The 115,343-nt window shown below is 46.3% G+C and carries 92 protein-coding genes (2 of these 92 cut by a window edge); 42 read left to right on the top strand and 50 right to left on the bottom strand.

Annotated features, from left to right (window positions below; translation table 11 throughout):
* On the bottom strand, window positions 1–4,402 hold the beginning of the coding sequence (locus BUB19_RS00895; protein ID WP_073090287.1) for a non-ribosomal peptide synthetase. Its footprint begins 4,523 nt before the window's first position; the window shows 4,402 of its 8,925 coding nt (coding positions 1–4,402); its start codon is at window positions 4,400–4,402; its stop codon lies beyond the left edge, outside the window.
* A gap of 281 nt (window positions 4,403–4,683) precedes the next feature.
* On the opposite strand from BUB19_RS00895, the gene BUB19_RS00890 reads away from it, so the two are divergent.
* Window positions 4,684–5,517 carry an ion transporter gene (locus BUB19_RS00890; protein ID WP_073090285.1) on the top strand — a complete coding sequence of 278 codons (834 nt, stop codon included), beginning with the start codon at window positions 4,684–4,686 and terminating at the stop codon, window positions 5,515–5,517.
* 22 nt (window positions 5,518–5,539) lie between these two features.
* Here the strand turns inward: BUB19_RS00890 and BUB19_RS00885 are convergent, their stop codons facing one another.
* The 5 genes from BUB19_RS00885 to BUB19_RS00860 form a co-directional block, all read right to left on the bottom strand.
* Complete coding sequence (locus BUB19_RS00885; protein WP_073090283.1) at window positions 5,540–6,304, bottom strand: SDR family NAD(P)-dependent oxidoreductase; 765 nt, start codon at window positions 6,302–6,304, stop codon at window positions 5,540–5,542.
* Window positions 6,305–7,599: 1,295 nt separating this feature from the next.
* Window positions 7,600–8,331: a 23S rRNA pseudouridine(2604) synthase RluF gene (gene rluF, locus BUB19_RS00880; protein WP_073090281.1), complete on the bottom strand. Its 732-nt coding sequence runs from the start codon at window positions 8,329–8,331 to the stop codon at window positions 7,600–7,602.
* On the bottom strand, window positions 8,332–9,321 hold the full coding sequence (locus BUB19_RS00875) for a D-alanine--D-alanine ligase (RefSeq protein WP_073090279.1): 990 nt from the start codon (window positions 9,319–9,321) through the stop codon (window positions 8,332–8,334). It abuts the gene before it with no gap.
* A 548-nt stretch (window positions 9,322–9,869) separates the two neighbouring features.
* Window positions 9,870–10,622 (bottom strand): CPBP family intramembrane glutamic endopeptidase, encoded by a 753-nt coding sequence (locus BUB19_RS00870; RefSeq protein WP_073090276.1) that lies wholly within the window; start codon window positions 10,620–10,622, stop codon window positions 9,870–9,872.
* A 539-nt stretch (window positions 10,623–11,161) separates the two neighbouring features.
* Window positions 11,162–12,301: a DUF4221 family protein gene (locus BUB19_RS00860; protein ID WP_073090270.1), complete on the bottom strand. Its 1,140-nt coding sequence runs from the start codon at window positions 12,299–12,301 to the stop codon at window positions 11,162–11,164.
* Between the two features lie 673 nt (window positions 12,302–12,974).
* Between BUB19_RS00860 and BUB19_RS00855 the strand changes: the two genes are divergently transcribed.
* Window positions 12,975–13,889, top strand: a complete 915-nt coding sequence (locus tag BUB19_RS00855) for an NAD-dependent epimerase/dehydratase family protein (RefSeq protein ID WP_073090268.1) — start codon at window positions 12,975–12,977, stop codon at window positions 13,887–13,889.
* 4 nt (window positions 13,890–13,893) lie between these two features.
* Here the strand turns inward: BUB19_RS00855 and BUB19_RS00850 are convergent, their stop codons facing one another.
* Both BUB19_RS00850 and BUB19_RS00845 read right to left on the bottom strand, forming a co-directional pair.
* Window positions 13,894–14,241 carry a nuclear transport factor 2 family protein gene (locus tag BUB19_RS00850; RefSeq protein ID WP_073090265.1) on the bottom strand — a complete coding sequence of 116 codons (348 nt, stop codon included), beginning with the start codon at window positions 14,239–14,241 and terminating at the stop codon, window positions 13,894–13,896.
* A 69-nt stretch (window positions 14,242–14,310) separates the two neighbouring features.
* On the bottom strand, window positions 14,311–15,231 hold the full coding sequence (locus BUB19_RS00845) for a VOC family protein (protein ID WP_073091421.1): 921 nt from the start codon (window positions 15,229–15,231) through the stop codon (window positions 14,311–14,313).
* A gap of 104 nt (window positions 15,232–15,335) precedes the next feature.
* Between BUB19_RS00845 and BUB19_RS00840 the strand changes: the two genes are divergently transcribed.
* From BUB19_RS00840 to BUB19_RS00830, 3 genes are all read left to right on the top strand, one after another.
* Window positions 15,336–15,557 carry a hypothetical protein gene (locus BUB19_RS00840; RefSeq protein ID WP_143155870.1) on the top strand — a complete coding sequence of 74 codons (222 nt, stop codon included), beginning with the start codon at window positions 15,336–15,338 and terminating at the stop codon, window positions 15,555–15,557.
* A gap of 457 nt (window positions 15,558–16,014) precedes the next feature.
* Window positions 16,015–17,016, top strand: a complete 1,002-nt coding sequence (locus tag BUB19_RS00835) for a hypothetical protein (protein ID WP_143155869.1) — start codon at window positions 16,015–16,017, stop codon at window positions 17,014–17,016.
* A gap of 4 nt (window positions 17,017–17,020) precedes the next feature.
* Complete coding sequence (locus BUB19_RS00830; protein ID WP_073090256.1) at window positions 17,021–21,823, top strand: T9SS type A sorting domain-containing protein; 4,803 nt, start codon at window positions 17,021–17,023, stop codon at window positions 21,821–21,823.
* A 135-nt stretch (window positions 21,824–21,958) separates the two neighbouring features.
* Here the strand turns inward: BUB19_RS00830 and BUB19_RS24620 are convergent, their stop codons facing one another.
* From BUB19_RS24620 to BUB19_RS00815, 4 genes are all read right to left on the bottom strand, one after another.
* Window positions 21,959–22,093 (bottom strand): hypothetical protein, encoded by a 135-nt coding sequence (locus BUB19_RS24620; RefSeq protein ID WP_262485827.1) that lies wholly within the window; start codon window positions 22,091–22,093, stop codon window positions 21,959–21,961.
* A gap of 103 nt (window positions 22,094–22,196) precedes the next feature.
* The gene (locus tag BUB19_RS00825) at window positions 22,197–24,587 is read right to left on the bottom strand and encodes a PAS domain S-box protein (protein WP_073090253.1); all 2,391 of its coding nucleotides are present in this window, start codon (window positions 24,585–24,587) and stop codon (window positions 22,197–22,199) included.
* 392 nt (window positions 24,588–24,979) lie between these two features.
* Window positions 24,980–26,224, bottom strand: coding sequence for a TonB family protein (locus BUB19_RS00820; protein WP_073090250.1), 1,245 nt, complete (start codon window positions 26,222–26,224; stop codon window positions 24,980–24,982).
* On the bottom strand, window positions 26,221–26,592 hold the full coding sequence (locus BUB19_RS00815; RefSeq protein ID WP_073090247.1) for a BlaI/MecI/CopY family transcriptional regulator: 372 nt from the start codon (window positions 26,590–26,592) through the stop codon (window positions 26,221–26,223). Before BUB19_RS00815 ends, BUB19_RS00820 begins: the two co-directional genes overlap by 4 nt.
* 180 nt (window positions 26,593–26,772) lie before the next feature.
* Here BUB19_RS00815 and BUB19_RS00810 point away from each other — a divergent pair, with 180 nt between their 5' ends.
* Entirely contained in the window at window positions 26,773–27,228 is a 456-nt protein-coding gene (locus tag BUB19_RS00810; RefSeq protein WP_073090244.1) for a (2Fe-2S)-binding protein, read from the top strand.
* Window positions 27,229–27,250: 22 nt separating this feature from the next.
* Window positions 27,251–29,542, top strand: a complete 2,292-nt coding sequence (locus BUB19_RS00805; RefSeq protein WP_073090241.1) for a xanthine dehydrogenase family protein molybdopterin-binding subunit — start codon at window positions 27,251–27,253, stop codon at window positions 29,540–29,542.
* A gap of 180 nt (window positions 29,543–29,722) precedes the next feature.
* Here the strand turns inward: BUB19_RS00805 and BUB19_RS00800 are convergent, their stop codons facing one another.
* A complete protein-coding gene (locus tag BUB19_RS00800; RefSeq protein WP_073090239.1) occupies window positions 29,723–30,346 on the bottom strand; it encodes an alpha-ketoglutarate-dependent dioxygenase AlkB family protein in 624 nt (207 codons plus the stop codon).
* 255 nt (window positions 30,347–30,601) lie between these two features.
* On the opposite strand from BUB19_RS00800, the gene BUB19_RS00790 reads away from it, so the two are divergent.
* The gene (locus BUB19_RS00790) at window positions 30,602–31,180 is read left to right on the top strand and encodes a TetR/AcrR family transcriptional regulator (protein ID WP_073090233.1); all 579 of its coding nucleotides are present in this window, start codon (window positions 30,602–30,604) and stop codon (window positions 31,178–31,180) included.
* Window positions 31,181–31,223: 43 nt separating this feature from the next.
* On the opposite strand, the gene BUB19_RS00785 is transcribed toward BUB19_RS00790, so the two are convergent.
* Both BUB19_RS00785 and BUB19_RS00780 read right to left on the bottom strand, forming a co-directional pair.
* Complete coding sequence (locus BUB19_RS00785) at window positions 31,224–31,724, bottom strand: hypothetical protein (RefSeq protein ID WP_143155868.1); 501 nt, start codon at window positions 31,722–31,724, stop codon at window positions 31,224–31,226.
* Between the two features lie 274 nt (window positions 31,725–31,998).
* Window positions 31,999–33,096, bottom strand: coding sequence for a 6-bladed beta-propeller (locus BUB19_RS00780; protein WP_073090230.1), 1,098 nt, complete (start codon window positions 33,094–33,096; stop codon window positions 31,999–32,001).
* Window positions 33,097–33,203: 107 nt separating this feature from the next.
* On the opposite strand from BUB19_RS00780, the gene BUB19_RS00775 reads away from it, so the two are divergent.
* Window positions 33,204–33,500 carry a hypothetical protein gene (locus tag BUB19_RS00775; RefSeq protein WP_073090227.1) on the top strand — a complete coding sequence of 99 codons (297 nt, stop codon included), beginning with the start codon at window positions 33,204–33,206 and terminating at the stop codon, window positions 33,498–33,500.
* A gap of 59 nt (window positions 33,501–33,559) precedes the next feature.
* Here the strand turns inward: BUB19_RS00775 and BUB19_RS00770 are convergent, their stop codons facing one another.
* A complete protein-coding gene (locus BUB19_RS00770) occupies window positions 33,560–34,312 on the bottom strand; it encodes a 4'-phosphopantetheinyl transferase family protein (protein ID WP_178371414.1) in 753 nt (250 codons plus the stop codon).
* 275 nt (window positions 34,313–34,587) lie between these two features.
* On the opposite strand from BUB19_RS00770, the gene BUB19_RS00765 reads away from it, so the two are divergent.
* Together BUB19_RS00765 and BUB19_RS00760 are read left to right on the top strand one after the other, a co-directional pair.
* Window positions 34,588–35,046, top strand: coding sequence for a response regulator (locus BUB19_RS00765; RefSeq protein WP_073090222.1), 459 nt, complete (start codon window positions 34,588–34,590; stop codon window positions 35,044–35,046).
* Window positions 35,047–35,148: 102 nt separating this feature from the next.
* Window positions 35,149–36,774, top strand: a complete 1,626-nt coding sequence (locus BUB19_RS00760) for an FG-GAP repeat domain-containing protein (RefSeq protein ID WP_245802748.1) — start codon at window positions 35,149–35,151, stop codon at window positions 36,772–36,774.
* Window positions 36,775–36,777: 3 nt separating this feature from the next.
* On the opposite strand, the gene gap is transcribed toward BUB19_RS00760, so the two are convergent.
* From gap to BUB19_RS00745, 3 genes are all read right to left on the bottom strand, one after another.
* Complete coding sequence (gap, locus tag BUB19_RS00755) at window positions 36,778–37,770, bottom strand: type I glyceraldehyde-3-phosphate dehydrogenase (protein WP_073090219.1); 993 nt, start codon at window positions 37,768–37,770, stop codon at window positions 36,778–36,780.
* A gap of 130 nt (window positions 37,771–37,900) precedes the next feature.
* A complete protein-coding gene (locus BUB19_RS00750) occupies window positions 37,901–38,485 on the bottom strand; it encodes a YqaA family protein (protein WP_073090216.1) in 585 nt (194 codons plus the stop codon).
* Window positions 38,486–38,511: 26 nt separating this feature from the next.
* Entirely contained in the window at window positions 38,512–39,255 is a 744-nt protein-coding gene (locus BUB19_RS00745) for a hypothetical protein (RefSeq protein WP_073090213.1), read from the bottom strand.
* A gap of 219 nt (window positions 39,256–39,474) precedes the next feature.
* On the opposite strand from BUB19_RS00745, the gene BUB19_RS00740 reads away from it, so the two are divergent.
* Together BUB19_RS00740 and BUB19_RS00735 are read left to right on the top strand one after the other, a co-directional pair.
* Window positions 39,475–40,083, top strand: coding sequence for a hypothetical protein (locus BUB19_RS00740; RefSeq protein WP_073091405.1), 609 nt, complete (start codon window positions 39,475–39,477; stop codon window positions 40,081–40,083).
* 90 nt (window positions 40,084–40,173) lie between these two features.
* Complete coding sequence (locus BUB19_RS00735; protein WP_073090209.1) at window positions 40,174–41,268, top strand: Gfo/Idh/MocA family protein; 1,095 nt, start codon at window positions 40,174–40,176, stop codon at window positions 41,266–41,268.
* Window positions 41,269–41,276: 8 nt separating this feature from the next.
* Here BUB19_RS00735 and BUB19_RS00730 read toward each other — a convergent pair whose 3' ends face one another.
* From BUB19_RS00730 to BUB19_RS00675, 12 genes are all read right to left on the bottom strand, one after another.
* Window positions 41,277–42,032 (bottom strand): EcsC family protein, encoded by a 756-nt coding sequence (locus tag BUB19_RS00730; protein ID WP_073090206.1) that lies wholly within the window; start codon window positions 42,030–42,032, stop codon window positions 41,277–41,279.
* A 65-nt stretch (window positions 42,033–42,097) separates the two neighbouring features.
* Window positions 42,098–42,610, bottom strand: a complete 513-nt coding sequence (locus tag BUB19_RS00725) for a DUF1572 family protein (protein ID WP_073090201.1) — start codon at window positions 42,608–42,610, stop codon at window positions 42,098–42,100.
* Window positions 42,611–42,717: 107 nt separating this feature from the next.
* Window positions 42,718–43,971, bottom strand: a complete 1,254-nt coding sequence (gene metK, locus BUB19_RS00720; RefSeq protein WP_073090199.1) for a methionine adenosyltransferase — start codon at window positions 43,969–43,971, stop codon at window positions 42,718–42,720.
* Window positions 43,972–44,050: 79 nt separating this feature from the next.
* Window positions 44,051–44,725: a hypothetical protein gene (locus BUB19_RS00715; RefSeq protein WP_073090194.1), complete on the bottom strand. Its 675-nt coding sequence runs from the start codon at window positions 44,723–44,725 to the stop codon at window positions 44,051–44,053.
* Window positions 44,726–44,867: 142 nt separating this feature from the next.
* Window positions 44,868–47,852, bottom strand: coding sequence for a protein translocase subunit SecDF (gene secDF, locus BUB19_RS00710; RefSeq protein ID WP_073090189.1), 2,985 nt, complete (start codon window positions 47,850–47,852; stop codon window positions 44,868–44,870).
* A 90-nt stretch (window positions 47,853–47,942) separates the two neighbouring features.
* Window positions 47,943–48,317 carry a hypothetical protein gene (locus BUB19_RS00705; protein ID WP_073090184.1) on the bottom strand — a complete coding sequence of 125 codons (375 nt, stop codon included), beginning with the start codon at window positions 48,315–48,317 and terminating at the stop codon, window positions 47,943–47,945.
* A gap of 148 nt (window positions 48,318–48,465) precedes the next feature.
* Complete coding sequence (udk, locus tag BUB19_RS00700) at window positions 48,466–49,098, bottom strand: uridine kinase (RefSeq protein WP_073090181.1); 633 nt, start codon at window positions 49,096–49,098, stop codon at window positions 48,466–48,468.
* A gap of 19 nt (window positions 49,099–49,117) precedes the next feature.
* Entirely contained in the window at window positions 49,118–49,720 is a 603-nt protein-coding gene (locus BUB19_RS00695) for a non-canonical purine NTP diphosphatase (RefSeq protein ID WP_073090178.1), read from the bottom strand.
* 261 nt (window positions 49,721–49,981) lie between these two features.
* Window positions 49,982–50,458, bottom strand: coding sequence for a GAF domain-containing protein (locus BUB19_RS00690; RefSeq protein ID WP_073090175.1), 477 nt, complete (start codon window positions 50,456–50,458; stop codon window positions 49,982–49,984).
* A complete protein-coding gene (gene ribD / locus BUB19_RS00685; RefSeq protein WP_245802747.1) occupies window positions 50,451–51,512 on the bottom strand; it encodes a bifunctional diaminohydroxyphosphoribosylaminopyrimidine deaminase/5-amino-6-(5-phosphoribosylamino)uracil reductase RibD in 1,062 nt (353 codons plus the stop codon). Before ribD ends, BUB19_RS00690 begins: the two co-directional genes overlap by 8 nt.
* Complete coding sequence (locus tag BUB19_RS00680) at window positions 51,512–52,309, bottom strand: DUF4382 domain-containing protein (RefSeq protein WP_073090172.1); 798 nt, start codon at window positions 52,307–52,309, stop codon at window positions 51,512–51,514. Before BUB19_RS00680 ends, ribD begins: the two co-directional genes overlap by 1 nt.
* Window positions 52,310–52,512: 203 nt before the next feature.
* A complete protein-coding gene (locus tag BUB19_RS00675) occupies window positions 52,513–53,577 on the bottom strand; it encodes a carbohydrate-binding family 9-like protein (RefSeq protein ID WP_073090155.1) in 1,065 nt (354 codons plus the stop codon).
* A 436-nt stretch (window positions 53,578–54,013) separates the two neighbouring features.
* Here BUB19_RS00675 and BUB19_RS00670 point away from each other — a divergent pair, with 436 nt between their 5' ends.
* Genes BUB19_RS00670 through dgt form a run of 4 tightly spaced genes read left to right on the top strand, consistent with a single transcriptional unit; the run spans window position 54,014 to window position 61,185 of the window.
* The gene (locus BUB19_RS00670; RefSeq protein WP_073090152.1) at window positions 54,014–55,192 is read left to right on the top strand and encodes an efflux RND transporter periplasmic adaptor subunit; all 1,179 of its coding nucleotides are present in this window, start codon (window positions 54,014–54,016) and stop codon (window positions 55,190–55,192) included.
* A gap of 12 nt (window positions 55,193–55,204) precedes the next feature.
* Entirely contained in the window at window positions 55,205–58,378 is a 3,174-nt protein-coding gene (locus BUB19_RS00665) for an efflux RND transporter permease subunit (protein ID WP_084096876.1), read from the top strand.
* 9 nt (window positions 58,379–58,387) lie between these two features.
* Window positions 58,388–59,809 carry a TolC family protein gene (locus BUB19_RS23770; RefSeq protein ID WP_084096875.1) on the top strand — a complete coding sequence of 474 codons (1,422 nt, stop codon included), beginning with the start codon at window positions 58,388–58,390 and terminating at the stop codon, window positions 59,807–59,809.
* Window positions 59,810–59,856: 47 nt separating this feature from the next.
* Window positions 59,857–61,185, top strand: a complete 1,329-nt coding sequence (dgt, locus tag BUB19_RS00660; RefSeq protein ID WP_073090150.1) for a dGTP triphosphohydrolase — start codon at window positions 59,857–59,859, stop codon at window positions 61,183–61,185.
* Window positions 61,186–61,276: 91 nt separating this feature from the next.
* Here dgt and BUB19_RS00655 read toward each other — a convergent pair whose 3' ends face one another.
* The gene (locus BUB19_RS00655; protein ID WP_073090147.1) at window positions 61,277–61,699 is read right to left on the bottom strand and encodes a secondary thiamine-phosphate synthase enzyme YjbQ; all 423 of its coding nucleotides are present in this window, start codon (window positions 61,697–61,699) and stop codon (window positions 61,277–61,279) included.
* 99 nt (window positions 61,700–61,798) lie between these two features.
* Here BUB19_RS00655 and BUB19_RS00650 point away from each other — a divergent pair, with 99 nt between their 5' ends.
* Genes BUB19_RS00650 through BUB19_RS00640 form a run of 3 tightly spaced genes read left to right on the top strand, consistent with a single transcriptional unit; the run spans window position 61,799 to window position 64,407 of the window.
* The gene (locus BUB19_RS00650) at window positions 61,799–62,269 is read left to right on the top strand and encodes a GlcG/HbpS family heme-binding protein (RefSeq protein ID WP_084096873.1); all 471 of its coding nucleotides are present in this window, start codon (window positions 61,799–61,801) and stop codon (window positions 62,267–62,269) included.
* 47 nt (window positions 62,270–62,316) lie between these two features.
* Entirely contained in the window at window positions 62,317–63,471 is a 1,155-nt protein-coding gene (locus BUB19_RS00645) for a methionine aminotransferase (protein WP_073090143.1), read from the top strand.
* A 12-nt stretch (window positions 63,472–63,483) separates the two neighbouring features.
* Entirely contained in the window at window positions 63,484–64,407 is a 924-nt protein-coding gene (locus tag BUB19_RS00640) for a sugar phosphate isomerase/epimerase family protein (protein ID WP_073090140.1), read from the top strand.
* Here the strand turns inward: BUB19_RS00640 and BUB19_RS00635 are convergent, their stop codons facing one another.
* Window positions 64,408–65,487, bottom strand: coding sequence for an endonuclease/exonuclease/phosphatase family protein (locus tag BUB19_RS00635; protein WP_073090137.1), 1,080 nt, complete (start codon window positions 65,485–65,487; stop codon window positions 64,408–64,410). It abuts the gene before it with no gap.
* Window positions 65,488–65,603: 116 nt separating this feature from the next.
* On the opposite strand from BUB19_RS00635, the gene BUB19_RS00630 reads away from it, so the two are divergent.
* From BUB19_RS00630 to BUB19_RS00595, 8 genes are all read left to right on the top strand, one after another.
* Complete coding sequence (locus BUB19_RS00630) at window positions 65,604–67,187, top strand: ATP-dependent DNA helicase (protein ID WP_073090134.1); 1,584 nt, start codon at window positions 65,604–65,606, stop codon at window positions 67,185–67,187.
* Window positions 67,188–67,330: 143 nt separating this feature from the next.
* Window positions 67,331–69,436: a PA14 domain-containing protein gene (locus tag BUB19_RS00625; RefSeq protein ID WP_073090129.1), complete on the top strand. Its 2,106-nt coding sequence runs from the start codon at window positions 67,331–67,333 to the stop codon at window positions 69,434–69,436.
* Window positions 69,437–69,522: 86 nt separating this feature from the next.
* Complete coding sequence (gene uvrA, locus BUB19_RS00620) at window positions 69,523–72,357, top strand: excinuclease ABC subunit UvrA (RefSeq protein WP_073090123.1); 2,835 nt, start codon at window positions 69,523–69,525, stop codon at window positions 72,355–72,357.
* A gap of 179 nt (window positions 72,358–72,536) precedes the next feature.
* Window positions 72,537–74,003 (top strand): MBOAT family O-acyltransferase, encoded by a 1,467-nt coding sequence (locus tag BUB19_RS00615; protein WP_073090117.1) that lies wholly within the window; start codon window positions 72,537–72,539, stop codon window positions 74,001–74,003.
* A gap of 235 nt (window positions 74,004–74,238) precedes the next feature.
* Complete coding sequence (locus BUB19_RS00610; protein WP_073090111.1) at window positions 74,239–75,180, top strand: hypothetical protein; 942 nt, start codon at window positions 74,239–74,241, stop codon at window positions 75,178–75,180.
* Window positions 75,181–75,345: 165 nt separating this feature from the next.
* Window positions 75,346–76,326 (top strand): formylglycine-generating enzyme family protein, encoded by a 981-nt coding sequence (locus BUB19_RS00605; RefSeq protein ID WP_073090108.1) that lies wholly within the window; start codon window positions 75,346–75,348, stop codon window positions 76,324–76,326.
* A 19-nt stretch (window positions 76,327–76,345) separates the two neighbouring features.
* On the top strand, window positions 76,346–77,665 hold the full coding sequence (locus BUB19_RS00600; RefSeq protein ID WP_073090105.1) for a Gfo/Idh/MocA family oxidoreductase: 1,320 nt from the start codon (window positions 76,346–76,348) through the stop codon (window positions 77,663–77,665).
* A 5-nt stretch (window positions 77,666–77,670) separates the two neighbouring features.
* Complete coding sequence (locus BUB19_RS00595) at window positions 77,671–78,591, top strand: hydroxypyruvate isomerase family protein (RefSeq protein ID WP_073090103.1); 921 nt, start codon at window positions 77,671–77,673, stop codon at window positions 78,589–78,591.
* An 89-nt stretch (window positions 78,592–78,680) separates the two neighbouring features.
* Here BUB19_RS00595 and BUB19_RS00590 read toward each other — a convergent pair whose 3' ends face one another.
* The gene (locus tag BUB19_RS00590) at window positions 78,681–79,154 is read right to left on the bottom strand and encodes a YcxB family protein (protein ID WP_073090101.1); all 474 of its coding nucleotides are present in this window, start codon (window positions 79,152–79,154) and stop codon (window positions 78,681–78,683) included.
* Between the two features lie 170 nt (window positions 79,155–79,324).
* On the opposite strand from BUB19_RS00590, the gene BUB19_RS00585 reads away from it, so the two are divergent.
* On the top strand, window positions 79,325–79,552 hold the full coding sequence (locus tag BUB19_RS00585) for a hypothetical protein (protein WP_073090099.1): 228 nt from the start codon (window positions 79,325–79,327) through the stop codon (window positions 79,550–79,552).
* A 6-nt stretch (window positions 79,553–79,558) separates the two neighbouring features.
* Here BUB19_RS00585 and BUB19_RS00580 read toward each other — a convergent pair whose 3' ends face one another.
* On the bottom strand, window positions 79,559–79,975 hold the full coding sequence (locus tag BUB19_RS00580; RefSeq protein WP_073090097.1) for a Fur family transcriptional regulator: 417 nt from the start codon (window positions 79,973–79,975) through the stop codon (window positions 79,559–79,561).
* Window positions 79,976–80,091: 116 nt separating this feature from the next.
* Entirely contained in the window at window positions 80,092–81,867 is a 1,776-nt protein-coding gene (locus tag BUB19_RS00575; RefSeq protein WP_073090095.1) for a sodium:solute symporter family protein, read from the bottom strand.
* A 283-nt stretch (window positions 81,868–82,150) separates the two neighbouring features.
* Here BUB19_RS00575 and BUB19_RS00570 point away from each other — a divergent pair, with 283 nt between their 5' ends.
* The 8 genes from BUB19_RS00570 (at window position 82,151) to BUB19_RS00535 (ending at window position 90,718) form a co-directional block, all read left to right on the top strand.
* Entirely contained in the window at window positions 82,151–83,224 is a 1,074-nt protein-coding gene (locus BUB19_RS00570; RefSeq protein WP_073090092.1) for a phosphotransferase enzyme family protein, read from the top strand.
* Window positions 83,225–83,245: 21 nt separating this feature from the next.
* Window positions 83,246–85,339 carry an ATP-dependent DNA helicase RecG gene (gene recG, locus BUB19_RS00565; RefSeq protein ID WP_073090089.1) on the top strand — a complete coding sequence of 698 codons (2,094 nt, stop codon included), beginning with the start codon at window positions 83,246–83,248 and terminating at the stop codon, window positions 85,337–85,339.
* An 85-nt stretch (window positions 85,340–85,424) separates the two neighbouring features.
* Window positions 85,425–86,264, top strand: a complete 840-nt coding sequence (locus BUB19_RS00560; protein ID WP_245802746.1) for an OmpA/MotB family protein — start codon at window positions 85,425–85,427, stop codon at window positions 86,262–86,264.
* Between the two features lie 9 nt (window positions 86,265–86,273).
* A complete protein-coding gene (locus BUB19_RS00555) occupies window positions 86,274–86,930 on the top strand; it encodes a pseudouridine synthase (protein WP_073090085.1) in 657 nt (218 codons plus the stop codon).
* A gap of 105 nt (window positions 86,931–87,035) precedes the next feature.
* The gene (locus BUB19_RS00550; RefSeq protein ID WP_073090080.1) at window positions 87,036–88,007 is read left to right on the top strand and encodes an AAA family ATPase; all 972 of its coding nucleotides are present in this window, start codon (window positions 87,036–87,038) and stop codon (window positions 88,005–88,007) included.
* A 30-nt stretch (window positions 88,008–88,037) separates the two neighbouring features.
* On the top strand, window positions 88,038–89,087 hold the full coding sequence (locus tag BUB19_RS00545) for a sensor histidine kinase (RefSeq protein ID WP_073090075.1): 1,050 nt from the start codon (window positions 88,038–88,040) through the stop codon (window positions 89,085–89,087).
* A gap of 12 nt (window positions 89,088–89,099) precedes the next feature.
* The gene (locus BUB19_RS00540) at window positions 89,100–89,834 is read left to right on the top strand and encodes a LytR/AlgR family response regulator transcription factor (RefSeq protein ID WP_073090072.1); all 735 of its coding nucleotides are present in this window, start codon (window positions 89,100–89,102) and stop codon (window positions 89,832–89,834) included.
* A gap of 128 nt (window positions 89,835–89,962) precedes the next feature.
* Window positions 89,963–90,718 carry a LytR/AlgR family response regulator transcription factor gene (locus tag BUB19_RS00535; protein ID WP_073090069.1) on the top strand — a complete coding sequence of 252 codons (756 nt, stop codon included), beginning with the start codon at window positions 89,963–89,965 and terminating at the stop codon, window positions 90,716–90,718.
* A gap of 12 nt (window positions 90,719–90,730) precedes the next feature.
* On the opposite strand, the gene BUB19_RS00530 is transcribed toward BUB19_RS00535, so the two are convergent.
* The 8 genes from BUB19_RS00530 to rfbC all read right to left on the bottom strand — a co-directional run bounded on the left by BUB19_RS00530 (window position 90,731) and on the right by rfbC (window position 98,611).
* A complete protein-coding gene (locus BUB19_RS00530) occupies window positions 90,731–92,092 on the bottom strand; it encodes a PhoH family protein (protein WP_073090066.1) in 1,362 nt (453 codons plus the stop codon).
* 195 nt (window positions 92,093–92,287) lie between these two features.
* Window positions 92,288–93,034: a shikimate dehydrogenase family protein gene (locus BUB19_RS00525; protein WP_073090064.1), complete on the bottom strand. Its 747-nt coding sequence runs from the start codon at window positions 93,032–93,034 to the stop codon at window positions 92,288–92,290.
* Complete coding sequence (locus tag BUB19_RS00520) at window positions 93,031–93,966, bottom strand: DUF368 domain-containing protein (protein ID WP_073090061.1); 936 nt, start codon at window positions 93,964–93,966, stop codon at window positions 93,031–93,033. Before BUB19_RS00520 ends, BUB19_RS00525 begins: the two co-directional genes overlap by 4 nt.
* A gap of 39 nt (window positions 93,967–94,005) precedes the next feature.
* The gene (locus BUB19_RS00515) at window positions 94,006–94,767 is read right to left on the bottom strand and encodes a phosphosulfolactate synthase (RefSeq protein WP_073090058.1); all 762 of its coding nucleotides are present in this window, start codon (window positions 94,765–94,767) and stop codon (window positions 94,006–94,008) included.
* Window positions 94,768–94,804: 37 nt separating this feature from the next.
* Window positions 94,805–96,217: a tetratricopeptide repeat protein gene (locus tag BUB19_RS00510; RefSeq protein WP_073090055.1), complete on the bottom strand. Its 1,413-nt coding sequence runs from the start codon at window positions 96,215–96,217 to the stop codon at window positions 94,805–94,807.
* Window positions 96,218–96,312: 95 nt separating this feature from the next.
* On the bottom strand, window positions 96,313–97,323 hold the full coding sequence (locus tag BUB19_RS00505; protein ID WP_245802745.1) for an NAD-dependent epimerase/dehydratase family protein: 1,011 nt from the start codon (window positions 97,321–97,323) through the stop codon (window positions 96,313–96,315).
* A complete protein-coding gene (locus tag BUB19_RS00500; protein ID WP_073090052.1) occupies window positions 97,305–98,060 on the bottom strand; it encodes a tyrosine-protein phosphatase in 756 nt (251 codons plus the stop codon). The genes BUB19_RS00505 and BUB19_RS00500 overlap by 19 nt, the downstream gene beginning before the upstream one ends.
* Window positions 98,060–98,611: a dTDP-4-dehydrorhamnose 3,5-epimerase gene (gene rfbC / locus BUB19_RS00495; protein ID WP_073090049.1), complete on the bottom strand. Its 552-nt coding sequence runs from the start codon at window positions 98,609–98,611 to the stop codon at window positions 98,060–98,062. The genes BUB19_RS00500 and rfbC overlap by 1 nt, the downstream gene beginning before the upstream one ends.
* A 242-nt stretch (window positions 98,612–98,853) precedes the next feature.
* Between rfbC and hflX the strand changes: the two genes are divergently transcribed.
* Window positions 98,854–100,119 carry a GTPase HflX gene (gene hflX / locus BUB19_RS00490; RefSeq protein WP_073090046.1) on the top strand — a complete coding sequence of 422 codons (1,266 nt, stop codon included), beginning with the start codon at window positions 98,854–98,856 and terminating at the stop codon, window positions 100,117–100,119.
* Here hflX and BUB19_RS00485 read toward each other — a convergent pair whose 3' ends face one another.
* Window positions 100,120–101,508 carry a methyltransferase RsmF C-terminal domain-like protein gene (locus BUB19_RS00485; RefSeq protein ID WP_073091394.1) on the bottom strand — a complete coding sequence of 463 codons (1,389 nt, stop codon included), beginning with the start codon at window positions 101,506–101,508 and terminating at the stop codon, window positions 100,120–100,122.
* A 261-nt stretch (window positions 101,509–101,769) separates the two neighbouring features.
* Here BUB19_RS00485 and mtgA point away from each other — a divergent pair, with 261 nt between their 5' ends.
* Entirely contained in the window at window positions 101,770–102,468 is a 699-nt protein-coding gene (gene mtgA, locus BUB19_RS00480; protein WP_073090043.1) for a monofunctional biosynthetic peptidoglycan transglycosylase, read from the top strand.
* A gap of 9 nt (window positions 102,469–102,477) precedes the next feature.
* On the opposite strand, the gene BUB19_RS00475 is transcribed toward mtgA, so the two are convergent.
* The 3 genes from BUB19_RS00475 to BUB19_RS00465 form a co-directional block, all read right to left on the bottom strand.
* Entirely contained in the window at window positions 102,478–103,080 is a 603-nt protein-coding gene (locus BUB19_RS00475; RefSeq protein WP_073090041.1) for a DUF2179 domain-containing protein, read from the bottom strand.
* Window positions 103,081–103,159: 79 nt separating this feature from the next.
* Window positions 103,160–104,326 carry a CynX/NimT family MFS transporter gene (locus BUB19_RS00470; RefSeq protein ID WP_073090038.1) on the bottom strand — a complete coding sequence of 389 codons (1,167 nt, stop codon included), beginning with the start codon at window positions 104,324–104,326 and terminating at the stop codon, window positions 103,160–103,162.
* Window positions 104,327–104,355: 29 nt separating this feature from the next.
* Entirely contained in the window at window positions 104,356–106,509 is a 2,154-nt protein-coding gene (locus tag BUB19_RS00465) for an amino acid permease (protein WP_073090035.1), read from the bottom strand.
* 258 nt (window positions 106,510–106,767) lie between these two features.
* On the opposite strand from BUB19_RS00465, the gene BUB19_RS00460 reads away from it, so the two are divergent.
* Window positions 106,768–108,144, top strand: coding sequence for a hypothetical protein (locus tag BUB19_RS00460; protein WP_073090032.1), 1,377 nt, complete (start codon window positions 106,768–106,770; stop codon window positions 108,142–108,144).
* Window positions 108,145–108,181: 37 nt separating this feature from the next.
* Here the strand turns inward: BUB19_RS00460 and BUB19_RS00455 are convergent, their stop codons facing one another.
* Together BUB19_RS00455 and BUB19_RS00450 are read right to left on the bottom strand one after the other, a co-directional pair.
* A complete protein-coding gene (locus BUB19_RS00455; RefSeq protein WP_073090029.1) occupies window positions 108,182–109,645 on the bottom strand; it encodes a DUF1501 domain-containing protein in 1,464 nt (487 codons plus the stop codon).
* Window position 109,646: 1 nt separating this feature from the next.
* Window positions 109,647–112,394: a DUF1553 domain-containing protein gene (locus BUB19_RS00450; RefSeq protein ID WP_073090026.1), complete on the bottom strand. Its 2,748-nt coding sequence runs from the start codon at window positions 112,392–112,394 to the stop codon at window positions 109,647–109,649.
* A 286-nt stretch (window positions 112,395–112,680) separates the two neighbouring features.
* On the opposite strand from BUB19_RS00450, the gene BUB19_RS00445 reads away from it, so the two are divergent.
* Together BUB19_RS00445 and BUB19_RS00440 are read left to right on the top strand one after the other, a co-directional pair.
* A complete protein-coding gene (locus BUB19_RS00445; RefSeq protein ID WP_084096871.1) occupies window positions 112,681–115,173 on the top strand; it encodes a PSD1 and planctomycete cytochrome C domain-containing protein in 2,493 nt (830 codons plus the stop codon).
* Window positions 115,174–115,189: 16 nt separating this feature from the next.
* Window positions 115,190–115,343, top strand: the start of a protein-coding gene (locus BUB19_RS00440) for a DUF1501 domain-containing protein (RefSeq protein ID WP_073090022.1). It continues 1,274 nt past the right edge of the window; 154 of the gene's 1,428 nt are visible here — the first part of the coding sequence; the start codon lies at window positions 115,190–115,192; the stop codon falls past the right edge of the window.

Raw genomic sequence — 115,343 nt, 5'->3', positions numbered from 1 at the left:
CATCGAGCTCTATCCGGTAACCGTTTAATTTCACCTGATTATCCAGCCGTCCCAGAAAAATAATTTCCCCATCGCCCTTCCAGCATCCCCGGTCACCTGTTTTATATAAGGTACCGCCATTGGGTCCGGCAAATGGATTCGGCACAAATCTCTCTGCCGTAAGATCAGGCCTGTTCAGATAACCTGACGCCAATCCATACCCTCCCAGATATATTTCACCTGGCACACCGACCGGACAAGGCACCAGATCCTGGTCCAAAACATAGGCAAAACTGCCCGCTACAGGCCTGCCTATTGTTATCGGTCCACCTGGTTTGAGTGTTTTACAGGTAGAATAGGTCGTATCTTCGGTAGGTCCGTAGAGGTTTCTGATCACCAGGTGCTCCCGGGACAGGCTTTCCAGCAGACCGGAAGTCACAGGTTCCCCGGCCATGTTCAGCAAGCTCACTGGTCCAAAATCCAAACCAGCCTCCACCATTTTCCGGACCACACTGGGCACGGTGTTTATCAATACCCTGCTGTCCTGCTTCAGCTGTGCTGCGATGTGCAAAGCATCTGGAAGGATCCTGACCGGCTTTCCATAGGCCAAAGGAAAAAACAGCTCAAATACGGACAAATCAAAACACATGGAAGTAACGGCATACACCGACTCAAACGCGTCTGATGGAAATTCGCTTCCGCACCATTCCAGAAATGCAGACAGGTTACCCTGAGTCAGACATACCCCTTTGGGTTTTCCTGTACTTCCAGAGGTATAAATCACATAAGCCGGTTGATCCTGCCCGACCTGCGGATAACCTGATGTTTCGATATGGCTTTGCCCCAGCCTTACATCCAGATTCATCCTCACGAGACCCTCTACCCTGGGAAGTTTGTTTTCAGACGCCTTGTCGGTGAGTAAATATCCCGCTCCGCAATCTTCCAGTATATACCTGATCCGGGCCTCGGGGTAGTTTGGATCTACCGGCACATAAGCTGCACCTGCTTTCCAAATCCCCAACATTGCGGCCACCATGTCCAGACTTCTCTGCACCAGTAGTGCTACCCTACTTCCGGGCTTCACTGCATTGTTTCGCAGGAATCCGGCAATCTCCATGGACCTGATGTGCAATTTGTTGAAGGAGATCTCCTCCGCGCCGATGTGCAGTGCCGTAGCAGTGGGTCTTTCCTGCACCTGCCGGTCAAATCGCTCAAAAAATGTCTGGAATGCTATTCCTTCCCGGTACCTGTCTCTCCCCGAAAAGGCATCGACCTCCGCCGAGGAAAGCAGGGATATTTTCTTTACCGGTATATCGGCTGACTGGGTAAGCCTCCTGAGCAACTGAAGATAATGCTGGCTTATCCGCTGTACCGTTTCCTCCAAAAACAGGCCTTTATCAAATTCAATATGCCCACTCAAGCCATCCTCTTCCTCAACCAGGGTTAGGGTTAGGGCGAACTTAGGCCTCATGGGATCTGCCTCTAACTGCTTGGCAGATACTCCGGGAAGTTGAAGTTTTTTAGTACCCTCAGATGCTTCGTGCATGACAAACATGAGGTCAAAAAACGGATTCTGATCTTTTGCAGTTGCAGAAGGGAAAAGAGAGGCAAGCTGCAAAAACGGTACTTCGGCATGTTCTAAAGCAAACAAAACACTGGTCCGTACATCATCCAGAAAATCCTGAAAGGAAGCTGCCGGTTTCAGTTCCGTCCTTAGTGGCAGGGTATTGATAAAATACCCAATGGCATTTTCTGTATCGGGCAGGTTTCTATCTACCACGGTGGTCCCCACGCAAATATCTGTCTGCTGTGTGTAACGGTAAAGCAGCACCTTAAATGTGGCCAATAAGGTCATGAATAGGGTAGCATCATGTGCTTTGCTAAAATCCCTTATAGAACTCATTTCTGCGCCATCCAGGTAGAACCGATGCACGCCGGCCTCCAGTCCGGCCTTCTCGCTGTGGGGAAAATCATAGGGAAACAGCAACTTCTCCTGGCCTGTCAACTTTTTCCTCCAGGATCCCAGTCCCCTCCCTCCGGATGTGCCGGCCAGGCTTTGCTGCCTGTGCCGGGCGTAGCTGGCAAAAGGCAAGGGATGCGACTCAGGCTCTGGCTCAGATCCCTGGTCCAATAGCGTATAATTTTCAGACAGCTCCCTCAGAAAAATCTTCAGGGAAATATCATCAAAAGCGATGTGGTGAAATACCAGGCCCAGCACCTGCTCCCCACTTTTAAAACAAATCAATTGAGCCCGCAGCATAAAGTCTTCTGCAAGATTAAAGGGTCGGCTGAAAAAGGGTTGCCAGTGCCTGGAAAAGTTTGCGTCTGTATAGGTTTCGCCTGTTTGGTCAACCACCGAAAGTTTCCAGTTTTGCCCTTGCTTTACGGCAGTCTGCCCGGATCCCTGAAAGGTTGTGGCTAGAACCGGATGCCTTTCTACAATCAGTTGAATCGCCTTTTCAAGATATTTTGGATTGATATCGCCTGTGAGCTTGTAGGCCACCGGAAGGTGGTAGGCCTCCGTGCCTTTTATCTGATCGATCAGCCACAATGATTGCTGTGCAGGAGAGAGCGCAAAGGTCTCTGAATGGGCTGTATGGTCTGACTCGTCCGGCACTTCCACCTTTACGGAAGCTTTCTGTTTCAGGTGCCGGTGCAAGCCGGATATTGTGGGATGGTCAAACACATCTTTCAGCGCAACCGGAAGGGCAGGTTCATTTCTTAGCCTGGCCAGAAGCCGCATGGCTGCCAGAGAGTTGCCTCCTCTTTCAAAAAAATTGTCCTCTACTCCGAGATTGGGAATCCCCAGCGAAGCGCTAAAGGCATCATGTATTTTTTCCTGTAACGCATCGGCCAGGTCTGCCCTTTGAGATACAAAAGCTTTCTCTTCAAGTCCGGACAGCAATGCCCTATGGTCCACCTTTCCATTCTCTGTAAGGGGAAAATTTTCCAGAGCGATAAAGGTAGCGGGCACCATGTGTGCGGGCAGGCCGGCAGCTAGTTCCTGCCGTAAACCAGTACTTTCCCGAACACTGCCTTTCGGAATATAGAAAGCTACGATTTGCTCCGGTTGTCCTGGGTTATTAACCAGGCTTACCCAGGCCTCCCTCACTTTACCGGTTTCCTGCAAAGCCTGCTCGATTTCTGTTGGGTCAATACGTGTTCCCTGAAATTTGAATTGTCTGTCAATTCTTCCCTCATACAGAAAGCTCCCATCCGCCAACTGCCTGACCAGGTCTCCTGTGGCATATAGTCTAGCTCCTTCTTCCGCTCCAATCGGATCTGGCACAAATTTTTGAGCGGTAAGTTTCTGGTCCTTCCAATAGCCCCAGGCAAGTTGCCTGCCACCCAGATATAGTTCTCCGGATTGCCCGGCGCTGATTGCCCCACCATCCTGATCCAGGACCTGACAACGCATGCCCCCGATGGGCTTGCCAATCGAAATCTCAGTGTCAGATGGCTGTACAGCAGCCACCGTAGCCCAAATGGTGGCTTCGGTGGGGCCATATTCATTGTAAAGCGCAGCCTGGGGCTGCAGGTGGAAATGACTGTCAACAAGATCTTTTGTCAGTTTTTCTCCGCCCAAAATCACCCTCTTGGTGGCCTGTCCCGGCAAAAGACTCTCTTCCAGCAAAAACCGGTAGTAAGCGGGAACACAAAGTAGCGTATCGGTATGGCGTAGCAGTTCGGGCAGCCTTTCCACATCCTGAATGGCCTCTCTGGATGCTGTAAAAAGTTTTCCCCCTGTACACAAAGGCCACAAAATGGCTGCCTGCGCTGCATCAAAACCGGGTGAAGGAAGAAGCAACAATTCCGGTCGACACTGGTAATAGGTAATCCTGGTCTGAATCGCCTGACGGAGCTGTGCATGTCCTATCATCACACCTTTTGGATCGCCGGTACTTCCGGAAGTATACATTACATAGGCCAGATCCGATTGCCCCGCCAATAAACTGCCGGATGGTTCGGTCGATGCTCCCGAAAATCGGGTCCAGGGCAATACCGACAAATGGGGCGCAGAGGTACCAAAATCCTCATTTCCTTCGGAAGTCAGGACCCAAGTGGCAGCAAGCTCGCTGAGTATTTTCAATTTTCTCTTTTCCGGCCATTCGGGAAGTAGGGGAGCAAATGCAAGACCGGCCTTCCACAGCCCCAGAATTGTGGCAATGAGCTGATGCCCCGGAGGCATGCAAACCGGGACGACGGGCTGATATTCGCCTATTGAATGCCGGAAGAATGTGCCTATCCTGGAGGATAATGCATCCAGTCCCTCGTAGGTTATTAACTTCTCTCCGTCAACAATTGCCGTTTTGTGAGGATTTGCTTTCACCTGTTGCTGAAACAAATCGATAACGGTACTTGCTTTCTCCCCGGAGGAGGTATTAAAGAATTCTGTTTTCAGCACATCAGACAAAGTCAACACAAGTTTATTTCCCGGCTTTTCCGTTTTTCAGGGAAAAGCACACCCCAAATATAGCCCAATAGGTCTTTATACCTAAAATGTGAATTATTTATAATTCATTTTTTTAGATATGAAATGCAAATATATGGAATATAAAGTGAATTTACCTAGATTTTTTTTCAAGCACATTGCAAATTTCTGTGAAATGAAAAAATTTAAACATCTCTCAGGTATTTAAATTAATCAAAAAGTGTGCTTACTTTAAATTTCCCTTGAAAAAAATAATGTAACCTCCTTTGCCAATGACAAGCTTCCCTTCTAAAGAACGGCTGGCCCATATCGTATATGAATCCGATGACAGGGCTTCTAAAAATTTTGATTTGGGCCTTCTGGTTTTGATTCTGTTGAGTGTGCTGGTCGTAATCCTGGATTCTGTCCGGGAAATCCACCTCAACTACGGTAGCTTACTCTATTGGCTGGAATGGTTTTTCACCATTGTGTTTACTTTGGAATACCTGCTCAGGATATGGCTCAGTAACGACCGGCCCGGGTACATCTTCGGATTCTATGGTATAGTAGACCTGCTGGCGATTTTGCCTACTTTTTTGAGCTTAATTTTGGTTCAAAGTCAATACCTGATGGTGGTGAGGGCCCTGCGCTTTTTGAGAATTCTCAGGATTCTGAAGCTACCTGAATATCTGAGAGAGGCCGCTCTTCTGGCCAGCGCATTAAAAAACAGCCGGGCCAAAATACAGATATTTGTGGGCTCGGTTTTGACGATTGTACTGGTGATGGGATCTATCATGTATATCATTGAAGGTCCGGAAAATGGCTACACCTCTATTCCGAGAGCCATGTACTGGGCGATCGTTACGCTGACAACGGTTGGTTATGGCGATATTTCGCCAAATACCGACCTGGGGCAATTTATGGCTTCCATTATCATGCTGCTGGGTTACGCCATCATCGCCGTACCTACTGGCATAGTGACTTCAGAAATGACCTTTGCCAAAAGTAAAACCGAAGCCGCCGGAGAGCACACCCTCAAGATCTGTAAAACCTGCCGCCTGCAAAGGCACAGCGCAGATGCAGTCTATTGCCGGCAGTGCGGCAGCAAATTGGAACCTCCCGAATAAGTATCACATCAATTCGAATGGTTCAACTCGTAAAGCCCCCGTCAATGACATAGGTGGCACCGGTGATAAACCTGCTTTTGTCCGAGGCCAGAAACAAAGCCAGGTCTGCTATGTCCTCATTGGAAGCATACCTGCCCATAGGGATCATTTTGGTAAAATTTTCCTTTACCGTATCTCCCATTCCGGGGGCAAAACCTTCTTCCAGAGAACGCATCATGCGGTTGTCAACGGGCGAGGGATGTATGGTATTTACCCGGATTTTGTCAGCAGCTCCTTCCAATGCACCTACACGCATTAAGCCTACAGTCGCGTGCTTGCTGGCCACGTAGGCACTTACCTGAGCAGTACCCCTTAATCCGGCAACGGAAGAAGTGATGATGACGGAACCTCCTCCATCCGTTTTCATGATGGGAAAGGCATATTTCATGCCCAGCCAGACCCCTTTTACATTTACCCCCATCACCTGATCAAACGTTTCTTCCGGATAATGCTCCATGGTTTTTACCAATCCCTCCGTGCCGGCATTCAGAAACAAGATGTCAATTTTACCCCATTCTTTTTTTACCTGATTGGTATAATTCTTTACATCCTCAGCCTGACTGACATCTGCCTGTATGTACATCAGCTTTTCTGAGCCCAGGGTTTCTTCTGCCTTTTTTAGGTTTTCCCGGCTGAAATCAACAATAGCTACCCCTTTGGCTCCCTCCTCTAAAAAGAGCTTCGCAGTGGCCAGACCAATTCCGCCTGCTCCTCCGGTGATCAATGCAATTTTATCTTTTAATATCATGGGCTTGAGTTTTAAGTGAATACATGTTCTAATTGGTTTATTGACTTAAAGTTAGGGTCTTTGTTACAAAAAAATCCGCTTGCATCTCAGCCTGGAATATGAGAAATATCATGGAACAGGTTTTGAAAGTATTTTTAGCGATTCGCCCACATGCATGAGTAGTGATGGGATCGGCGGAGTAAGGGATTGGGAAGGTAGATGAGATTGAAGGGATTGAAGGAGATTGAGGGTGTCGGGGACGGAGAGACTAAGAGACGGAGAGACGGAGAGACGGAGGGACGGAGAGACTTGGGGACGAAGGGAAGTCCGTGGCAAACTGATTGACGTTTACATATTGACGAGCCGGGCGACCAGGCAAATCCTTTCAAAAGAAGGCTTGTGCGCTATTTGACCAATTTTTTAGTTTTCTTACATGAGAAAAAAGCCATGAAACAATGTTCCATAGCTTTAGTCAATTAACAATAAACCCAAAATAACCTGCTGTAGGAGAAGGAGTCGAACCTCCACGGAGCAGTTAGGCAAAATACGAGCTCGCTATTTGCTTTATTCCGGAATCTCCACCCCCGAGACAGGAGGGCATGTCTGCCAGTTTCATCATCCTACAGTATTGTGTCAAATATCCTGGTTGCCAGAAGTAAGCTTCTTTACCAGATCAAGACCGTTTGTCTTTGTTTGATATTTCAAAGGTAAGCAAAAGGGCCTAATATTAAAATTAATTCAACAAAAAGATTTAAAAAATACACATTATTTAATTATACTGATCTTTTAATGTGAATTCATTAAATTTGATTGTAGAAATATCTTTATTTTTGTCATATTTTCAGTGCTTAAAACTGGTGAAAGAGAGGTTAAATGAATAAGGATACGAGAAAAGAAATTTTTTTGTCTTTTCTTAGTCGCACGACAGGAAACATTCGCTTTTGCATAGGCAGATAAAAATTATTCTGAGTCCCATTGGTACTAAATTTTAATCGTTAGGTAGGGTCACCTTTATATTTATTGGGCCTAAAACCATGAATTTAACGCTCAGTAATCTTTCTTTTTTGCTTGACTAAAAAAGTCAAGACAAAAAAATCCTTCCCTACTCAAACCACCCGCACCCTCCCGAAAAAAATCGGGACAGGCTCGGTTTTTTGTCGGCCCACGCACTCTTCATAACCAAAACGGATTCCTTATTTAAGTTTTAGAAATTTTCAAACAAGAACAGAATCTGCCTCCGGAATTCCCTATACGCACCCTGGTTTCCCATAGCATAAACCTTTTAGGTCAATACCAGGCTGAAGCTTTATTACGTGTTAATCAAAGGTTTTGGAAGAGTCCGCCACCAGGGCGTTTAATTCCTTTAGTTCTTTCGGGCTAAGGTCCCGCCATTGGCCTACCTGAAGGTCAAGCTGGATGTGCATGATCCGGGTCCGTTTTAATGAAACCACCTCATAACCCAAAAAATCACACATCCTTCGGATCTGCCGGTTCAGGCCCTGGGTCAGGACAATTGTAAAAGTAAATTTCCCGGTTTGCACCACTTTGCATTTCTTGGTCACCGTATCCAAAATAGGAACCCCCTCCCGCATTTGCCGGATAAAATCTGCGGTAATGGGCTGACGAACCTTTACCTGGTATTCTTTTTCATGGTTGTTTTTGGACCGCAGAATCTTATTCACGATATCCCCATCACTGGTAAGCAGGATCAGGCCCTCACTGGGTTTATCCAGCCGGCCTATGTGAAAAATCCTTTTCGGATGGTTGATATAATCGATGATATTGTTCTTTTCTCCCTCTGTATCTGTGGTACACACGATACCCACTGGTTTGTTAAACGCAATGTACACATGCGATGCTTTGGGTGTTGAAATCAAGGCACCATCTACCCTTACCTCATCCCCGGGGCTGATTTTGGTACCCATTTCGGGCACCTTTCCATTGATGGTCACCCTGCCGGCTTCGATCAGCCTGTCTGCGGCCCGGCGGGAGCAGTAGCCCACCTCGCTCAAATACTTGTTGATCCGTACCAGATTTTTATCCTCCATTTAGACCCACATTTCTTCTATCAAGGCTGTGTAAAATTCCTTCAATGTCTTTCCCGTCGCCCTCACCTGCTGGGATATCAAACTGGTTTCGGTTTGTCCTGGAACAGTATTGATCTCGATAAAATAGAACTTTCCGGTATCTTTTTCCAAAAAATAATCCATCCTTACCGATCCCTTGCAATTGAGTTTGAGGTACACTTTTTCAGCAATCTGTTTTACCCTTTCCACCTCTCGTTCATCCATGCGACCCGGAGTGATCTCTTCGGATACCCCAGGGATGTATTTGGCATCAAAGTCAAAAAACTCCCGGGAACTGATGATTTCGGTAGCCGGCAATACATGCACCTGCCCGGCAGCCTTGTATATTCCAATGGAAAACTCCCTCCCCGTCACAAATTCTTCAACCAACACCTGATTGTCCTCTTGAAACGCCTTGATCAGCGCTTCCTCCAGCTCCTCCGCCCTTTTGACCTTAGACATCCCGATACTGCTGCCGCCATTGTTGGGCTTGACGAAACAGGGGAGTTGCAACTGGCTCAGCACATTTTGTACGTTTTCGGGGCGATGGGAAAACAATTGCAGGGACCTGGCCAGGTGCAGGTCTTCTATACCGCTCAGAATAGCCTTCGTATACCCCTTGTTCATGGTAATCGAAGAGGTCAGCGCATCGCAGGTGGTATAGGGCAGACCAATCATATCAAAATACCCGGCCAGCTTTCCGTCCTCACCCGGAGAGCCATGGATGATGTTAAAGACACCATCAAAGCTTATCTTTTCTTCATTCATTGGCACTGAAAAGCCATTCATGTCTACTGGCCATTTGGTGCCTTCTTTGTCCTCCAGGTACCAATCGCCCGGATAGATATGCACTTTGTGCACCTCATAGCGGTCCGGGTCCAGGTGTTGGGCCACCACAGCGGCACTTTTTTCGGAGACCACCGCCTCACCCGTATAGCCGCCCATGATCAGGGCAATTTTTTTCTTTCTCATAGAAAATCAATTACAGGTACGAATTACCGGAATTTTAAGGTAAAAGAGAAAGGGAATTTAATGAGAAGAGGAATTAATACGAGCTGAAGGTACCGGAATAGTTTTAAAACGGATTCCAGAGTCCTTAGGCCTGCGCTGTCCGAGATTTGCAATCCCGGACAACAGATGAACATGATTTATAATGGTGCTTTGGTTCACTTTCTGGGATTACAAACCCCTTTTTATCGGTACCACAGAATTGCAAATTTCGCGGAGCGGGTGTTTTCGTAGATACCAGAGTTGAAATTGCAAATTTCACCCAGCATATTTGAAGGTTTGATTTGCTAATGTGCTGATGACCGTTAAGCAATTAATAAAGCCCCTAAAACCTCGTACTGTACTCTGGTGGAACTCCCCTTTGCCTGTTCGAATGTGGCTTCGTGGCATATTATCAATATATTTTCTCATTTTATAAATCCCTTCTCGGAAAAATGAGGTAGTAATCATTCCAATGGAGATTTCCGTCTACTATTCAGAATTCCAAAATATTCAAAATTTATCTGAATCCATCAAAATAATTTTTCTGTTAGCACCATGACGACATGAGCAAAAATATGTGCGAGGAAGGCACTTTCCAATCCTTTTTTCCAATAGAGCCATCCGAAAACAAGCCCTCCAATAGTGTTGCCCAATAGCACGTAGGTTATCATAATGATACTGGGATTTCCTACAGATTGAAAGACTACGGGGAAATGGCCTATTGCAAAAATAAGGGAGGAAATGATTATACCCATCCAATATATTTGGGACTTGGTTCCCTTTGAAAGTTTGGCTCCCAACCAAACCAACAGCGTCATCAAACCAAAACGCATGAAGATTTCTTCCGTTATGCCACCATATAAAAATCTTGCCGGAAGTGTAAGTTGCAGTTGACCGCTGAGGAGTTCAAATTCAGAAGGGGAGAGTAAGCTAAAAAGTCCGAGTAGGCTCAATATAATTCCTGTGAGAATTCCCCCTGCGATCCCAAATAAAAGTATTTCCCTAATTTGGATGGAATCTTGTTTGATGTCCAAAAACTTCTCAATTATTGGGACGCTGAGGTTTACTTTTTGGTAAAGTAAAGTCCCCGCAAGTACGGTCACTATCAAAATAATGGTAGGGTTAATCAATATCAACAGCTTAATTTGGGATGGAGTAAACTGATCCCCTAATACGGATAATACCTCCTCCGGCAATGGGATTTCCACGGTCAAAATGGACAGCATGCCCAACATGCCAAGGACAAATAGGATAAGGGCGAGGTAAAACTTCTTTTTTTTCATTGCTCTCCTTTTTTGGTACTCAATATATCACTTGCAAAAATGGTAACACTCCTGCTGCCCCTGTCATCCAGGCACCTTTTCCGGGCTATATATTCTGTTTTACCGCAATAAGCTGCTTTCAATGTAGTGGAAAAAGAGGATTTCACCAATGGTTGGTTTAGGAAGTGTCCGGGGATTGTCTGATGGTAAGATGTGCTAAAAATGGCAATGATTTAATAATATGATGGTTTGATACTACGATGCCATTAGCTGTTTTTCATTTACGCCTGGCCATTGCAAATGACCTACGGGAGAAAGGTTTTCAAAACAGTATTTTCGTAGATGCCAGGGATGAAATTACAAATTTCACCCAGCAGGAAAAATATCAACAATACATGGGAAGCCAACGAGGGAAATTTTTTCGCCTTTCTGCCCTCGTTTACTCTGCAAGAGTAATAATTGCCCTCGTTCTTTTGAAACGTTTTCCAAATCAATGCTAAAAGATACCACCGACAGACCTTCCCTAATATTGATCAAAGCTGCTGAAGAAATACCATTCTTTAAATGGTCAACTCTAGCCTAATAAACCCCAATTCATCGGCTATATTGGCGAAAATCCAAATATCGCCCTCCCGGACAAAGTACCGAACGGGATTTTTTACCAGTTGGGGAACCGGGACTTCTGCCAGTATCTCAAAGTCTTTGTCATACACAGAAAGATGTATATTCCTGTCTATAGCTTCAGGCAATACTTTACCGGCTTCCTTTTCTTCTGCAAACTCAATCCTGTAGGAAAAGCGGTAAAAGTGCTCATTTTTATCATCCCAAACCGGTGGGGAAAAACTAACTTGTTCCAATACTTTTTGATAATCCAACATCAGTTCGTCCATAGAGGCATACTCTCCCCGGTAATTCGCTGTTTTTTCATCAGCGGTCAATTGGAATTGATTCTTTTTAGAGATCAGTGAATCCCCTATCGGGTCGTAAATATGGATTTCATTGGTGATATTGGATGAAATAATCAGCTTGCCGTTTTCCGAAGACAAGTATACATATGGTCTTACGGCAGGGTCTTTGGAAAGGGCAGACACCTTAAAAGTGAACTTTGGAAGTATACCCTCCTTATCAAATTCAAATTTAGTAATCCGGTTTTGCCCAAAATCCATTTTTCTCAGGTTATAGGTCTTGTCCTTCCAGTTGAAAACCAGGACAAACACGGTTTCAGGTTGCCCGGGAACAATGATATTGCTGTGCAAATGTTCGAATTCGGTAAGAACCTCCCCTTCCAGGCCATTGTTGAGCAAGTCATAGGTAGCTGTTCTGGTCCCATTTAAATTGAATTTTCCCAGGCTCCATTTATCCGACAGGTAAACATGGTTTTTGTCCAGCATATTCAAATTATAGATAGGACTTACAGTTCCGTTTGGGCCCTCCTTTTCAAATGGCAGCTTTTCCAGTAGGCGGAGTTCTTCCAGGTCTATTTTTTCCAGTGTATGGTCATATCTATTAAAGTTATACAGGTATTTCCCATCAGGGGCAAGGGCAAAATCGTGTCCGTCCAGATACAGTATCTCCTCTCCTGCATCCACCATCAGGGTATCCAATTTAATTTTCAAATGAACTGTAGTACTGGTTTCAGGCTTGTTTCCACAGGAAAAGCCGATCATTGTCAAAATAAGCAGCAGTATTTGTTTCATCATATAAAGCTTTGGACAGTGTAAAATAAAAATACTTAATGGGAAAACGAGGTTAAAAAAAGTTAATGCCAGGGTGAACTACTGAAACCTGAATACCTGGCGGAACAGGTAAAACAAGCGCATCAGGTGGCAGTTAATAGGTATATGTTTTGATAGTAGGCTAAAGTGATAACCGAACTTCATACCCGTTTGGCCATTTCAAATGGCGTAGCTGTGATAGGTTTTCCAAACGGAATTTTCCTGGTTATTATGTAAAAATTGAAAATTTCACCCAATGGCGGGTTTCAAATTCCCGAATATCTATCTACGGAATGGCAAACTCCGGGGAGAAATTAGGATGAAAGGAGAGTTTAACGATTTGTAGATCTGGTAATGGAAGGATGTGCGGATTGGGTAGGTTGCGTGGTGGGATGACATTACCTGTTCCTAATGCCTGGGCATCGCAAATATTCAGGTGCCAAATGATCAGCGATTTCTTTTTCAATTGCAGGTGCCCGGGGATTACAAATCCCCTTTATCTTTCCCACGGAATTACAAATTCCGGGGAGCGGGGCAGCGGCAAGCTTCTGCCAGAAATAAACCTGACGTTTTGGCACCCCTGCAAAAGAAAAATCTCTTTGTATGAGCAATTGTTGCCGACAATTTTCTTTATTTTGAAGAAAAATAATCTCCTGATATGCTACATACCATCCTTGGCTCCGGCGGTAATATCGGAACACAATTGGCAAAAGACCTGAGAAAGTATACGGACCAAATCCGGCTGGTCAGCAGAAATCCCGGCCCCATCCATGGGGATGAAGCACTATTTAAGGCCGATTTGTTGAAGGAGAGGCAGGTAGATGTGGCCGTGGCAGGATCTGACACGGTGTATCTGGTGGCCGGCATTACCTATAAGACCCGACTCTGGCAGGAACAATGGCCAATCATCATGAAAAACACCATCAGCGCCTGCCGGAAGCATGGGGCCAAACTGGTGTTTTTCGACAATATGTATTGCTATGATCCGGATCATGTCGGCCATCTCACCGAAGAAAGCCCCGTGAATCCAAAGAGCCATAAAGGGAAGGTTCGTGCGGCAATCGCACAGATGGTCCTGGATGAAATAGAGGCAGGTACCCTCAAGGCCATGATTGTGCGGGCCGCAGATTTTTACGGGCCCGGTGCTACACTAAGTATGCTGAATGCCTCCGTGATCGACCGGATGAAGGCCGGCAAGGCTGCACAATGGCTATACAATGCCGGAAGAAGGCATTCTTTCACCTATATTCCCGATGCCGCCTTTGCTACGGCTTTTTTGGCGCAACAGGAAGATGCCTGGAATCAGGTTTGGCACCTGCCCACTTCAGACCGATATCCCAGCGCCCGGGAATGTGTAGAGATCCTGGCCAGGGAACTGGGTGTCCCGCCGAAGGTACAGGTATTGCCGGGGCTTATGGTCACTGTTCTGGCAGTGTTTATCCCCCTGCTCAAAGAGATCAAAGAGCTCAGGTACCAGTTGGATATGGATTATTGTTTCGATTCCGGCAAAATCGAACAAGCCTATGGGTTAACGGCTACGAATTTGGAAGAGGGGTTGAAGCGTTGTGTTTGAGTCATCAGATTTCAAAAACATAACTTTTCATGGCTTTGATTTTGGGGTCTTTAAAGCCATTGAAGCTATAGATATCACAAAAGGAATAATTCTTTCCTTCTGGCGAAATCATACTTCCCTCTACCACCGCTTCCCTCCCATGGGTGACCATGTGCCGGATTTCCAGTTTCATGGGCTGGGGAGAGGCCATCTCCCGAAGGCTTTTCGCAAAGGGCTCCTTTCCGCTGATGACTCTGTCTCCCACGATGGTCCACTGGATATCATCTGTGACCGCATCCAGGATAAATTCCAGCTCGCTGTTTGCGAATGCTTCGTTTAACCTTTTCAAAAATACCTGTTGTTTGGTTTCCATAATCAGCGTTTTCTTGCTTAGGAGATTTTGTGATCTTTAAAATATTTACGCGGGAAAAACCGACCTGAATCAGTCGGAGATGGCTCTTTCCAAAGTAGGAATGTCCAGTTTCTTCATGGGCATAAAGGCAGCCATTAGCTTACCGGCCTTTTCGGGATCTTTCATTCCCTCGGACAGCATGCGGGGAACCACCTGCCAGGAAACGCCAAACTGGTCGTAGAGCCATCCACACTGCACGGCCCCGCCATCACCCCGGGTAAGTCTATCCCAGAAATAGTCAATTTCTTCCTGCTCCTCACAAATGATCATAAAAGACACCGCAGGACTTATGTCGAATGCATGAGCCAATGAACTCTCCATGATCATAAAGGTATTCCCTCCCAGATAAAATTGGGCATGCTTGATCTTTCCGGTTTCATCCGGGTCCTGCTCCTCGTACCGGGCTATGCCTTCCAAAGCTGCGGGCTGAAACACTTCCAGATAGTAGTCTATTGCAGGCGCGGCTTTTCCAAATTTCTCGCCAACAAACATCAGGGAGGGGACAAACTTTTGTTTTACATCCGAAAGTTTTCCCAGAGAGATCTGCCAGGAAAGCCCGAAGCGGTCGTTCAGCCATCCATATTTTTCGCTCCAGGGGTATTGGTCATAGGGCATCAAGACAGAACCACCTGCTGCCAGGGCTTTCCATACCGCATCCGCCTCTGCCATGGTCTCACAAGTGACGTAAAAGGAAATGCCAGGGCTGTGTTGGTACATGGATCCACCATTCAGTGCCAGAAATTCCTGACCGTGAAGGGTAAAACTCACTGACAAGACCGTACCTTCAGGTTTCTTGCGCTGTTCAGCTCCTTCCTTACCATATCTGGTGATCGTGCCGACGGTCATATCACCGAATACATCCGAATAGAAATTTACTGCTTCCTCTGCTTCCTGATCAAACCACAGACAGGGCACGATAGGGTTTTTCAGTGGTGGGGTGTCAAAATTCATTGGTTTGGACATTTTTTGGGTCTATGGTCTTTTTATTATTGAATACTACAAACTTAATACAATTAAATCAATGGTCAGCAGTGTCAATCCGACAAACTAAAGGGTTGAATACGACAGCACTACGGGATTTCCTCAGACAGACAGGAAATACCCATATTCCGGCTGCCGAGACAGCGCGGCCGGCAGCCATTGCAGATCCACAATACATATTTATCGCCATCAATGGTTTTATGAAGGCAGCAGGGCAAGCTTCCCTTTCTGTGCAGCATTTTGCAGGGGCGGGCCCGCGAAAAGTTCAGCAAGGACTTATCGCTTATCAGGCCTGATAGTTTGATGTGGAAAGAAGATCAATCAAAGCTGATCATTTATTTGTATGAAAACTTTTGTTTTTCATATATATAAATAATATTTTTATCAAAAGGACCACTGTTGGATGTAGCGTTAATTTCTATTTCTCCACTTTTTGGAACGAATGGTAAACGGAAGTCTTTTTTAAACCAGACTATTATTTTCCTACAATAAATCAGAATTTGGCAGATCAGCCACCCGACTGGATTGTGATCTTGATTGGGCTTTTGGCAGTGAAACGCCCTGCTGCGCATGAGGACGCTGAGCTGGCACGACCGGAGTATGCATTGCTGAACGCTGATGGTTCGGTGCGCGCGAATCCGTCTGTTGGACGGTTTCAAATTGAACTTTCACAACCGCAAAACCGAAAACGGGGAGGGTGAAATATCAAAGTTCCCAAATTCCAGGCCTGAAACCATAAAACACCAACGAAAAATGAAAAAGTCCAGTCTGATAGCAGTAGTCCTGCTGGTTTTAAGTGGCTCCTACATGGGTTGTCATGCGGGTATTTGGCGGGTTAACAATCAATTGGAAACCGACAAATCCCAACGAATTTTTTCAGAGCTCTCCCCGTTAAACGACGATGCAGATGTATTTCCCGGCGATACGATACACCTGGAAGGCTCGCCAGTGAGGTACAATAACTTTAACTGCTCCAAGAGATTGGTCATTATTGGTCCCGGATATTTTCTCACAGAAAATCCGGAAACCCAGGCCCGGGCAGAAGAAGCGACTATTTCCAGCATTAGATTTAATCCTGGTTCCGAGGGTTCTCTGGTAATGGGAGTGGTGTTTGATTATACCAGCAGCAGCGGGATTTTTGTTGCTACCAACAATATAACCATTCAGCGTTGTTACATGAGGGGTGGGGTGACCATCACTGATCAGACCGGTATCCGCGTGTTTCAGAATTATATGCTCGGTGAGGTTGGTGGCTATACTTCAAGTACCGTTTACAGCGATGTGGTAGTCCGCAACAATCTGTTTATCGGTGGTGGGTTCAATACCCAAAGCGGTAGCTTCTCGATTTGTGAAAACAATGTCTTTACCGGAAATAATATCACGATCAGTGCCGCTTCTTTTCGGAACAATATCATTACCAATGCAAATGCCAATGTCAGCATTACTTCCGGTAGCGCGCAAAATAACCTGGCAGCAGGCGGTCAGCTTGGAAGTGAAAATGGCAATATGGCGGCAGATGCCAACAGCCTTTTTGTGGAGTCGGGCAGTACGGACGGGCAATATCAATTGGCACAAAATTCACCGGCCAGAGGGGCTGGATTCGATGGGGTAGATGCCGGTGCATTCGGTGGTGATTCCGGGTATCGCTTGTCCGGTCTACCACCGATTCCTCTGGTATATGATCTACGGGTAGATGACAGCGGTAATCTGGAGACGGGTGTAGGCATTCAGATCAAGGTGAAATCCAACCCATAACAGCATGTCAAAACGCTATCTGGCTTTGGTACTTAGCTTTTTATCTGTCTTGCTCGCTGATGCGCAGGAAATACAGCGGATGGAATATTTTTTCAATGATGACCCTGGATTTGGAGCTGCCATTCCGCTTGATATTACACAGGCCGACCGGATTGAGACCGCATTTACCTTGTCACCCAACGGATTGGAATCCGGTATGCACCAACTGTTTATCCGGGTAAGGGACGAAGCGGGTCACTGGTCGATGACGACATCGCGGATATTTTTTATTGATCCGATCCCTGCGGAAAGCGTTTATTTGCAAGGCCTGGAATATTTTATTGATACTGACCCAGGTTTTGGAAATGGGACACCCATAAATGTAGAAAACCAATCCAATATAGCACTTGACCTTTCAGCGGATTTAGCGGATAGTAATATGGATTTCGGCTTCCATCAACTTTACATCAGAGCTCGGGACAATCAGGGAAGGTGGTCGCATACCACCAAGCGTATTTTTTACCTTCAGCCGGGTACACCTGGCCTGGCAAAAATTACCCGATTGGAGTATTATCTGGCTTCGGGAGAATTTGTTTCAGAACTCCAACAATATTTAATCCCCGAACCTGCCACCACAGTGGATTTGGATTTTCAGGCCGACCTTTCCTTTCTTCCTTCGGAAAACAAGATGTATCAGATGTCGATCTATGCCGTCAATGAAATGGGTGTTCGCAGTCTGGTGGAGACCAGGCCCGTGAATATTTGCGATGGCGAGCCGGCGAAAGCCGGATTTGAATTTACGATCGCTGAAGGACGGATAGACCTGAGCAATACCTCCACTTCAGCTAACACCTTTCATTGGATCATCGGAGAGGAAATCGTTGAGGAAAAAGACCGCTTTTTTGAATTTGAGGGGCCTGGAAGGTACCCGGTCTCTCTGGTGGCAGCCAATATTTGCAATCAGGACACACTTAGCCAGGTGATTGAGGTACCAGGCTTGCTGGATGTTTTTCCCAATACCGGTAGTATCCAGCAAAACGAAGCCAACCTGACCATCACTGGCTTTGGACTGGATTCGCTGCCGCAGGTAATGCTGGAAGACGAGGGAGGAAACACTTATTTTCCAGTCTCGCTGTTGAGGGCAGATACGATGCGGCTGCGGGCTGTATTTGATTTTTCACAGATGCCGCTGGGCGGCTACATGGTGCAGGTCGCCAACGAATCCTCCGGGGACACGCTCAGTTTGGGCAGATCATTTACTTTGCTGGAAGGAGGGACCATGCCATATGACCAGTGGGTGGAATTTGAGCTGGCACCGGACAGCACTTTCCGGCAAACTGTCCTTATTCCGGATTCCGAAAAGATGCTGATCACCATGAAAAAGGCCGACCGCATTGGATACTCAGGTACATGGAGGGGGGAATTGTCCCTTTATCTGGGAGAGGAGCTGCTTGGTAAGGCCCAGGGCAGTCCGGATTTGGAGCTCGAAATAGAAGAACCCTTGTCCACCCTATATACCGTAGAGGTTCCGAATACCACCCGGAGACCGATTACCGGCAAGGTAAAGGTATCTTTTGCACCAGACTGGCTTCCGCTAAATGAATGGACAACCGGGGAAATCCTCCGCCCCTACGGGTATGACTGGAAGTATGTGGACATCGGGTCCAATGTGGATACCTTGTTTTTTGAAACGGAAGGTTACGGTCTATGGAGCACCATAGAGGTGTTTCAGGAAAGCATTACAGAACCGGTTGAATCCTGGACCTTTAGCAATATGGGCGCAGGATACGCTATAAAAGGGCATGTTTTGTCCCCCGAATCCGGCAGGTATTATATCCGGTACAAGGATTCGGCAGTGTTGCAAAAAACCGAAAATGGAAATCAGCTAAGGGATTACCTGATTTATGCGGGGTCATCGGCCTCTGATCCGGTTGACGATGAACTGAGAATTAGCGGTATCTCAAACACTAACATTGGCAAAGATCAATCGACGTTAAGTTTAAAGGGAAATGGATTTAGTTTGAACGATACCATTTATTTAGAAAACAATGGTGTAGAAGTTTTAATCTTTCCGGAATGGGTGGATGAAGATGGCAGAGAATTATCATTTAAATATAATTTTTCCAATATTTCTTCAGGTAATTGGAATTTGAAAATAAAAAATGGCAATAAGGAGGCGTACCTCAACGAAGAATTAACTATATACGATAATTCAGAAATTGATCTTTGGGCAGAAATTGTTGGCAGAGACAAGCTTAGAATAGGGAGGAAACAGAAATTTATTATAAAATATGGGAATAGAGGCAATGTTGATTCCTATGAAAATGTTTTGTACCTAAAAGTCCCAAAAAATGTAGTAGATACTATTGGTGTACAAAATGATTTATATTATGTAGAAGAATCAGATGATTTTTACAGGGACATAAATTATATTTTTATACCAAGTATCCCTGGTAACACTGATCATTCTTTTGAAATAACCTTGTATAGTAAACAGCTGGATTCTTTTGAAATCGAAGTAGGTTATTTAGACAGACCGAAGGAAGATAACTTGGAAAATCAAAATAGCAGGGTAAAAAAGACAACTGAATCAGATATCTTAATAGAGTGTTTAGAAAAACCTAACTATGGCGATATTGTATTTTCGTATTTTGGATTGAAAACTAGTTATTTCAAACATGTAGGGATTTTAGGTTATAAAGAGGATCCTGATGGTAAGGTACGGGATTACGTATTTGAATTATACAGGGATGGTCATGTATATGCCAGAAGATGGGTGTTTTCAGAAGCTGAAGAGCTAAATTATAGGGTTGATTTTGAACAAGTGAAAAATGGTCTAAAAACCAAGGAACAATTCCGAAAAGATTGGGCGAAAATTGGTGTTAATATTGATGACCCGGCTTATAAGGGCGGTTTATTGAAGAATTATAAAGAAAAAAATGGTGACGGCTTTTTTATTGGATATGCTCGATTAGGTTCTAATCCAAGAGAGAGTAATCTAACAAGACTAAATGATCTTTTAAATCAGAACTTTGAAAAGTTTAATGCTGTGAATGGGAAACCTTACGTTGATTATACGATTATTTCAAGTTTATTTTTAGATTATGACGAAAAGGGTCACTGTGGAAGTTTTGTGCTCGATAATACAGTTTCATCAGGTTTTGGCAGCCTAATTGAAGGAGATAATCCATCAGCATACCCATATAAGATGGTTGAAAATATGGAAAGTTATGGATTACTTTGTAGAGAAACAGAGAAGGATAAGGAAGAAGGGGAAATACTACTAGTTCCCATGGAGAATGACTCTACCCTTATACAATTGGATAATGAATCTGATTCTACCCGAATATTGAAAAGCAGGAAAGAAATAGAAGCCATCTCCTCCGTCACACCGGAAGACAAATACGGCCCAACCGGGTTTGACCAGGAGACGGATGGTGACCTGGCCAATAGAAAACGTTTCATTCCGCAAGGACAGCTATTTGAATACAAGATCGATTACTGGAACAAAGAAGATGCCACCGCACCGGCAGCGGAGGTATTTATCCGGGATACCCTGGATACCAATTTTGATATCAGCACGGTGAACTTTACCGAGATTGGCTTTCTGGGCTGGAAAGTACCGCTGGAGGGTGGACAGTATTTTAACGTAACCGTTGATATGCGGCCGGAAAAGGAATTGCTGGTAAATGTAGAGGGAACCGTAAATCCCGAATCCCGGGAGATTTACTGGGTGCACCGTTCCCTGGACCCTGAAACTATGGAGCTACCGGAAGACCCGACGGCAGGTTACCTACCACCCATTGACTCAACCGGGTACAATATTGGCTGGGTGATGTTTACCGTGGAAGGGCTGGACAGCCTGGGCCACAACAGTACCTTTCAAAACCAGGCGCATGTCAACTTTGATGGAGTAGGTCCCTGGGGCCCGGCACCTCCGTATGGTCCCTACACCAATACCATCGATCAGGTAGCTCCGGAAAGTAATGTAATGGCCTTGCCGGAACGTTCGGGTCCGGAATTTACCGTTCAGTGGCAGGCAACAGACGAAGGCGCAGGCGTGGAGGCTTACGATATCTTTGTGCGGGAAGACGATGGTGATTTTAAAGCCTGGCTGCAAGCTACCTCCCTGGAAGAAGCTGATTTTACAGGAGAGATCGGTCGACGTTATGCCTTTTACAGTGTGGCCACCGACCATGCTGGTAATCAGGAGACGAAAACGGATACCATTGAATCAAACACCTATGTTCCCAATTTGCCTGGGATCACCAGCCTGGTGTCACCACTGGAATATGTGGTGTCTGCCGAAAAATTTATCTGGATGAGCGCTGACGAGGCAGACAGGTATACCTTGCAGGTCGCTGCTGATTCCTTATTCAAGGAGATATTGGTCGAGGAAATGCTCAGCGACACCAGCATAAGGAGCGGACAGGTAGAAGCCAATAAAACCCACTTTTGGCGGGTGAGGGCCTCCAATGTTTCCGGAGACGGGGATTGGTCTGAACCGGGGGTCTTTGAAGTAGATATCGTGACTAGCCTGGAATCAACTGATAGCCACAATCCGGAAAATTATTCCTTCGGTAACCTGTATCCTAACCCATCAGAAGGAGTTATCTTCTTCGAATTTGCCATCCCTGTTAAGACAAAAGTTCGGGTCGAGCTATTTGGTGTTTCCGGCAGTTCCGCACGGGTATTGATTGATCAGGAACTCGATCCGGGTACCTACAATCTGCGATCGGATCTTGGGATGGAAGCATCTGGTCTGTACATCCTACAGATGTGGGCCGGAAACTTTACTGAAGCCCATCGCCTGATTATCAACAAATAATTTGATAAAAATATGCCGAACCTTTCCCTAAAAGATCCGGCCTGTACTATTAAACTTTAGTTGTATTTACAAACACCTTTAACGATCTCAGAAAAACATTGCATCTGATTGACGTATCCTGCTGATCTGAAATCATCAATACCTGTAAATCCCCGCAATACCCTTATCTGTAGGTATATATTCCGGGGGCATGACTACTACCCTACCACCCATTTTCAAGACCAGTTCACCCATATCATCCAGCAGGTCATCTACCCTGGGATTGTCCATATCTTTCCTTTGGGCGTTGCCGGTAATCTTATTGGTTTCCCCGGCGACCGGTCTGAAAATGAAATGTGCTTTTGAATTTTGAGTCCTAAAGGCTAAAAAATCCCTAGCTTATCGGATTTTTGGGCAGGGTAAAATGAAACTGACTGCCTTCCCCGGGCTGTGAGGTAACCCAGATATCCCCACCAAATTGATTCACAATTTTTTTGCAGGTCGCCAATCCCAAGCCGGTGCCTTCATAGGTTTTCTTGCTGTGTAATCTTTTGAAGGGGTTAAAAAGTAAATGCAGGTTTTCCGGCTTAATGCCAATACCATTGTCTTCCACCGTAAAATGGAAGTACCTGGCATCCTGCCGGAGTTTTACCTGAACCCTTGGTCTTCTCTCCTGCGGAACAAATTTAAGTGCATTGTTGATCAGGTTCAGGAAAAGCCGGTAAATGTCATTGGCATGCCCGAAGAGCTCGACATCCTGTGCCGGCAATTCCACGCTTGCATCCGATTGCTCGATCCGCTTCTGCAAGTCATCGAGCACATCCCGTAAAACTGCAGCAGACTGGAAGGATTCCATTTTTTTCTTGCCCATGCCCGCCCGTGAATACTCCAAAATATCCTGGATCATCCGCTGCATCCGCACGGATCCGTCCACAGCAAAATGGATGTACTGTCTTCCTTTTTCATCCAGTTGTGAACCGTATTTTCTTTCCAGCAATGAGGTAAAGGCCGAGACCATTCGAAGCGGCTCCTGCAAATCATGTGCTGTAATGGAAGCAAATTGCTCCAGTTCCCGATTGCTTTTCTCCAGCAGCGTATTCAATTCCTGAAGCTTGGCTTCGGCTTCTTTGGCTGCTGTGATGTCTATGATAATGGCCACAAAGGCCGACCTTCCTTCATACCTCATTTTTTGCAGGTGTACTTCCACAGGGTAACGGGTGCCGTTTTTTCTCTGGTGTACTGTCACGAAAGTCAATTTTTCCCTTTCATCCAGAAGCAGCGGCGTAAGAAAGGAACGGAAACGCCTTTCGTCAAACTCAGGTTTGATGGCGTAGGGAGTCAGCCGCTTCAACTCTTCCAGCGTATACCCCATATTGCGCAATGCCCCCCGGTTTGCATAGCTGAAATGCAGATTTTGGGTATCAAAAATATAAATCTCATTCAGGCTGTTTTCCATAATATTGGCCATCTCAGATTTGACCGACAGGGATTTCAATTCCTCTGTCCGGTCATTCAGCACGGCCAATATGCTGTCCCGGCCTTCGTAGACCAGCTCATGAACCATCAGGTCTCCCAATATCAACTCCCCATTTTGCTTCTTCTGTACAATATGGGATAATTTAGACTCCTTTTTCGACCCTTTGAGCCTCTGAATGGCATCGTAAAAAAAACCTATTTCCTCTTCCTGCATGAGCATCCCCCATTTACTGCCCAGTAGCTCTTCTTTCCTATAGCCGAACTTCTCGAGTGCAGAGCGGTTGATTTCCAGGATCTCCAGACTATCTATATCCACCAATATTTTTGGTAATGGACTATTGTCGAAGAGCATGCGGTAATTGGCCTCCGATTCACGCAGTTTCAGTTCTGCCGTTTTTCGCTCTGTAACAGTTTTGGCAAAGAATGCCGCTCCGGTGATCTTGCCTTCCACAACAATCGGGTGGGCATTCAGTTCTATCCAGATCACCATCCCGCTTACCAACTTGTCCGGTCTGCAGTATTCTTCTACAAAAGCCTCTCCTGATAAGGCCCGGTCAAAGAAATTTTTGAATTGCCGGTGCAAATCGTCGGGAATACTTCCCGGAAATAGGGCAGGCATGCCGGGCCGGATCTCCGCTCCGATAAGTGCTTTTATTTTCTTCGAAAAAGCTTCATTGAAAGTGATGAACCGGTAGTTCTGGTCTATGCTCCAGATATCGTCACTGGTGGTGTTGATAAGCGCTTCATTGTTTAGTTTCTCCCGGGCACTTTTCTGCTCCATCTCCCGCTGTAGCCGGTAGCTTTGCTGGATTACTTTCTGCTTCTTTCTCCCTTCAAGTAATGAGGTTACTTGTTTGGCCAGTAGCGATAAGGATCGGAGCTGTTCGCTGCTGAGCCGGTGTGGCTGTGCGTCAAATACAGCCAAGGCTCCCATATGAAGCCCATCCGGAGAGACAACCGGAAAACCGGTGAAAAACCGATAGGCTGTGTTTTCGGGGATCTGCACCTGGTGAGCCCCCCCATTCAGAGACCGGAGATCTGGAATGACCGTAGGTTTGTCCGGCTTTTTTGAAAGCAATAGGCGGGGCGGGCTGCTGTATTCAAAATCCTGTAAATCCGTACCAAATACCGACTTGTAAAACATCTCCCGGCTGCCAAAAAAGGAGAGGGAAGCCACCTCAGCTCCGCTTACCCGTGCCGCCAACTCGGTAATAGTGTCCAGTTCAGGCTCCGGACTTGTTCCTATCAAATCATAGGAATCCAATATTGAAACCCGCTTCTCTTCTTCTGCATCACTGATATTTTTCATGCCAAAAAAATACGGTGAAAATTCAAATTATTACTTGTAGACAGGCTTAAAACCCAAAAGATCGTCATTAAAATTACGGATAATAAAATTGAAAACCGACACATCCCAAAAGAAAAATACCGCCGGGTCTTATTTGTGAGTCAGGGCCCAATCAGCTATTGCGTTCTTTGTCCGGAATTCGCCCAAATCAATGCCTCCCTGACTAAATTCCTTAGGAGGTTTGTCGCCTTTTAATCAGTTTATGGCCTGCTGCGTCACAGTGGATGCTATTCAGGCAGAAAAGGTGTTTCTGGCTAAAAACTGCCGGTGAACCAAAAAAATCCCCAGCCTGCGGATTCCAGATTCCGTCAGCCGGGGACCGGTTTTGATCAAAACAATTTTGCAGGATTGATTTAATTGAGTTTGAATCGAATCGGTAGTCTTATCTTGACGTTCGTCTCCTCACCCTTCTGCCTACCGGGTTGCCAGTTGGGCGAACTGCGGATCACTTCAAGCGCAGCCTCGTTGAGGCGGTCATCTACACCCCTCAGCAAGGCCACATCCCTGACAGATCCGTCTTTGGCGACCACAAAAGTAGTGTAGACAGTTCCCTCCACACCCTCATTTCTGGCAGAAGCAGGGTAGCTCAGGTTTTCCATCAGGTACTGGTTCCAGCCCTCCATACCGCCGGGAGGTGAGGGCATCTCTTCCACTACATCGAAGACTTCACCCTGCATCAGACGCTCGGTGATTTTGTCGTCATTTTTGTCGTTTATATCCAACATCTCTTCCTGGTAGTCACAGGCAAAGAGGACGAATAATAGTCCAAATAACGGAAGGGACAGGCCATACCTGATTTTGGAAAGCGAACGGGATTTTGGTTGATTCATCATCTTGAGTCTTTTTTTGATTTGAAATTGATTGAAATTATGAATAAGGGCACAGGATCTCCCCGGCCGGATTAATGTTAAAAGCGCCTCGGCATAATCTTTTCTGGATTGTTCTGCAATGATCTTTTCATCCACCTGGTATTCATGTACTTCCCGCAGGGCATTTTCGACAAGCCGAACGATTGGGTTAAACCAGAATAGGGCTTTCGCCAGCTGTAACAGCAGGAGGTCCAAGCTATGCTGAAGCCTGCTGTGTACTGCCTCGTGTGCCGTGATCCAGTCCCGGTTTTTTTCTCCCCCAACATCCGGAGGCAGGAAAATGTAGCGGAAAAACGAAGAGGCCTCCACATCCGGATGCTCCAAAAGGACAACATCTCCCGATATGGTCTTTCTGGACTGATTAATCTGCTTCCACAGCAGCGCAAATCCCCAGATCGAACGGAATAAGAAAAAGAAAAATCCTACAGCATAAATCCCTACAATTAGCTCAGAAAGGGCATATCCCATATTTTGAAAATAATAGGAGTTTTGATTGGAGATTTCGATCACCGGAAGCAGCAGTTCATCAGCTACAAGCAGGTTAGCAGCAGGCATCATTGCGGGAAAACGAATGGCCGGTAAAACCATGGCAGCCAATATTGACAGTAGCAAATAGGTCCGGTTCCAGGAAAAAAAGGTACTTCCATTAAGAAAAAGCCGATAAAACAACCACAATGCAGCCAGGCAAATACTGGCTTCCCATAGATAATTCAATACCTGATCCATCATTTTTTATCATTTTTGAAGTTCTCAACCATCTTTTCCAATGCTTCAAATTCCTCGTCGGAAAGTTTTTTTTCCTTTACCATAAACGACAACAGGTTTTGAGCAGAGCCGTCGAAATAGTTTTTGACCATTTGGTTAAAGCTTCGGTGGCGGTAATCTCGCTTGCTGATCAAAGGAAAATACTGGTGGGTAGTCCCATAGGTAACATGATCCAGAAAACCCTTTTTCTCCAATTGCCTGATGACCGATGCCAGTGTGGTATAGGGCGGTTTGGGCTCAGGATAGCGCTTGAGTACCTCGCGTACCAGTGCTTTTTCCAGTTCCCAGATGATACCCATGACCTGTTCTTCATTGCTGCTTAATTGTTCCATACAGGAAAGATATATTTTATTTTTTAGTTTTCCTACGATTTTTCCGTAAAATTACGAAAATCACGTAGAGTTCGGGAATCTGGTAATCGAATCCGGTATTATTTCCAGAAAAAATTTTATTTGGAGCTAATTTCACAATATTTTAATATATTGAATCCGTCTTTATACAAACTAAATGTCATGGAAAATTTTACCCTTTTAGTCAACGGAGTACGTAGGGAGGTAACGGCCCCGGCAGACATGCCTTTGTTGTGGGTGATCAGGGATTTGCTATCACTCAAGGGCACCAAGTTTGGCTGCGGACAGGCCCTCTGCGGTGCGTGCACGGTGCATCTGGATGGGCAGGCCGTCCGCTCCTGCAGCATTCCCATTGCTGAGGTAGGGGAGCAGGAGCTGACCACCATTGAAGGCCTTTCTGTCGAGGGCGAACATCCGCTTCAAATAGCCTGGCAGGAGCATGTGGTCCCTCAGTGCGGCTATTGCCAGACCGGCCAGATCATGAATGCAGCCGCCCTGCTTCGCAATAATCCAAGTCCGACTGAGGTAGAAATAGAAAGTGCCATGGCCGGCAACCTTTGTCGTTGCGGTACTTACAACCGGATCAAAGCTGCCATTCAGACCGCGTCTCAATCCTGATTTCACCCTTTCCTTTCTGCTCATGATACCAAAATTTCCATTTCTTTCCGGTCCAAAGACCAGCAACAGAAGCAAAGTCTTCAGACCTTCACGACGGGAATTCCTGAAGATAGGATCCCTCGCTTCAGGAGCCTTTCTAATAGGCGTCAATTTTCAATGTTCCGGCCCCAAAGGCGAAATCCGTACCTTTGCGCCCAACGCCTATCTGAGCATCAATTCGGACAATGAGGTGAGGATCATTGCCCACCGATCCGAGATGGGTACCGGTATACGGACTTCTCTGCCAATGATTGTTGCCGATGAGCTCGGAGCTGATTGGAAATCGGTTAAAATTGAGCAAGCCGTTGGTGATGAAGCGACCTACGGAGACCAGAATACAGATGGCTCGTACTCCATCCGCATGTTTTTCGAACCCATGAGACGGGCGGGAGCCACAGCCAGGCACATGCTGCTGGAAGCAGCTGGCAAAAAGTGGGAGGTAGATCCCGCTGGTTGTGATACAGAGAATGGACAAGTGATCCATGCAGCAAGTGGACAGCAAATCAAATTTGCAGACCTGATTGACCTGCTGCAAGACATGGAAATTCCCGATCAGGAAACATTGAAGCTTCGAAAACTCAGCGATTACAAACTAATTGGAAAGGATGTTCCCATATATGATGTAAAAGACATAGCCCATGGTAAGGCCCTCTTCGGTGCAGACATGGACCTGCCCGGTCAGCAAATTGCGGTGATCGAACGCAGTCCTGTGGTAGGGGCAAAAGTGATCAATTACGCAGAAGATAAAGCACTTGAAATACCCGGAGTCAACCGGGTGATTAAAATTTCGGGAAATGGTGCCCATCCGGGATTGAATAAGCCACTGGAAGGCATTGCCGTGATAGCCGACAATACCTGGGCAGCCATCAAGGGAAGAGCCGCCCTGCAGGTAGAATGGGACCTTGGGGATAACAAGGATTACCAATGTGCCGCCCAAATGGAGGACATGATCCGGGAAACACTGGAAGATGGAAAACTGAGAAGGGAAAAAGGTGATGTAAAAACAGCTTTCGGAAGCTCCGGAACGGTCCTGGAAAAAACCTACCGGGCACCATATTATGCCCATGCTACCATAGAACCACCTGCTGCGCTTGCCCATTATAAAGCAGATGGTACTGTCGAAATCTGGGCACCGACCCAACACCCACAATGGGCCAGGGATTCAGTAGCAGAGGCATTGGAGCTGGATGCGGCCAATGTCAGGGTGAATGTGACCTTGCTGGGGGGAGGTTTTGGCAGAAAATCTAAGCCGGACTATGTGGTGGAGGCGGCATTGCTTTCCAGGGCCATCAAAAAACCCGTTCGTGTGCAGTGGACCAGAGAAGATGATATCCACCATGATTTTTACCATTCCCATAGTGCCCAGCGAATAAAGGCAGGGTTGGATGCTCAGGGCAAATTGATTGCCTGGAATCACCACACTGTTTTTCCAGCTATCGGGGGCACCTCCAGTGCTGATGAGTTACATCCTTCTGATGGTGAAATGGGTTTGGGCTGTACCGATTTTCCATACGATGTACCCAACATACGTATCGAATCCCATGAGGCCAAAGCACATACCCGAATCGGCTGGCTTCGTTCAGTGAGCAATATTCACCATGCTTTTGCTATCAGCGGTATGCTGGATGAAATTGCCGAGGTCCGTGGAATGGATCCTGTGGAGCATACCCTGTCCCTTCTGGGAGAGGATCGGCAGCTTAGCTTCAATGAAGAAATGAAGGGTGAATACCCCAATTACGGAGAGGACATCACAGCCTATCCCTGGGATACCGCAAGAATGAAAAGAGTGATCGAAAGGGTCTCTACAGAAGCCAATTGGTCAAAATCAATTCAGGATGGGAAAGCAGTAGGCTTTGCGGCACATAAAAGTTTTTTGACTTATGTGGCATGCATTGTCGAAGTCTCTAGAGATGAAAATGGGAAAATCATTGTTCCAGTTGTGCATTATGCGGTAGACTGTGGCATTCCGGTCAATACTGACCGCATCAGGTCTCAATTTGAGGGAGGGGCGCAATTTGCCAGCAGCCTGGCCATGTCTTCGGCCATTAATTTTGAGAACGGGCAAGTCAGACAAAATAATTTTGACAGCTACCAAATCATCCGCATGCCTCAGGCACCGAAACAGATCTATACCCATATTATAGAAAGTCAGGAGAAACCTACCGGTGTGGGAGAACCACCGGTACCTCCTTTCATTCCGGCTTTGTGCAATGCATTGTATCAGTTAAATGGAAAAAGGATTTATGAATTGCCGGTAAAGGAGGCTTTTGTTTGATAAGCGATTCCTGCGATATCCTTTCAGCTGATTTGGGTTATCGGTGGAGTTTATTTTTTGGACAGTTTTCACTAAAAATTAGGTACAGTTAAGCAAATTTGCGGTAATCGCCCAAACTGCAGGAAAGCGTTCTCATATCCCACTCGTGGTAATTTACCATCGAACCCTGCTTATGAAAATTTATTGTCCATTTGATTTTTCCACAATATACCTGAAAGTCAGGTTGATTCTGGGTGCATGTACCTTTTTGGTGGGTGGCAACCTGTGAAGCCAGTGGTCCTGGGTTTGACCTTTCATAACGAGCAAACTCCCATTTTCCAGGAACAGGGAAATGGTTTCCTTGCTCCTTTTGTGTTTAAAGGCAAACTTTCTCTCTGCACCCAGGCTTACTGATGCGATGGCACCATGCTTTTTCAGGTCTTTTTCTCCATCACTGTGCCAGGCCATGCCCTCCTCACCGGTATGGTAGAGGTTCAGCAGGCAGGAATTGAAGCTTTCCCCGGTAAAATCCTCTGTTATGGCTTTAAGAGACAACAGCTTCGGGGTCCAGAGCAGCGCTTTTTTGGTGATATTTGAATAGGTGTATTCAAACTCCCGGTCTCCATACCAGGCGACCTTTCTTTTTGTAACCACCTTTTTACCAAAAATCATCGCTTCATCATTTTTCCATGCGACTGTTTCCCACAATACTTTAAAACAGGCATTGGCTTTTTCGGCTGGCATTATCTTTCCCCAATAGTAGACCGTGCCATCCTCAGGCAGCAGATTTGCTGACGGGGAGGCGGGATAATCGAACAAATTCATGCGTGAAAAACAGGCGGAACGGTCTTTTGGTTTCTCCCCAGTCTCCAAAAAGGCATTGAAAAATGCAACAGAACGATCGGTTCAATTGCCTGATAAGTTTCAGAACTATCATTCTGAAAATCAAACCCACTTTTTCTATCTCATTATTGTGTTAACAAATGCTTTTTTTATGGTTTAAAAGTCAATATTGTTGATATATTTTTGGAATGATTGTTCCGAAAATATATATTTGGAACTTCCTCAATAAATTAATATATGGCCCGCGCAAAATCATTTGAGCAATCTGAAATCCTGGTGAAAGCCATGGAATTGTTTTGGAGGAAGGGCTATCATGCTACATCTGTACAGGATCTGGTCGGCCATCTGGGTATTAATCGGGCAAGTTTGTATCATGCTTTTAATGGCAAGGAGGACTTGTTTTTTCAGGCTTTTGACAATTACAGAAAAATCAACAAATCGGTCATCATGGAAGCGCTGTATTCCCAGCCGAATACAAAGGATGGCATCAGAAATCTATTTGAAGCTGCGCTCAAAGAAAGACAGGACCGGAAAGGATGTTTTTCAGTAAATCTCACGGCAGCACTGATGCCGGGGGACGAGCGTTTGCAGGAAGCGCTGAGAGATAATCAAAAAGCCTTCGAAAAAATATTTTTTGACTATCTGAAATCCGGCGAAGTCATGGGTGAGTTTCCCAGGGGAAAAGATCTCCGTGCAATTGCCAGCCTTCTGTACACCCTTTATAATGGCGTGCAGGTCATCTCCAAAATAGAGACGGCGCCTTCCCGACAACTGGCAGCGGTGGAACAGGTATTGGAGTTTTTAGAGGTAGAATAAATCGACCGGAATAAACTGAGTGAGTGACTGAGTTAGGACCCAATTATTTCAAAAACTCATCCAATTGCTTTCTGAATACCTGCCTCATACCAATTTCGGCATCACCCAACTCGGAAATGAAATCCCCTTCCATAAAAAATGGAGCAATCGTATTTTTCTCCTGAAGACCAAAACGCTTCCATATTTGGTTTTCTTCAATAAACAAGCCATCCGGATCATGTATAAAGGGATAGGGAAACTCATATTCGGTCAGTCTCTGAATAATTTCATCTTTATCTTCTCTGGTAATAACAAGAATCACAGGCATCCCCTCATCATATTCGGCTATGATGTCCATAAAGGGGATGGAAAATGCATAAAGTTGTTTGGAAACCACCACCAATTTTTTTTCAGCATGGAACCAGTCTGGATTAAAGGCAAGGCTGTCTGAAACCTGATAAGTCTTTAAATTCCCGGGAAAAATAATTTTATCTTCAGAAGGGCCGCACCTAAAGAAAACAAATGGGATAAATGATAGCAATAGCAGGTTTAATTTATTCATCATTACTTATGGATGAGATCAATGAAAGCGCCAAATTATTTAAAACCTGAGTTCGACTGAATTTCGTTAAAAAACCGTCATTCCGAGGCTCAGAGAGGGTTTTGAGCGGTGAAAGCTGTGGGAATCTCTGGCCAAACGAGACTGCCACACCCATTCCCAGCGCCTATACCCACGACAATGGGTTCGCAGTGACGATTCATTCGGTTTTTATTGACGATCTTTATTCTAACTCAGTTATATGATAGGTTTATAGTCAATTGGCGGGAAAATTGATGATTTAAAATTTGACAAATAGCAATACCGGGTTATCTCCTTCCTGAATTTTGGGACTATTCTCAGGTAATTGATCCGCATTGAGTTTTAAATAATCCGGTGCCTGAGCGATGAATACCAGAAAGTTGTCCATCATACCAACCGGGGAAGAAAATGCTGACAATGCCGTAGCCGTAGTAATCCTTTTGCCTACTTCCCCGCTCGCTTTTTCTAAAATGACCTGGTGTTTATTCAACTCGTCATCTACCTGAACGGCCACTTCAAAAAAAGCCTTGTCTTCATTTTCCCAATACTGCGAAATGGTCGCAAATCCCTGCTGGTTAAGCATTTCGAAACCGGCCATCCAGTCCATCTCAAAAAATCTTTCGGGAATGCTGTATTTTCCAAAATCAAATTGATATCGAAGCAGGAGACTGTCTGCCTGTACCATGTAGGTGTTGGGATTGTAAATTTCATGGAAGAAAACATGCTCACCAAGGGTATAAAAATTCTTCTCCCCAAAGGGTAAAATTTCATGGGTATTGGGTAACCATTCCTTTGTTGTTTCACCTTTTTCATTAATTACCGCCAGCCTGTTTTTTACAAAGGGAAGATTGTAACTCCCGGAAGCCACATATCGATCTCCGGGCAAGGGCGCAAAGGAGGTTCCCATATAATCAATACTGATGGTTTCAAGCTGTTGACCTTCTTTATCCAGGCGGATAATTTCAGCCTGATCACCTTTTACACTAAGGATGTCCATCCCCTCGGGAGTCGGGATAAAATCACTGATGCCCCTCAGCATACCGGGTCCTTCACCTATTTCTACGTACTTGCTCAGGTATTTTCCATTTCGGTCAAAATGGTGGATGCCATCTCTGGCACTTTCATCGTAAATAAACCAGGAATTTTGAGAAAATTTTAAAGTTAACTGGTCGCCAAGTAGGTTCTCTCCATTGGTTTCCAGTGGAATTACCTTAATGACAGAATAGGGATTATTGACCTGTTCTATCGCTTCCAGTTTCATTAGGGGCAATTCTCCTGAAGTCTGGTTTTCATTTTGGCAGGAGTTCAGGAGTGCTACTACCAGCCCGGATAAAAACAAAATAGAAAACTGTTTCATAAATTAACTTTTTCTAAACTAATATTTTAGAGGAAATAATCCAAGGATTTTTCCGCAATTTTTTTTTTGGAAAAAAAAGAAAATTAATTTTGGATGAGCCTGAACCTATGCCACTTCACTACTTCCATAAAAATCGACTCTCAAAAATCAAGTCTCTTCTGGACCCCAGCTTGCTGAACCGGGGTTATACGCTTTTCCGTGAGGGAAAGGTGGATTTTTGCTACCTCGACCCATCCACAGAAGTGTATTTTTTTGATGTAGCCGGCAATATAGAGCCCTCTTACGCAGTAAGCATTTGCCTGGAAAGCCATCCTGGGGATGAACTCAACCTGGAAAAGGGGCTTTTACAATTTTTGAATGATCCGGGAAGAAGACAGCTTTCCGGGAGCTCTGGACGGAGATAGCATGTTGTCTTTGTTTGACTGACCAGGACGCCAGGCACACCTTTTTTGCCCTCGTTACTTCAGGCCTCCGGCAGGGCAGACACATCGAAATACCGGGGAGAAAGTTCCATATCGGAGGATGCGATGCTCAGCCAATGGTCACCGCGCATCCGGAAGCTTTCTAACCTCCAGGCACTATAGATTTGGTGCTCCGCAATGGTAACGGTTTGTTTTCCATCCAGCAAACAGTATTCCTGCAGGTGATCAGAGAGGCCCAATCCGATGCCCTTCAGAAATGCTTCTTTCCGGGTCCAGAGCTTAAAAAAGGCTTCCTTTGGGCTCGGCGATGCAGCGATAAACGCTTTCTCAGATGCCTCAAAAAACCGGGACACTACCTCCTCATGAGCAAATGCCTTATTAACAGGCTCTATATCAATGCCTACCGGGGCACTGGAAAGTGCTATTACTACCCAATCGCCCGCATGGCTGAGGTTAAAGTGAAAAGGCTGGTCTGCTTTTAATATCGGTTTTCTATATGGACTTTGGCTAAAAACCAGGGTTCTGGGATCTCTGTTCAGGTAATTACCGGCCAGCTTTCTAAGAAATCCCCTCCCGGTGAGATACCTCAATTTATCTTCCTGACGGTAAAAACTGTTTGCTTTCCGAATTTCTTCTGCATCCAGCAAGGGCCTGAAGGGGTCTGTTATTTTTCCGGACAAATCCAGGGGCGCCCTCCAGATATCAAGAAAGCCGGAGGGCACTAGTGGAAAAGAACTGTTCCAGACCGGCTGAGCAGCATCCTGGCAAAAAATGTTGATTTGGGACCTGAGCATTTGATACTTTCTATATTCTTTAGGGTAAAAATCAATATACCGAATTATTGCTGAATCAGGCAGGCAATCCATTGATTTCTGTAGGACATAATGTAGCTACAATTGAGTTTTTCGCATATACCGCTTTTCTCCAAAAATTGGGCCGCTTAAAATCGGAATAAATCCTTATAAAATTGGTGTTTATAACAGCTATTTGGAACATAATTTTGATTGTTTTATTTTTATGGCATCTTTAAATCTAAAAACTTTTTGTCGGGCTTTTTTATTGGGTAAAAGTGAAAGAAGCATTAGAAAATACTTTTGATCTCAGGGGCAGGAAACTTTTGGTAGCAGAAGATGACCCCATATTTGCATTGATCCTGAAATCCATTTTTAAATCCTGGAAAAACACCATTGCGGTCTTTGCAGGGAATGGTAAAGATGCATTGGATAGGTTAATGCTGCCAGATTTTGACCTGGTCCTTATGGATTTGCAAATGCCGGTAATGGACGGTTATCAACTTAGCCGTGCCATTCGCAGTGGACAGGCAGGAACAGCGTATTGCCATATTCCGATCATAGCGCTCACTGCAGACCTTTCTGCAATGGCACAATCGCAGTGCCAGGCAGCAGGAATAGACGATATGGTGATCAAACCTACCGATAGTGCCGGTCTTTTCGCCGTCATCGCCGGTTTGGTATCCGAAACATCTTCGATACCTAAAAACTCCCTCAGGCTGCAGCAGGCAAAATAGCGGAGAACACCTGTCCTTTTGTAAGTTTGCCTTATCTTCGTGGGAAGATACCTGCTACAGGCGCTGTCTTAGGGCCTGAGGTTAAATTTTATCCAGGCAGAAATGTTTTCACCGAAATACAGCATTTACATCATATCTGCGCCCGGTCCGTATTTCCGGTTTGCCGCTATCTACCTGCTTTTATTGATGCACCTGCTTGGTGGGTGTGGCAGGGATAACCGGCAGGAAGAGAAAATTGGTGCCGGGGGTAGCCAATACTCAGCGCCGGTTCAGGAAAACGGGGAAACACTGAAACAACCCGCTGATATTCTGGCAAAAAGCTATTGTACAGGCTGTCACCTGTACCCGGATCCGGGCATGCTGGACAGATCCACCTGGGAAACCATTTTGCCCAGAATGGGCCACTATTATGGCATTTATCCCGATGATACCACCAGAAATTGGCTCATTGAGGGAGGGAGAGCCGGCCAAATCGTGAACCGGCAAAATATCTTTCCGGAAATGCCTGTTATCGACAGCCTGATCTTTAACAAAATCAGCGCATATTTTCTCCGGGAAGCACCCGCAATGCTTTCTATCCCTGAAAAAGAAAAAATTCAGATCGGTATGCCGGGTTTTTCATTGAGAAAACCCGAAAGTCCGACAAAAAACCCCATGACTTTAATGGTCCACATCAGCGGACCTGACCGCTTTTACATCAGCGATGTGGGTAGATCTGTGCTGGCCATCATGAACAATTCTTTTGAGGTACAGCAAATGAGCCCCAGTCCGGAAGGAACGGTGTGGATACACGAGGGCGACAGATACGATTACGCCCTGGTAATCGGCACCTTCAATCCTACCGATATGGACCTGGGCTTTGTGATGCGATTACCAGACGCTCCGGGACAGCCTGCGGCTATCCTGGCCCGAAACCTGCAGCGACCAGTACACATGGACCGGGGAGATCTGGATGGGGATGGCTTGGAGGATATGGTCATTTGTGAGTATGGTAAGCAAACAGGTAGTCTGGCCTGGTGGAAACAGGACCAGAATGGGGCTTACCAAAAGCAAATCCTGCTGCAACAACCCGGTGCCACCAAAGCCTATATCCGGGACATGGACAATGATGGCAGAAAGGATATCATTGCCTTATTCGGACAGGGAGATGAAGGCATATTTTTTTTCCGCAATCAGGGAAATGGTAAATTCATCAGCGAACGCTTGCTGCGGTTTCCGCCCACCTATGGTTCCAGTTATTTCGAATTGTTTGACTTTAATGGCGACGGACACCCCGATATCATCTATACCAATGGAGACAATGCAGACTATGATCCGATCGCCAAACCCTATCATGGCATCAGGATATATATCAATGACGGCAACAATAGGTTTAGTGAGGAGTTTTTCTATCCGCTAAACGGTGCCTACAAAGCCGTCCCCGCAGATTTTGATCAGGACGGCGATGTGGATATCGCAGCGATTGCTTTTTTTCCCGATTATGAAAATGCGCCCGAAAAAAGTTTTATTTATCTGGAAAATAACGGCGCATTCGATTTTGAAGTCAGCAGCTTTGAAGGTGCTTCCGACGGTCGCTGGATGGCCATGGACGTCGGAGATATGGATGGAGACGGAGACCTGGATATCCTGCTGGGATCCATGGTATTCGGGACAGATTATACCGACTATTTTGAGAAATGGGTAGAGGGATCCCTCCCATTTTTGTGGCTGGAGAATCGCCTCAGGTAGGCATCACAATTTTTCTACCAGTTCTACCAGACGCTGGGAATACCCTGACTCGTTGTCATACCAGCCTACCACTTTTGCCAAATTTCCCATAGAAGAAGTCAGTTCCGAATCCAGTATGCAGGAATGGGGGTTTCCTACGATATCAATCGAGACTATGGGATCTTCCGCATACTCAATGATCCCTTTAAATTGGTTTTGGGTAGCCTCCAGAAAAGCCTGGTTGATCTGATCCGCACTGGTATCCTTTTCCAATAGCACGATCAAATCTGTAAGCGATCCATCCGGGACAGGAACCCGCATGGCTGAAGCCTCTATTTTTCCTTTTAATTCAGGTAAAACCACTTCCATGGCCTTTGCGGCATGGGTGGTGGTCGGAATGATGGAATAGGCGGCAGCGCGCGCCCTGCGCAGATCCCTGTGAGGTGCATCATGCAGGTTTTGATCGTTGGTATAGGAATGTACTGTAGATACATAACCTTTGACTATACCAAAAGCATCGTCCAGTACTTTGACCATCGGTGCAAGACAATTTGTGGTACAGGAGGCGTTGGATACGATCGTTTCGTTGCCCTTCAGGATATGTTCATTTACACCCAGGACCACCATGGGTACATCGCTGCTCTTGGATGGAGCGGTGATGATCACCTTCCCGGCCCCTGCCCTGAGGTGCATGGATGCACTTTCCCTGTCTGTAAACTTCCCGGTAGACTCAAGTACCACATCGATGTCCAGCTCCGACCAGGGAATCAGGAGCGGATTCTTTTCTGCGAAGATCCGAATGATCTTTTCTCCAACCTGGATGTTGCCATCCTTCTCGATGATCCGGCGGCCATATTTGCCATGTATGGAGTCGTATTGCAAAAGATGGACGAGGGTTTTGGGATCCGTAAGGTCGTTTACAGCCACCAACTCCAGATCGGGTCGGTCCAGTAGCAACTTGATGGTCAAACGGCCGATCCTGCCACAGCCGTTTACAGCGATTCGTTTCTTCTTCATAAATAAAATCTGCTTCGAAAATAGGAAAGATTTTGTCCAAAGACCATTTAATTTGGAAAAAGCGTTAAGAATAAACCTCCTTTCCGGTAAACCTCAGTAAAAAAACACATCGGTGGCTACAGAAACCTGGTCAAAGCTGATCCAGGCCCATCAAAGCAATACCGTATGCAAAATACCGAACAATTCTAAAAAGGCTGAGGAACAGGTATTTTCTCAAGGGAAGCCCTCCAATTCCACTTAATAAGGATATTGCTGAAAAAGGAAGCGGACTGATCGAAGCCACGATTACCAGGTAACCGCCATATTGCCGAAACATGCGCAGGTATTTATTAAAACGAGGGTAACCCAGTCTTCTGATCCATTTTTTGTCCTTTGCCCATCTTCCCAGATTGAAATTAAAAAATCCTGCAGCATAGGAAATGACTGACAAAACACCAATGCTAAAAAAATAGGGGCCTATCAGAGAGGTCTCCAGGGACCAAAGCATAAAGACCTCTGGCGGAATGATTCCAAAAAGCAGCTCCGACACCACAAAGATAAACATGATCAGTGCGGTATCATCATATATAGCACCAAACCAGTTATACCTTTGCTCTTCACTGCTAAACTGTTTAAGCAGGAGGAACAACACCAATAGTATGGCCAGATATATAAATCCTTTCAGTAGATTAGAAAGAAGAAAATGCTTTCTTTCCCTGGCGATTCCCCGAACCATTAAGCTATCCGACTGGTGATGAAAAACTATTTGTCGGGCTGGTAGGCCTCTTCATAGGGAGACCATATTTCATAAATCGGATTTCCTGTAGAACTCAACCCACTGTGGTGCCATTCGCCGTCGATCACTTCATAGTCAAAATTCAGCGATGCTCCTACACGGCTGTCATCTCTTGAGAAAAAGGTGATGTGCTCCGTATATTTTCCGTCTTCGGCATCGTAGGTACCTCCACCAGTGCCACTAAATTCCCTGGTTTCGGAATTGAATGCTATCCACTGGAATCGGCCTCCACTCAGGATTTTCACCGTCCTGCGGGCGCCCGGGGTCATTTTGGAGATTTCTCCATCTCTTTTTCTGCCTGTGATCACCCAGTTTCTCGTAAGGTCATCTTCCCTGGAGGATATTTTTTCCCAGATTTCTATCAGATCTTCTCCTTTGATTTTACCTGATATGACCATTCGATCATTGGCAAAATCCAGGTTGTAGGCATTGGTGGTCCCCACCTGATCCGGGTCCAGCGTCAGAAAATCCAGGCTCTCCTCATAGTTGTTACCTTCCAATTGGTAATTGCCTCCCCCTGCCATGAGAAATTTATTGCCTTCAATTTCCTTTGCCCCGACAGCAAAATAACCATCCTGATAGATTTTTATATACTCCCTGTTTTTCACGGGTTCCCCGTTTTGGTGGGTCAGTTTCCAGGCTCCTTCCAAATCCTGTGCACACAGGGAGCCGCCAAGAACCATTAGAATGATAGATAGTAACGTTTTCATAAGCGAGGCTTCATTAAAATTACTTTCAATTTAATTATTTAATTGCTTTTCACAATACATCTGCTGTTGAATCCTCACAAATGCGGAAAATGAAGTGCAAAATACCTTTCATTTGTCTCCGCTGTTAGGATAGCAGCCATATACCAGGTATAAATCCCGGGATTTGTAAGTCATTTGGCTGGTTTTTTGATACAAATGACGCAAATTTACCGGCAGCACATGCAAAAATTTATCATAGGGTTCATATTGCTGTTTTTTGGATTTTCCGGGATATCACTCGGACAAAGCTACGGAAGTGCACTTGGTCTTCGGCTTGCAAACAACAACCAACACCGCATGATAGGGCTCACGGCCAAGAAGCGCATTCAAAAAGGTCTTACAGCGGAGGGCATACTACAATCAGATTTAAATGTAAATACCAGCTTCCATGCCCTGATCCAAAAGCACCGACCTCTGCTTACCAAAAGACTGAATTATTACTATGGGGCCGGGTTGTCATTTGGGATCGGGGAAAACAGGGAAAAAATACCCGAACGCATGGAAATCATCCGTACCTATGGCAATACCCATGTCGGCGTTGACCTGATTGCCGGCCTGGAATTTACCGCCTTAGGTCTGAATTTTTCTGTAGATTACAAACCCAATGCAAACCTTATCGGCCGGCAGCCCTGGTACAGCGGTCAGGTGGGAATATCTGTACGTACTGTGCTGGTCAAGGGGAAACAGCAGAATAGAAAGAGAAGGAAAAGAGAAAGAGAAAAAAGAAGGGAAGCGGGCAGCACCCTGCTTCAAAAAATAACCAAACCCTTTAAACCCGGGGGGAAATAATATGGCCGGGCCGGTAAAACCGAAAAACGGAATACAAGCCTCGGGAGAATGCGGATCGACAACAACAATGTCTTTAAAAATATATTAAAAATGAGAAAATTGTTTATTCTATTGCTTGCTGTACTACTGCCAGGCCTGCAGCATGTTTGCGCCCAGAAACCTGTCAGAATCGCCGTGATAGGTCTTACACATTCGCACGTCAACTGGATTTTGGGCCGTGAGGATAGAGGAGATATTGAGATAGTAGGAATAGTTGAGCCAAATACCGATTTGGCCAAACGATACCTGGACAGGCATGGCCTGAGCATGGAACTGCTCTACCCGGATATGGAGAGCCTCTTTGATGAAGTGAGCCCTGAAGCCGTAACGGCTTTTGGCTCTATCTATGAGCACCTGGAGGTAGTAGAGGCCTGCGCCCCACGTGGTATCCACGTAATGGTAGAAAAACCGCTGGCGGTGAGCATGGACCATGCCAGAAAGATGGAAGCCCTGGCCGTAAAACACCAGATTCATTTGCTCACCAACTATGAAACGACCTGGTATGCCAGTAACCATGAGGTAAAAAGGCGGGTGACGGGTCAATCGCCCATTGGAGAATTGCGGAGGGTGGTGATCAATGACGGCCATGAAGGCCCCATGGAAATTGGGGTTAACCAGGAGTTTTTGGATTGGCTTACCGATCCGAAAATGAACGGAGGAGGAGCAGTGATAGATTTCGGTTGCTATGGTGCCAACCTCATGACCTGGTTGATGGATGGTCAGAAGCCTGTTTCCGTGACTGCAGAGCTTAAGCAAATCAAACCAGAAATCTATCCAAATGTGGATGATGAGGCTACCATACTGCTGGATTACCCCGAAACACAGGGGGTCATTCAGGCTTCGTGGAACTGGCCTTTTAGCAGGAAAGACATGGAAGTGTATGGGAAGTCGGGATATTACATCGCCAAAAACAACACCCGATTGATCAGCCGGGAGGCAGGAGAGAGCCAGGAAACTCCCGAACAGTTGAAGCAGAGGACTTATCCCTATGATGATCCTTTTTCCTATTTGGCAGCAGTGGTCAGAGCTGAGGTAGAGGTCAGCGCAAAAGACCTCTCATCACTTGAAAACAACATGATCGTGGTTGAGATCCTGGATGCAGCAAGGGAAAGTGCTAAAAAAGGAAAGCGTATATATTTGAAATAAGCTGAATATTACCCGGATCTGCCGGGCTGAAAATACCGCAGGCGATAGGCCTGGATGGCCATCCTCCCCAATTGCTGGCTCAATTTGTAATTGGCCACCGCTCCCACGCCGGCGCCGATAAGGGGAATCAACTGGGCCAGTTTTGCCAGGTCCATATAATCCCGGTATTCCAACTGGAAATTTCGCCAGTCGAAATCGTCCAGGTCGTCTGGCAGTGACCCGGCATATGCGTTCCAGTTTTCCAGGTTCACAATGATCTCATTTCTGGTTTTCTGACTGGAAAAAGTCAACTTGAAAATGTGCAATAGGAATACTCTTTCCTTAAAATCCCGGGTATCGTGCCCATAGGCAGCGGCTATCTCGAACAGCATTTTCATTTTGATGGCCAGGAAGGCGGGCAAATCCACAAATCCCATTAGTATACCACCTGCCCCGGTCACTGCTCCTTCTACCGAAGCAGTTCTGGAATAAATACGGATACTTTTTCGCGCTTTGTATTCCCGTAAGCTCAGCCTGTCTGCCAGGTAGGGTGATGGGGCAATATATTCATTACCGGTCAAAACGCCCTTGACCATTTTTTCAATTGCAAAAGTGATGGCCTTGTGTATCTTTTCCGGAATAAGGTTATTGATAGACCGCTGGGTGCCAGTGGTCATCCGGTTGATCAGAGATGGTTTCTGTTTTGATTTTTGCAGCCAGCTTTGCATGTCCCGGTAAGCCAGATTTTCATACAGCTTCTCAGGGTTGGATTCAATCTTTTCCATGACTTTACTAACGGTTTTGCCTGTAGGTTTGATTTAGCGGGTACTCCTGAGATCCGACTTACTATCTACTTTCCAAGGTACTTTTGGGAATGACCTTTGGGTATGCTCAGGCTATTCCAGGGACCATCGACCAGCATTTTGCCCAAGTAAATCAATTGTCCTACATGGGAGGCATAGTGTGCAAGTTGGGTATTTATTGCATGGAGCACAGTATAGGCCTTGCCACGGATATATACCGTCTTCTTCAGGTCAGCGGCCGACAGCGGCTCCAGGGTTTCAAAAAGCAATGTCCACCCCTTCTCCCATATATCCATCATTTCCGCTCTGCTGCCTATGTCATTTTCAAATTCCCCGTCCCGCTGGCGCCAGGGCTTTTCCCCATCGGAGTTCAGGAAATCGGTCCAGCGAGAATGCATGTTGCCCGAAAGGTGCTTGACAATGGTAGCCATGCTATTGCTATCCGCATTATACTGCCAAAAGAGGCTTTCGTCTGAAACTTGTGCCAGCGCGCCTTCTCCCAGACTTTTGTAGGTACGAAAAAGCTCCAGGCTACTTTCCAAATAGGATGAACTGTTCATGATTTCCTGATGTAATGAATGCAATGACCCATCAATTTACTCCATAATCTGAAATAAAAAAAGGCAACCGGTACAGTTGCCTACTACATATCGGTAGATATTTGATGTCAGAGTCCAAACTCCTTTTTGATAAGGTCTACATGGTCCAGTTTTTCCCAGGTAAACAGTTCAACATCAAGTTTTATGGATGCCTTGTCCGGTGAATAAAACGTTTTGGAAACCACCTGGCTTTCCCTGCCCATGTGTCCGTACGCGGCTGTCTCTTCGTAGATCGGATTCCTGAGCTTCAGACGCTTTTCGATGGCAAAAGGCCGGAGGTCAAATAATTTTTCGATTTTTTGAGCAATCTCTCCATCTGACAGATTTACTTTGGAAGTACCGTAGGTATGCACGTACAGCCCCATGGGCCTGGCCACGCCAATGGCATAGGATACCTGTACCAAAACCTCGTCTGCAAGTCCGGCAGCAACCATATTTTTGGCAATATGCCGGGTGGCGTAGGCTGCAGAACGGTCTACTTTGGAGGGGTCTTTGCCAGAAAAAGCACCACCACCGTGTGCTCCCTTCCCCCCGTAGGTGTCCACGATGATTTTTCTTCCGGTGAGTCCGGTATCTCCGTGTGGTCCTCCGATGACAAACTTCCCGGTAGGGTTGATGTGATAGATGATCTCGTCAGTAAAAAGTTTCTGAGTCGCCGGAGGTAGTTGTGCTTTTACCCTTGGAATAAGGATCTCAATGATATCCTTTTTGATCTTTCCGAGCATCTGAGCTTCTTCTGCAAAGTCATCATGCTGGGTAGAAATTACGATGGTATTGATTTTTTCCGGCACATTGTTATCGCTGTACTGGATCGTCACCTGTGCCTTGGAATCTGGCCTGAGGTATTTGATTTCATCATTTTCCCTCCTGAGCACTGCCAACTCCTTCAACAGCTTGTGCGAAAGATCTAATCCAAGCGGAATATAACTTTCTGTTTCGTTGATGGCATAGCCAAACATCATACCCTGATCGCCGGCACCCTGTTCTTCCGGCTCATTCCGGTCTACGCCCTGGTTGATGTCGGGAGATTGCTCGTGCAAGGCGGATAAAACACCGCAGGAACTGCCGTCAAACATGTACTCACTTCTGGTATAGCCTATCCTGTTGATGACATCCCGGGCAATTTTTTGTACATCCAGATAAGTGTTCGACTTTACCTCACCAGCCAGAATGACCTGGCCTGTAGTGACCATGGTTTCACAGGCTACCTTGGAATTGGGATCAAAAGCCAAAAAATGATCGATGATTGCATCTGATACCTGATCTGAAATTTTATCGGGGTGTCCTTCGGAAACCGATTCCGAAGTGAATAAATATGACATACAAAGCGGATTTAAAATTAATCCGTAAATCTACAGCTAATGCCTAAAATTAAAAACTATTTTTTGACATAGACCATACTTAATAGCTGTAACGCCTCTTGAAAACCATAGGTGCATATAAGGAAAGTCCAAAGGAGAGATACATCAACCCACTGAAAAACTGTACCCATTGAAAAACTGGGCCCATACCGTAGTCGCCAAGGCTTGGGAAGTAATAGGTGAGAATGAAAAATATGTACCCCTCTCCAAAAGAAAACAACACCAGGGTAGCTATCCAGAAATAGGGTATAGATAGCAGGTTGGTTTCTCTGAATTGGCTTTGCTTCAGGATATCCTTGAAAAAAATAAGACTGTAGAACAATACCAGTCCATGCCCGATCAGGTAGCTGTAGGACTGAATATTTGTAAAAATCGATTGAAAAAACAAGCTGATGATCAGGCCTGACCCTAAAAATGCTGCCATAGAGGGCAGAATTTTTTTCTGCAGCTCACAACTGTAAGGTAACTGGCTATAGAGCAGTAACATCACCGAAGGCCTCAGGTAGATATATAAAATATTGTACAAAAGGCAGTTTTCCATCCCCGCAGACCGGGTATAATTCCAGATCGTCTCGGTGAGCAGACCGGTAATCAGGATCAGCAAGACCAGTAAGTTAATACTTTTGTATTGATTTTGGCCATTTCCCGACAGGAGGTAAATTACGGCAAACAATGTACCCAGCAATAGGGCAATAAAATAAAAAGAGAGCACCATTGGTAGATTTTAAATTTCATGCAATTTAAAACAGGTCAAAAGTGAAGGCAATACCCCGTTCAGGGTATTTATTTTGCATTTAAACCAAAAAAAAGCCGGTTCCCATATAGAAACCGGCTTTTTGTATCTTTTCTCGGACCGATCAGGCCACCTTTTTCTTAGGTGCCGGGCTGGGCGTATCCGGATTATTTGCCAATTCCCGCTTCATCAGATCCACGACTACAGGAGTAGCAATGTAAATGGAAGAATAAGTACCTACCAATACCCCGATGAGCAGGGCAAAGGAAAAGCCTCTCAGCACTTCGCCGCCGAATATCAGCAACACCAATACCACGATCAGCGTGGTAGCAGAGGTAATAAGGGTCCTGCCCATGGTTTGGTTGATGGCATCGTTAAACATCTTCACGATCCTACCTGTACCCCGGTTTTCGATATTTTCCCTGATCCGGTCAAATACGATCACTGTATCGTTGATCGAATAACCGATCACTGTCAACATGGCTGCGATAAAGACCTGGTCGATTTCAAAGGTAGCGCCAAACGCACTGGCGATGGCAAAAGCGGCAACCACAAACATCGAATCGTGAATCAGTGCCACAATAGACGCGAGGGAGAATTGCCATTTTCTGAAACGCAACAGGATATACAAAAATATGGCTACCAGTGAAAAGAACATCGCTTCCAGGGAGGAGTTCTTGATATCATCCGCCACTGTGGCCCCGACCTTATTGGATCCGGTGATGGCAAATGCACCTTCTGTCATTTGCGTGGCATCATCAATAAAATTGAATCCTGTGACGCTCGCAATACCCTCTTTGATTTTGCTTTCCACCTCTCTGTTGGCTTCCTCATTGTCCTCATTGACCAGGTAGGAGGTGGTTACTTTCAGGATATTATTGGCACCATAAGTCTTTACTTCGACAGAGCCTTCAAATTCGTTGTCCAGACCCACTTTCAATTCAGATGCAGGTACCGGCTCATTGAACTCGACGATATAATACCTACCACCAGTAAAATCTACACCAAATTTCAGTCCGGAGGTAAGCGCCAATATCATACCTATTACAATAATGGAAGAGGAGATCAGATAGGCAACTTTTCTCTTGCTCAGAAAATCTATATTGAGATCAGATAGCAGGTTTCTGGTGAAGGGGGTAGCAAAGGCAATACTGCTTTTATCTCCCTTTTTGCTCATCCAGTGCACAATCACCCGGGTGATGAATACTGCAGAGAAAAAGGAAGAGGCAATACCTATCATCAGTACAATGGCAAAACCCTTGACAGGACCCTGGCCCAGTGAATACAATATGGCACCGGTAAGAAAAGTGGTCACATTGGAGTCCAGAATGGCGCTAAATGCCTTGTTGTAGCCGCTGCTGATGGCCTGCAGTATGCCTGCCCCATTGCGCAACTCTTCCTTAATCCTTTCGAAAATCAACACATTGGCATCGATCGACATACCAATGGTAAGGACAATACCTGCTATTCCAGGCAAAGTGAGTGCGGCCCCCAACTGTGCGAGGATACCCAGGATAAAAAAGATATTGAAGAGCAAAGCGGCAATGGCTACAAGACCACCTTTGGAATAATAAGCCACCATAAATAAAACGACCAAAACCAGTCCGGCGATCATGGAATTGATTCCCTGATTTCTCGCTTCTACTCCCAGGGTAGGCCCTACTATCGCTTCTTCCACGATATTGGTTGGTGCTGGCAAGGTTCCGGATTTAAGTATATTTGCCAGATCCTTGGCTTCTTCCATGGTAAAATTACCCGTGATTTCTGATTGCCCGGAAGGGATTTCGCCCTGAACGGTAGGTGCGGTATAGACGTAATCATCCAGTACCACGGCTATTCTGTTGCCAATATTTTCTGCCGTCAATCTTCTCCAGTTTCTCGCTCCTTCAGCATTCATCTGCATGCTGACAGCCGGCCTGGAAGTCTGGTCCAGAGACTGCCTGGCATCTGTGATGACATCACCCTCCAGTGGTGCCTGATCAGTTCCCCTTGGCGCTTTGATGGCATGCAGTTCCAGCAGCTCCATTCCCTCCTGTTCCTGAGGTTTGACGGACCACATGAAACGAATGTCTCTTGGCAACAAGGCCTGCACATCTTCTCTTTTGAATATTCGGTTGATGGCCATGGTATCCCTGACTTCATAAACCAACCCATAATTGGCTTTCAAAAGCGAGAAAAGTGGCGATACGCTGGTTCCGAGTGAATCTGTGTCTGCGCCTTCCTCCGCCAACTGTCTGGCGAGGTCACTCTCCAGGTCGGTAGTATCAGCAAGGGCGCCAGCATCCTCCTCTGCAGCATCGGCCTGCGATTGCTGGCTACCTGCCTCCTGTACCAGAAACGAATTGATTTGTTGCAGGGCATCTCCATACTGGTCAAATTCAGCCACTTCCCAGAATTGGAGCTTGGCTACCCCCTGTAGCAAGCCACGAACACGCTCGGCATTGTCTACACCGGGCAGTTCAATCTGAATCCTCCCGGTATTCTGGATCCGCTGAATATTAGGCTGGGAAGTACCAAACCGGTCTATACGGGTTCTCAAAATATTGAAAGAACGGTCGATGGCGTTTTCTATTTCGTTGTCCAGGATATTGAGAATATCCGAATCTGAAGATTCCAGAGAAATACGGCCCCTGTTGGCCGCAGTAGCAAATATGGTATTTAGTTGCCGGTCTCCGGCTTCCTCCTGCCAGGCCTGGTAAAAGATATTTACGAAAGGCTCATTCTGGGTTTTGGCCCTTTCACGGGCTATTTCTACCGCCTGATTAAACGCCTGATCTTTGCTGCCGCCAGCGAGACCCTTCACGATCTCTATGGGAGATACCTCAAGTGTCACATGCATGCCACCCTGCAAGTCCAGCCCCAATCCCAGTTCAGTGTTTTTGACCTCCTGGTAGGTAAAGGGAATTCCCAGAAAATTGTACACAGGTTCGCGCCAGACCGAGTCCAGATAAGTCTGCCTTTTGTCAAAGTCAATATTGCCAGATTCGTCGGTGGCATAGGTGGTGGCTTTCTCCTGAACACTATTGGATACCAGCGTAAAGGACAGATAGTACAGGCATAGTCCTGTGATGACCACCGTTAAAAAAACGATAATACCTTTATTCTTCATGATTATTGATTGATTGTTTTGTTATTAACTAAGGAGATAGCTGCGAATGTTTATCATCCAGAGCATTAGGAAAGGATAAGGACAATTTAATCAGGGAGCATTCACCGAAATGATCTGCTCAAAAAGTATTTCAAATAAATGGTTATGCGAAGGCACAAGACCCGAATAAAAGTTGACTTTCGGGTTTTCAGCACCTGCAATTTCGTATATAAAATGGTAGGCCTGATCCATTACGATCAAAACAAAAGGAACTACCGCATCGATGGCCGTGTGCACATAGGTTTTTTCTTCTCCCTGTGCAGGTTCATCCCCCTGATCCCCATTTACATTCAGTTCTATGTCTACTCCGGAAGGGCTGACATCAATTTCTAGCTGAGAAGAGGAAACAAAAACACAAAACAGCATCACCACCAGCAGGGTCAGCCTTTCGCGAATCAGTCTGTTATGTCTCCAGTATCTCTGCATGAAGCGCAAATATAGAAAAGATTTTTTAAAATGACAGGCTAATGCTGTTTTTTTTGACGATATAAAGCACTTGTCAGTCAGACAATTAGCACATAAAAATCTTTGCGGGAATTATCTACCTTCTCTATCTATATCTAGAGATTTTATCCTACAAATGCTGCTGACTTTTAATTTTTTCCTTCAAAAAAACCTGGATTACTTCCAATGCGCGCTCAAATCCCTGGTTGTTGGGTACGATCAAATCTGCATCATGTTTGAAGGGAGCGATGTATTTTTCGTAAGTAGGCATCACGTGCTGCTCATATCGGTACAATACATCATCCAGATCGCTCCCGCGTTCCATCTTATCTCGTACAATTCTGCGTCTCAATTTGATATGGTCTTTGGCATCGATATATACTTTAAGGTCCAGCAGGTCGGCTAGTTCGGGGTAGTACAACACAAAAATACCCTCCACGACGACTACAGGGGCCGGATTAAAAGTAAGCATTCGGCCTTGCTTATTGGGATTGTTGAAGGTGTATTCCTGCCGGGTGATGCTTTTCCCCGCCTGGATATGCCGGATATCTGCAGCATATTGCTCAAAGTCTATAGAATTCGGGCTGTCAAAGTTGTGTATTCCCCGCTCGTCCAGTGGTTGCAGGTCTCTGGGTTTGTAATAGTTGTCCTGTGAGATCAAACAGACCTCCTCCGGCGCTAAAGCGCCCAATAGCTTGTCCAGAAAATGGGTTTTTCCGGAAGCGCTTCCTCCTGTAATTCCTATGATGAATGGTTTTCCCATGGGTACCAGTTAATATTTTTTAATCCTCTACTTTCGCTGAGGAAGCACCAAATGAGCGAAGAAATCCGGCCAGTTGCTTTACCGCCTTGCCCCGGTGGCTGATGGCATTTTTTTCCTGCATGCTCAGTTGTGCAAATGTTTTCTCGTAACCATCCGGCTGAAACACCGGATCATATCCAAATCCCTCAGTACCAAAACGTTTCTGAATGATCTTTCCTTCGGCTTTACCTTCAAACGAATACACCTTTTCACCAATAATAAGCGCGATTATCGTCCGGAAGGCAGCTTTCCGGTTTTCCTTTTCGCTCATCTTTTCCAGCAAGAGAGCAACGTTCCTTTCATCACTTCTGGGCTCACCGGCAAATCTGCCAGAGTAAACGCCCGGCGCTCCCTGAAGCGCAGCAACTTCCAGTCCCGTGTCATCGGCAAAACAGTCTACGCCATAGTGGTCTTTGACATAGCGTGCCTTCTGCAAGGCGTTGGCTTCCAGCGTATCGCCCGTCTCCGGCAATTCTTCATGGCAGCCGATATCGCTAAGGGAGAGGATGTCAAAATGATCCCCCAATGCCGCTCTGATTTCGTCCAGTTTTTTGGGATTATTTGAGGCAAAACAAATTTTCATGTATGATTTGATCTTAAATGGCCAGATGACTTGTCCCGGATTGATCGGGAGTATCTTTGTCGAATAAAATCATCATTCAACAAATAGAATGAAGATGATTTCAAACGTGTCGGTTTCACGGGGTGAAATTAATCGAGCTTTCTGTAAAATCCATTGATCGGCTGACTTTTATGCTTGGCGGGATAGGAGAAAGACCCTACGCCCCAACAGCATGCAGGAAAACCCGGCCTTTGTTTCAATAGATCTGGTATATATGTATTCTCATGTGGGGACCAGTGAAACCATCATTTCCAGGTATTTTTGGTCGGTTGCATCAAAACCCGCCAGTTTATCGGAATCTATATCCAGTACTCCGACTACGGTATCTGCTTTCCGGATCGGGACTACGATCTCCGAACGGCTATCGGCACTGCAGGCGATGTGACCCGGAAAAGCGTCTACATCCGGAATCAACTGGGTCTGCCCGGTCTCCCAGGCTTTACCGCATACGCCCATACCAAAGGCGATACGGGTACAGGCCAGTGGCCCCTGAAAAGGTCCCAGGACCAACTGCCCCTCTTTTACCAGGTAAAACCCCACCCAGAAAAAGCCAAAAACATCCTTCAATACTGCTGCAATATTTGCCAGGTTGGCAATCAAATCGGTTTCCGCATGTACCAGGGCTTCTAATTGCGGCAGCAAAGCCTCGTATTTCCCGGCCTTGTCGGCCCCTGCAGGGATCATAATGTGCTCAGTCATGTTGGTAGTAGGTTTCTAAAATATCAGTGTCTATGACCATTCGGCCTTGCGGAATGACAGGCATCCTGGGTGCAGGAATGCCCAGCCCAAAAGAACCAGTTCCGGTAAAAACCCGTGCCTCGTCCCACAATCCCTGCCGAATGAAACTTTCCAATAAGGCCGCTCCGCCTTCTACAAGCAGGCTCTGTACCCCTTTTTGCTGCAAATCCGCCAAAAGGCTTTTGAGATGAAAGGAATCATCTACTTTGATCCATTGGGTCTTACCAGTAATGCCGTCACGCTTATGGTTATAAACCAGCGTCTGCTGACTGCCATCAAAAAGATTCAGCCCTGGAGAAAGTCGCAGGTGTCTGTCTACGACCACCCGAATGGGATCTTTCCCGTACCAGTCACGGGCATTTAGCTGCGGATTGTCATGGTGTGCAGTATGGGTGCCCACCATGATGGCATCTTCTTCAGTTCGCCAGCGATGTACAAGCTGCCTGCTTAGCACAGAGCTGATCCATTTGCTATCAAAATTGGTCCTGGCGATAAAACCGTCAGTAGTTTGTGCCCATTTCAAGAGGATATAGGGTCGGTTCTTTTCGATACGGGTAAAAAACCTCCTGTTTTGCCACCTTATTTTATCTTCCAGCACGCCTGTAGTGACTTCAATACCGGATTTTCGGATCCGGGAAAGCCCCTTGCCAGCCACCAGGGGATTGGAATCCATCGCACCAATAACCACCCTTTTTAATTGATGCTTCACGATCAGGTCCGCACAGGGAGGTGTTTTTCCCTGGTGCGCACAAGGCTCTAACGTGACGTATAGCGTCGCTTCCTGAAGGAGTCGCTGATCTTTGACGGATTTGATCGCGTTGGGTTCCGCATGGGCCTCTCCATACCGCTCGTGATAACCCTCCCCTATAATGGTATTGTTGTGGACGATCACACAGCCCACCATGGGGTTGGGACTTACCCAGGCAGCTCCAAGGGAGGCAAGATCAATGGCCCGCTGCATAAAAGCCTCATCGCCGGGAAGGTCTGATGAAAAGGGAAGGACTCGGGGATTCATCAGGGCAATTGGGGTCTGAGGTTGATGGAAGGCAGCGTCAGCAGCGTATCTCCGCTCACGGCAACGTCAAAAGCAGTATCCAGATAACCGGCAGGAGCCTCGATGAAAACCTGGTAGGTATTTGGTGTGATACCCTGAAGATAAAACCCACCGTTGCCGGCCGTAAGGGTACTTAGCGTATCGGTAGTGCTGCGCACATACACGTGGGGAGCAACGTTTCCGGGTAAAATCCGGCCCCGGATAGTGGCAGCTCCGGCTGGATCAAATGCCCGAAGTTTGGGATCCAGCAGAAAGCTGCCATTGGCAGCGGGTACGATAGAACCTGCCAGGTCCATATCAAGAAAAATATCATAGGAAAAACCGGGTAGGGCATCTACCGCAATATCCATTTCCAGCTTGTCTGCCAGGTCCAAATCCGCAGCCAGATCTATCCGGATACCATCCTGAATCAGGTACATTTCTCTTCCCAGCAATAGCCGGATTTTTGATACCAACCCGGACTGGATCTCCGTTCTCCCCAACAACAATCGTTCGTCATTCACGAGGTCGCTGATCTTTACCGTATTGCTGGCCGCACGGTACGGAATTCGTATCCAATTGGCATTTTCAGTACTTCCCCTGCTTCCGGCAGGCAAAATTTCCACTCCAAGAACTTCTATCCATACTTCGTCAAAATCGCCAGGGGCATCTACCAATAAAATATTGACAAGGGAGCGATTTTCTGAGGTGACATCGTCACAACTCATAAACAGCCCCGAAAGCATCGCCATCCATAACGCCAAAAATGTTTTGCTCATCAGCTCGACTTCTATTTAGTTACTGACCTCTCTTAAATTATACCCAGCTCTTTTATCCGTAAAAGCAACATAGCTGTTGGCTTAATGATTATAATCAATCTGTATCAAATCCCGGATATATAACGGTTCACAGGTATTGACTTTTTCAATCTGTCGAATCCGGGGTTAGGTTCTTAATTTCCGACCGGCCCCATATTCCGCAATTAATCCTGCCATATTCTACTGTCTTCAGTGATATTCCAACGCCTTTCGCCGGGTATGGCAGACGGAGCGGAAATCTTGAACCTGGTCTCGCCCACCTCAAATTTCACCTCTGTTAAACTACTGACAATATCGAGTTCATCAGGATGCTTACTGTAATGTCCGGAGTTAGCAAATAGTTTCCGCTGCGCCTCATAATATTTTCTCAACTCATTTTTAATTTTTTCATCCGGATGAATTTGAAATGATGCGGTCCCTTCACCTACAATGATATCTGAAAACTGCACATAACCCCAGCGTTCCGGAATATGCATGTTGACCTGGCCCATGGCAGACCAGACCCAATTGTCTTCAGGGTAGGCCTTTCCGGTATCCGGATTAATTTTTTTTGCATAGCCGTTTTCGGTCGCTTCAATCCGCCATTGTACGCGCGAAAAATTGATCTTCCAGTGTTCGCCTGGTTCCGGGGCCCTGAAATTTGGCCCGGACTGCGAAAGGCTTTTCCAGGGAATGGCCGTTTCCAGTATCCAGTACTCATCGGTATCTGAAGGCTCGTTTAAAGTGCCCTCCAGGTGCACGGCATATTGAAATTCATTGATGTTCCATCCGTTGATGGGTTTGCCACCGTTTTTATAGGGCCGTGTCATCAGCAGGTCCCAGAGGGTTCCCAGGGCGTTGATCTCAACTTCATAGTAGTGGTGGGTATCCCCATCCGGGTCAATAAATATTTCTATGTCATTTTCCTGAAATATGACCGATTCCCTTTCGGTATAGGTCGCCCAAAGATGATTTTCCTCCAGGCGAATAGCAATATACAGGTGGTTTTGGTCCCAGAGCAATTTCATCCGGGTAAGCTGTGCAGGTGCGGGAAAATCTCCTCCCCTAATGTCTTGAAAAGGCTCGGACCAGGGTGCCTTTTTCCAGGCGGATTCTTCCAGCAGCCCGTCTATAGTTAGTTTCTCCTGCAACTGATAGGCCAGATAACTTCTGGGACCAGGAATATCCTGTGCCAGTAGCGGCAGATTGATGAGCACCACAAGCAGCCCTAAAGAAATATTTCTATGCATTGTTCCTCAATGGTGAAAAAACAAATATAGGGCAAGATAGGGAATGATCTTTTTAATTCCGGTGGTTTTCTGCTGAATCGGCCAAAATCATGGGGCAGCGATCAATCACCTGTTTACCCTTGTTTTTTTCCTCTGGCATCGGTCCGGGATTGCGTTTCGCCATGCCCTCCCTTTCAGCAGGAATAACCAGCGCATCTTATCATCAGCCGGCTGTATATCCACGTTGTCCTACCTGGTTCCAACAGGCAGGCTGGATTCTATCAAACATTCCGGCCTGTTTAAACCTGATTTTATCCGTTAATCTTGTCGATCAGGGGCCTGCCTGATTTTATCCTTGGTTTCGCTGATAAAATTTAGTAAATATGTTCGTTGTTAAAGATTGTAAATCTGGAATTTCAGAACTTTAGCAAAGGTAAAAATTGGAGGAGAATTGATAATGAACAGAGAAAATTTGAGTAAAATCAGTGCAGTATTTTTTTTGCTATTGGGAGGAATTTTTTTTTCCTGCAATCAGGAAAATCAATCAAATGAAAATTCTGCCAAAATCAAAGAATTTCCGGTCATCAAAGTCGTAGCAAAAGACACTATCCTGCACCGGGATTATGTGGCAGACATCAGGGCCATACAAAACGTAGAATTAAGGGCTCGCGTGGAGGGTTTTCTGGAAAAGGTCTACGTAGATGAAGGTAAGGAAGTCAAAAAGGGGCAGCTGCTATTCAAGACCAACGATCAGGAATACAAGGCTGATCTGGCCAAAGCCAGAGCCAATCTGGAAAGCGCCAAGGCAGAAGCCAAGGTAATGGAGTTTGAAGTGGAGCGGTTAAAGATCATGGTGGACAACAATGTGATCTCTGAATCCGAACTGAACCTCACCCGCGCAAAATATGATGCAGTGATGGCCAAAATAGAAGAAGCCAAATCTGCTGAGGCGAATGCGGCAGTGCAGCTTTCCTATACTGAAATCCGCGCGCCCTTTGATGGTACCACCGATCGGATACCGCTTCGAACGGGAAGCCTGATCGATCCGGGTAGCCTGCTCACCACCGTGTCCGATGTCAGTTCGGTCCATGTTTATTTCAATGTGTCAGAGCGTGAGTATCTCGAGTACATAAAATCCAAGGACGAGACTGCAGAAAACAATGTTGTGGATCTGGTGCTGGCGGACGGTTCTCCCTACCCCTTTAAGGGAATGATAGAAACCATGGAAGGGGAGTTTAATGCCAATACGGGCTCTATTGCTTTCCGGGCAAAATTTCCCAACCCCAATAAGATCCTGAAACACGGATCTACCGGTAAAATCATCCTGACCAACCGGATCAGAAATGCCATCATTATCCCTCAGAAGGCAGTGTTTGAAATACAGGACAGAAGCTTCGTGTATGTGGTCGGAGAGGACAATCAGGTGGAAATGCGAAGTTTTGTGCCCCGCGCCAGATTTTCTCATTACTATATCGTAGACTCTGGACTAGAAGCCGGAGAGAGCCTGGTGTTTGAAGGCATCCAAAACATCAAAAATGGCATGACGATTCAGCCCAAAGTTGTAGCCAGCGAGGATGAAGCAGATCCCGGTTTGGAGCAAGACGATGCCGTAGCAGAAGCAGTACAAATCCCCTAAGCCAGTACAGTCATGTTTAATTTGTTTATCAAACGGCCGGTATTGTCTCTGGTCATATCTTTGTTTTTTGTCCTGCTGGGATTGCTTTCCTTTTTTACCCTACCGGTGGAATTGTTTCCGGATATTGCCCCCCCTTCCGTAGCCGTGAGGACCAAATACCGGGGAGCAAATGCCGAAGTGGCCGCCAAAACGGTGGCTACACCTCTTGAAAAAGTAATTAATGGCGTACCTGGCATGACCTACATGACTTCTGTCAGTAGCAACCGGGGTACCGTGATCATTAAAGTCTATTTCGAAGCAGGCACTGATCCGGATCTGGCAGCAGTAGAAATACAAAACAGGATATCAACGGTAGTGAATGAATTGCCTGAGGAGGCGATCAAGGCCGGTGTGACGGTAGAAAAACAGGTGGAGGGTTTGCTGATGTACATCAATGTTGCCAGTGAAGATCCTTCCCTGGACGAAGCATTCATATATAATTTCACTGATCTGAATGTGCTCCAGGAGCTCAGACGGGTGGATGGTGTCGGCCTGGCGGAAATCATGAGTACCAAGGATTATTCCATGCGTATCTGGCTAAAGCCGGACAGGATGACCGCCTATGAAGTGTCTACGGATGATGTGGTAGCAGCCATTCGAAATCAAAACGTGGAAGCAGCACCGGGTCAATTGGGCATCAGCTCCGGCAAAGACATGCAGATGCTGCAGTATGTCCTGAAATACACCGGTAAATTTTTTGAACCCCGTCAGTATGAAAACCTGGTGATCCGGGCCAATGCCGATGGCTCTATTTTGAGGCTGAAAGACATCGCAGACGTTGAATTTGGCAATCTGAATTATGGACGTATAGCCAAAATGGACGGCAGGCCGGCAGCCTCCGTTATGGTGATCCAGCGTCCGGGATCAAACGCCAGTGAGGTCATTGCCAACGTGAAGAAAAAAATGGAAAGTATACGGGAGGGGACCTTTCCCTCTGGCATGGATTACAAAATTTCCTATGACGTCTCCCGGTTTCTGAACGCCTCTATACAGGAAGTGCTGGTGACACTGGTAGAGGCATTTATCCTGGTTTTTATAGTTGTATTCATCTTCTTACAGGATTTCCGCTCCACGCTGATACCCACCCTTGCGGTTCCGGTAGCATTGATCGGCACCCTGTTCTTCATGCAGTGGCTGGGCTTCTCTATCAATCTGCTTACGCTGTTTGCCCTGGTGCTGGCCATTGGGATAGTGGTAGACAATGCCATTGTGGTGGTGGAGGCCGTCCACGCCAAAATGGAAAAGGAGGGCCTGGCACCACGAGCGGCGACTTTCGCTGCCATGAAGGAAATCAGTGCGGCAATTATTGCGATCACCATGGTGATGTCTGCGGTATTTATTCCGGTGGCCTTTATGTCAGGTCCGGTAGGAATCTTCTACCGGCAGTTCTCCCTAACCCTGGCTTTTGCCATATTTATTTCCGGCATCAATGCGCTTACCCTTACTCCGGCCCTTTGCGCCATCCTGCTACAAAATCATTATGGCATGGAGAAAAAACGTACGCTGCTACAGCGCTTCTTCGATGGGTTTAACCGCTTCTACAATTTCTTTGAAAATAAATATTATCAATACATTACCTACATCGTCCCCAGGAGGGGAGTCACTACACTTATTCTCGTATTTTTCTTTATTGCCACCTGGGGCATCAGTAAGATTCTGCCAACGGGCTTTATACCTACCGAAGATCAGAGTATGGTATACGTCAATGTCACCACTCCGGTGGGTGCCACAGTGGAAAGAACAGAAAAGGTACTGGACGAACTGGTGCTCAGACTGGAGGGTAGTGAAGCGGTAGAATCCGTGTCTAGCCTGGCTGGATATTCCCTCGGAAATGGGCTGTCTGGGGCCTCTTATGGAATGGCCATGGTCAATCTAAAGTCCTGGGATGAGCGGAAAGATCTGCCCATTCAGGAAACCCTTGATGAATTCAGAAACCTTTCTCAGGATATCAATGATGCCAAAATCGACTTTTTTCTACCTCCCACGGTTTCAGGTTTTGGCAATTCCAGTGGTTTTCAGATGAAAGTTCTTGACCAGACCGGAACCGGTAACCTGGACCGTCTGGCCACGGTGACCAATGACCTGATCGCTGAGCTGGAAGCTGCGCCGGAAATTAACAATGCGTTTACAGATTTTGACCCCACATTTCCTCAGTTTCTGGTCAGTATTGATCAGGATATGGCGGCCAAAAATGGCGTTACCATCGCCAAAGCACTGAGCACCATGCAGGTATTGCTTGGAGGCATGTATGTGTCCGACTTCGTAAGGTTTGAGCAAATGTATGATGTCATGCTTCAGGCCAGCCCGGAATACCGGGCAAAACCTGAGGATGTACTGAACCTCCACGTCAAAAACAATGAGGGTGAAATGGTACCCATATCCTCATTTCTGACCATGGAAAAAGCCTACGGACCGGAACAACTGACCCGTTTCAACATGTACAACTCCTCTACCGTAAAAGGAGCTGCAGCTCCGGGATACAGTAGTGGGGACGTCATTGCCGCGATCGAAAGAATTACGGCAGAAAAGCTGCCGCAGGGATACAACCACGATTGGTACGGCATGTCCCGGGAAGAGGTGGGTTCAGGAAATCAGGCCATCATCATATTTTTGATCTGCCTGCTCTTTGTATATTTGATCCTCTCCGCCCAATACGAAAGCTTTTTGCTGCCACTGCCGGTCATTCTATCCCTTCCTGTAGGTGTGTTTGGAGCCTTTTTTGCGCTTTACGTATTGGGTTTGCAGAACAACATTTATGCCCAGGTGGCGCTGATTATGTTGATTGGATTGCTGGGTAAAAATGCCATTCTGATCGTAGAGTTTGCCATTCAGAAAAAAGCAGCAGGGCATAGTGTGATCCAGGCTGCAGTAGAGGGTGCAGTTACCAGGCTCAGGCCCATCCTGATGACCTCTTTCGCATTTATTGCCGGTCTGCTTCCGCTGGCAATGGCCTCAGGTGCAGGTGCACTGGGCAATCGGTCCATAGGAACGGCGGCTGCTGGAGGAATGCTGATCGGCACCATCTTCGGATTGATCATCATACCTGGCCTCTATGTGATTTTTGCCCATTTCACCTTTAAAAGAATCGAGACTGCACCGGAGTTGCCTGTAGAGGAAGACGCACCGGTCTCTTTTTCCAATAATTGATCAAAACCCATGTTTTTAAAAAATACGAAGTACGTTCATCTGGCGATAGCTGCATGCATCTTTTTTGCCATGTATGCCTGCAAGAGCATAGAGGTACCCAGCCTCCCTGAGATGGAGCCTGTGCCGGAAACCTTTCTGGACATTACAGATTCGTCCAGCATAGGGGATATCAGCTGGAAAGAATTTTTTAATGATCCCAATCTGGTCTATCTTATTGAGGAAGGGCTGGACAATAACCTGGATCTGCTGGCTGCATTTGAGAGAATCGAAATCGCACGTACACAATACCGGATAAGCAAAGGTGCCCTATATCCGACCATGGATGGGATTGTGCGTTACCGCTCGGGAGACATCAGGCCCAACTTGCTCGGTGGCACGATCAATGGTGACAGAAATGTAGTCAATCGCCTGGAAAACAATTTTATCGGCTTTCAAAGCACCTGGGAAATAGATGTCTGGGGTAAGCTGAGGGACCGGAAAGAAGCTAATCTTGAGGCTTTCATGGCCACCGAGAAAGGGAGGCACCTGATGGTGACCAATATCGTGGCAGAAATAGCGAAGCTGTATTATGAGTTGCTGGGTATGGACATCGAGCTGGAGACCATAGAGCGAAACATAGAATTTCAGGAAATGGCGCTCGAGCTGATAAAAATCCAGAAAATGGCAGGCCGAGCCACAGAGCTTGCTGTGCAGCAATTTTCTGCCCAACTGCTGTCAACCAAGAGTCTGGCTTTTGAAAAACGACAGGAAATCCTGGAAACCGAAAATTACCTGAATTTTATTCTGGGAAGGTTTCCTGAACCCATTGCTCGCGCATCTTCTTTATTGGAGATCAAGCTGCCTTATGGAATGGAAGTGGGGATTCCCTCCGATATGTTGCTTCGTAGACCAGACATACAGCAGGCCGAACACGAACTCCGGGCAGCCAACTTCAATGTAGAGGCCGCCAGAAAGGAATTTTTGCCCTCATTTAGTTTTACTCCCTATGTAGGACTGAATGACAGGAGTCTTCCTGCCGCCCTGAAAATGCCGGGAGGCCTGACCATAGGCTTGCTGGGTGGGCTTACAACGCCGATTTTTGCTCAGAATAGGATACAGGCAGGTTTTGACCAGGCTGTGGCTAACAACAAAATTGCTCTGTACAATTACCAGCAGCGAATTCTGGATGGCTACCAGGAAGTGAGCAACAAACTGCTTCGCCTGGACAATCTGAGGAACGTTTACAGTCTCCGGGATGAGGAAACTGCCGTATTGCTGAATGCGGTATCGACGTCCAATGAATTGTTTAGGGGTGGGTATGCTACCTATCTGGAAGTCATCACCGCCCAATCGAGGGTGCTGGAGGCAGAACTGAACAAGACCAATACCCGAATCCAAATGTTCCTGACAGTGGTAGATCTGTACCGGGCTCTGGGCGGAGGATGGAATTAAGATAAATTACTTTTTCCTCAGCGCCTCTCTTTGTATTTTTGAGCCTGATGATGAATTGGGAAAAATTATTGCTGCCTAAAGGCCTGCATGCTGCCGAAGCCGACCAGCAGCGAAGCCAGTTTGAGAAAGATTATGACCGCATCATTTTTTCTGCTCCCTTCCGGAATCTGCAGGACAAGACACAGGTCTTTCCACTTCCTGAGGACGACTTTGTCCATACCCGGCTGACCCACAGCCTGGAGGTTTCCAGCGTGGGCCGCTCTCTGGGAAAATCTGCCGGGAAGTTTTTGCTGGAAAAGTATCCAGCGCTGTCGGCAAGGAACCTGCAGCCCTTCGACATCGGCGGAATCGTAGCAGCGGCTTCCCTGGCCCATGATATCGGCAATCCCCCATTCGGCCATGCGGGAGAGGAAGCCATTTCCGATTTTTTTAAATTCAATCCCCTGGGACAAAAATGGAAAGGCCAGTGTGGTGAAAGAGACTGGAATGACCTGATCAGCTTCGAAGGAAATGCGCAGGGCTTCCGGATGCTAGTGGACAAAAAAAATGGCATTTTCATATCCCCGCCCAGCCTGGCTGCCTTTACCAAATATCCCAGAGCCTCCTGGTCCAGGCCGGGAGATGCAAAACGCCGTAGCCAGAAAAAGTTTGGCTTTTTTACCGGTAACCTGAATGAATATACAATACTGGCGGAAATGATGGGTATTCCCCGGATTGCAGATGCCTGCTGGCTACGGCACCCGCTTGCCTTTCTGGTGGAAGCCGCCGATGATATCTGTTACAGCATCATCGATCTGGAAGATGGCTGTACCCTGGGATTGGTAGCTCTGGAGCGAACCATTGACCTATTGGCGGCCATCGTCGGAGAAAGATTTGATCCTGAAAAGTTGCAAAAGTATGACAATGACAGACAAAAGCTGGCCATCATGCGTGCTATGGCCATCAACCAGCTCATACAGGAAACATCCATCGTCTTTGAAAACCTGGAGCCACAATTATTGTCCGGAGAGTTTGACCAGGCCCTGACAGATATTATCCCTTCTGCCGGAGCGCTTAAGGATATCACTGATCTTTCGGTGAGAAAGATCTATCGCTCCCAGCCGGTATTGGAAAAAGAGGCGGCCGGATACCAGGTCCTGGAAGGCCTTCTGGAGACCTTTGCCGGAGCCCTATACGCCTATCATTTTCAAAAGGAATCGTTTTCCGGACATCACAAAAGTATACTCCGGCTGCTTCCATCTTCCCATGGCCTGCGGGAAAAACAGGATGCCAGCACCATTATCCGAAACCTTCTTGATTTCATTTCCGGCATGACGGATAAGTATGCCCTCTCGCTGTACCGCAGGGTAAAAGGTATTGCCCTGCCGGGCCATTGATCAGACAGACCGCAAACTGCATTGTGGAAAAACCTGTGGACAACTCACCAAAAACTGGTTCAATAAAGTTGATTGCATTGTTTGGGCAGGATCATTCTCCCCAGGCGGTAAGTACCAGCTTTCTACTACCTCCCTGGTCGCGAAACTCCCCAAGGTATATTCCCTGCCAGGTACCCAGATTAAGTTTTCCACCACTAATGGGGATTTGTACCGATGCACCGAAAATACTTGATTTCAGGTGTGCAGGCATGTCATCGGGGCCCTCATAGGTGTGGATAAAATGTGCATAATCCTCAGGAACCAGGTCGTTTGTAAAGGTCTCAAAATCCTTGCGCACAGTAGGGTCTGCATTTTCATTGATGGTAAGTCCTGCGGAGGTATGTTTGATCCATACCTGAAGCATGCCTACTTCTATATGTTGTAATTTTGGAAAGTTATCCACAATTTGAGGCGTGATCAGGTGGAAGCCTCTGCTGAGCGGAGGCAAGACTACCTCCTTTTGGAAAATTTTCATTGTTATTTTATGTTTTTTGCGTTTTCTCAAAGGTAAAAAATTTAAGAATACCCATTAATTCTTTATATTGAAGGCTAAACCATTAAAACCGGAAAAACCATGAAAAAATTTTCCATGATCTTCCTGCTGCTGTTTGCCGCAAGTACCATGCAATTTTCCCTAATGGCTCAACAGACGAGCAGGATGCTGACCTTAGAGGATGCCCAGAAGATTTCTGATGCGGCAGAATCCAGGGCCAAGCAGGACAATTGGAATGTGGTGATCGCCGTCATGGATGCGGGAGGGCATCTCATTGCGCTACGCCGCATGGACGGTACACAGATCGGAAGTGTAGATGTAGCCATGCAAAAAGCCAGCACTGCTGTGAAATTCAAACGTCCGACCAAGGTTTTTCAGGATGGTGTGCAGGCTGGAAATATGCACATCATGAGCCTTCAGGGTGTGGCCGCCGTAGAGGGTGGGCTTCCCATCAGGGAGGGTGAGCAGGTGATTGGCTCCATAGGAGTCAGCGGTGTCACCTCTGCCCAGGATGGTATCATTGCTGCTGCAGGATTGGCGGCATTTGAATAATCAGAGACAGGTTGAGAAATTCCCTGATGGGAATGTTTTTTTAATTTATGCAACAAAAGAAAATTTTACCTTCGAAATTACCCTACGCAGGAACGACTATTTTTACGGTGATGTCTAAACTGGCCACAGACGAGGGGGCCTACAATTTGTCTCAGGGCTTCCCAAGTTTCGACTGTTCGCCGAAATTGAGTGAACTGGTCAGCCATTATGTAAAAAACGGCTATAATCAGTATGCCCCTATGAGTGGTGTGCCGGCCTTTAGGGAAAGTCTGGCGGAAAAAACCAGTCTAATATATGGTGTAAACTACGATCCCGAAACAGAGGTGACCATCACCTCCGGAGCTACCGAAGCCCTCTTCTGCGCCGTCACGGCTGTGGTATATCCCGGGGACGAGGTGATCGTCCTCGAACCAGCCTATGACAGCTACGTGCCGGCCATAGATTTAAACGGCGGTGTTCCTATTTTTGTAACCCTCGATGCGCCGGACTTCAAGATCGACTGGGAAGCCGTGAAGGAAAAGATAACGGATAAAACCAAGGCCATCATGATCAATACGCCCCACAATCCGGTGGGGACGGTTTTCAGTAAGGCAGATCTTGATGCGCTGGCCAACCTGATACAAAACAGGGACATCTACATTATCAGCGATGAGGTATACGAGCATATTGTATTTGATGGAGAAATCCATCATTCCATGATGACGCATCCGCAGTTACAGGAGCGTACTTTTGTTTGTGGCTCAGTGGGCAAAACCTACCACACCACCGGATGGAAAATCGGCTATTGCCTGGCCCCAAAAGCGCTGACAGAGGAGTTTAGGAGAATTCACCAATACATTACTTTCAGCACGGTGACGCCCATGCAATATGCACTGGCCGATTTTTTGAAACTACCGGAGCATTACCTGAATCTCGGAGAATTTTACCAGAAAAAAAGAGACCGGTTCAACGATGCACTGAAAGCATCCCGTTTTACCTTTAATCCGTCCAAAGGAAGCTTTTTTCAAATTGCTTCCTTTCGCAATATATCGGAGGAATACGATTACGACCTGGCCGTCAGGCTCACAAAGGAAATCAAAGTGGCTTCCGTACCAGTATCGGTATTTTATAAGGAGAAAAAAGACGATAAGTTATTGAGATTTTGTTTTGCAAAGGACGATGAGATCCTGGATAAAGCCGGGGAAATTCTATCCAAATTATAAAAATTCAATTTTATGCTCAAATTAGGATTTGTAAGTGCTATTTTGCCGGAAAAGACTTTCGAACAAGTAATCGATTTTGCGGCAGCAGAGCAGTTTTCTTGTGTGGAAATCATGTGCTGGCCCAAAGGAAAGGCCGAACGGCGCTATGCCGGAGTGAGCCACATCGATGTCGGAACGCTGGATGATGAAATGGTGCAGCACATCAGAACCTACCAGAAAGAGAAGAAGGTCTTTGTTTCCGGCCTGGGATATTATCCCAATCCCATGGATCCCGACGACAAAAAAGCAGCGACAGCCATGGCCCACATCCGGGCGGTGGTGGACGGTGCTGAAAAGTTGGGTATACCAGTAGTCAATACCTTCATTGGAAGAAATCCTTCTCTTAACATCAATGATAATTTGAAAATGTTTGCAGAGCGCTTTCCTGAGATTGTAGCTTACGCATCCAAAAAGGGGGTAAAAATAGGCATAGAAAATTGCCCCATGTTTTTTACCAATGATGAGTGGCCCGGAGGCAAGAATCTGGCAATATCTCCGGCAGTCTGGGAAAGAATGTTTGACCTCGTTCCTGATCCGAATTTCGGATTGAACTACGACCCCTCCCATTTGGTATGGATGCAAATGGATCCAGTGCAGCCCATTTATGATTTTAGAGATCGACTGCACCACATCCACCTCAAAGATGTGAAGGTATATCCGGAAAAACTCAACCGGGTAGGCATACTGGCCAATCCACTCGAATACCATTCGCCAAAAATCCCCGGTTTGGGCGATGTGCCCTGGGGAAGATTTTTTGCTGCGCTTACAGATGTGGGTTACCGGGGGCCCTGTTGCATTGAGGTGGAGGACAAAGCTTATGAAAAATCTGAGGAGGACATACGTATGGCCATACTCACGTCAAGAAATTACCTGAGGCAATTTATACCAGGCAGCTGATCAGATGGTCAGCATGTTTGGGTTTGCCTCATCAATGGTTTTCTTGGTCCAGTGTTTTTCGTCCTGCTCCAGCTTTTCCTTTTGGTCTTCCTGCCCATTTCCATCAGAAAGAACGAGGTGAATGAATATCGGGAAATGGTCTGATGAAATGGAAGGGAGTCTTTTGATTTTGCGGAGCATAAAGTGTTCGGAATGAAAAATGTGGTCCAGCGGCCAACGCAACAAGGCATGCCTGGCATGGAAGGTATTGAAAAAGCCTCTACCTTTCCTGGGGTCCAGCAGGCCGCTTATTTTCTGGAACAGGCGTGTGGTCCGGGACCAGGCCACATCGTTGAGATCGCCAAAAACCAAAACCGGGAGATCGGCATTTTTGACATTTTTTCCTACGATCAGCAGCTCTGCATCCCTGGGAACGGAAGTATCACTTTCGGTCGGACTGGGCGGCTCCGGATGCACACAGTGTATTTGTACCCTGTCGCCAGAGGGCAATACCACTTCCGAATGTATGGACGGAATATCGTCTTTTACCAGATAGTGCACCTTGGTGTTTTCCAAAGGCAAATTGGAATACAGGTGCATGCCATACAGGTTGTCCAGCGGGATCTTCACCTGGTAGGGATAATCTTTCTCCAACGGCTTCAACTGTTTTTCCCACCAGGCATCAGTCTCGAGGGTCAGCACCAGATTTGGCCGGTGTCGGTTCACCAAATCGATCAGTTTTTCTGTATGCCGGTTTGGGGTAAGTACATTGCTGACCAGTACGGCAATTCCATGATCATGGTCCTTTCCCCGAAAGCGTTTGACCTCCTTTTTTGCAAAAAAAGTGTACGGAAAGATTTTTCTGGCCTGGAAAAAAAAGCTGAAAACCACCAGCCCAAGCAAGACCATATTCCAGGTCTTGATCTCCAGAGTTGGAATAAAGAACAGGATCAAGGCTATACTTGCCATGCTTAGCAATTGGATCCTGGGAAAATCAAAAACCCTGATCCACCAATTGCCAAGTTTAATTTTCGAAGCTATCACAGCCAGTATGCATATCGCACTTAGGATGATGCGGCTGATGGTAATGGCCAAATCCATGATTAAAACAGGTTATAATGTGTTTCTGGTTGTTTTGACTGCTTATTGCCTGCAAGGTATGCGAAAACCGCAGATTAATTTATAATTTTATCCCGTAAATCGATAATTTTCAAGCCATGAATTTTTTAAAATCATTTTTCAGACAAGAGTTTGAAGCCCGGGGACTCGACATGTCCAATGAACCTTTTTTACAGGCATTGGAGATCGCCTTGCATACTCAAAAATCCCTCTTTCTGACCGGAAGGGCAGGCACCGGCAAAACCACCTTTTTACATACCCTGAGGAAATTCAATACCAGCAAAAACATGGCGGTGGTGGCCCCTACCGGTGTCGCTGCCATCAATGCCAGAGGCAGGACCATCCACAGCTTTTTTCAGATCAATCCCCGACAGTTGCTATTGCCGGGTGACCCCAGGTTGCAGCCCGGAGGAAAGGGCAACAAGGAAACTATCTTTGACACATTCAGGTATTCCAAAAGCAGGCTTAATGTGATCAGAAATCTGGACATGCTGGTCATCGATGAAATTTCAATGGTAAGGGTAGAAATGCTGGATATCCTGGACCAGATCCTACGCGTATTTCGCCGTAAAAAACATCTTCCTTTCGGAGGTGTGCAGTTGATACTGATTGGAGACCCCTTTCAATTGCCGCCGGTAGTCCGGGACGGGGACTGGTCCATACTTGCAGATCATTATGACACCCGATTTTTCTTTAGCTCCTACGCATTCAGGCAGCTCAGCCCCTACCACATCGCCTTGCAGAAGATATACAGACAAAAAGATGACCAATTCATCGCACTGCTGAACAGGATCAGGGAAAGTCGCCATACCTCTGAGGATATTCGTTTTCTAAACGAGAGGGCAAATAGCTATCACTTTGACTTGCTGGACAGGGGATACATCCTGCTGGGTACCCACAACCACTCCATACTACAAATCAATCAACAGAAGCTGGCCTTGCTGGAGACTCCGGCCAGGGACTATAAAGCAAGCATTGAGGATGAGTTTCCGCCGTCCATGGCACCCTTTGATCCAATGGACATCACCCTGAAAGTGGGTGCTCAGGTAATTTTCATGCGAAACAATAGCGAAAAGAATTACTACAATGGCATGATTGGCAAAGTACTGGAGCTGGAACCCAATACCATTAAGGTGGAAGGAAATAATGGGGCGATCTATGAGGTAGAGCGGGAAGTTTGGGAAAACGTTGATTTTCGCTACAACGAAAAAGAAAAACGGGTGGAATCGGAAGTAATAGGTAGGTTCACGCAATTTCCCTTAAAACTGGCCTGGGCGATTACGGTGCACAAAAGCCAGGGTCTGACATTTGATAAATGTATCGTTGATATCGGCAGATCCTTTGAGGCAGGACAGGTATATGTAGCGCTGAGCAGGTGCACCGACCTGGATGGGTTGGTGCTGAAAGCAGCTATCGGTATGCATAGCGTTAAGGTAAGTCTGGATAGCCTGACTTTCAGCCAGCAGCGCCATGAAGAGCGGGAGATTGAAGAGGAATTGATATTTGAGAGGGCCATGTCCTCCCTTTCTCATGCCCTGGCAGCCTATAAAAAAGGAGACTATCAAAAAGCAAAGGCCATTTTCGACGCCGTACAGCAAATCCATGACATCACCCCTTATGCCAAATGGAAGCAGTTTCTTCAGGTAAAGCCCTGGCTGGAGGCAAGGCATAAGAGACAATAGTATATTGTACCGATGATTTTCAGGCGTTTAGCCTGAATTTTTTTGCCCTATTTTTTTGAATTCATATTTTAAATATATATTTTTGTATTTGACAGCAATATAAACGCTTTTTAATTACAGCAATTTTTAAAAAAGGAGGGGTTTTGAGGGCATTTAAACAGCAATGGGATAATCTATCTAGACTAGGGTTAACTGTAGTATTACTAGCCGTAACCAACGGATCGGTTTATGCTCAACCTGATTGCGAGCCAGGTACGATTCCGGGTGGGGGGTATTCCAGGCATTCCACCTGGTATGCCTACGTTTACCAACTATCTCCGGACTTTAAGCCCTCAACCGATTACAATAGGTTTTTTGTGGATTTCAGTCAAGCTGATAAAAAGTTTAAAGGAGTTCTAAGAAGAGGAGGCAGTCATTTTTTACCTGCCAATTCCCTTAATTTTGACACTACTTTCGGAGATAGTTCTGTTGATGGTTATTCCAACGACGAGAATTTTTTTTCTACCGGTGCTGACCCTTATTCTGCCGGTGGCTGCGATACGCAATTACAGCATTTCGGATTGATAATGAGAAGCAGAAAAGTTATGGATGAACCCGGAATATACAGAATAAGAATAGGAAGCGACGACGGTTCCTATTTTAGAATGTACGAACCCAATAATACTTCCAATCCCATTTTGGATGTTAATGGAGATCCAGTCATCCATGATAACTGGTTTAAGGATGGTAGTGATGGTGTTTACAATTACGTCTATGAAGACAATATCCGTAACTACTACGTTCCCTTTGACGGCGGGGAATCCATTTGGATGGATCTTAATTTTTATGAGAAAACCGGAGAAAATAGATTGAGTTTTAATTTCGAATTGTATTTCGGTCCCGGAGAGATCGCCAACCCTGGCAATGCGGGTGGGTTTAGGTCGTATTGCGGCATAGCACCTGATCCAGAGCCATTCCAGTCCCTGGGTCCAGCTGTGTTTGCTGAAGGTACTGATCCTGAGTACCAATGGCAGTACACTACATTGCCAAATCCTACTGAAGAGGACTGGATCGATATTGCCGGTGCCACGGGTCTGACATACGATGTGCCTCAATACGATGAAAATGATCCTGACAACAACTGGACAGGGACCAGATACTACAGAAGGAAAGCACAGAATACTGCTGTAGACGGGGAAGGCAATACGCTAGTCAATACTTTTGCATCCAATGTGCTGGAAGTAAATATCAGCGTCATTGAGGAGCTGGATCAAAACGAATTCGGAATTGACGAGTGGATAGGCCATATATACGCTGGAGAGAAAAATTTTAATGCTCAGGACTACCTGGGTAGAATGGTGGAGCAGGATATCTTTCGACAGGATTTTAACTACAACGGTCTTCCTTCATCCCCAGTTACCTATACTCCGGCTTACGGCTGTCCCTTCCTCACCGACAGATTTTCTATACGGTACAAAATGAAATTGAGCGTCGAACCTGGGACCTTGCGGTTTAGTGTGAAGGCAGACGATGGGTTTAGATTAAGCGTGGATGGCGGCGCCACCTGGTTGCTCACAGGCCAGTGGGAGTCGGGTGGAAGCACAGCCAATACCTATACGGCGCAATATGACATCACTGCAGGCGTCGAATCGCTGGATCTGGTGATAGAATATTATGAGGCTACCGGAGGCAATACCATTGATTTTAACTACGACCTGGAAAGTCTCGTTTTGCCCTTACAATGGGGGGACATATCCGGACAGGCATGTGGAGAGGAAAATTGCCTGAATTGGACTACGTTACAAGAAAAAAACACCAGCCATTTTGAAATAGAGCGTTCTTTGAATGGGCAGGCATGGACCGCCCTGCCCTACAGTATACCAGCTAGTGGACAAAGTAATGCGCTCAAGAGCTACCAGGCGACTGACAGCGCTGTAACCGCCAAAACGATGTATTACAGGGTCCGGCAGATAGATCTGGACAGTGCAGACAGCTACTCTGAGATCATCAGGATAGAAAATCTTGCACTCAAAAAGAAGCCTCTCCCCTTTCCAAACCCGACTACAGCATTTATTCATTTTGAAACAGAAGAAGAGATCCTGGCAGTACAGCTAAGTAGTCAGGATCAGCGGATAGATACTACACCGGATTTAGATCGCTATGCACCAGGTAGGTACCGCATCGATATGCGAAAATATCCGGCGACCCGTTATTTACTCATCCTGCAAACAGAAAAAGAAAGGGTTGTCTATAAAATCATCAAACGCTGACAGACGCTGGTAACCTGAAGGACCGGAGTCTGAATTTTCATTAACAATTTATCATTTCTGGGGTTGGGTTGGTATCTTTGCAAGTTATGGCGACAAAGCATACTGAGAAAATTACAGATCTGGAAGAACTGGACCCCAAATCCTATATAATCATCAAGAATGCGCGGGTAAACAATTTAAAGAACCTGAGCATTGCCATTCCAAGGAACAAGCTTGTGGTGGTAACCGGACTGTCCGGATCCGGCAAATCTTCCCTGGCTTTTGATACATTGTTTGCTGAAGGGCAGCGCATGTATGTAGAGAGCCTAAGCTCTTATGCCAGACAATTTTTGGGACGAATGGAAAAACCTGATGTGGAATACATCAAGGGAGTTTCGCCAGCCATAGCCATCCAGCAAAGCGTCAATACCAAAAATCCCCGATCTACAGTAGGGACCACTACTGAAGTGTATGATTACCTCAAATTGCTTTACAGCCGCATCGGGAAAACCTATTCTCCCATCAGTGGGGAAGAAGTAAAACACCATACGGTTACAGATGTGGTGGATTTTATCCACAGTTTTGAAAATGGTGAAAAGATCATGATCAGTTGCCCCCTCCACTTTCAGGAAGGGAGAAATAAAGAAAAGGAGCTGGAAATTTTGCTTCAGAAAGGTTTTACCAGAATTCTCGTCGACGGAGAGGCATTCTTCGTAGAAGACCTCCTGGAAAATAAAAATTTTCCAGCCGGGGACTATGAGATCCTGATCGATAGGGTTTCTGTGCAGGTAGACGAAGAGGACAACCAGTTCAGGATTGCGGATAGTGTTCAGACTGCATTTTTCGAGGGGCATGGTACCTGTACCATCGTTGTTCCGGACAAAGCGAGGAAGACCTTCAGCGATAAGTTCGAATTGGATGGTATCCGCTTTGAACTGCCCTCTGTAAATTTTTTCAGCTTCAATAATCCTTATGGAGCCTGCAGAACCTGCGAAGGCTTCGGTTCCGTTTTGGGCATCGACCCGGATTTGGTAATCCCTGACAAAACCCTTTCCGTTTTTGAAGGCGCCATTGCTCCCTGGAGAGGGGAAACCACAAAAAAATGGCTTGAGCCTTTGTTGAAAAATGGCATCAGGTTCGATTTTCCAATACACCGACCCTTTGAAGATTTGAACGAGCAGGAAAAAGAGGTACTGTGGACCGGAAATTCTTATTTCAAAGGCATCAATGATTTCTTTGCCTTCGTAGAAAGCAAGCTCCATAAAATTCAATACCGGGTAATGTTGTCCCGGTTTCGTGGCAGAACCAGTTGCCCCGACTGCAAAGGCACGCGGATACGTAGAGATGCCTCCTATGTAAAGATAGACGGGAAATCCATCACCGATATTGTGCTGATGCCACTAAACAGGGCTTTGGGCTTTTTTCAAGATATCAGCCTGAGTGCTGCAGAAAAGAAAGTGGCGCAAAGACTGTTAACGGAAATTATCAACCGGCTGGAATATCTGGATCAGGTGGGTCTGGGATACCTAACACTCAACAGGCTTACCTCCTCACTATCCGGCGGGGAGTTTCAACGAATCAAACTGGCAACATCATTGGGAAGTGCGCTGGTTGGGTCCATGTACATCCTGGATGAGCCCAGTATAGGCTTGCACCCCAGAGATACCATGCGCCTGATAGCGGTGCTGAAGCGTCTGAGGGACCTGGGAAATACGGTGATTGTAGTGGAGCATGAGGAAAAAATAATCCGATCGGCAGACCAGGTCATCGATATTGGGCCCGATGCCGGTATACATGGCGGGGAATTGGTCTTTCAGGGGAGTCTCCAGGAGCTCCTTCAGGCAGGCAATACCCATACGGCCAGGTATATCAACGGACTGGAATCCATCAATGTGAAAAAAGAAAACCGAAAATGGAAAGCGCATATTCTGGTAAAAGGGGCCAGAGAGAATAACCTTAAAAACATTGATGTCAAAATACCCCTGGGAGTGCTCACTGTAGTGACGGGAGTCAGTGGTTCCGGCAAGTCCACGCTGGTAAAGAAAGTACTGTATCCCGCATTGGGCAAAATACTGGGAACCGTTTCCGACGAATCGGGAAAATTTGAACGGCTGGAAGGAGATTACCGGCAGATAAATCGGGTGGAATTTGTGGACCAAAACCCCATCGGCAAATCATCCAGATCCAACCCGGTGACCTATGTTAAAGCCTATGATGGGATCCGGACCTTGTTCGCAGACTTGCCACTTTCCCGGCAGCGGGGCTATAAGCCCGCTTTTTTTAGCTTTAATGTAGATGGTGGCCGGTGCGAGGCCTGTCAGGGTGAGGGTACCCAAAAAATCGAAATGCAGTTTATGGCGGATATTTTCCTGACATGTGAATCCTGCAAGGGCAAGAGATTTAAAAATGAAATCCTTGATGTAAGGTATAAGGATAAAAATATCGCCAATGTTTTGGCCATGACCATAGATGAGGCGATCGAATTTTTTACGGATGTCAATAATGTTATTCAGAAGCTCCGGCCTTTACAGGAAGTGGGGCTCGGATACATTGGCTTAGGTCAGTCTTCCAATACACTCAGCGGAGGGGAAGCCCAGCGGGTAAAACTGGCTTCGTTTTTAGGGAAAAATGACACCCGTGCCAAAGAGAACATATTGTTTATTTTTGATGAGCCGACCACCGGGCTTCACTTTCACGATATCAAAAAGCTACTCCATTCTATCAATGCGCTCATCGAGCAGGGCCATACCGTACTGATCATCGAACACAATACCGAAGTGATCGGTGCAGCGGACTGGGTGATTGATCTGGGCCCGGAAGGAGGAGAAAAAGGTGGGCAAGTCACTTTTGAAGGACTACCAGAAGAACTGACCGGTTTAGAGGGGAACTTTACCGGGGAATTCCTCAGAGAATTGAAGAAAAATGGCCACGATGTGGAGTAACTACCCAGGCCATCAAAACTCAGCTGTATTAAATATTCAATTTTTTGTGATTTAATAGCATTTTAATGTTTTATAATCATAAATTTGTGGGAAATCCAAGCTTGTAAACTTTTGGCACAATTGTTAAGAGAAATAGGGGCAAGGATTAATATTTTACCCTACAAATTTTAGCCGACTGCATGTTATTCAATTCGATTGAATTTCTCCTGTTTTTGCCATTGGTATTTATCCTTTATTGGTTTGTTTTCAATAAAGACATTAGGCTGCAAAACCTTTGGATACTGGTGGCCAGTTACATATTTTATGGCTGGTGGGACTACCGGTTTTTGACATTGATCGCCTTCAGTTCCCTGGTAGATTTCCTCATAGGCCTTCAACTCAATCAAAGGGAAAATCCTCTACACCGCAAATGGTTGTTATTTACCAGCCTGGTAGTAAATATTGGTTTTCTGGGCTTTTTCAAATATTATAATTTTTTTGCCGATAGTTTTGCCGATGCTTTCACACTTTTTGGCAGACCCATGGATCCGGAAAGGCTTGCTATCGTTTTGCCGGTGGGAATCAGCTTCTATACCTTTCAAACAATGAGTTATACGATAGATGTTTATAGAAAAAAGCTGGCACCCTCCACAGATCCGGTTTCTTTCTTTGCCTACGTAAGCTTTTTTCCGCAATTGGTAGCGGGGCCAATCGAGCGGGCAACCCATTTATTGCCGCAATTCCTAAAGACAAGAGTCTTCCAATTGGGTAAAGCTCATGATGGAATGCGTCAAATATTATGGGGTTTGTTTAAAAAAATTGTCATTGCCGACAATTGTGCCATCTATGTCAATGATATTTTTTCGAATTATGAGGATTATTCCGGAAGTACACTTTTTTTGGGGGCTGTTCTTTTCGCCTTACAAATTTATGGGGATTTCTCCGGATATTCTGACATTGCTATCGGTACTGCCCGACTATTTGGATTTGACTTGAGGAAGAATTTTGCTTTCCCCTATTTTTCCAGAGATATAGCCGAATTTTGGCGCAGGTGGCATATTTCACTCTCCACCTGGTTTCGGGACTATCTGTATATTCCCCTGGGAGGTAGCCAGAATGGCAAAAGCAAAACCATCAGAAACATCTTTATCATATTTATGGTAAGCGGATTCTGGCACGGGGCAAATTGGACTTTCATTTTTTGGGGTGCACTGCATGCTGCTTTTTACCTGCCCTTGTTATTGACAAAAAGGAACCGACAGTACACCTCAGACACAGTAGCCTCTGGCAAGATATTTCCATCTGTCAGAGAGCTGCTTCAAATGAGCTCTACTTTTTTATTGACCTCTCTGGCTTGGATATTTTTTCGGGCAGACAGTATGGGTGTTGCATTGGACTATCTGTCCATTATTTTCTCGGCGAGGCTTCTGGAGCTTCCGGTCAGCGATTTCTGGACCATGAATACCGGAAATCATCTTATCTACCTGTTTTTTCTCATTATAGGGTTTCTATGCGTCGAATGGTCTCAGCGGGAAAAAAACCACGGTTTAGAGCTTGATGAGGAAAAGGTGCCCAGGGTAATCCGCTGGGGAACCTATTACACAGTGATGATTTGCTGCTTTATCATGAATGGGGTACAGCAGGAGTTTATTTACTTTCAATTTTAACCTATGGCGTTGACAAGATTACATGTACCGAAAAAGATTACGCTATCCGTCAAAAATTTTTCCTGTCTGGCGAGTTTGGCAGAATTCGGCAATAAAAAAATATGTTAAACCGATGAAATCGACACGATTAACATCATCATTAAATATACTGGACAATGGTTATTTTAATCGCCAAAGATTCCCCCGAGGAATTCGGGACAAGGCATCTGACCATTAAAAATCAAATTATATACAGATGAAAAGATTTATTATCAACGGCGCTATTTTCTCCATTCCCTTCGGGATATATTGTCTGTTAATCGCCTTGATCGATCCTTTCAACTACTTAAACCATTCCCAATTTTTTTCCCAGAAGGAAAAGGAGGCGATTGTGCAGGATATAGAACCTCACCTCTTCAAAATGATTGCTTTTCAGAATAAGCCAAAAAAAAACTGGGTAATTGGTGATTCCAGAACCAATGGCCTTTATGAAGTGATGGACAAGAATAGCTGGTCGAATCTGGCCTATGGAGGAGCAAGCTTGAAAGAGATGATCCAATCGTTCTGGTGGGCTTCCTCTTTGTCAACACCGGATACCGTCCTGATGGGTATCAATCTGAGCCTTTACAACAAATACAACAAACGTTTTTGGGTGGAGGAAACCATAAGCAGAAAAAGCAATTATTTTTCCTATGCATTTAACAATTATACGTTTAAAGCCGCATTTAAGCTGGCCCTTCCCGAAAAGCAGCTTAGCGATACAGCGTACAGAGATGATGAGGCGGATGCAAAAAAGTATTTCTGGCAGCAAAAGTTAAAGGGAGTAGACAAATTTTACGGGAAAATGGCCTATCCCGACGAATACTTTAGTCAATTGACGGAAATATCAGCTTATTGTCAGCGGCGGGATATCAAATTGATCTTCTGGATCCCGCCTATACATGAAGACTACCAACAACTAGTGGACCAGTACGATTTGGACGAGTACAACGATCGGTTTTTGAAAGATCTGCGGAGGCTCGGAGACGTATTTGATTTCAATGAAAATTCTAGTTTAACAAAAGATAAGGACAATTTCAGAGATCCGGTACATTTCACGACTGAAATTGCACGCAAGATAGAAAAGGAAATCAGGTCCTACAGCCCGAAAAATGCGGTGCTTTACCGGGAGTTTTCTCCAGGTATTTCTTCCTATTAGCTGATCCGAAATCGCCCCCACAGATAACCGAAAAAGCCAGCTTATTGCCTTCCCTGTCATTCGGCTTTCAAATATTAAAAAATAACAGTAAATTCCCCACCTGATACCAACACAGATATCAGATCATAAATAATATTCAATACCAGTTTTTCATCCAATTAATCCATGTTTAAAACCTTAAAAGCAAAGGCCGTCCTGGGAGTATCGGGTATGGTTTTATTTTTTGGCAGCGCATTTTATGCAGCATTTTCGTTTGATCCTTACGAAGAAAAAATTCCGGGGACCGGTTTGTCTTTTCAAATGGTCCCCATACCGGAGGGAAGCTTTAAAATGGGGAGCGAATCCGGTGATCCGGATGAAGGCCCTGTGCACGAAGTAGAAATAGCACCGTTCTGGATGGCCTCACATGAGGTCACCTGGGATCTGTTTGAGCTTTTCCTGGATAAGGGTTTTGAAGCGTCCATCAGCGAAGGACCGCTGGATCCGAAAGTGGATGGCTTAAGCAGACCTTCTATTCCCTACCTGGACATGACCTTTGGGATGGGAAAGGAAAATAAACCTGCCATTGCCATGACCCAGTACGGAGCCATACAATTTTGCCGCTGGCTGTATCTGAAAACGGGAAATTTTTACCGCTTGCCCACCGAAGCCGAGTGGGAATACGCTGCAAAAGCGGGGTCAGAATCGGCCTACTTTTTTGGGGATGACCCGAACCAACTGGATAAGTATGCCTGGTACGCAGCCAACAGCGACGGTACCACACATAAGGTTGGCCAAAAGGAACCGAACCCCTGGGGCCTGTATGATATACTGGGCAATGTCAACGAGTGGACTCAGGATCACTATCAGGCAGATGCCTATGAAAACAGGAAGCAAATTGCTGCCAATCCGCTGATAACATCTGAAGAACTTTATCCCAAAGTGATCCGGGGCGGCAGCTATGAAAGCGAAGCGGAAATGTTGCGAACCAGCAACCGTTTTGCCAGTACAGCGGAATGGAAGCGAATCGATCCGCAAATTCCAAAAAGCCAGTGGTGGTTTCCGGAAGCCCCGTTTCTTGGGATGCGGGTAGTACGTCCACTGGATCCTCCCGCTCCGGAAGAAATAGAGGCATACTATGGCACTACGCCAATGGAAGATTATTAAATACCTAACTCAAAATAATATGAAAATTATCAAGAATAATCCAAGAAGGGACTTTCTTAAAACTTCAGCGCTTGCCGCCGGAGGTGCAATGCTCAGTCCGTTTACCCTTCCCGGAGCCTATGCAGCGGGAGATGATGCCATTAAGATTTCTGTGATCGGCTGTGGTGGCCGGGGTACAGGTGCCGTATTTCAAGCCTTTGAAACGGGACACAACATCAAACTGGTGGCCATGGCAGACGCTTTTAAAGATCGTCTGGACCAAAGCTACGAACGCATATTCAAGCGCTACGGAAAGGAAAAAGTTGCCGTGCCTGAGGAGATGAAATTGGTTGGTTTTGATGGCTACAAAAAGGCTATAGAAGCAGCAGACGTGGTGATCATTGCTACGCCTCCGGGTTTCCGCCCAGACCATTTCGAAGAAGCGGTGAAGCAGGAAAAACAAATCTTTATGGAAAAACCAGTGGCTACCGATGCTGTCGGTATCCGCAGGGTGCTGGCTGCTGCAGAGATCGCCAAGGCAAAAAAACTAAACGTAGTAGTCGGTCTGCAAAGACACTACCAGGACAATTACATACAGACCATTGACCGGATCCACAATGGCGCTATCGGAGATATCATCGGCGGACAGGTTTTCTGGAATGACGGCGGAGTATGGGTGAGAGAAAGGCAGCCCGGGCAGACTGAGATGGAGTACCAGATGAGAAACTGGTACTATTTCAATTGGCTCTGTGGAGACCACATCACCGAGCAGCATGTCCATAATATTGACGTGGCCAACTGGGTGAAAAATGCTTATCCTGTAAAAGCAGAAGGAACAGGCGGAAGGACGGTACGAAGAGGCAAGGAACACGGAGAGATATTTGACCACCACGTGGTGCTTTTCACCTATGAGGACGGCACGGTGATTCATAGTGAATGCAGGCATTTTCCCGGCGCTACCAACCGGGTGGACGAAAGCTTCCAGGGCACGAATGGCAGGGCTTACCTGAATGCCGGACATACCGGGAGGCTGAGCGACTATAAGGGCAACAGCTTGTATGAACACGATGGTGCAAACAATGCCAACCCGTATCAGGTAGAACACGACAAACTTTTTGCAGCCGTAGTGAAGGGCGAGTATAAATTTGCCGATGCGGAAAACGCTGCTAAGAGTACCATGACTTCCCTATTGGGAAGAAATGCCACCTACTCCGGTAAAGTGGTTAGCTGGGATGAGGCCATAAACTCAGACATTAGCCTGATGCCGGAGCGCCTGGCCTGGGATGCCATGCCAAAAGTGGTTCCCAATGATGAAGGTTATTATGCATTTGCCGTCCCTGGTAAAACCAAAGTCGTCTAAGCTTTATGGAGAGAAGAAAATTTATCAGAAACGTTTCCCTGGGAACTGCCGCTGCTGGATGGGCAGGACTAAATGGTGTACAGGCCAACACTCTCGCACAGCCTGCATCCGATGAGACCTTTAACCTGGATTATGCCCCACATTTCGGGATGTTTAAGCACCATGCTGGTGAGGATCTGCTGGACCAGATTACCTTTATGCATGAGCGCGGCTTCCGCAGTCTGGAGGACAATGGCATGATGCGAAGAACTCCGGAGATGCAGGAAAAGATCGCCAACCACATGGCCCGCCTGGGCATGACCATGGGCGTTTTCGTGCTGGACAAAGGGGGCAATGGTGCCAACACCCTTGCTGCAGGTAAAAAAGAACACCTGGACATATTCCTGGATGGGTGCAAACGAGCTGTGGAGGTAGCAAAAAGGGTAAATGCCAGGTGGACTACCGTAGTGCCCGGAGATTATCAGAGAGATCTGCCTCTCGACATACAAACCGCAAATGTCATCGAAGCCTTGAGAAGGGGAGCCGAAATCCTGGAACCACACGGGCTGACGATGGTATTGGAACCATTGAGCGATACCCCCAACCTGTTTTTGCGGTATTCTCCGCAGACTTACCTGATCTGTAAAGGTGTTGATAGCCCTAGCTGTAAGATATTATACGACATCTATCACCAGCAAAAAAATGAGGGGCACCTGATAAGCCTTATGGACATGTGCTGGGAGGAAATAGCCTATATTCAGATCGGTGATAACCCGGGAAGAAAGGAACCGGGTACCGGAGAAATCAACTATCAGAATGTATTCAAATTCATTTACGATAAGGGATTCAAAGGGGTATGTGGCATGGAACATGGCAATGCCAATCCCGGTCTGGAAGGAGAAAAAGCAGTAATAGCGGCTTACAGGAAGGCAGATAGCTTTCTTTAGCCGGCGCTGATCAATAAACGCGGAAAGGGAATGGCAGCCATTGTTGCCATTCCCTTTTTTAATTTTTTTTAAAGCCTTTCTATCCGAAATTAGCCCAAATAACCTTTTCTTTTGAGGATAGTCTCCACAAATTTGACTTCGTTCGGGCTGTTGAAAATCTTGAAAGGCAAATGAATAAACTGCGCTTTGGACAATACAAGGATATAAGCATCATTTTTTATCTGAGCAGCTTTGACCATTTCCCATTTAATGGGCATCCCTTGCCGGGCATTAACTTTCATCATGACCTGCCGGCTGTCAATTTCGTACGACAGCTTTTCAAACATAACTTTGTTTTGTTCCATTTGCGTCACTCCGGCAAACTGAATAAGCCAGAAAAGCCAGTACAGGGCGTAGGCTAAAATGGCCATGCTGATCCACCACCAGGAGGGTATCCAAAAATAGCCGCAGGCAATGGCGATGGCTATAAGCAGTACCCACCATTGTTCCTTAAAAATGTTTATCAAGCCCTGTTTGATATAGGTCCCTGTTTCGAGCTTGTATTTTTTCGTTTTGACAATCATTACTCAAATTTAATTTTGATGGGCAAATATCTTATCTAATCCTTTAGATAGCAAGTTTATTTGGTTTACCATCCGAATTTTATTTTTTTCCAACAAAGCCCCTAATCTCCCGGTTAACTTATTGATTTATTAAAAATTATATTGTAATTTGATTCAAATCTTTAATAATGATGAGTAGCCTGGTAATCGATCTAATTTTGTGCGGAGTAGCCTATGTGGTTTTGATCTACTTTGTGGCTACACTTACCAAAGCAAAGATCAATAGGAATCGGAACAATAACGACGATGACGGAGACGGAGGCGTAGAAGACCTGACTCCTCCAAAAATAGATTTACCTCCCGGAATCGTCTGGCCCGGTGAAGATCAGGACAAATCAAAGAAACCAGTAACGCTCTGAAACCGGTCAGCTACAGTTTTTGCAGGTTCCCTGTATCAGTAAGCTCATTTCCTTTGACAAATATCCCTCAGGAAGCTCTATTTTCGGCAGTGATATTTCCTCCAGGCAATTCGTATTGCCACATACCTCGCATTTGAAATGTACGTGTTCATGATCGTGGTGTGGCTCGGCGATGCTATGGCTGCAAAGCGCATATTTCGCTGCTCCGGTATCATCGAGTACCTTGTGGATAAGGTCGTTTTCCAGAAACGTTTTTAAGGTCCTGTAAATGGTGACCCTGTCAAAGTTTTCCTTTAACGCTTCCTCCAGGTCGGAATGGGACAAGGCCACCTTCCTTCCCAAAAAGGTTTTTAGTACGTCTCTCCGGCAACTGGTAACTCTCAGGTTACTTTCTTTTAATATCTCAGTTGTCTCGACTGGCATGCTAACAGGTTTATGCGTTTGAATGGGTAATCAGGCCCATTTCCAATTTCCTTGTTTAACTGGTTTTTTCAAAGAATAATTCCCGTTTCTTTTGGTCAGATGATCTGATTACAGGACTATCTCATTTTTTTCCATCCCCTGAAGACCAGAATACCTCCCGCCACAGCCAGCAGAGTAGCAATAACAGCGGCCAGAACCTGTCCATAGATCCAAAAACCTACGGCAAAAAGCGCTGCATATACCATGACCGAAGCGATCAACATCAGACCGATCTCCATAGGTAGCTGACCTGTTTCTTCTTTTTCATCCGGATACCTGGACAGAAGTTTTTTCCATCCCCAGGAGGCCGGCCGTACTTTACGGTAAAAAGCAAGCAGCACCCTATCCTCCTCAGGTTTCGTCAATAAGGTCACCGCCACCCAGGTAAGCGTAGTCAGCGTAACGCCAAAAACCAATTTCAAATAGGCCATATCATCAGGTATAGGCCAAAATCCAAGTTTGTTATGAATGGATTCGAAATATATTGCTACGATGAAAGAAACGATCATGGCAGAAATTTCCGTATAGGCATTGATCCTCCACCAAAACCAACGAAGAATAAAGATCAGTCCGGTACCAGCACCTATCTGGAGGAGGATGTTGAATGCCTCCAGTGCATTGGAAAGCACTGTGGCAAGAAGGGCCGCCAATACCATCAGGCCGACCGTAGAAATCCTCCCTACAGCCACCAGCTCCTTGTCTGATGCATTGGGTTTGACAAATCTGGAATAAAAATCATTGACCACGTAGGAAGAACCCCAATTGAGGTGCGTGGAAAGCGTAGACATTACTGCAGCAATGAGGGAGGCGAGCACTACACCTGCTAAACCTGAAGGCAGGAAGGTCAGCATCGCCGAATAGGCCAGATCATCCCCCAGTTTTCCCTCTTCAATATTTGGAAAAGCTTCCTGCATGTCGCTCAGTTGTGGAAAAATGATTAGCGAGGAAAGCGCAATAATGATCCATGGCCAGGGCCGGATAGCATAATGCGTGATGTTAAATAGTAGGGTTGCACCGATGGCATTCTTTTCATTTTTCGCAGAAAGCATCCTTTGGGCGATATATCCGCCACCTCCGGGCTCCGCACCAGGATACCAGGTGGCCCACCACTGCACTGCAAGGGGCATGATAAATAAGGGTATCAACAGGTTCCAATCACTGAAATCCGGTATAATATTTAATTTTCCTGCCACATTGGGATGGCTAAGCAGGTTGTTTAACCCACCGATCTCTGGCAGGCCAACTACATATATGGCTGCCCCAAAGGCACCAGCCATGGCAAAGAAAAACTGGAAAAAGTCAGTCAGCAATACTCCCTTCAGACCGCCCAGAGAACTGTAAAAGACCGTAACCACAGAGACGATCAGCAGGGTTTCCCATGAACTCAGGCCGAGCATTACCCCGAATATTTTTATGGCAGCCAGCGAAACGGTGGCCATGATCACCACATTGAAAAACACTCCTAGATAAAGCGCCCTGAAGGCCCGGAGAAAAGCGGCTCCCTTACCTCCATACCTCAATTCATAAAATTCCAGATCCGTGGTTACTTCAGAGCGGCGCCATAACTTGGCATAAACAAAAACGGTCAGCATACCAGTCAGCAAAAATGCCCACCACACCCAGTTTCCGGATACACCGTTTTTTCGGACTATATCGGTAACCAGATTTGGTGTATCGGCTGAAAAGGTCGTCGCCACCATACTAACACCAAGAAGCCACCAGGGCATGTTTCTGCCTGAAAGAAAAAATTCCTTGGCATTTTTACCTGCTGTTCTGGATGCAATGACCCCGATCAGCATGGAAATGACAAAAAAAAGGATGATGATGACCCAATCGATGATTGAAATGTTCATGGTTACGCTAGGTTAATTTTTTCTTGTATTTGTTGCCGCTCGCTTGTTCCTTCCGTACGGTTATTGGAAAATTTTTTCAAATAAATAAATCTTTTTCCATTATTTTAAATAATTCGGATAAATTTTGAAACTGTAGGTTTCCGGAATTTTTCTGCCTGCTGCCAATGTATGTCCGGGGTAAATATAAACCCTTTCAACTATATATATTTAAAAGTATTGTAATTTTACCATTCCTGTTGCTTATTGTATTGATAGTATAGACGAACCAATCATTCAGAATGATATGAAGGAGGGAATTTTGGATGCCTTAAAGGCAGCTTATCGGTTAAACGCAGAAAACCTAAGTATAGAGCGCTTTGGATCCGGTCATATTCACAAAACGTACCGGGTACTTGCCGGACAGAATTCCTATATTTTACAGGAATTTAACGATCAGGTTTTCAGGTTTCCCGAGCGAATATCCGGAAATCACCAGTTGCTGATGGACCATTTCGACCCGGAAGACCTGCCCTTTGCGCTTCCTTTGCCTGTAGCCAATAGGGACGGTGCTTTTTTTACGAGATTGGATGGGGGTCTGTACCGCTTATTTCCATTTATAAAAGGTGTCACCAGAGATGCCATAGCAGAAGCTGGCCAGGCCAATCGCGCGGCAGAGGCCTTTGCCCGGTTTGTTTTGGTATTTCTTCAGGCTGATGCTGAAAGGTTACAGGATACGATCATAGATTTTCACAACCTGGAAAAACGGTTTGAGCAGTTTGATTCGGCCCGCCGGACACCTCAGGTTCGACTGGACCGTACAACAAAAAAAATGATTTCCGTCTACGATAGCCGGAGGGATTTGTTGGAAAAGTACCTGAACTACAAAAAAGAGCTGCCGCTGCGGGTGACACATAACGACACCAAAATCAATAACCTGATTTTCAGCGAAAATATGGACAGGGTCAATGCCTTGATTGACCTGGATACCATTATGGCGGGGTTTGTTTTTTACGATTTCGGGGATCTGGTCCGCACCGTAGCCTGTACACATGATGAATCCTCTCTGGACTGGGACAGCATCCAGGTGGATATGGATAAATATAGCGGATTGCTGGAGGGATTTTATACTGTGTTGGGGGGGCAGATGCATGCCCGGGAACTGGCCTCGCTGCCCTATGGAGGCGAAATGATGACGCTGATCATGGGCCTCCGTTTTCTGACCGACCACCTCAACGGAAATGTATATTATCAGGTTCACTATCCATTACAGAACCTCCACCGGGCCCAAAATCAAGCTGCACTGCTTGATGCACTTATTGGCAAAAGAGGGGAAATTCAAGTATTGGAAAGCAAACTGAAACAAAAAATAACACGGTAATTGGACTAAAAAAAGTAAACCTTGACCGGATTTTTTGAAACAAGAATTGAATACCTCAAAGGGGTGGGGCCTCAAAAAGCAGCCCTGCTGAATAAAGAGCTAGACATTTTCACTTTTGGGGAAATGTTGCAATATTACCCTTTTAGGTATGAGGACCGGACAAAGTTTTATAAGATAAAAGAGCTGCACCCTGACCTGCAGCAGATTCAGGTTATTGGGAAGATCACTACGGTACAAACAGTTGGTGAAGGGAGAAAAAAAAGACTGGTTGCCCAATTTTCGGATGAAACGGGAAGCATGGACCTTACCTGGTTTAAGGGCGTACAGTGGATAAGCAGGAAACTTGTAAAAGGGGTGACTCTGGTTGCTTTCGGCAAGCCTCAACTTTTTGGCAGTAGATTCAGCATGGCCCACCCGGAACTAGAGCCCCTAACGGCCCGGCAGGATGAGGGGGCGTATTTCCAGCCGGTATATCCGACCACGGAAACATTAAAGCACAAGTACCTGGACAGCCGGGGTATCTCAAAGATACTTGCTGTACTGCTTCCCCAGGCTTTGTCCAGAATACCGGAAACCCTTCCGGACAGACTTTGTGCTTCCCTGCAATTGCTTTCCAGACCGGAGGCCATCAGGGAGATCCACTTTCCCTCCAGCCAGCAAAACCTTAAAAAAGCGGTTTTTCGATTAAAATTTGAAGAGTTTTTCTTTCTGCAACTGCGCCTGCTAAAATTGAAACTGGCCCGGACAGAAAAATTCAGGGGCAGGGTTTTAAGCCAGACGGATTTGCTGACCCGTTTTTACAAGGAACATTTGCCCTTTGAACTCACAGAGGCTCAGAAGAGGGTCATCAAAGAAATATATGCCGACCTCAAGTCCGGCCTGCAGATGAACCGGCTCATTCAGGGAGATGTAGGATCCGGCAAAACCATCGTGGCTTTCATTTGCCTGCTGGTGGCAGTAGACTCAGGCTATCAGACCTGCCTGATGGCACCCACGGAGATCCTGGCCAACCAACATTTAGATGGCCTGAAACCATTTACCGAACAGATGGGACTCAAAATTGCCTTGCTGACCGGCTCAAGCACAAAGCGGCAGCGGGAGACGATTCACCGGGAGCTGGAATCAGGAGAGATTCATCTGCTTATTGGTACCCATGCCCTTTTGGAAGATGTGGTGGTTTTCCGGCAGCTGGGCCTGGCCATTATCGACGAGCAGCACCGTTTTGGCGTGGCACAAAGGGCTAAATTATGGGCAAAAAACAAAGATTTCTACCCCCACGTATTGGTAATGACGGCTACTCCCATTCCCAGAACTTTGGCCATGACCTTGTACGGAGACCTGGACATCTCCGTAATAGACGAACTGCCGGCGGGACGGAAGCCCATACAGACCGTTCACCGCTATGACAAGGACCGGTTAAAGGTTTTTGGATTTCTCCGGAAGGAAATCACCAAAGGCCGCCAGGTATATATTGTCTATCCGCTGATAGAAGAATCTGAAAAAAGCGATCTTAAAAGCCTGATCGATGGGTATGAGAGCATTTGCAGGGCCTTTGCAGACCTGCCTGTCGGTATTCTGCATGGCAACATGAAAGCTACCGATAAGGATTTTGAGATGGCGAGATTTGTAAAGGGAGAGACCAAAATCATGGTGGCAACGACCGTTATCGAAGTAGGGGTGAATGTACCGAATGCTACTGTGATGGTTATCGAAAATGCAGAGCGTTTTGGTCTCTCCCAGTTGCATCAGTTGCGGGGCAGGGTAGGCCGTGGCTCAGACCAGTCCTATTGTATTTTAATGAGCAAATACGAATTGAGCAAAGACAGCCGGATCAGGCTCGAGACCATGGTGAGAACCAACAATGGTTTTGAGATTGCCGATGTAGATCTGCGCCTGCGGGGCCCCGGCGATCTTTCCGGAACCCAACAGTCCGGTTTAATGGACCTGAAACTGGGAGATCTGGGAAAGGACGGGGCGATATTGGCCCAGGCCAGATCCGCCGCCAAATCCGTTTTGGATTCTGATCCGGAACTGAGCCTCCCCGAACACCGGCCCATTTTGGATCAGGTAGCCCGGCTGAGAAAAAATGAGCTAAACTGGAGCAGAATTTCCTGAACTTATTGTCCCATACACAAAGAAAATTAGCGGGAAGGTGATAAATTGGTATGTTTATAGTGGTATTCGCATAAAGATCGGAGAAATGATGAAGAAAAGTCGGATTATCAGTGGTATGATATTAGGGGCATGCCTGATGTATTCCTGCGTACCCCAGAAGAAATACCATGCTGCCCATGTAAGGAATGCAGAAATGATGCGTTCATTAAGGGCCACCGAAAATGATTTGGATAGTACCCGGCTGGAGGTGAAGACACTTCAGGGCAGGGTCAGCAGCCTGAAAGATTCGCTGGCAAGGGAGCAGCAGGAAAAAGCAGAATTGACCTCCAGGCTGGAAAATGCCCTTTCTGCCTCCACCTCTGCCCGGCAGGAACTCTCAGACAAGCAAAGCCGGCTTATGGAGCAGCAGGAGCGACTGGACATGCTCCAACAATTGTTGGATGAGCAACGGGCCGTGATGGAAAATCTCAAACAAACGATGGATAAAGCCCTGGTGCAATACCAGTCCGATGAGTTGCAGGTATATGAACAAGACGGCAAACTGTATGTTTCCATGCAGGACAAATTGCTTTTTCCATCAGGGAGTGCTACGGTAAACAGAGATGGCCGGGAAGCACTTGGCAAACTGGCAACGGTACTGAACAACAATCCCGATATCCAGGTAATGGTGGAAGGACATACCGACAATGTGCCGATTCAAGGGAGGTTTGAAGACAACTGGGCTTTGAGTACAGCCAGAGCGGCCGCCATCGTGCGCATCCTGACGGACACCCATGATGTCATCCCGGAGCGGGTAATTGCCGCTGGCAGGAGTTATTACTATCCAAAGGCATCCAATGAGTCCGCTGCCGGAAGGGCTGCAAACCGGCGAACAGAAATAATCCTTACTCCAGAATTAAAAGAATTGTTTGAGTTGTTGCAATAAGTCAGTCAGATGGAGTACAGGTATTATCGGATATATAAGCCATACGGCACCTTAAGCCAGTTTAGCGGTGAGCGAGATACATTGAGAACACTGCATAATTTCCCGGATGATGTATACCCGGTCGGCAGGCTTGATAAAGATAGCGAGGGCCTGTTGTTGCTGACGAATGATAAATCGCTGAACCATCGCTTGCTTGATCCCTTGCACGGACATAAACGAACCTACTGGGTGCAGGTAGAGGGAGAAATAACCACCCAGGCACTTCAGGATCTGGAGGCCGGTGTCAGGATATCCATCAATGGCAAGCCCCACCAGACTTCCAGGGCAAGTGCAAGCCTCGCAGCCCATGCCGGCTCAGTTTTGCCGGAGCGGGAGCCGCCTATACGGTTTAGAAAACATATTCCTGAAACCTGGATTGCCCTGACACTGACAGAGGGCAAGAACCGACAGGTAAGAAAAATGACGGCAGCGGTGGGTTTTCCCACACTGCGTCTGGTCAGGTGGTCCATCGAAGGCCTGACATTGGATGGTATGCAGGTAGGGCAGGTAGAGGAACTCAAACCTGAAATACTGTACGAAGCGCTCAGAATACCCCGGCCGGCAAATCAATCTGGCCAGCAAAAGCGGGGCAAATTTCACAAAACGAAAAAGAAGAGCAGGTTCTGAATTGTTATAGCGCATGAATTATTCTAATTTAGGCTTCCATTTTATACAGCATGCTTAATTTTCAATGGATAAAAATTTATTTTATTGTCAAAATCAGATTCCACTATGCATCAGGAGAAGATAAAAGAAGTAATCAATGAAGTAAAAAAAATCGTGGTCGGTCAGGACAAAATGGTAAACAGACTGCTGATCGGTTTATTTACCAACGGGCACATTCTTCTGGAGGGTGTTCCTGGACTGGCAAAGACACTGACCGTCAATACACTGTCGAAAGTGCTTCATTTAGATTTTAAACGGATACAGTTTACTCCTGACCTTTTGCCTTCAGATCTGGTAGGAACCATGATCTATAACCAGCAGAATGCCAATTTCGAAGTAAAGAAGGGTCCGATTTTTTCCAATATTATTCTGGCAGATGAGGTAAACCGATCTCCTGCAAAGGTGCAATCCGCATTGCTGGAGGCCATGCAGGAAAAGCAGGTGACCATAGGCGAAACTACCTTCACCCTGGACAAGCCTTTTCTGGTACTGGCCACGCAGAACCCCGTAGATCAGGAGGGAACCTATCCCCTGCCCGAGGCTCAGGTAGACCGTTTCATGATGAAGGTCAATATTGCCTACCCATCGAAGCTCGATGAGCTGGAAGTAATGCGCAGGATGACCAATGCGCATTTTGTGTCTGAAGTCAACCCCATACTGGACAAGGCGGACATCTTTGCCATCCGCAATGCCATCAATGATGTACAGATCGCCGAAGCCCTGGAAAATTATATCATTGAGCTGGTATTTTCAACGAGATATCCTGAAAAATATGGCATGCAGGAAGAAGCCAAATACATTCAGTTTGGTGCATCACCAAGGGCTTCAATCAACCTAAACCTGGGAGCGAAGGCCATTGCCTTTATGGATGGCAGGGACTACGTGCTGCCTGAAGATATCAAGTCAATTGCAGAAGATGTATTGAATCACCGCATCATTCTCAATTATGAGGCTGAAGCTGACAACGTAAGTACCAGAGACCTGATCCAGAAGATACTTGAAAAAATTCCACTGAATAAGACCGCAGGCATCCGGTAGTACAGGTGTCTGGAGCTGTAGGGAAAGTCAATGGAGAAATATAAGTTATATTGGTTGCTGCAAATTTTTGGCTGGCTGAGTTTTGCTCTGGTCAACCTGTTTTTCGTATCGCTGGCCAGGGGTATAACTCCGATTCAGATAGGCGCCTATTTTTCGCTGGCTATATTTTATTTCCTTTCCACCCATTTCTTCAGGTTTTTAATCAAAAACAAGAATTGGCTGGAGTATCCGTTGAGCAGGTTGATCAGTCATGTATTGATCGCCGTGCTGGTGCTGAGTGTGTTGAATACCTTTGCGCAAATCATCATCAACTGGATCTTTGGCACTTTGCACCTGATGGAGGATTTCAGGCCTCTGGTATTGCTGGCCAATCTGTTTACCAGTTTTCTGTATTACTCGCTCTGGTCTTTGTTGTATTTCTTGTTTTATTTTCTGGACAATTACAATTCCAGCTTGAAATATCAGGCGCGCATCAACGAAATCAAGCTGATCCATCTGAGAAATCAACTGAATCCTCACTTCATATTCAATGCGTTAAACAGTATTCGTGCATTGGTAGACGAAAACCCGGTTAAGGCGAAATCTGCAATTACCCAACTGTCCAATATTTTGCGCTATTCATTAATCATGGACAAGCACAAAACCATCCCGCTTGCAGAAGAGATGAATACGGTCAGGGACTACCTGAATCTGGAATCTATCAGATTTGAAGAGCGCCTCAAGGTCATTTATGATATTGAAAAGAAAGCAGAGCAATACCGGATTCCCCCTATGATGCTCCAGACCATCGTTGAGAATGGAATCAAACATGGCATTTCCAACCTGATCAGGGGCGGTTTGATTGAAGTTAAATGCACGATCGGATTGCTGGATGATTTGTATATTTGGGTTAGGAACAGCGGGCAGCTTAAACCACAGGATGCCAGCAAAAAAAAAAGCGAAGGGCATGGTATATCCAATACCGTACAACGGCTGAAATTGATTTATGGCAACCGTGCTAGTTTCAAAATATTCAATTATGGAGATGGATTTGTGGTGACGGAACTAAAAATTCCAAAACAAAGCCTTAATTTAGATTAAAATCAGAAAAACATGCGTGTATTAGTAGTAGATGATGAGAGATTAGCCAGGAAGGAACTGATCAACCTCCTGAATCAGAACCAGAATGTAGAAGTTTTGGGAGAAGCCGCCAACGTAGATGATGCAAGGGAAAAGATAGAAAACCTGCAGCCTGAGGTGATTTTTCTTGATATTCAGATGCCTGAAAAGACCGGCTTCGATCTTCTGGAAGAATTGGATCATGTACCCCTGGTAGTTTTTATCACCGCTTATGATGAGTTTGCTTTGCAGGCTTTCCAGGTAAATGCGCTTGATTACCTGCTTAAACCCATAGAACCGGAAAGATTAACAGAGACGCTCAGGAAACTGGATAAAAAACTCGAGGAGCTGAAAAAGGAGCAGGCAGAAACAGTGGAAACGCCGAAATCAAAACTTGCACTCAATGACCAGGTCTTTGTCAAGGATGGCGATAAATGTTGGTTCGTAAAGCTTGCCAATGTGCGGCTCTTTGAATCAGACGGCAATTATATCAAAGTGTATTTTGAGAACAACAAGCCGATGATTCACAAATCCCTGAATGCATTGGATGAACGCCTGGATGAAAAGTCTTTCTTCCGCGCCAGCAGAAAACACATCATCAACCTCAGTTGGGTGGAAACCATAGAGCCCTGGTTTAATGGAGGTTTGGTAGTGACCTTAAAAGGTGGAGAACGCATCGAGGTGAGTCGCAGACAGGCAGCCAGATTCAAAGATTTGATGAGTTTGTGAGCGACTGTTTAAAAAATTCAGACAATAATAATTGCACTTTGCTGGCGATTGTTAGCATTAGTTAGTATTTTATTTGTAAATTAGTCAAAACAGCTTTTATTTAAATTTTTCCCTTAAATAATTAAACCATGAAAGAAGAAAGGATACTGATAGTAGAAGACGACATCAATATTTCTGAAAACATTGAGGAAATTTTACAACTTTTAGGTTACGTAAACATCGATATAGCCAATTCTGCCAATCAAGCCATCAAGGTAGTGAAGAAGTACCGTCCGGACATGGTATTTATGGACATCAAACTTAAGGGGGACAAAGATGGTATAGAATTGGGTGAAATCATCCAGCAGATGGTGGACGCACCAATAGTGTACGTCACCTCCTACAGTGACCCAGCCATTATAGAAAGGGCAAAAAGAACGCATCCCGCCGGCTTTATCGTGAAGCCTTTTAACAGCAATGACATCCATGCCATGGTGGAGATCGTGCTCTACAATCAGCGAACCAGGCCAGCGCTATCAGAAGGTGTGAGTACCAAGCTGGTAGAAAGCCCCTATCTGGTAGTGGATGCGGTATATATCAAAGCAGACAACAGCTTTGAGCGCGTCGACTATGGAGACATTTATTATGTAGAGGCGAATGGCAATATGGTAACGATTTTTACCAAAAACAGGAATTTTACCATTAGAAAATCCATGAAGGATATGGAAGAAAAACTGCCGGCTAATCTGTTTCTGCGGGTACAAAAATCCTATATCGTACAATTGGGTCAGATAGAAAGCTTCAACACCAAAGAAATCAATCTGAAAACTGGTGATGTGGTGCAGGTGGGCCGGCAATACTACAACAGCTTTCTGGCAAAACTCAATACCATTACAGAAAGCTAAATTTTTCCATTCCTACAAAAGTTCATTGGCCAGGTTGGCCAGTTCGGAACGTTCCCCTTTTTCCAATTTGATATGGGCGTAAAGGGGATGTTTCCTGACCCTGTCAATCAGGTACGAAAGTCCATTGCTCTGGCTGTCCAGATAAGGTGTATCAATCTGAAATACATCGCCCGTAAAAATGATTTTCGTGTTTTCTCCTGCCCGACTGATGATGGTTTTTACCTCGTGAGGGGTGAGGTTTTGGGCTTCATCCACAATGAAGAAAATATTGGATAGCGAGCGCCCCCGGATATAGGCCAGCGGCTGTATGACCAATTTTTCCTGGTTCACCATGTCCGTTATGCGCTGGTACTCCTTGTCGCTTTCCTTGTACTGGTTCTGAATAAATTTGAGATTGTCCCACAATGGCTCCATGTAGGGATTCAGTTTGGATTTGATATCACCAGGTAGATAGCCAATATCTTTATTACTCAGCGGAACAATGGGTCGGGCAAGAAATATCTGTTTGAAATTGCTCCGCTGCTCCAGGGCACCAGCCAGGGCCAGAAGCGTTTTACCCGTACCTGCTACTCCCTGTATACTCACCAGTTTGATATCCGGGTCCAGGATTGCGTGCAGCGCAAAGGCCTGCTCTGCGTTTTTGGGGCTGATATTATAAGCACGCGATTTGGAAATTTTGTTGAAACTGTTTTCTGATGCATTAAAGAAAGCCAGAATCGAAGCATTGTTGGAGGCTCCCTTCAGGATATAGAAGGTATTGTTATCCGGAATATGCTTTTTGCTCCTTCCAAAAATTGCTTTTGCGTCCAGGGTATTTCTCTCATACAGCTCATTGATCGTTTCGGGATTGACGTTTTCCAGCGTCTCCTTACCCGTGTTTTCAATTTCTGAGATATTTTTGATCTTTCCCGTCTCGTAATCCTCCGCCAGAATGTCCAGAGATTTCGCTTTCAGCCGTAGGTTAATGTCCTTGCTGACCAGAATCACTTTCCTGTTTTTCTCCGTTTGCTTCAGGCTTAAGGCTGCATTCAGTATTTTGTGGTCATTTTTTTCTTCCCCAAAGATCTCATTGGCGTTGAGTGCATTTTCAGGATGCATCATTACTTTGAAGCAGCCTTTGTTTTTGCCATTTAAGGGGGTCCAGTGCTGGATCATGTGGTCTTCGGATAACTTGTCCAGCAGCCGGATAAATCCACGGGATTCGAAATTTCTGGTGTCATTACCCTTTTTAAACTGGTCCAACTCCTCCAGGACCGTAATGGGTATGACCACATCGTGCTCAGCAAAATTCATGATGGACTGGTGATCGTATAGGATGACAGAGGTGTCAAGGACAAAAATTTTCCGGGATTGGGTCGCTGCTTTCTTCGCCATAAAGCCTTTTTGGAATTGAATAAGGCTTAATAATAATTATTTTAATCGATAATGCTTTAAGAAATCTCCTAAATTAAAAGCATAAACGTGACCCGGCTATTCTTGACCGGGTTAACTGGTTAAGGAACTGTATTTTACCGATCTGGGCCGGGAGACAAATTCATTTGGCCAGCTACTGCTTTACATCCAAAACCACTACTCATTCCAGATTTCCCAGGCTGCCTCCGCCTGCAAGTGAAGCATTTCCAGTCCGTTTTTGGTTTTGGCTCCACGGGCAGCGGCTTCGCGCATCAGGGCAGTAGTAGTAGGGTTATACACCAGGTCATACAGCCAATGACCAGCATTCAGGAACTCCAGCGGGATATCGGGCATGGCCTCAGTTTTCGGAAAAGTACCCAGTGGCGTGGTATTGATGACCAGTGGATATTCCTGCATCAATTCTCGCTTTTCACGGAGCACTTTGTAGTCGATGGTGTCGATTGAATTTGGTTCCGGACTTCTGGAAACCTTCAGATAGGAGATATGGAGGTCTTTCAGGGCCTGGGCCACTGCCTTGGATGCCCCGCCCGTGCCCAGAACCAGGGCTGGTGGCCTTTCTTCTCCCAGCCAGGCAAGCAGGGAGGTCTTGAAACCGAAATAATCTGTGTTGTATCCTACCAGCTCTGTAGGGCTGACCTTGATGCAGTTTACTGCTCCTATAGCCTCGCAAGCAGGATTTAACCGGTCAAGAAAGGGAATGACCTGTTCTTTATAGGGTATGGTGACATTCAATCCCATAAGCAAAGGTTCCTTTGCCAACACGGAAGGAAAAGCCTGTATATCGGGGATTTCATACAGTTCGTATTGACACCATGTTTTGCCCTCCCGCTCAAATTTTTCCGTGAAATATTTCTTGGAAAAAGAGTGGGTCAAGGGGTATCCGATCAAACCAAATTTCTTCATTCTTTGCTAAAGCTTTGTGCCAGCCTTTCTATGCCCACTACGAGCACAACACCAATCAGAAAGGACAGTATGGCTATTAGAAAAGCGGGTTCCTCCCCTGTCTCCGTGAGGTAAACATGTGGAAGGATATTTTCGGTGAGCAGGGGTTTTTGCATGCCACTGCTGGAAATCCGGTAAGTAAGTACTTTCTTCCAGGGCCAGATCTTATTGATCGATCCGATCATAAATCCGGATAGGAAGGAAAGGGTAAGCCCATGGAAATTTTTCAAAAACCAGGAAATCACCCTGCTGAATAGCAACAATCCGGTGATACAACCCAGGGCAAAGACAGCCAGTACCAAAAAATCCCTGTCGTTTACTGCCGTCAGGATGTACTCATATTTGCCCAATATGAGCAACAGAAAACTTCCGGAAATCCCAGGTAGGATCATGGCGCAGATGGCGATCGCACCGGAAAGGAAGGTGAGCCAGATATGGTCTGGCAACACCATCATTGGTAATGCCGTGATGAAATATGCCAGCACCACACCGAGCGGAAAGATCAAAACGGTCATGAGGTTCCACCTGCGGATATCTCTCAGGATAATGATCGCACTAATCAGAATCAGCCCGCAGAAGAATGACCACAGGGGAATTGGAAAATGATCAATCAGGAAAGTGATGGCCTTCGAAAAGGCAAATATACTGGTAAAAATCCCCAGTAGAAGTGTCAGTAAAAATCCCCCGTTGACCTTTTTCCAGAAGGCCAGTATGTTGAATTGCAGCAGCAGCCTGAGGGCCTCCAGATCGAAGGCATTGATGCTTGCCAGCAACTCCTCATAAATTTTGGTAACCAATGCAATTGAACCTCCCGACACACCCGGAACGATATCTGCACTACCCATTCCCATTCCCTTTAGGAATAAAATAATCCTCTCACGTATCCGTTTCATTGCCAGACCTATTATTTAGGGGATAAAAATGATCTTTTTTTACTTGTCAAGAAAGAAATCAAAAGTATCTCCCCGCAGACCCAGCCTCAGGGTCTCTAGTGGAATGATCTCATTAGGGGCGATATTTCCCAGATTGACATTTGAGCCAAGCAATTTGATAAACCATACTTGCTGCTCTTTTTGCGGGGCCTCCCATATGATTTTCTCTTCCGGCACCTGCGTGAGGATTTCTTCTACCAGGCCCTGCCTTACTTCTCCGGAATCCCGGAAAAGCCCTACAGTGCCTCCTTCCCGTGCCTCACCGATTACCTTCCATGCGCCCGCATTCAGCTCCTTCTGCATCTGGTCTATCCATTTATAGGGAGGGATGATTTTAGCAGCATCCTTAGATCCCACTTCGGAGAGCACGGTAACCTCTTTGGATAAAGAAGCAATATACCCGCATTTTTCATCGTGATCCAGGGTGATAGATCCGTCGGATACTTCTGCAAAAGTCAATTGAAAATCATTCAACAGTCTGACATAGTCGTCAAATTGGTCCCTGATTACAAAAGCTTCAAATAGGGTACCGCCAAAATAAACGGGTATTCCTGCCGATCGGTATATTTCGATTTTTTCCCTAAGTTTTTTGGTTACAAAGGAAGTTGCCCAGCCTAATTTTACGATATCTATAAAATCTCCACTTGTTTCAATAAAATCTTCTACTTCACGAAGGCTTAGCCCCTTATCCATTGCCATTGTAAATCCAGAATTTCTGGGCTTGACGGTCCGCGAAGGGATGCTTTTAAGCATGTAATTCATTCAACAAAATTTTGGTAAATTAGATAAATATGAATTTTTATCCTTTAGAATCTTCTCTAAACTGATTGATGATTTTATAAATTGCTTTTTGTTGCTCCAGTTCGGGCATCAAATCGAAAAGCAATATGTGTTTTTCAAAGTCCAAAGTTAATGCATTTTCCAAAATTGAAAAGGCTTCTTTGTATTTCCCGGTCTTTATCAGATACACAACCAGCCGGTAATACAGCTCTGCCTCTTCAGGCAATTCCTCCATACCTTCCTTGATCACGTCCTCGGCCTCTTCAAAGCGGTTTTGATCAAAATAGATCAGGGACAGATTGATATAGGTTTCGATGATACCGGGTTCCAGGTTGATGGCTTCCTCATAGGCCTCCGAACTGGCCTGAAGATTGCCCAGTTGGTATTCAGCTCCCGCAAGGCCTACCCAGTAATTGGCATTCTCGGAGGTCAATTTGAGCGCTTTTTTGAAGTAATGGATCGCCTCAAAGTATTTCTTTTTCTTGATCATGCACATGCCCAGACCAAACCAGGCATCGTCATACTCGGGATCCAGCTTGGCCGATTTCTTAAAATATTTGAAGGCCATTTCGATCTGGTCCAGCTTTTCGTAGGCTGCAGCCAGGTAGCAGCAATTCTCGGCATTGCTGCCCTCACAATGGATGGTATTCTGATATGCCTCCAAAGCTTTTTCAAATTGCTGCGTATTCATCAGTGCATTCCCCAGGTTAAAATAGGCGGAAGCGAAAGCATCATCTATCAGCAATGCATAGTCATAGGCCTGGATGGCATCCTCAAATTTTCCCAGCCTGTTGTATACCACTCCCAGGTTGTACCAGGCATTGGCATTGTAGGGATCCTGATCGATAAATTCCTGGTAAAACTCCAGTATCTCGTCAAAGGAACCTTCCTCTTCGGTCATCATGGCCAGCTGAAAAAGTGCATCCTCGTGGTTGATTTTACACTTCACGGCTTCCTTGAAGCAGGCAATAGCCTCGCTATCCTTTTTCTCGATTCGATAGAAGTTTCCCAGCAGGTAATACACTTCTGCCTTGTCCTCCGCTAAAGGCAAAAATCCACTGAGAAGCTGAATGGCTTCCGCACTTTGGTCCAGCAGGGAAAGCGCATTGGCCATGGTCAAAACGATTTCCTCGTTGTTTGGAGAAAGGTTGTTCAGGTTTTCGAGCATTTCCAGACTTTCCTCCACCTCATCCATAAAAAGGAGCGATTGGGCCATCAATAACTTGAGCTCCATGGAAAAAGGGAATTTTTGCAGTGCCCAATTGCAGGTTTTGAAAGCCTTTTTGTATTGCAGATGGTCATGGTAATACCTGACTATATCTTCCAGTTCCTCTTCCCCGAAAAAAATATCGTGGTTTGATTTAAGGGAATTTTCAAACCTTTGTACCAACTCTTTTTCCTGATCCGAATGATTATCAAAATCTCCTGTCATAGGTTTGATATAAATTTATTGCTTAAGATACCAAATATTTTCAATGCCGGTGATAAACTCCCATTTATTTTAAACCCAACAAAGGCATTTTTAATTCAGGTTTTTTCCAGCGCCCAGCGTAGCGTTTCTTCGAATGGAGTAAACGTATAACCGGTCATCTTTTTCACTTTGCTATTGTCGTAGACGATTTTAGACTGAGCAGAACGAATGGTCTGCCTGCTGATCGGGATCTTGTTTTTGGTAAATCGATTCATCCAACTCGCCCAACTGACCAGCAGCAGGGAAAGCCAGTGGCTAAGCGGCCATTTCGGAGCCTTTTTCCCGAAGACCCGCGCCATTTCTGCAAAAAAGTCTTTGTAAGGAAGGCTTTCCTTACTGATAATATACCGTTCATTCCATTTGCCCTGATCCATGAGCTGCACCATTATATCTACGGCATCCCTGATGTCTATATAATTGACATTTCCTCTGGGATAGTATTTGTTTTCATCCATCACGTAGCTATAGATCTGACTGCTGCTTCGCAGGTCTGTAACTTTCCCCAACAAAACCGATGGGTTAAAGATCATCACCTCCAGTCCTTCCTGCGCAGCCCTCCATACTTCCAGCTCTGCCAGGTGTTTGGATATCGCATAGGGAGTATTCCATTCGGAATTGACCCATTTTTTGTTTTCATCTATGGGCACTCCACTGTCATCCCTGCCCAGGGCTGCTACGGAACTGATAAAGACCAGTTTTGTATGACCCACACTCAGCAGCGCATCGACCAGACAGGCGGTGGCATAGGCATTCGTTTGCAACAGGGCCTCTTTTTTTGAATCGTCAAAGGACACCAAACCGGCCGCATGGACGACCAGATCCTGGTCGCGGCAGGCCTCCGCCAGCAATTCCACATCCGTGATATCTCCTTCATGCCATTTTATTTTTTCTGACAGGTCACCCAGCAACTTTGTGCTGCTGCCAGCTCTTTTCAGGCCCGATAGCTCAGCATGTCCGGCCAGCTTCTTTGCCAGATAACTTCCCAGAAGTCCGGTTATTCCGGTGATCAATATTTTTTTCCCCGGCAAATACTCCTGTTGGCCTAGGTTTACAGATTTTTGTTCCAAAGATCCAATTCCTTTAGCTTATCGAAATATTTTTCCCTCGGTAATCTTTCCAGTGCATCCAGGTATTTTTCATTGTGGCAATCTGTGCCAACCAGTTTTACCAGACCCATATCAATGATCTTCTCCGCAAATTTCTTCACGCCTTTTGAATAGTAACCAGTCAGAGAAAGTAAATTCAGTTGAAACGGAATGTTTCTGTCTGCCAGTGCTTCCAGCGTACTGCTTTCCTGGTGCAAATAGATGTACCTCTCCGGATGTGCAAATACAGGCTGATATCCGGACATCTCCAGCCGGAAAAAAGTCTCCAAAAGTATGTGTGGCTTGCTCATAAATCCGGTTTCAAGAAGCAACAGTTTCTGGCTGCCGAAAGTTAGCAGCTCTTCATTTCTTTCTACTTTTTCAAAGAAAATCTCGTCCAGGTAATATTCAGCGGCTGCTTCGATCGCTATGTCTATTTCGGCTGAGCGGACTGCTTTTCTGAGCTCACGCAATCCCTCTAAAATGATCTCAGGCGTATTTTTGAAAAACTCACTCATGATGTGGGGTGTGGTAATGAGCTTTTTCAAACCGAAAGAAGCGAGCCGATCGATCAGGACCAGTGATTCCTCCATGGTTTGTGCACCGTCGTCAATCCCAGGTATCAAATGACTATGCATGTCAGTCTGCATCCATCTTAGATCCAGCTTTTCAGTTTCCGAAGGCTTTTGAAACTTATTGAATAAATTGAATATAGACATTAAAGTCCTCCTCTGCTTATTTCTTCAAATTCTTTCAGACCGGGCCAGCCTTGATCCTTCTCAGACAAGAGCGGATCGGCTACTCCCCAATCTATGCTTAACTGTTTATCATTCCAAATGATTCCGCCCTCGCTCTCTTTATGGTACAGGTTAGAGCATTTGTAGGAAAAGACAGCATCTTCCCAAACCGCAAAACCATGTGCGAAGCCAGTGGGAACATACAACATATTTTGCAGGGATGCCTCCAACACCACCGCATGGTATTTACCGAAGGTAGGAGAGTTTTTGCGCAGGTCTACGCAAACATCCAGGACTTTTCCGGAAATGACCCTTACCAACTTCGCCTGAGCGTGTGACCCTGTCTGGAAATGCAGCCCTCTGACGATTCCTGCCGTAGAGTAAGACTGGTTATCCTGTACCCACCTGGTATTCATTCCATGCGATTCAAAAAGATCTTCCCGGTAAGTTTCCAAAAAATACCCCCTTGGATCTTTAAAAATTTTGGGGTAGATTTCATACACATCGTTGATCGGCGTTGTCCTGATTTCCATGTTTGCTATTGATGAGGTCCAAAAACATTGCAATTTGGCGAATATGTCGTGAAAATAAACCAATATTAAACGTTTTTTAACGAGATGCCTCGCTTAACAGTACCTTTCTATGCTGGTAAAGCGAGATAGCAAAAAATAGACCTGGGTAACGGTTTGCGCAAATGAATCTATTTTCAGGAGATTACGTTATTATAGTCTTTCGGAATAGATAAAAATAATTCAAGTCACATTGACCCGATTGAATGAGTAAATACAGTAGAAAACTTGCGAAAATGACAGATACAGCGCCCAGGCAGGAAACTGCAGTTCTGGTAGCATTGATCCATCAGCATGAATCAGATCTATTGGTACAGGAGCACCTGGATGAGCTGGCATTTCTTACGGAAACCCTTGGCGCAAAAGCAGTTCATCGCTTTACCCAGAGAATGGAAAAACCTGATTCCAGAACTTTTGTCGGCTCTGGCAAACTGGAGGAGATCAAGTCATATATCGAATATTTCTCAGTAGATATGGCCATATTTGATGAAGACCTCACTCCCTCACAGGTGAAAATCCTGGAAAATGAGCTTAAGGTGAAAGTATATGACCGGTCCATGCTGATCCTGGACATCTTCTTAAACCGGGCGCAAACCGCCCAGGCCAAAACCCAGGTTGAGCTGGCCCGATACCAGTACCTTCTCCCCAGGCTTACCCGGATGTGGACACACCTGGAGCGGCAAAGAGGTGGTACTGCCACGCGAGGCGGTGCCGGTGAGAAAGAGATTGAGACCGATAAACGGGATATACGTCAGAAGATTGACCTGCTTAAGGGAAAATTGAAGAAGATTGAAAAACAGGGTAACACTCAAAGAAAAGGTAGAAAAGGCATCGTAAGGGTAGCATTGGTCGGTTATACCAACGTGGGAAAAAGCACCCTCATGAACCTGCTGACCAAAGCGGATATATTGGCAGAAAACAAACTGTTTGCCACTGTTGATGCCACGGTCAGGAAAGTCGTTCTGGAAAACATCCCCTTCCTGATTTCAGATACTGTAGGTTTTATCCGCAAACTGCCTACCCACCTGATCGAGTCATTTAAGTCTACCCTGGCTGAGATTAAAGAAGCAGACCTTTTGGTCCACGTGGTGGACATCTCTCATCCCGGATATGAGGATCAGATTGCCGTGGTAAATCAGACCCTTCGTGAGATGGGAGCCGGAGACAAACCGGTAGTTATGGTCTTCAACAAGATCGACCTGGCACCGAAAATGCCTTCCGAAGCAGAAAGAATGCTGATGACCGAACTTGAAGTAGAAAATGCCAATTTTATTGATTTCGAAAAACTGGAGCAGAGCTATACCAGAAAATCAGACATCAAGCCGGTGTTTATGTCAGCAGCAAATGCCACCAATATCGATGGTTTCAGGAAAGTAATCACGGCAGAGGTGAAAAAAATCCACCAAAAAATTTATCCTCACTATCTGGAAGATGAAGTGTTTGATTTAAGCAGTTTTGGTGTGGAAGAATGATTATTGCATCCGTATGCGCCACTCTTTCGGGTAATAATTGTTTGACCGCATTCCCAGATTTTTGACCCATCCGAGATTCAAACCCTTATGTTTGACCAACACCCATCCCTTATCCCTTATCGATAAGGTGATGGGTTCTTTTTTTAGATACATAATCGCATCTTCCTCCGATATCTCCACCGAAGGATAAGCTGATATCGGATACATACTCAATGCCCAGGCGTGTGCCGGCAGAAACTTTTCCTTCACCCAATCTCCGAGTTCAACACCAAAATATTGGACATTCAGCTTTGAAGCCAACATTTCAAAAACCGGGGCCCAGGCTGCGTTCAAGGCAAAAATATGGTGCTCATACCGGTACAATTTGATATCAAATGGAAAAGAAAGCGATGGAAATTTTGCCTCCTGCTTCTTGTTGATCGAAAACCTGCTGAGATGTGGATGATTAAAGTCCCGGGATCTTCGGACCTGGGCAGCCGAATCTTCGCTACCAGGTCTTCGCAATATGGTCATAAAAAGACCCTCCCCATCTACCTGATGCGGATAGAAACGGTAGGAGGGGTAGCTTTCTTTCCCGACAAGTACCTCACTGCGGATAATATTCCATTGATCAGGTAGAGATAAACTTACTTTTTCATACCCGAAATTCTCTACCAGATAGCGGACATTTTCTTCGTTTTCCTGCCGGTTATAGGTGCAGGTGGAATAGATAAGGTAGCCGCCTGGTCTGGGGAGCTCCGCGGCCTGCCGGAGTATCCGTTGTTGCCTACCCTGACAGATCATAACATTTTCTGCTGACCATTCCCGGATGGCGTTGGGGTCTTTTCTGAACAGACCTTCCCCGGAGCAGGGAGCATCCACCAAAACAACATCGAATGCTCCCGCCAGATCAGAAAAATGAGAGGGATCATTCTGGGTGAGCACCACATTGGCTGCTCCCCACTTGATGACGTTTTCTTTCAGGATTTTGCTTCTGCCTTTGATGACTTCGTTGGCCACTACCAGACCTTCATCACCCAGAAAACTGCTGATCAGTGTCGTTTTGCCCCCCGGAGCTGCGCATAAATCCAGTGCCAGGGAAGATGCTGGGATAGCTATCTGATGCAGTACCTGCCAGAGAAAATTTGAGGATGCTTCCTGCACATAGTAAGCGCCGCTGTGGAAGAAAGGGTCCATGGTAAAAACGGGGCGCTCTCTGAGTACAAACGCCCAGGGACACCAGGGCAGGGGCTTTGCCTCATAGGGAACCTCCTTCAATTTCTCCGGATTAAGCCGGATACTTACCCTGGCTTTTTGATCCAAAGCCTGTAAAAAAAGCTGCAGCTCTTCTTCGCTGAGGAGCCGTTTCATCTGTTGTAAAAATGCGTCAGGAAGGAGATCATTTGTCATCTGGAAAATCTGGTTTTCATACGGGTGCTGCAAATTTACGATAAGCATTAAAAAAAACCGGATTATATTTTACAGGAATGTCAGACAAAGCAACTGCTATTATTCGCACATCCGGAATACCGGCATCAGGACAGAAATTAATATCCAAAGAAAATCCTAGGTAAATTTATTGGAGGCAAACAAATTTTTGACCTGGCTAATCCCTAAATTTGTGCCTGTAATTCCCGGCTCACAGATCCATCAACGAATGTTTTCATCTTTGTGAAAAAGCAATTAAAAAAACTGTTTCAGTGGTCAGCATACACCTTGCTGGGACTATTCCTGTTTTCAGTAATTTCGGTGGTGTATTATGTCAGCCTACCCGTATTTTTTACGCCTCTCATGGGGATCAGGGCAGTTGAACAGTGCCTGAACACCGAAAGAAATGTTCGATTTGAAAAAGATTGGGTGCGCATTGAGAACATCTCCCCCCACCTGTACCGGGCGGTGATTGCCGCCGAAGACCAGAAATTTCTCAAACACCAGGGATTTGATTGGGAAGCCATACAAAAAGCCCTGGAGGGAAACCGAAGCGGACAACGGCTGAAAGGTGGGAGTACCATCAGCAACCAAACGGCAAAAAACGTTTTTCTCTGGCCAAATAGAAATTGGTTGCGGAAAGGACTGGAGGCCTATTTTACCTTCCTGATAGAATTTTTCTGGTCAAAAGAGCGCATTATGGAAGTTTACCTGAATGTCATTGAGATGGGCGACGGCATCTACGGCGCTGAAGCGGCCGCACAAGTCTATTTCGGAAAGCCTGCTGCCCAGCTAAGCCGGCAGGAATCGGCCTTGATTGCCGCGGTTTTGCCAAATCCGTTGCGCTGGCGGCCCGACAAGCCCACCAATTATATCAGAGGCAGGCAGGGCTGGATCCTGAGAAATATGAATAACCTGGGAGAACTGAATCTTAACGAGTAAATACTGCCCTCACTTTCTGATGAGGTTCCGTAGCCGGGTGCTGAACCTGGGCCGGTCCTCCATCACGTTCAGGTCATCCTCCGAAATCCTTTTGACGCTTTCGATGGTATAAAAGGCCTTTTCATTGCTTTTCCGCAACTTACCGATCAGGTCCGGCAAAAACTCTCTCTTGATGACGGTAAACATCAAGATTACTTTTCCGTACCTGCCTTCAGCACCCACGGAGGTAAAACGGTATTCCTTATCCTTCATGTATTGTACCAGCTCCGGCAGTGGCTCTGGCGTGATGATCCTTACCAAAACCCGGCCCAGAGCGAGACGTTCCTCTATTACCATACCGATGTAGGTACCCATGGCATATCCACCAGCGTATGCCACATAAGACATGGGGTTATTGATATTCTGAAAAATCTGACCAATCGCCAGGAGCCAGATCAGGGCCTCAAAAAAGCCCATTACGGGGGCTATGGTCTTTTTGCCATTCAGTACAAACATGATCCTCAGGGTATTGATGGAAACATCCACTACCCTGGCGAGAAAAATTAGCAATGGCATGAGCAAATAATCAAAAAAAGGCTGTGATATGCCAAAAGACGCAAAGAACTCCTGCATAAAATCTAATCGGTTTGTCCGGCACAAAATTAAGTAAAGCTGGTGATTTATGGCAACATTGTTGGTTACTTCTCTGCAATCAGATCGTGCGGTTTTTACCGGCAAAATATCCGAATACCATGAATATCCCCGAGGCACCGAGCATCAGGTAGATCAGCAAGTCCCAGTTCTGCCACAAATCGAAAGCTATGCCAAACAACATGGGTCCGAAAGCGGCTAAAAAATACCCGGCTGACTGGGCCATTCCCGAAAGCCCGGAGGTATACTGGTCATTCCTCGTCCGCAGCGCTATCAGCGTATAGGCCAGGCTGAGACTGGCCCCCATGCCCAGCCCTACCAATCCGATTCCGATAACATTTAACCAGATGGCATGGAAATACAAGCTGCTGAATCCGATCAGATAAATGACCCCTATGGACAATGCCATTCCGGATTGCTGCCTGAACCTGGTAGCAATGACTGGAGAGAGCAAGGTACCGACCAGCCCTACTACCTGCATGAGGGACGCCAACAAACCTGCCTGTGTGGGCGTCAGGCCCCTGTCTATCATCATGTCTGGAAGCCAGGTGATGAGCGTAAAAAAAAGCAGGGACTGCACCCCCATAAACAGGGTTACCTGCCAGGCTAGCGAGGAACGCCAGACGGATTTCCCTGCTTTATCAGGCTGCTGGCTGGGTTTGGGAATTGACCTTAACTGAGGCCACCAGACCAGAAGTGCCAGAAAAAGGAAAAGCGTCCAGAATAAAAGTGAACCCCGCCAGCCCCAATCAATCGCCAAAGGCACGCTGACGGCTGTGGCAATCGCTGCCATCAGAGACATGCCCGTGCTGAACATGCCCATTACCTTGCCTGTTTTCGATGGCATTCTGGATTTCACCAGGGGAATGAGTAAAACATTGCAGATTACTATGCCGATGCCAGTCAGCGCAGTGCCCAGATACAGGGCAAAGGGACCCGCTGCTACACGGATTACCGATCCCGCACCGAGTACGATCAATCCCATAAATATCGCCTTTGCCTTTCCGAGGCGCTGCCCAATGGCTGCTGAAAACAGAGAAAATGTAGCAAATGAAAGCAGGGGCAATGTGGTGAGAAATCCGGCTAATCCATTTGACAGGTTCATGTCTTCGCGTATAAAGGGAATCAGTGGACCCACGGCAGTGATGGACGGGCGAAGATTAAATGACACCAGCAAAATGCCTAAAATCAGCCAGCCGTTGCTGGATTTGTCTTTCAAATGGATCATAAAAGCCGGATAGCGGATGGTGAAAAAAACTATTTGGAAACTTTTCTGCCGGAAGTAACAGCGGTAGCCTCATATTGGTTGCGAATTACTTCAATTTCCTGCTTTTCTCCTATGATTGACAACTCATCTTTTGCTTTTAATACTGTATTTCCATGGGGAAAGATAATTTTTCCATCCCTTTTAATAACGGTGATCAACGATTTTTCCGGAAGGCGCAATTCCTGAACCATCTTCCCAATCAGAACGCCTGAGGGCTTGTCCGCTTCCAGCAGGAGGTTGACAAATCGCTCATCGCGAAGTAAAATCTGGCGGAGTTCATGTTCGTTTTCCGCTTCCAGCCACCTTTTAGGGAAGTTTTCATTGTCCAGAATCTCGGCCAGATGAGCCAGCATTCTGAGATGCTGCCCGGAATGCTTCTTCGAACTGACCAGAAATATTATAGCCTGCAACTTCTTGTGCCAATTGCGCTTCTTGGCTTTAAACAATTCGAAATACCGGAATTTTACCGGAATACCGTCCTTAAAACGTGCTATGGCTACTTCTGAATCGATGTCGGCCTCAAAACGAATATGTTTCAGGGCCGTGGTCTTTCCAATCGCAATCAAGCCCTCTTCCCTTTCATCCTCAAAAGCCTTCATCAGGGTTTTCTTTTTCACGCCCGTCTTCGCGGCAAAATGATCCGATACCCTATCCAGCAATTGCTCATAATCAGTTGCCACAGGGAGGGCATCCAGGATCAGGGCCCGGCTGATCACCCTTTCGTACGGATCTTCGGCTCTCAGGCCCCTTTCCTTCATCATGTCCCATAGCTCCATTTCCAGTCCATCATACCGCCTCTGCCCCAACTTGCTGTAAACATGAAACATGGCCCCTTCTCTTTTTACCCGGTCTTTGGCATAGCTGAAATACCAGAAAATGCTGGCACCTATGATCAGGAATGTAAAGATCAGGGACAAAAACCCCATTTCAATAATCAGAAAAAGAGAAAACAACAGTCCGGTGATCTGTACCCAGGGATATAGTGGGGACCTGAAACCCGGATCATAACCCTTCAGTTCACTTTCCCGCATGACGATCACGCAGATGTTTAACAAGCCAAAGAGCATGAGTTGAAAGGTACTTGCGATTTTAGCTACCGACTCTACGTTGAACACCAGCAACAGAAATACCATCAATAAGGTAGTGGCAACGGTCGCATAAAGAGGTGTTTGGAATTTGCCCAATTTACCAAAAGCGGACGGAATAAGCTTGTCCCTGGCCATACCCAGCGGGTACCTGGCGGCAGACATGATCCCCGCATTGGCTGTGGAAGCAAAGGCAGCGATCGCCGCTACCACCACCAGTATCAATCCTGTCTTTCCCGGCAGCCAGCTCATAAATACTTCTCCTGCGGTAGCCACAGGAGTGAGATCGGCAAAAAACACATCTCTGTCCAGCAGGGAAACCATGATAAAAACCCCGATAACATATATGGTCGTAGCCGTGGCCAGCGAATAGATCATCGCCAGCGGAATGTTTCTATCCGGATCAGTGACCTCCTCCGCCACACTTGCCACTTTGGTCAGACCCGCATAGGATACAAACACCAAACCAATAGCGCCAAAAAACCCTGTGGCACCGTTCAGAAAAAACACATCGTATTCTTCCCGCAAATGGTTGAAAAAATCGTACCGGAAAACACTGGACAAACCCTGAATGGCATAGAAGGATAGGATCAATACCAGGGTCGCTACCAATACTTTCTGAAGCCAGCCTGCCTCTTTTGATCCGATGATATTGGTAAAACCAAAGGTCAAAGTCAGTCCGATAGCTACCGGCGTGATAGGCACATCAATGAAAATGGCAATATAGGCTCCCATACCGATCAGCGCAAACGCGCTTTTGAATATCAGTGCAAACCAGGATCCTATACCTCCGATCGTCCCAAAAAGCGGACCCAGACTGCGGTCTATAAAATAGTAGGCCCCACCGGCCCGGGGCATTGCCGTCGCCAGCTCCGCTACACTGAGCATGGTCGGATACATCATAAAACCTGCAACCAGATAGGCCAAAACTACGGAAGGCCCGGTCATGACCGCCGCTAATCCGGGCAATAGAAAAAAGCCAGAACTGAACATGGCTCCGGTACTGATGGCATAGACATCAAATAGCCGCAAAGTTTTCTTTAATCGCTTTTCTGACATTAAACGTCGTTTTACAAGTAATGAAACCGTAAACTGAAATTGGCTTTGGAATTGACTAAAAATAAATATAAAAAGTGATATTTTCATTACGGCCCCACAGGAAAACTACGCTACAGCCTGATTTGTTTTCATTTATACAGAACCGGGTTTATTGGAGAAACAAACTTATTACCTCATAAAAGTGTTATTTATATCTATTTATTTGTATTTCAGATAATTTATGACGACATTTGAGCTTACTATTTCAAATGACAGCATATGAGGGCGGTGGTGATTTTTACGTTGATTTTTATTTTGATATCTCAAGACTGGTTGCATGCCAGGCAAAGATCCTGCAGTGCGGGGCAGGCCTCCAAATCGGCCAAACTGGTGGATCTGGGGCAGGAAGGCATCCTGGAGGGCTTCACCAGGGAAAAGGATCAATTTATCCTGAGACAATATCATCCTGGCGGTAAAGCACTTTGGGAAGTTCAGTTGCAGCTGGCTTCCGGCCGTTCTGTAGTCGAAATGGTAGCATCTCCCGCTAGCCAGGACACATTTGTGCTGGATTTTACCCCATCCCTTCGTGGTCCGGGTACCCTTCAAATCCATCATGTCCAGAGCGGTACAGTACGCCGCAGCCTGTCTGTTGAAGACCAGCAGCAACTGATGGGTGAATCATTGCATGCAGTTTTTGCAGATGATTCCTATCTTTATTTTCTGACTGCGGAACATAATCCCGACAAATTCAGGCTGCTAAAAGGGCAGCAAATGAACTATCTGCTCAATCGCTTCCGCATCGCTGACTTTTTCTTCGATCAGGTCAGGCTAGCCTTACCCGAGGCGGGAGAGAGCGACCAGGATCCGAAATGGACCTTTGCCGGTCAGGTAGGCCAGGAGAAATACATGGTTTTGAAAGATGTGGACCTGCAAACCAATATGCTTCGCTGCCAGATAGCAGCTTTTGACGCCGGGGGACGTATTACCCGGAAGATCAACCTGAATTATGCTCCAAAGGACCATGCCATACGGCCATCACTTCATGTGGACGACAATGACCGACGGTTTTTGCTTGCAAAGGATTACAATTATCCGGGGTACAGCTCATTCGGGCCCTTTCCGTCTGCACAGGGTTTCGGGATTGGCGCATACTTTGGTCTCAGACTGGATGAGCAGACAGGAGCATTCTATATCAGCGGACTTTCCGGCAATGAATCGTTTGGTAAAAACCCATTTCATTTTAAGGCCCAGCAATACAGCGGGTTTTACCTGAGCAAATTCAATGCAGACGGGCAACTGATTTGGGAATCCGGACACAGGGCGGATGGAAAAATCATCGCTGAAGAAGATTTTCAAAAACGTGTGCGGCCGGTGAATAAGCAGTCAGGGATTGCGCTTGCAGCAGAAACCGGCGAGATCCATTATGCAATCCGGATTGGCAGTAGCTCCTTTGGTTTTGTGCTGGATGAGGAGGAGGGTGAGCTAATGGCGGTAAATGGTATGCCCATACAGCGGACTTCGGAGAAAACACTAACCTCAGCCGAAACGAACCCAGTGCCGGTAAGCGGTAAAGGCCTATTCCAAATGATTGAGCCTGCTGCTTTGGCGGGGAAAGAACAAAAACACGCAGCGCGCAAGCCAGGTTTGACCTTCTAGTGCAATCGCTGCTCCTGCGGATTATCCGGATTGTCTCCTAGGCGAGAATTTCCCGGATTACTCTTCCATGTACGTCCGTTAACCGGAAATCCCTGCCCTGAAATTCATAGGTTAGTTTTTCATGATCAAATCCGAGTCTCTCCAGAATAGTCGCTTGCAGATCATGTACATGGGTTCGTCCTGATACGCCGTAATAGCCAATTTCGTCTGTTTCACCGTGAACCATCCCCTTTCGGACTCCTGCGCCGGCCATCCACATGGTAAAAGCTTCCAGGTGATGATCCCGGCCATCAAATCCCTCTCCGGTTCGGGCTTCCATCATCGGTGTGCGTCCAAATTCCCCTCCCCACACCACCAGGGTTTCTTCCAGAAGTCCCCTTTGTTTGAGGTCCTTCAGCAGGGCAGCAATCGGCTGATCAATAGCTTTGCAGGAGCGGCGCATTCCTTCGCCTACACCATTGCCGGCGCCCACCCCATGAGTATCCCATCGGTTGTCAAATAGCTGTATGAAACGAACCCCTTTCTCTACCAGTCTTCTGGCCAACAAACAGTTATTTGCAAAGGAGGCCTTGCCAGGAGTCGTACCATACATCTGATGTACATGTTCCGGTTCATCATTGATATTCATGGTATCCGGCACAGAGCTCTGCATGCGAAAGGCCAATTCATACTGGGATATGCGCGTCAGGATTTCGGGATCTTGGGATTGCTCATACTCCATTTCGTTGATCCTGTTGATGGCTTCAATAGATTTTTTGCGCAGGGTACTGTCTATGGATTTGGGGTTAGACAGAAATAACACGGGATCTCCCTCGGAACGACATTGTACGCCCTGGTACACAGTAGGTAAAAAACCACTTCCCCATACACTCTTGCCCGCACTGATCGCTCCACCCCCCGAGGTCAACACCACATAGGCCGGCAAATCCTTATTTTCCGAACCCAGACCGTATACGGACCAGGCACCGATGCTTGGCTTGCCTAATCTCGGACTACCGGTATGCATGAACAATTGGGCGGGGGCATGGTTAAATTCATTGGTATGCATGGCTTTGAGCATACTTACCTCATCGACCATTTGCGCAAATTCCGGAAGGTAATCAGAAACATAGGCACCCGACTGTCCATATCTGGAAAAATGTGCCTGGGGCCCCAGTAATTTTGGAGTACCTTTCAAAAAGGCAAATTCCTTTCCCTCCATCAGAGACTGGGGGGTATCTTTACCGTCGAGTTGCTCCAGGGTCGGCTTATAATCAAAAAGCTCCAGGTGTGACGGACCTCCTGCCATATGCAGAAAGATCACGCTCTTAGCCTTAGGGGCAAAATGTGGCCCCGCGCCGGCCAGGCCTGCTGCTCCTTTGCCGGCTTCGGAAGGCTGCTTTCCACATCCCACCAGCGAACCCAGGGCCAATGCGCCCAGCCCTGAAGTACATTTTTTCAAAAAATGCCTCCTGCTATTGTATTGTGACCGCCGAATAAACGCTTCCTCCCAAATATTCATCTTATCTTCTGGTTACAAATTCATCTAAATTCAACATCGCATTGCTCACCAAACGCATGGCGGCAAGCTCAGGATTGCTGTCCAAATCCTGCCCTTCCTGCCTGTAATAAGCCAAAGACTCCCGGTATAGCTTGTGTAGCACCTCTACCTTTTCCTGTTCCGGTGGCTTCGCAGTGATCAGTTGCAGGTTTCTTTCTATTCCCGATTTGATATCCTTTCCGCTCTCCTCCAGAATCCGCTGCGCCCAGGCATCGGCTGCCTCCACGTAGACCGGATCATTCAGCAAGACCAGAGATTGCAGCGGAGTGTTTGTCCTTACCCTTCTGGACGTACAGACCTCCCGGGAAGGGCTATCAAAAGTAACCATGGAGGGATACGGGTGCGTTCTTTTCCAATAGGTATAAACAGCTCTCCTGTATTTGTCCCGGCCCTCGCTTTCGTACCAAAACCTACCCCCAAAGCTGATGATATTTTCAGGCTGGTAAGGCATTACACTGGGACCATAAAGCTGTCTGTTCAGCAAGCCGCTAAGGGCCAGCGCCTGATCCCGGATGGTTTCCGCCGGGAGTCTCGTCCGGGATCCCCGCGACAGGTATTTGTTATAGGGGTCTTTCTGCTGCTTTTCATCACTGGAGACAGAACTCTGCCTATAGCTTGCCGACATCACGATCATCTTGATCAGGGATTTCATGGACCAGTTCATATCTTCCCGGAAGGTCAAGGCGAGCCAGTCCAGCAGTTCGGGGTGGGTGGGTGGAATACCCTGGCTTCCGAAGTCCTCCATGCTTTCCACTATACCAAATCCAAAAAGTTGCTCCCATATGCGGTTTACCATCACCCTGGCGGTAAGCGGATTGTCTTCACTTACCAGCCAAAGGGCAAAATCCATCCTATCCGGATCAGCATCGGAAAGCTTACCCAAAATATCCGGAATGCCGGCCCTGACTTCACTGGATGGAGACCGCCAGTCTCCACGCTCAAACATATGGGTCTTTCTGGATTGGTCTTCCGGCAGGTCCTGCAGGATCGGCGTTTGTACGGGCTTCACAGCCAAAAGCTCCTCCAGCTTTTGCTGTACAGCTTCAGGATAGTGGTTTTTTACAGGCGCTTGTTCATGGTAATACAGCCAGTCGACCCGTACCAGATCCTGGGCAAAGATCCGGTCTTTTTTAAAGTAATAATACAGGTCCCGTTTTCCGTTCACAGCATCGATTGGTATTTTAATCGTTTTCCACTGTTCGGGACGATTTGAGGGAAATCCTTTGCCGGTAACCCCAAAGGTAGCTTCGCCGATTTTTCGTCCCAGAATGGAATCCAGTCTGATTTCCACCCTGGCACCGGTAAGCGAGGCATAGCTCATGCTAATGGCCTCCACGTCAGTCAGGTCTACCTGCTCAAACATGATCCAGGAGCTGTCTTGTACCTGCCAGATAGAGGCCTGATCATGCCCTACGAGTTCGATAAACCGGCTCTTATCCTGAAATTCCTCGGCCTCCACCTGCCGGTGACCCAAGCGGTAAAGCAAATCTTCTTTCTGCCGGTGAAGAAATTCATCGGAAACAGCTTTTAACTTGTCCTCGGGACGCAGTCGCTCGTTTACCCAACTCAGGATATCATGTACTTTTTGCCTTCCCGCCGGCTCATAGGTAAAAACCTTGGGCTGCTCATTGTAAAGGTCCTTGTCGCGGGTATTGTTAAAAAAGGCCATGGACCGGTAAAAATCCTCGTGTCGGATGGGATCATAGGGATGGCTGTGGCATTGAACACATGCCATGGTGGTTCCTTGCCAGACTTCAAAGGTAGTCCCCACCCTTTCCATAACTGCGGCTACACGAAACTCCTCATCATTGGTGCCACCCTCATCGTTGGCCATGGTATTTCGGTGGAAAGCCGTGGCCAGCAGGTCCTTTTCGCTGGGATTGGGCAGCAAATCACCGGCAATCTGAGCGATCGAAAAGGCATCGTAAGGCATGTCCTCATTGAATGCTTCGATCAGCCAGTCGCGGTATTTCCAGATCTCCCTGTGAAGATCCTTTTCGTATCCTTTGGAATCCGCATACCGGGCCAAATCCATCCAAAACGCAGCCCATTTTTCCCCGAAATGGGGAGAATCCAGCAGGCGGTCAACGGCGTTTTCGTAGGCATTGGGAGAAGTGTCTTTGTTAAAAGCCGCATAGGCTTCCAGGTCGGGCGGGATACCGGTAAGGTCCAGGGCCAATCTCCGAAGGAGAATTTCTTTAGGGGCTTCGGGATTGGGTCTGAGCCCCATTTCATCCAGTTTGCTGAAAATAAAATGATCGACACCGTTTATTGCCTCCGTATCTCCCCCGGGAGAGGAGGGCAGCGGAATGTTTTTTTCGGGAGGAATATAGGCCCAGTGCTTTTCCCATTTTGCTCCTTCATTGATCCACCTTCTGATCAGATCGATTTCCTGCTCCGAGAGCGGATCCTTCCCGAGGGGCATGCGTATCTCGGGATCGTGATGGCTAAGCCGGGCCAGCATTTCTGAAGCTTCCTCATTGCCCGGAATGATGGCAGGCTTACCGGATTCCGTTGGCATTTTGGCTTCCGATTCAAAGAGCAGCGAAAAGCCCCCCGATTGCTTTACGCCACCGTGGCAGGAGATGCATTTGTTATTGACAATAGGACGTATGTCCCGGTTGTAACTGACTGGATCATCCTTGTGCCAGGACCAGTAAATGATCCCTGCCAACAGGGGTAAAACGAATAAAGATTTCCAGCTTTTCATTGGGTGCGTATCTCCGTAAGATCTAAAAGTAACAATTTATGCCATCATTGTCAAAATCCAATCCTGTACTGTACTGCAATACAGGTATAATATGGTTTGCTATTGTTTGGGGCTTTATTTATCTTTTGAGTTATAGACAGGATAGTACAGGCTGGTTTTGCCACTGGATTTAATTATCATTGTGAGGTATCCTCTGCATCCTCCAAAGCCTGAGGGTAGTTTTCTTGTTACGCTATCAGGCGATCAGCTGAGTACAAATCCGTAGAATAGATGATTGAATTGAGATATGAATAAATTAAAGAATACAGGAAATGCTTTTTTAGGGCTAATCGTTCCGGTTTTACTCTGCTTGTTGCTGGCCCAGGGCACATTGGCAGCAGGACTCCAGGAAAACACTGAGACGGGCAGTCCATTCTGGCTTTGGAAATTTCTGGGCCGTCTTCACCCGCTGGCAGTACACTTTCCGGTGAGCTTACTCCTTTTTGCCGCCCTTCTGGAATTAATTACCCTCAAAAATTTCAAACACAAGCTCAGACCTGGCATCGATTTGCTGGTTTGGGCGGGAGTCCTCGGAGCCGTTCTGGCTGCCCTGCTGGGTTGGCTGCTGGCTACTGTGGAAGATTATGGTGGCAGTACCCTGGGGATACACCAGTGGACCGGCATTGCTACAGCCGCACTGGGACTGGTACTCCTTTTCTTTTTAAAGAAATCCGCAGATGGCAATAACCTGCAGGCGGTCAGAATATTTCGGGTGGTCTTGTTTGTTTCCGCAATCGGGGTATCTGTGGCAGGGCACTTTGGCGCTTCCCTGACCCATGGTGAAGACTACCTTACCAGCACCTTTCCCTGGAATGAAGACACCTATTCACCTGAGGATCTGAATATCGATCTGGTGGCATTCGGTGAGGAGGGAGAGCTCAGCGAACAAAAGCAGGTAGAGCTGGTAGGAAAGGTTAGGGCGGTTTTTGCCCATAATTGTTACAAATGCCACAGTGACGCCAAGATCAAAGGAGAATTGAGGCTGGACGAGCGGGAATATGTTTTTGAAGGCGGCGAATCCGGCCCTGTGGTTGTGCCGGGAGATCCCGGTAAAAGCGAACTGGTACGAAGGATCAAGCTTCCGGTAGATCATAAGGAAGTCATGCCCTCAAAAGGGGATGTACTGTCATCCGATGAAATCGCACTGATTTCTTTCTGGGTGGAACGAGGCGCTCCATGGCCGGACGCTGCCAGTGAGGTAAGCGAGTACAGGGTCGCTGAACTGGCCCCCAGGAGACCCAACGTGCCTGCGCCCAGAAAAGGTCTGGACCAACCCATTGATATTTGGGTAGATGAATATTTTCAGGAAAAGGATATCGACTGGAACGAACCTGTGGATGACAAAACTTATCTGAGGCGAATATTCCTGGATATTACCGGATTGCAGCCATCACCTGAAGATTACCAGGCATTTGCCGAAGATTCCCGTCCGGACAAGCGTGCGGCCTGGGTAGAGACCTTGCTCAATCGGAATGACGACTACGCCACCCATTGGATGACCTTCTGGAACGATGCACTGAGAAATGACTACACCGGCACCGGATATATCACCAAAGGACGCTTTGCCATTACCGACTGGCTATACACTTCTTTAAGAGAAAACAAGCCCTACGATCAGTTTGTCAGGCAACTGCTGGACCCGGACGAAAAATCCAGGGGATTTATAGCAGGGATTCGCTGGAGGGGCGATGTCAATGCCAGCCAGGTGACTGAAATGCAGGCCGCCCAGAATGTGGGACAGGTGATCCTGGGACTTAACCTCAAATGTGCCTCCTGCCATGACAGTTTTATCAGCGATTGGAAACTTGAGGAAGCCTATGCCTTTGCAAACATCTTTGCCGATACCACCCTGGAAGTCAGCAGGTGTGAAAAGCCCATAGGGAAGAAAGCCAGCACCAAAATTTTATGGGAAGAGCTGGGAGAGATAGACAGTACCGCCAGCAGAGACAAAAAGCTGGAGCAACTGGCAGAATACCTTGTTCAACCTGCCAACGGGAGGATGTACCGAACGATCGTCAACCGGATTTGGAAGCAGATGATGGGTAGAGGTCTGGTGGAGCCAGCAGATGAGATGGACAATTTGCCCTGGAGCCAGGACTTGCTCGACTGGATGGCGACTGATTTTGAAGACAATGGCTATGACCTCAAAAATCTGATCTACAAAATCGCTACCTCGCAAGCCTACCAGCAACCAGCAGTAGCCATCGAAAACCCCCAGATACTTACCGATGAAGAATTTGTCTTCGAGGGCATGGTTACACGCCGGCTAACGGCCGAGCAATTTGCTGACGGGGTGAGTCAGAATATCGAACCCTTGTTTGCGATGGAGGACCTGAAGTACCGGCCCAATGAGCTGGCTGTGGCAGAACAGTCTACCATGCCCTTTGCCAGGGCAGCTCTGGTCGCCAATAACAGTTTCCTCAAAGCATTGGGCAGACCAAACCGGGAGGTGGTTTCTACCAGTAGAGACAGCCAGGCCAGTTTACTTCAGGCATTAGAGCTCACAAATGGAGAAACCCTGAACCAGGCACTCAAAGCCGGAGCGCAGAAATGGAAGGAGAAATACGTTGACGGGGATATCATCGTTCACGAAACCTACCGGCAGCTACTGGGCAGGGAACCCCACCAGAAGGAATTTAACGTGGCCATGGAGGTGTTGGGTGAGAACCCCGAACCTGCTGCCATCCAGGATTTGTTTTGGGCAGTTTTGTTATTGCCTGAATTTCAATTAATTTACTGATCAAAAGTTATTCGTAATGAATTATAATTGGAGAAGAAGGGATTTTCTGAAAAAAACCAGTGCCGCAACCATGGCCGCCATGGCTGCAGGGATGCCCCTATCCGGATTGCTTTCTTCATGTAACGAAAAGGAAAAAATAAAGAGTACGGCAGATACCGTAATCCTGTTAT

This window comes from Cyclobacterium lianum (genome assembly GCF_900143075.1).
GTDB classification, from domain to species: domain Bacteria; phylum Bacteroidota; class Bacteroidia; order Cytophagales; family Cyclobacteriaceae; genus Cyclobacterium; species Cyclobacterium lianum.
Note: the sequence above shows the minus strand (reverse complement) of the source record. Positions and strands in the feature narration are given on the sequence as shown.

Bases quoted from the DNA above. Each gene is read 5' to 3' on its own strand.
- BUB19_RS00890 (WP_073090285.1), top strand. From the start codon at position 4,684: ATGACAAGCTTCCCTTCTAAAGAACGGCTGGCCCATATCGTATATGAA.
- BUB19_RS00885 (WP_073090283.1), bottom strand. From the start codon at position 6,304: ATGATATTAAAAGATAAAATTGCATTGATCACCGGAGGAGCAGGCGGA.
- rluF (WP_073090281.1), bottom strand. From the start codon at position 8,331: ATGGAGGATAAAAATCTGGTACGGATCAACAAGTATTTGAGCGAGGTG.
- BUB19_RS00875 (WP_073090279.1), bottom strand. From the start codon at position 9,321: ATGAGAAAGAAAAAAATTGCCCTGATCATGGGCGGCTATACGGGTGAG.
- BUB19_RS00870 (WP_073090276.1), bottom strand. From the start codon at position 10,622: ATGAAAAAAAAGAAGTTTTACCTCGCCCTTATCCTATTTGTCCTTGGC.
- BUB19_RS00860 (WP_073090270.1), bottom strand. From the start codon at position 12,301: ATGATGAAACAAATACTGCTGCTTATTTTGACAATGATCGGCTTTTCC.
- BUB19_RS00855 (WP_073090268.1), top strand. From the start codon at position 12,975: ATGCTACATACCATCCTTGGCTCCGGCGGTAATATCGGAACACAATTG.
- BUB19_RS00850 (WP_073090265.1), bottom strand. From the start codon at position 14,241: ATGGAAACCAAACAACAGGTATTTTTGAAAAGGTTAAACGAAGCATTC.
- BUB19_RS00845 (WP_073091421.1), bottom strand. From the start codon at position 15,231: ATGAATTTTGACACCCCACCACTGAAAAACCCTATCGTGCCCTGTCTG.
- BUB19_RS00835 (WP_143155869.1), top strand. From the start codon at position 16,015: ATGAAAAAGTCCAGTCTGATAGCAGTAGTCCTGCTGGTTTTAAGTGGC.
- BUB19_RS00830 (WP_073090256.1), top strand. From the start codon at position 17,021: ATGTCAAAACGCTATCTGGCTTTGGTACTTAGCTTTTTATCTGTCTTG.
- BUB19_RS24620 (WP_262485827.1), bottom strand. From the start codon at position 22,093: ATGGACAATCCCAGGGTAGATGACCTGCTGGATGATATGGGTGAACTG.
- BUB19_RS00825 (WP_073090253.1), bottom strand. From the start codon at position 24,587: ATGAAAAATATCAGTGATGCAGAAGAAGAGAAGCGGGTTTCAATATTG.
- BUB19_RS00820 (WP_073090250.1), bottom strand. From the start codon at position 26,224: ATGATGGATCAGGTATTGAATTATCTATGGGAAGCCAGTATTTGCCTG.
- BUB19_RS00815 (WP_073090247.1), bottom strand. From the start codon at position 26,592: ATGGAACAATTAAGCAGCAATGAAGAACAGGTCATGGGTATCATCTGG.
- BUB19_RS00810 (WP_073090244.1), top strand. From the start codon at position 26,773: ATGGAAAATTTTACCCTTTTAGTCAACGGAGTACGTAGGGAGGTAACG.
- BUB19_RS00805 (WP_073090241.1), top strand. From the start codon at position 27,251: ATGATACCAAAATTTCCATTTCTTTCCGGTCCAAAGACCAGCAACAGA.
- BUB19_RS00800 (WP_073090239.1), bottom strand. From the start codon at position 30,346: ATGAATTTGTTCGATTATCCCGCCTCCCCGTCAGCAAATCTGCTGCCT.
- BUB19_RS00790 (WP_073090233.1), top strand. From the start codon at position 30,602: ATGGCCCGCGCAAAATCATTTGAGCAATCTGAAATCCTGGTGAAAGCC.
- BUB19_RS00785 (WP_143155868.1), bottom strand. From the start codon at position 31,724: ATGATGAATAAATTAAACCTGCTATTGCTATCATTTATCCCATTTGTT.
- BUB19_RS00780 (WP_073090230.1), bottom strand. From the start codon at position 33,096: ATGAAACAGTTTTCTATTTTGTTTTTATCCGGGCTGGTAGTAGCACTC.
- BUB19_RS00775 (WP_073090227.1), top strand. From the start codon at position 33,204: ATGCCACTTCACTACTTCCATAAAAATCGACTCTCAAAAATCAAGTCT.
- BUB19_RS00770 (WP_178371414.1), bottom strand. From the start codon at position 34,312: ATGCTCAGGTCCCAAATCAACATTTTTTGCCAGGATGCTGCTCAGCCG.
- BUB19_RS00760 (WP_245802748.1), top strand. From the start codon at position 35,149: ATGTTTTCACCGAAATACAGCATTTACATCATATCTGCGCCCGGTCCG.
- gap (WP_073090219.1), bottom strand. From the start codon at position 37,770: ATGAAGAAGAAACGAATCGCTGTAAACGGCTGTGGCAGGATCGGCCGT.
- BUB19_RS00750 (WP_073090216.1), bottom strand. From the start codon at position 38,485: ATGGTTCGGGGAATCGCCAGGGAAAGAAAGCATTTTCTTCTTTCTAAT.
- BUB19_RS00745 (WP_073090213.1), bottom strand. From the start codon at position 39,255: ATGAAAACGTTACTATCTATCATTCTAATGGTTCTTGGCGGCTCCCTG.
- BUB19_RS00740 (WP_073091405.1), top strand. From the start codon at position 39,475: ATGCAAAAATTTATCATAGGGTTCATATTGCTGTTTTTTGGATTTTCC.
- BUB19_RS00735 (WP_073090209.1), top strand. From the start codon at position 40,174: ATGAGAAAATTGTTTATTCTATTGCTTGCTGTACTACTGCCAGGCCTG.
- BUB19_RS00730 (WP_073090206.1), bottom strand. From the start codon at position 42,032: ATGGAAAAGATTGAATCCAACCCTGAGAAGCTGTATGAAAATCTGGCT.
- BUB19_RS00725 (WP_073090201.1), bottom strand. From the start codon at position 42,610: ATGAACAGTTCATCCTATTTGGAAAGTAGCCTGGAGCTTTTTCGTACC.
- metK (WP_073090199.1), bottom strand. From the start codon at position 43,971: ATGTCATATTTATTCACTTCGGAATCGGTTTCCGAAGGACACCCCGAT.
- BUB19_RS00715 (WP_073090194.1), bottom strand. From the start codon at position 44,725: ATGGTGCTCTCTTTTTATTTTATTGCCCTATTGCTGGGTACATTGTTT.
- secDF (WP_073090189.1), bottom strand. From the start codon at position 47,852: ATGAAGAATAAAGGTATTATCGTTTTTTTAACGGTGGTCATCACAGGA.
- BUB19_RS00705 (WP_073090184.1), bottom strand. From the start codon at position 48,317: ATGCAGAGATACTGGAGACATAACAGACTGATTCGCGAAAGGCTGACC.
- udk (WP_073090181.1), bottom strand. From the start codon at position 49,098: ATGGGAAAACCATTCATCATAGGAATTACAGGAGGAAGCGCTTCCGGA.
- BUB19_RS00695 (WP_073090178.1), bottom strand. From the start codon at position 49,720: ATGAAAATTTGTTTTGCCTCAAATAATCCCAAAAAACTGGACGAAATC.
- BUB19_RS00690 (WP_073090175.1), bottom strand. From the start codon at position 50,458: ATGACTGAGCACATTATGATCCCTGCAGGGGCCGACAAGGCCGGGAAA.
- ribD (WP_245802747.1), bottom strand. From the start codon at position 51,512: ATGAATCCCCGAGTCCTTCCCTTTTCATCAGACCTTCCCGGCGATGAG.
- BUB19_RS00680 (WP_073090172.1), bottom strand. From the start codon at position 52,309: ATGAGCAAAACATTTTTGGCGTTATGGATGGCGATGCTTTCGGGGCTG.
- BUB19_RS00675 (WP_073090155.1), bottom strand. From the start codon at position 53,577: ATGCATAGAAATATTTCTTTAGGGCTGCTTGTGGTGCTCATCAATCTG.
- BUB19_RS00670 (WP_073090152.1), top strand. From the start codon at position 54,014: ATGAACAGAGAAAATTTGAGTAAAATCAGTGCAGTATTTTTTTTGCTA.
- BUB19_RS00665 (WP_084096876.1), top strand. From the start codon at position 55,205: ATGTTTAATTTGTTTATCAAACGGCCGGTATTGTCTCTGGTCATATCT.
- BUB19_RS23770 (WP_084096875.1), top strand. From the start codon at position 58,388: ATGTTTTTAAAAAATACGAAGTACGTTCATCTGGCGATAGCTGCATGC.
- dgt (WP_073090150.1), top strand. From the start codon at position 59,857: ATGATGAATTGGGAAAAATTATTGCTGCCTAAAGGCCTGCATGCTGCC.
- BUB19_RS00655 (WP_073090147.1), bottom strand. From the start codon at position 61,699: ATGAAAATTTTCCAAAAGGAGGTAGTCTTGCCTCCGCTCAGCAGAGGC.
- BUB19_RS00650 (WP_084096873.1), top strand. From the start codon at position 61,799: ATGAAAAAATTTTCCATGATCTTCCTGCTGCTGTTTGCCGCAAGTACC.
- BUB19_RS00645 (WP_073090143.1), top strand. From the start codon at position 62,317: ATGCAACAAAAGAAAATTTTACCTTCGAAATTACCCTACGCAGGAACG.
- BUB19_RS00640 (WP_073090140.1), top strand. From the start codon at position 63,484: ATGCTCAAATTAGGATTTGTAAGTGCTATTTTGCCGGAAAAGACTTTC.
- BUB19_RS00635 (WP_073090137.1), bottom strand. From the start codon at position 65,487: ATGGATTTGGCCATTACCATCAGCCGCATCATCCTAAGTGCGATATGC.
- BUB19_RS00630 (WP_073090134.1), top strand. From the start codon at position 65,604: ATGAATTTTTTAAAATCATTTTTCAGACAAGAGTTTGAAGCCCGGGGA.
- uvrA (WP_073090123.1), top strand. From the start codon at position 69,523: ATGGCGACAAAGCATACTGAGAAAATTACAGATCTGGAAGAACTGGAC.
- BUB19_RS00615 (WP_073090117.1), top strand. From the start codon at position 72,537: ATGTTATTCAATTCGATTGAATTTCTCCTGTTTTTGCCATTGGTATTT.
- BUB19_RS00610 (WP_073090111.1), top strand. From the start codon at position 74,239: ATGAAAAGATTTATTATCAACGGCGCTATTTTCTCCATTCCCTTCGGG.
- BUB19_RS00605 (WP_073090108.1), top strand. From the start codon at position 75,346: ATGTTTAAAACCTTAAAAGCAAAGGCCGTCCTGGGAGTATCGGGTATG.
- BUB19_RS00600 (WP_073090105.1), top strand. From the start codon at position 76,346: ATGAAAATTATCAAGAATAATCCAAGAAGGGACTTTCTTAAAACTTCA.
- BUB19_RS00595 (WP_073090103.1), top strand. From the start codon at position 77,671: ATGGAGAGAAGAAAATTTATCAGAAACGTTTCCCTGGGAACTGCCGCT.
- BUB19_RS00590 (WP_073090101.1), bottom strand. From the start codon at position 79,154: ATGATTGTCAAAACGAAAAAATACAAGCTCGAAACAGGGACCTATATC.
- BUB19_RS00585 (WP_073090099.1), top strand. From the start codon at position 79,325: ATGAGTAGCCTGGTAATCGATCTAATTTTGTGCGGAGTAGCCTATGTG.
- BUB19_RS00580 (WP_073090097.1), bottom strand. From the start codon at position 79,975: ATGCCAGTCGAGACAACTGAGATATTAAAAGAAAGTAACCTGAGAGTT.
- BUB19_RS00575 (WP_073090095.1), bottom strand. From the start codon at position 81,867: ATGAACATTTCAATCATCGATTGGGTCATCATCATCCTTTTTTTTGTC.
- BUB19_RS00570 (WP_073090092.1), top strand. From the start codon at position 82,151: ATGAAGGAGGGAATTTTGGATGCCTTAAAGGCAGCTTATCGGTTAAAC.
- BUB19_RS00560 (WP_245802746.1), top strand. From the start codon at position 85,425: ATGATGAAGAAAAGTCGGATTATCAGTGGTATGATATTAGGGGCATGC.
- BUB19_RS00555 (WP_073090085.1), top strand. From the start codon at position 86,274: ATGGAGTACAGGTATTATCGGATATATAAGCCATACGGCACCTTAAGC.
- BUB19_RS00550 (WP_073090080.1), top strand. From the start codon at position 87,036: ATGCATCAGGAGAAGATAAAAGAAGTAATCAATGAAGTAAAAAAAATC.
- BUB19_RS00545 (WP_073090075.1), top strand. From the start codon at position 88,038: ATGGAGAAATATAAGTTATATTGGTTGCTGCAAATTTTTGGCTGGCTG.
- BUB19_RS00540 (WP_073090072.1), top strand. From the start codon at position 89,100: ATGCGTGTATTAGTAGTAGATGATGAGAGATTAGCCAGGAAGGAACTG.
- BUB19_RS00535 (WP_073090069.1), top strand. From the start codon at position 89,963: ATGAAAGAAGAAAGGATACTGATAGTAGAAGACGACATCAATATTTCT.
- BUB19_RS00530 (WP_073090066.1), bottom strand. From the start codon at position 92,092: ATGGCGAAGAAAGCAGCGACCCAATCCCGGAAAATTTTTGTCCTTGAC.
- BUB19_RS00525 (WP_073090064.1), bottom strand. From the start codon at position 93,034: ATGAAGAAATTTGGTTTGATCGGATACCCCTTGACCCACTCTTTTTCC.
- BUB19_RS00520 (WP_073090061.1), bottom strand. From the start codon at position 93,966: ATGAAACGGATACGTGAGAGGATTATTTTATTCCTAAAGGGAATGGGA.
- BUB19_RS00515 (WP_073090058.1), bottom strand. From the start codon at position 94,767: ATGAATTACATGCTTAAAAGCATCCCTTCGCGGACCGTCAAGCCCAGA.
- BUB19_RS00510 (WP_073090055.1), bottom strand. From the start codon at position 96,217: ATGACAGGAGATTTTGATAATCATTCGGATCAGGAAAAAGAGTTGGTA.
- BUB19_RS00500 (WP_073090052.1), bottom strand. From the start codon at position 98,060: ATGTCTATATTCAATTTATTCAATAAGTTTCAAAAGCCTTCGGAAACT.
- rfbC (WP_073090049.1), bottom strand. From the start codon at position 98,611: ATGGAAATCAGGACAACGCCGATCAACGATGTGTATGAAATCTACCCC.
- hflX (WP_073090046.1), top strand. From the start codon at position 98,854: ATGAGTAAATACAGTAGAAAACTTGCGAAAATGACAGATACAGCGCCC.
- BUB19_RS00485 (WP_073091394.1), bottom strand. From the start codon at position 101,508: ATGACAAATGATCTCCTTCCTGACGCATTTTTACAACAGATGAAACGG.
- BUB19_RS00475 (WP_073090041.1), bottom strand. From the start codon at position 103,080: ATGCAGGAGTTCTTTGCGTCTTTTGGCATATCACAGCCTTTTTTTGAT.
- BUB19_RS00470 (WP_073090038.1), bottom strand. From the start codon at position 104,326: ATGATCCATTTGAAAGACAAATCCAGCAACGGCTGGCTGATTTTAGGC.
- BUB19_RS00465 (WP_073090035.1), bottom strand. From the start codon at position 106,509: ATGTCAGAAAAGCGATTAAAGAAAACTTTGCGGCTATTTGATGTCTAT.
- BUB19_RS00460 (WP_073090032.1), top strand. From the start codon at position 106,768: ATGAGGGCGGTGGTGATTTTTACGTTGATTTTTATTTTGATATCTCAA.
- BUB19_RS00455 (WP_073090029.1), bottom strand. From the start codon at position 109,645: ATGAATATTTGGGAGGAAGCGTTTATTCGGCGGTCACAATACAATAGC.
- BUB19_RS00450 (WP_073090026.1), bottom strand. From the start codon at position 112,394: ATGAAAAGCTGGAAATCTTTATTCGTTTTACCCCTGTTGGCAGGGATC.
- BUB19_RS00445 (WP_084096871.1), top strand. From the start codon at position 112,681: ATGAATAAATTAAAGAATACAGGAAATGCTTTTTTAGGGCTAATCGTT.